The following is a 115,343-nucleotide window of genomic DNA, read 5'->3' as shown; positions in this document are numbered from 1 at the left end:
TGCCGACGGAGTCGTCATCCGCCACCCGGCCTCCGGTGGCCCGGCGGTACTCGCCGCGAGCGGCTGGATCGACGCTGGCATCATCAACGCCGGCGACGGCACCCACGAGCATCCCACCCAGGCCCTGCTCGACGCGTTCACCATTCGCCGCCGCAATCATGGCCCGGCCTCGCGCGGCAAGGGCCTCGACGGGGTGACTGTCACCATCGTCGGCGACGTGCTGCACTCCCGGGTCGCCCGATCCAACCTGTGGCTCCTCACCACCCTCGGCGCCGAGGTCACCTTCGTGGCCCCGCCCACCCTCCTGCCGAGCGACACCTCGCTCTGGCCGGCCCGGTTCAGCTTCGACCTCGACGACGCGATCGATGCCGGCCCCGACGTGGTCATGATGCTGCGCATCCAGACCGAACGGATGAGCGCGGCCTTCTTCCCAAGCAGCCGCGAGTACTCCCGGGTGTGGGGCCTCGACGACGCGCGATTCGGTCGGCTCGGTCCGGCTAGCATTGTTATGCACCCGGGCCCGATGAATCGTGGTTTGGAGATCTCTTCGGCGGCGGCCGACTCCGCTAATTCCACCGTGCTCGAACAGGTCACGAACGGTGTCTCCGTGCGGATGGCCGCACTCTACTTGCTCTTATCCGGTGACCGGAAGGAATCAAAGAATGTCGATTGACGGTTTGCAACAGCGCTGGCTGATTCGCGGGGCGACCCTGCCGGACGGCACGGGCACGGATATCCGTCTTGATGGTGCACGCATCGTCGAGCTGGGGTCCGGCCTCTCCCCGAGCGGCGCGAGCGTGATCGACGCCGACGGGCTCATCGCGCTGCCCGGTCTGGTCGACCTGCACGCCCACCTGCGCGAACCCGGCTACGAGCACAGCGAAACCGTGCTGAGCGGCAGCCGCGCTGCCGCCCGCGGCGGCTTCACGAGCGTGTTCGCCATGGCCAACACCCTGCCGGCACAGGACACCGCCGGGGTGGTCGAGCAGGTGCTCGCCCTCGGCGAAACCGCCGGCTACGTCGACGTGCAGCCGATCGGCGCCGTCACCGTGGGCCTGGCCGGCAAACAACTCGCCGAACTCGGCGCCATGGCCTCCAGTCGCGCCCGCGTGCGGGTGTTCTCCGACGACGGCTTCTGCGTCTCTGACCCGCTGCTCATGCGTCGCGCCCTCGAATACGTGAAGGCGTTCGACGGCGTCATCGCCCAGCACTCGCAGGAACCGCGCCTCACCGAAAAAGCCCAGATGAACGAGGGCGCCCTCTCCGGCGAACTCGGCCTGGTCGGCTGGCCGGCCGTCGCCGAAGAGTCGATCATCGCCCGCGACGTTCTGCTGGCCGAACACGTCGGGTCACGCCTGCACGTCTGCCACGTCTCCACGGCCGGCTCTGTCGACGTGATCCGCTGGGCCAAGGCCCGCGGCATCAACGTGAGCGCCGAGGTCACGCCGCACCACCTGCTGCTCACCGAAGATCTCGTGCGCGGCTACGACGCCCGGTTCAAGGTGAACCCTCCGCTGCGCAGCCGCGAAGACGTCGAAGCCCTGCGCGCCGGACTCGCCGACGGCACCATCGACATCGTCGCCACCGACCACGCCCCGCACCCCGCCGAAAGCAAGGACTGCGAGTGGGACGCCGCCGCCAACGGCATGATCGGGCTGGAATCAGCGCTGTCGGTCGTGCACGCCGCGGTCGTCGCGACCGGGCTGCTCGACTGGGTCGACATCGAACGTGTGCTCTCCCGTGCGCCCGCTCACATCGGGCGCGTCACTGGTCAGGGCAACCCGATCGCGGTCGGGTCGCCGGCCGAACTGACCCTGTACGACGCTGCGGCCACCCGAGTGTTCGGCCGCGCCGACCTCGCCGGCACGAGTACAAACTCCCCGTACCTGTCAATGACCCTGCCGGGCGAGGTGCGCGCAACGTTCCACCGAGGCTACGCCACGGTGCTCGATGGTGCAGTGCGCAGCAGCCTCGAGATAGCCGGTCACGCGAGCGGAGTACTCACTCATGGATAGGTCCATCCCCGCCATCATCACAGCGCTCGTCCTGCTCGGCGTCCTCGTGCTCATGTGGCGCAGCTGGCGAAAGCGCAGCCGGCGAGACGCCGGGCTCAGTGCCGGCTACCCGATGCCAGGCAGCGCCGCAGTCGAACTGGCCAGGGCCGAGGCCTACTACGTGGCGACCACGCCCCGCGACGCACCGCTCGAGCGCCTCGCCATCCGTGGCCTGGGCTTTCGCGCCCGCGCCGCCCTGACCGTGTCCAAGACCGGCGTGGTGCTGGATCTCGACGGCAACCAGCCGGTGTTCGTCTCGGCCGCAGCCATCGACGCGATCGGCGCCGCCCAGGTCGCCATCGACCGTGCCGTTGAAACCGACGGACTCGTTCGTCTGAGCTGGCGACTGAACTCGGCCGCCAGCACCGACGACCGCCGTGCCGTCGACAGCTTCTTTCGCATCATCGATCCGAATGATCGCGCTCGCCTCGTCGACTCGATCCGAACCATTACCGCCGCGCGCACAGATCCGGCCCATCAAGACGAAAGTGAGGCCTGACGTGCCCGACTCCACCGCACCAGACCAGGCAGATTCCACCGAATCAGCCGAACAGGCAACCCCCGAGCAGTCCGTCTCGGGCGTGGCCGGATCGGGCCAGCCCGCAGCATCCGTTGCGCTGAACGCCACCTTCTCCGTGACGGACAAGCCCGGCCCAGCCGTACTCGTGCTCGAAGACGGTCGCCGCTTCGTAGGCCGCAGCTACGGCAGTGAGGGGCAGACCCTCGGCGAGATCGTCTTCGCCACCGGCATGACCGGCTACCAGGAGACCCTGACCGACCCGTCCTACGCCGGGCAGATCGTGCTCATGACCGCCCCGCACATCGGCAACACCGGCATGAATGATGAGGACATGGAGTCCCGTCAGATCTGGGTGGCCGGCTTCATCGTGCGGGAACCCGCGCGTATCGCCTCCAACTTTCGCGCCACCCGCACCCTCGACGATGATCTCGAAGAGCAGGGCGTGGTCGGGATCAGCGGTATCGACACCCGGGCGATCACCCGTCACATCCGCTCTGCGGGTGCCATGAGGAGCGGTATCTTTTCCGGTGATCTGTTCGGCCTGTCCGAGAGCGAACAGCTCGAACGGGTGCGCTCGGGCGCGGCCATGCGCGGCCGCAACCTGTCGCTCGAGGTCTCGACCGTCGAACCCTTCTCCATCCCCGCCGTCGGAGAACGCATCGGCTCCGTCGCGGTGCTCGATCTCGGTGTGAAGACCAGCACGCTCACCTACCTGGCCGAGCGGGGCTTCGAAGTGCTCGTGCTGCCGCAGTCGGTGACCGCAGAGCACGTTTTGTCGCTGAAGCCCTCAGCCCTGTTCTTCTCGAACGGACCCGGCGACCCGGCCGCCTCCGACGCCCACGTCACCCTGCTGCAGGAGGTGCTGCGCGCGGGCGTCCCATACTTCGGCATCTGCTTCGGCAACCAGCTGCTCGGCCGGGCGCTCGGCTTTCGCACCTACAAGTTGCCGTTCGGCCACCGGGGAATCAACCAGCCGGTGCTCGACAAGACCACCGGGCGGGTCGAGATCACCTCGCAGAACCACGGTTTCGCCGTCGACATGCCCATCGAGGGCATCCACGACTCCCGCGCCGGCTTCGGACGGGTTGAAGTGAGCCACTACAGCCTCAACGACCAGGTCGTCGAAGGCATCCGCTGCCTCGACATCAACGCCTTCTCGGTGCAGTACCACCCGGAGGCCGCCGCCGGCCCGCACGACGCCAACCACCTTTTCGATCGATTCAGAGACGTTGTGCTGGCTTCGCAGAGCGCCAATGCAGGAGAAACCAAATAATGCCCAAGCGCGACGATATCAACAGCGTTCTTGTCATCGGCAGCGGCCCGATCGTCATCGGCCAGGCCTGCGAGTTCGACTACTCCGGCACCCAGGCCTGCCGCGTTCTGCGCGAGGAGGGCGTACGCGTCATCCTGGTCAACTCGAACCCGGCCACCATCATGACCGACCCCGATTTTGCCGATGCCACCTACATCGAACCGATCACCGCCGAGATTCTTGAGACGATCATCGCGAAGGAACGACCGGATGCGATTTTGCCCACCCTGGGTGGGCAGACCGCCCTCAACGCGGCCATCCAGCTGCACGAGCGCGGAATCCTTCAGAAGTACAACGTGGAGCTGATCGGCGCGAGCTTCGACGCCATCAACAAGGGCGAAGACCGCATGATCTTCAAGCAGCTCGTGCTCGACGCTGGCGCCGACGTGGCCCGCTCGTACATTGCCCGCACCGTCGAGGAAGCGATCGGCTACGCCGATGACCTCGGCTACCCGCTCGTTGTACGCCCCTCCTTCACCATGGGCGGCCTCGGAAGCGGCTTCGCTTACACCGAGGTGGAACTGCGCCGCATCGTCACTGACGGCCTGCACCACAGCCCGACCACCGAGGTGCTGCTCGAAGAATCCATCTTGGGCTGGAAAGAGTACGAACTCGAGATGATGCGCGACACGGCCGACAACACGGTCGTCGTTTGTTCCATCGAAAACGTCGACCCGGTCGGCGTGCACACCGGCGACTCGATCACCGTCGCCCCGGCGCTCACCCTGACCGACCGTGAATTCCAGCACCTGCGCGACATCTCGATCGACATCATCCGCGCCGTCGGCGTCGACACCGGCGGCTGCAACATCCAGTTCGCGATCAACCCGGTCGATGGCCGCGTCATCGTGATCGAGATGAACCCGCGGGTGTCGCGTTCCTCCGCCCTGGCCAGTAAGGCGACCGGCTTCCCGATCGCCAAGATCGCCGCCAAACTCGCCATCGGCTACCGCCTGGATGAGATCCCCAACGACATCACCGGAGTCACCCCGGCGAGCTTCGAACCCACGCTCGACTACGTCGTGGTGAAGGTTCCGCGGTTTGCGTTCGAGAAGTTCCCGGCCGCTGACCAGCGGCTGACCACGACCATGAAGTCGGTCGGCGAGGCGATGGCCATCGGTCGCAGCTTCGCCTCCGCCCTGCAGAAGGCACTGCGCTCGCTCGAAAAGCGCGGCTCGAGCTTTCACTGGGGCGCGGAGACCCGCTCTGTCGAGGAACTGCTCGCCGCCGCCGAGATTCCCACCGACGGCCGCATCGTCACCGTGCAGCAGGCCCTGCGCCGCGGCGCGACAATCGACGAGGTCTTTGCTGCGACCAAGATCGACCCGTGGTTCATCGACCAGATCGTGCTGATCAACGAGATCGCCGAGCAGGTCAAAGCCGCCGACCGACTCGACCGCGACGTCATGATCCTCGCCAAGGACCACGGCTTCTCCGACGCGCAGATCGGCGAACTGCGCGGCTTTGGCGAAGCGGATGTGCGCACGGTGCGGCACATTCTCGGTGTGCGCCCCGTGTTCAAAACCGTCGACACCTGCGCGGGGGAGTTCCCGGCCCTCACGCCGTACCACTACTCGAGCTATGACACCGAGACCGAGGTTGTCGCCAGCGACCGCCGCAAGGTCGTTATCCTCGGGTCCGGACCGAACCGCATCGGGCAGGGCGTCGAATTCGACTACTCCTGTGTACACGCCTCCTTCGCCCTGTCGGACGCCGGATATGAGACCATCATGATCAACTGCAACCCGGAGACGGTCTCCACCGACTACGACACCAGCGACCGACTGTACTTCGAACCGCTCACCCTTGAAGACGTGCTCGAGGTCATCTACGCTGAAAGCCAGAGCGGCGAACTCGTCGGCGTGGTCGTGCAGCTCGGCGGCCAGACCGCGCTGAGCCTGGCCCGCGGACTCGAAGCGGCCGGCATCCCCATTCTTGGCACCACGCCCGACGCCATCGACCTGGCTGAAGAGCGCGGCCTGTTCTCGAAGATCCTCGACGACGCCGGCCTGCTCGCCCCCCGCAACGGAACAGCGATCGACTTTGCCGGCGCCGTGGTGGTGGCCGAAGAAATCGGCTACCCGGTGCTCGTTCGCCCGAGCTACGTGCTCGGCGGACGCGGCATGGAGATCGTCTACGATTCCCCATCGCTGGCCGACTACTTTCAGCGCATGGCCGGACAGGGAATCATCGGGGCGGGGCATCCGCTTCTGGTCGACCGTTTTCTCGACGATGCCATCGAGATCGACGTCGACGCCATCTACGACGGCCACGAACTGTACATCGGCGGCGTCATGGAGCACATCGAAGAAGCCGGCATCCACTCCGGCGACTCGAGCTGCACCCTGCCGCCGGTCACCCTCGGGCGCGCCGAAATCGACCGTGTGCGCGAAGCGACCCTCGGCATCGCCCGCGGTATCGGCGTGAAAGGCCTGCTCAACGTGCAGTTCGCCATCGGCGCCGGAGTGCTCTACGTGCTGGAAGCCAACCCGCGCGCCTCGCGCACGGTGCCTTTCGTCGCGAAGGCACTGGGCATCACCCTCGCCAAGGCAGCCGCGCTCATCATGGTCGGCACGACCATCGCCGAGCTGAAGGCGGAGGGCAAGCTGCCGCTCATCGACGGCTCCCGCGTGCCGATCGAAGCGCCGGTCGCCGTGAAGGAAGCCGTACTGCCGTTCAACCGGTTCCGCACCCCCGAGGGCCTCGTGGTCGACTCCATCCTCGGCCCGGAGATGCGTTCCACCGGCGAGGTCATGGGCATCGACCGCGACTTCCCGCGGGCGTTCGCCAAAAGCCAGCTCGCCGCCTACGGCGGAATCCCGCTTTCCGGCACCGTGTTCGTGTCGGTCTCCGACCGCGACAAGCGAGCGATCATCCTGCCGATGCTGCGCCTGCAGCAGCTTGGCTACGAGATCACCGCAACCATCGGCACCGCCGAGGTGTTGCAGCGAAACGGCATCCGCGCCCGCGTCGTGACCAAGTTCAGTGAGAAAACCGACGAGGACGACGTCTCCATCGTCGAGCTCATTCGCCGCGAAGAGATCCAGATCGTCATCAACACCCCCGGCGGCAGCACGGCACGCGCCGACGGCTACGAGATTCGTGCCGCCGCAGTGGCCGGCGACCTGCCGCTGTTCACCACGATCGCCGAACTCAGCGCCGCAGTAGCCTCGATCGACTCGATTCGCGACGGGTTCGAGGTGACCTCGCTTCAGGAATACGCCACGGCCCGAACCGCTCTGCTGTGAACAGCGGCCGTGCTGTGAGCCCGGTTTCCTTTGGTGACCGGCTCGAGCGGATGTTTGCCACTTACGGCCAGCTCTGCGTGGGCATCGACCCGCATTCCTGGTTGCTTGGTGAGTGGAACCTGCCCGACACCGCGGCCGGCGTCGAATCGTTCGGTCGTGCCGTCGTCGCGGCTGCGGCCGGCCGGGTGGGTATCGTCAAACCGCAGGTCGCCTTCTTCGAACGCTTTGGTTCGGCGGGCTTCCTGGCGCTCGAACGCGTGCTGGCCGACGCCCGGTCGGCCGGCCTGCTCGTGATCGGCGACGCCAAACGCGGCGACCTCGGCACGAGCGTCGAAGCCTACGCGCAGGCCTGGTTCACGCCCGGTTCCCCGCTCGAAGTGGATGCCCTCACCCTCGCCGCGTACATGGGTGTCGGTTCGCTCGACTCACCACTCACCCTCGCCGCATCGAACGGCAAGGGTGTGTTTCTGCTGGCCGCGACCTCCAACCCCGAGGCCGCGGACGTTCAGCGGGCCATCGTGGCCGACGGTCCGTTCCAGGGATCGAGCGTCGCCCGGGCCATTCTCGACGACGTGGGAGCGCGGAACGCGCGGGCCGGCCCTAGTGCGGCATCCGCTGGTTTGGCGACCGGTCTCGGGTCGATCGGCGTCGTGCTCGGAGCCACTCTCGACCTGGCCGCCTTCGGCATCGACGTGCTGCGGGCGCCGACCGAATTTCGAACTCCCGTGCTCGCACCCGGTTTTGGTCACCAGGGAGGGAATATTATGGATCTGACCTTGATATATGGTGAATACGCCGGAGGAGTTATCGTGAGTGAATCGCGCAGTGTGCTCTCGGCCGGACCCCACCGGATCGAAGAAGCCATTGAGCGCCGAATAACCGAAGTAGGTGCCGTTCGTGGCTGAAAACCGTCCCACCCCGCCCGAAGTCGACCGGGTGGCTGCGTCGCGCGCCGCCGTCGCTGCCAGGCGAGCCCGCGCCAAGGTCAAAGCCGAGGTTGCTTCGGGCGAACGAACCGCCCTCGAGGTGCTCGCCACCGCGATCAAGGACCCGATCGGGGTCGAGGGGCGGCTGCGAGTGACCGAGCTGCTCGTGAGCATTCCGGCCATCGGTGTGACCAAGATGCAGCGCATCATCCATCGGCTCGAAATCTCGCCGTCTAAGCGGCTCGGCGGCCTGGGCCGGCACCAGCGCGACCGGCTGCGGGACTTTCTCTCCGAACGGCCCACGCTCCGGCACGGCGTAGCCGACTCCAAACTCATCGTTCTCGCCGGCCCCACCGCGGTCGGCAAGGGCACCGTCGCCGGCTATATCCGGGAGAACTACCCCGACGTGCTGCTCTCCGTCTCGGCCACGACGCGCGCACCGCGCCCGGGGGAGACCGAGGGGGTCAGCTACTACTTCGTCTCCGACGACGAATTCGACCGCATGGTCGCGGGCGGCGAACTGCTCGAGTGGGCCAAGGTGCACAACGCCTACCGCTACGGCACCCCCCGCGGCCCGGTTGATACGGCCATCGCAGCCGGCAACAGCGTGCTGCTCGAGATCGACCTGCAGGGGGCTCGCGCCGTGCGCCGTGCCATGCCCGAAGCCCGGCTGGTGTTCCTGCTGCCGCCGAGCTGGGACGAATTGGTGCGCCGCCTGATCGGCCGCGGCACCGAAGATGCCGCCGAACAGGCCCGTCGACTCGAGACCGCCAAGCTGGAATTGGCGGCCCAGGGCGAGTTCGATTACCGCGTGATCAACCACGATGTCGGCGACGCCGCCCGTGAGGTCGTAGACTTGATGGAGATCCGCGCTGCATCCAGCACGTCGTAGCGCCCGTTTCTGCTGAATTCTTGCGTGTCTCCGGGCACGTATACCGCTCATGTTTTCGTTTAACAACAGATTCGCACTGGCCTCAGGCCGTGCTCTATTAGGAGTGTGACACCAATGGCGAACAAGCCCACTGGCATCATTGACCCGCCCATCGACGACCTGCTCTCCAAGGTCGACTCGAAGTATGCCCTCGTGATTTTCGCGTCCAAGCGTGCGCGTCAGATCAACGACTACTACGCCGACCTGCACGAAGGCAGCCTGTTCGACAACGTCGGACCGCTCGTCGACTCGACCGTCGAAGACAAGCCGCTCTCGGTGGCCCTGCGCGAGATCAACGACGACAAGCTCGTTTCCCGCCCGATCGTCGAGGCCTAGAGCACTAACCACTAAGCGCGCAGGATGAAGACACCTCGCACGATTGTCGTCGGTATCACCGGCGGCATCGCAGCGTACAAGGCCGTCAACATTGTGCGCGCTTTTGTGTTGAACGGCGACTCGGTGCACGTGGTCGCCACCCCGGCGGCACTGCGCTTCGTCGGCAAGCCCACCCTCGAGGCCATCTCGCGTAACCCGGTGCACACGGACCTCTATGAGGGCGTCGCCGAGGTACGCCACGTGGCCATCGGCCAGAGCGCCGCCCTCATCGTCGTCGCACCGGCAACGGCCAACAGCATCGCCAAACTCGCCGCCGGCCTCGCCGACGACCTGCTCGGTAACACCATTCTGGCCAGCACCGCACCGCTCGTGATCGCACCGGCTATGCACACCGAGATGTGGAACAACCCCGCTACGGTCGCCAATGTGGCCGTGCTGCGCTCGCGCGGTATAACCATCGTTGGCCCCGGCGTCGGTCGGCTCACCGGCACCGACTCCGGCGCCGGCCGCATGGAAGAGCCGGACACCATCGTCGCGGTGGCGCTGGCCGTGCTCGACCGGGCGATGCCTGCTGGTGAGGCTGCGGCATCCGCTGTGGCGGATCTCGCCGGTCGCCGAGTACTGATCAGCGCCGGCGGCACGCGGGAACCGCTCGACCCGGTGCGGTTCCTCGGCAACCGCTCGAGCGGTAAGCAGGGCGTCGCGCTCGCCCAGGCGGCCCTGGCCCGCGGGGCCTTGGTCACCCTGGTCGCCGCCAACCTCGAGGTGGCCGTTCCGACCAGCATCACGACCGTTCTCGTGGGCAGTGCCCTTGAGATGCACGAGGCCATGACGCGCGCCGCCGGAACGGCCGACGTCATCATCATGGCCGCCGCGGTCGCCGATTATCGGCCCCGGTCCGTGCAGGTCGGCAAGATCAAAAAGGAAGACGTGGGGGACACCCTCACGCTGGAACTGGTCAAGAACCCCGACATTCTGGCCGAGCTCTCTACTGCCAGCCGGCCGGGTCAACTGATCATCGGCTTTGCCGCCGAAACCGAAACGGATGCCGACCGGCTGCTGGCCCTCGGTCGCGACAAAATCACCCGCAAGGGCTGCGACTACCTGGTCGTGAACCGGGTGGGGCAGGACGCCGGTTTCGGCACGGAACGTAACACCGTGACGGTGCTCGATCGCCACGGAGTTATAGTGAATGAGGTCTCCGGCAGCAAGATGTCGGTGGCCAATTGCATACTTGACCTGATCGGTTAGCCTCAGCTGCGACCGGCATTCAACTTCTACAGAGACGGGCCAGATGAGCGATCTTCGCCTCTTCACCTCGGAATCAGTCACCGAGGGTCACCCCGACAAGATCTGCGACCAGATCTCCGACAGTATCCTCGATGCCCTCCTCACGGACGACCCGCACAGCCGCGTCGCTGTTGAGACCCTCGTCACCACCGGCCTCGTGCACGTAGCCGGCGAGGTCAGCACTGAGGCGTACGTCGAGATTCCGTCGATCGTGCGCAAGTGCATCACCGACATCGGCTACGATTCCTCCGACGTCTGGTTTGACGGCCGATCCTGCGGCGTCGAAATCTCCATCGGCGGCCAGTCGCCCGACATCGCTCAGGGCGTCGACAACGCCTTCGAAACGCGTGAGCAGTCCAGCCTCGACGACTTCGACCGGCAGGGCGCGGGCGACCAGGGCATCATGTTCGGGTACGCCACCCGCGAGACGCCCGAACTCATGCCGATCCCGATCTGGATCGCGCACCGCCTGGCCGAGCGCCTCGCCTTCGTGCGCAAGAGCGGCGAACTCGACTATCTACGCCCCGACGGCAAGACCCAGGTCACCATCGGCTACGACGGCATCATTCCCCGCACCGTCGAAACCGTCGTGGTATCGACGCAGCACGCGCCGTCCGTGACCACGGAGCGGCTGCGCGCCGAGGTTGAAGAACTTGTTATTCGCCCGGTGCTCGAGCGCATCGACCTTGACTCCTCCGCGCTGGCAACGCTCATCAACCCCACCGGCCGCTTTGAAATCGGGGGCCCGCAGGGTGACGCCGGCCTCACCGGGCGCAAGATCATCATTGACACCTACGGCGGATCGAGCCGCCACGGCGGCGGTGCGTTCAGCGGCAAGGACCCGTCCAAGGTCGACCGTTCGGCCGCGTACGCCATGCGCTGGGTTGCCAAGAACGCTGTTGCGGCGGGCCTGGCCGAACGCCTCGAGGTGCAGGTCGCGTACGCGATCGGCAAGGCGTCCCCGGTCGGTCTGTACGTGGAGACTTTCGGCACCGGGGTGCTGCCCGACCGGGAGATCACGGCGGCGATCCGGGACGTGTTCGACCTGCGTCCGGCAGCGATCATCCACTCACTCGACCTGCTGCGGCCCATCTACGCGCAGACCGCCACCTACGGTCACTTCGGCCGGGAGCTGCCCGACTTCACCTGGGAGCGGCTCGACAAGGTCGACGACCTGCGAAGCGCCGCCGGCCTCTGAAACCGGCACAGTCATGACGCACACCGGCCTCGTCGCACGGGTGCTGATCGATTCCCCCCTGCCGCAACTGGACCACCTTTTCGACTACGGCATACCCGCCGAACTGGTCGGGCAGGTGGCCGCTGGCGTGCGCGTGAAGGTGCCGTTTCGTTCCGGCGGTCGCGTCGTCGACGCCTACGTGATCGAGGTGTTCGATCCGCGCGCCCCGCGAGGGGTTGTCGATTTTGAAGCGGATGGCGCCTACCGCGGCGCCCTCAGTGAGCTCGACTCGGTCGTGTCCACGGCCGTCGTGCTCACGCCTGACGTCTGGAAACTGGCCCGCCGCCTAGCGGATCGGGCGGCGGGGAACGCGAGCGACATCATCCGTCTCGCTGTTCCGCCCCGCCAGGTGCGAGTCGAAAAGGCCTGGTTGGCCGCGATGTCTGAGCCCGTCGAGACCGCCATTCCGGCACCGTCACCCGTCCTTATCGCCCTGGCCACCCCGGCTTTCGTCGGCTACCCGACCGGCCGCCTCGACACCGCCATCGTGGAGCACCACCGGGTCGCCGTCGCTGCGATCCCCGAACTCACCCAGCTCGAGGACGGCACTTCCATCGGACGCTGGGCGAAAACTCTCGCCGAACTCGCCGTCGCCACCCTTGGCACCGGGCAGAGCGCCATTCTGTGCGTTCCCGACTTTCGCGACCAGGACCAGGTGCAGGCCGCCCTCGCCCAGCTTGCCCCCGACCTTCCGCTGAGCCGGGTCGACGCCCGCCAGCCCAACCCCGACCGGTACCGTGCCTTCCTGGCCTGCCTCGAATCCGCGCCGCGAATCATCCTCGGCAACCGGTCTGCCGTGTATGCCCCGGCGCACGACCTCGGCCTGATCGCTCTCTGGGACGACGGCGACCCGCTCTACACCGAGCAGCTCAGCCCCTACGTCAACACCCGCGACGCCGCCCTCGTGCGCCAGCAGGACGCCGACTGCGCCCTCGTGCTGCTCGGCCACTCCCGCAGTGTCGAGACCCAGCGCCTGGTCGAGCTCGGCTACGTCAGCGAGGTGAGTCCCGCCGTCGACCGGCACCCGCGCATCATTCCGACCGATTTTCAGTCCGAGCCCGATCAGCAGGCTCGTGCGGCCCGCATCCCCTCGGCCGCCTGGCAGGCCGCCCGCGAAGCGCTCCAACACGGCCCCGTGCTGGTGCAGGTCGCCAGCCCCGGATACGCGCCCATGCTCGCGTGCCAGAGCTGCAAGAAGGCCGCCCGCTGCACGCACTGCCAGGGACCGCTCGGCCTCAAATCGGCTTCGTCCGTGCCGTCCTGCCGGTGGTGCGGCGCCCTGGCCGCCGGCTGGACCTGCCTGCACTGCGAGGGCACCAAACTGCGCGTCGTCACGCTCGGCACCGGCCGCACCGCCGAAGAACTCGGCCGCGCCTTCCCGGGGGCGCGAGTGATCGTCGCCGACGGCGAGCACACCGTGCAGACCATCGGCCCGCAGCCGGCCCTCATCATCGCCACCCGCGGCGCCGAACCGCTGCCGACCGGCGGCTACCGGGCCATCCTCATTCTCGACGGCGAACGCATGCTGGCCCGCGAATCCCTTCGCGTCGGTGAAGACTGCCTGCGCTGGTGGGCCAACGCCGCCGCCCTCGCTGCACCCGGCGCGCCCGTACTGCTCACCGGAGTCGGCGGCGCCCTGGCCCGGGCACTCAACTCCTGGCGGCCCGACACGTTCGCCGCGAGCGAGCTGGCCGACCGTCGTCAGCTGCGCTTTCCGCCGGCCGTGCGGGTTGCGTCCGTGACGGGAACCGCCGCTGACGTCGACGCTGCCCTGGCCGATCTGGCTGCGGTCGCCGGCCTCGACGTGCTCGGTCCGGTGGACACCGAGCCGCCCCTGGTGCGTGCGGTCGTGCGGTTCGGTTACGCCCGAGGCGATGAGGTCGCCCACGCGCTCAAGGCGGCGGTCGTGCGCAACGCGGCCAGGCGTCGCAAGCCGAAGTCCGGCTCGTTCCAACCGGCACCTACACTTAAAGTTCGATTCGACGACCCGGAGCTGCTCTAAATGAAACTCGTCTTTGCTGGCACGCCGGAGGTCGCCGTCCCCAGCCTCACTGCCCTGGCCGGGACCGATCATGAGATCGTCTCCGTGATCACCCGAGCGGATGCCCCCCTCGGCCGCAAACGCACCCTTACCCCGTCGCCGGTCGCGCAGGCTGCGACCGAACGAGGCTACCCGGTGCTGAAGACCAACCGGCTCGATGCGGAGGCGACCGATATCATCAGCGCCCTGCAGCCCGACCTCGGCGTCATCGTCGCCTACGGCGGAATCGTGCGCGAGCCGCTGCTCTCCGTTCCCCGCCTCGGCTGGATCAATCTGCACTTCTCAATCCTGCCGCGCTGGCGCGGTGCATCGCCGGTGCAGCGTGCCGTCCTGGCCGGCGATGAACTCACCGGTGCTGCCGTGTTCCAGCTCGTGCCCGAACTCGACGCCGGTGCCGTGTTCGGCAGCTTCTCCCGCCCCGTCGGAGCACATTCCACATCGGGAATACTTCTGGAGGAACTGAGCCATAGCGGAGCGGACCTGCTGCTGCGAGTCGTCGACGAGCTCGCCGCCGGCACCGCCGTTGCCGTCCCGCAGACCGGTGAGGTGACTCTCGCGCCCAAACTGGTGCGGGAGGACGCGCGTATCGATTTCGGCCGGCCGGCAGCGTCCGTCTACAGTCACATTCGTGGCGTGACACCCGAACCGGGCGCGTTCACCACCGTGAACGGCGCCGTTCTGAAACTCCTCGAGGTCGCGCCGAGCGCCCTCGAACCCCATCTGCCTGCCGGAACCATTCTGCAGCTCGATAAAGCAGTGCTCGTGGGCACGCAGACCGAACCGCTGGTTCTGCTGCGCGTGCAACCGGCCGGAAAGACAGCAATGACAGCAAACGACTGGTGGCGCGGAGTGGGAGCAGAATCGGTGACGGCTTCATGAGCGATGATCGCGCGCGTATGGATCGTGCCGGCACGACGCCGGCCCGCTCTCGCCAGGCCCCGGCCGACTACGTGCAGCCGGCCCGCCGCATCGCCTACGAGGTGATCGCCGCCGTTCGCGAGTCCGACGCCTACGCCAACCTGCTACTGCCGACCCGCATTCAGCGCGCCGCCCTGGGCACAGCGGATGCCGCCCTCGCGACCGAGCTCACCTACGGCACCCTGCGCATGCAGGGGTTCTACGATCGCGTCATTGCCCTTGCCGCGAACCGGCCGGTGAGCGCCATCGACCCCGCCATTCTCGATGTACTGCGTCTCGGCGCCCACCAGCTGCTCGCCACCCGCGTCGCGACCCACGCCGCGGTCAACGAATCCGTCTCGCTCGCCAAACAGGTCGGCTCTCGCTCCGCGACCGGCTTCACCAACGGGGTGCTGCGCACCATCGCCCGGTCGAGCGTCGAGGAATGGCGCGAGCGCGTGCTCGAAGGGGCGGTCAACGTCGACGACCGGCTCGCCGCCGAATACTCGCACCCGGCCTGGATCGTGCGCGCCTTCCGCCAGGCGCTCAAAGCTGAAGGCCACGAAGACGAGCTCGCCGACCTGCTCGCTGCCGACAACATGGCCGCCAAGGTCAACATGGTCGCACTGCCCGGCCTCGCCACCGACGCCGACCGTGAACGACTGGGCCTCGCCGACGAATTCTCCCCGGTCGGTTTCGTGCTGGATTCCGGAGACCCGTACCACTTGGTGACCGCCACGGAGGGTCGCGTTCGGGTGCAAGATGAAGGATCGCAGATCGCTGCCTTGGCGCTCAGCCGGGCCAAGCCGATCGTTGCGGGGGAGCGTTGGCTCGACCTGTGCGCCGGCCCCGGTGGTAAGGCCGCCCTGCTCGCCTCCGAGGCGCGCGCCGGGGGAGCCGAACTCGTGGCGAACGAGCTCGTTCCCGCGCGGGCAACGCTCGTGCGCACTGCCCTGCAGGCTCTGCCGGAGACCGTTCCGGTCTGGGAGATCGACGGCACCACCATCGGTCAGACTCATGCCGACACCTTCGATCGCATCCTGCTCGATGCCCCCTGCACCGGCCTCGGTGCACTGCGCCGCCGACCGGAGGCCCGCTGGCGCAAGCAGCCCCAAGACGTCGCCGACTTGGCCGGCCTGCAGTCCGGGCTCCTCGACGCGGCTCTGCTCGCGCTCAAGCCCGGCGGCATCCTGGCCTATGTCACCTGCTCGCCGCACACCGCCGAGACCCGGGCGATCGTTGCCCTCGCCGTGCGCAAGGCCGGCGGCAGCGTGACCGCGCTCGACACCGCGGCCGTCGTGCAGTCCTTCAGCGCCGCCAACCTCGACCTACCCGCCGATACCGGCAGCGTGCAGCTCTGGCCGCATCGCCACGGCACCGACGCGATGTTCATCACCCTGCTGCAGCGCGCCCCCTAGCCCCACGTCTTTTGGGCTCGTTGCGTCCAGCGGATGAGCACCCCCGAAACGGGTGCGCGCTAGGCCCGTTACCGTAGCGGCCACTCAGATCGTGCGCGGTCACGCCCGTGGGTGCGCCCCCAGCCGTCGGGCGCCGCGATTGCCGCACAGTCCTAGCCCGATCGCACACTCGATAAGCTGAGCGGATGGCTACCCGCATCAATCCGAGCATCCTCGCCGCCGACTTCGCCAATTTCGAGAGCGAGCTGGGTCGCATCCGCTCGGCCGATCTGGTGCACGTCGACATCATGGACAACCACTTCGTGCCGAACCTCACCTTCGGACTCGGTATGGTGCAACGGCTGCAGCAGGTCTCGCCGCTGCCGCTCGACATCCACCTGATGATCGACGACCCCGAGCGTTGGGCGCCCGGCTACGCCGAGGCCGGCGCCTACTCGGTCACCTTTCATGCCGAGGCCACGACAGAACCGGTCGCGCTGGCGAGAAAATTGCGCGAGATCGGCGCCCGCGCCGGTCTCGCGCTGAAGCCCGGCACCGATGTGACGCCCTACCTCGACCTTCTCCCCGAATTCGACCAGGTGCTCGTCATGACCGTCGAGCCCGGTTTCGGTGGCCAGAGGTTCATGCACGAAACCATGCCGAAGCTTGCCCAGCTGCGAACAACGGTGCAGAACAGCGGCCTCGACGTCTGGCTGCAGGTCGACGGCGGCATCACCGCGCAGACCATCGAGATCGCAGCCGCGGCCGGCGCCGACACCTTCGTGGCCGGTTCCAGCGTGTTCGGGGCCGAGAATCCGGCCGCCCAGATCGCCCTGCTGCGCCAGAGCGCGGCCAGCCACCGTCACGGTGCGGGTAACCTAGAGTCGTGAAAACATTTGATGACCTTTTCGTAGAACTGAGCGACAAGGCCGCCACCCGTCCAGAGGGCTCCGGTACCGTACGCGAACTCGACGCCGGCGTGCACGCCATTGGCAAGAAAATTGTTGAGGAAGCCGCCGAAGTCTGGATGGCGGCCGAGTTTCAGAGCGACGACGAAACCTCCGCTGAGATCTCCCAGTTGCTGTACCACCTGCAGGTCATGATGATCGCCAAAGGGCTCTCTCCGGCCGACATCTACCGACATCTGTGACCCGCGCCAGCGCACCAGCTGGCTCGAAATCAGTGAATAGTCGCGTGATCCAAAACCGAGAAAGTACCCCCATGCTGAGAATTGCCGTGCCCAACAAGGGCTCGTTGTCTGAAACCGCCGCGCAGATGCTCACCGAAGCCGGCTACACCGGCCGTCGCGACCCGCGCGACCTCGTTACCGCCGACCCCCGCAACGGGGTCGAGTTTTTCTACCTGCGCCCCCGTGACATCGCCACCTACGTGGGATCCGGCGCCCTCGACGTCGGTATCACCGGCCGCGACCTGCTGCTCGACTCGCACTCCAAAGCCGTGGAGATCGCCAGTCTCGACTTCGGCGATTCCACCTTTCGTTTCGCCGGTCCGGCTGGCCGCTTCACCGAGCTGAAGCACCTCCACGGTCTGCGTGTCGCCACGAGCTACCCCGGCCTGGTTGAACGCTTCCTCGCCACCCACTCAGTGACCGTCGACCTCGTGGAACTCGACGGCGCCGTCGAATCGGCCGTTCAGCTCGGCGTAGCGGATGCCGTCGCCGACGTCGTCTCCACCGGCACGACCCTCCGCAAGGCGGGCCTCGAAATCTTCGGACCGGTCATTCTCGAGTCCACCGCTGTCTTGATCAGCTCCACCAACGACAAGGCCGGCATCGATACCCTGTTGCGCCGCCTGCAGGGCGTACTCGTGGCCCGCCAGTATGTGCTGCTGGACTACGACATTCCGGTCGCCCTGCTCGACGCTGCGGCAGCGCTTGCTCCGGGCATCGAATCGCCGACGGTGTCCTCGCTGCACGACCCGGAGTGGGCCGCCGTGCGCGTCATGATCGCCCGCCTCGACATGAACAACGTGATGGATGCCCTCTACGCCCTCGGCGCCCGGGCCATTCTGGTCACCACCATTCACAACGCCCGCCTCTAAGAACCCCGCGAGAGGATAAACAGCATGACCCTGAGTGTGCGCGTCATTCCCTGCCTCGACGTGGCCAACGGTCGTGTCGTCAAGGGTGTTAACTTTCAGAACCTGCGCGATGCCGGCGACCCGGTCGAACTTGCGCGCCGGTACTACGAGCAGGGCGCTGACGAGCTCACCTTCCTCGATGTCACGGCCACGGTCGACAACCGCGCGACCACCTACGACGTGGTGCGAGCCACGGCCGAGCAGGTGTTTATTCCGCTCACCGTCGGCGGCGGTATTCGCAGCGTCGAAGACGTCTCGCGCCTGCAGGCGAGCGGTGCCGATAAGGTCGGCGTCAACAGCGCCGCGATCGCCCGACCGGCCCTGATCAATGAGATCGCCGACCGGTTCGGCGCCCAGGTACTCGTGTTGAGCCTCGATGTGAAGCGCTCCCATCGCACCGAGAGCGGCTTCATCGTCACCACCCACGGCGGTCGCACCGAGACCGACCTGGATGCCGTGGCCTGGGCTCGGCAGGCGATCGAGCTGGGCGCGGGGGAGCTCCTGGTCAACTCGATCGACGCCGACGGCACCAAGGCCGGCTTCGACACCGAACTGATCGCGCTCATGCGGGCCAACAGTCGGGTTCCGGTGATCGCCTCCGGTGGCGCCGGCCGGGTCGAAGACTTTCCCCCCGCTATCCGCGCCGGCGCGGACGCCGTGCTGGCGGCATCCGTTTTTCACAATGCACAACTGACCGTAGGCGACGTGAAGCGCGAGCTGTCCGACGCCGGAATGCTGGTGCGCTGATGAGCGCCGAACTCACTACCCAGCTTGACGCCGCCGTCTTCAACGAATCCGGCCTGCTGCCCGCCGTCATTCAGCAGTGGGACACCCACGAGGTGCTCATGCTCGGCTGGATGAACCGCGAGGCGCTGCGCCGCACCCTCACCGAAGGGCGCGTCACCTTCTGGTCGCGCAGCCGGCAGGAATTCTGGCGAAAGGGCGACACGTCGGGCCACGCCCAGTACGTACACTCGGCCGCCTTCGATTGCGACAATGACACCCTGCTCGTGCAGGTCGACCAGGTTGGGGCGGCCTGCCACACCGGCTCGCGCACCTGTTTCGACGGGCGCGACCTCGGTGCCAGCTCCATGGAAAGGCCCACGGAATGACAGCCACCACCCCGGCCGTAACGGGCGCCCGCACCGCCGGCTCCACAACCCGGGGCCAGTTCGATGCCCTCCGTGACGCGCATCGGGTCATTCCGGTCATTCGGGAGCTCTTCGCCGACGGTGAGACCCCGGTCGGCATATACCGCAAGCTGGCCAACGGTTTGCCGGGCAGTTTTCTGCTCGAGTCCGCCGAACAGGGCGGCATCTGGTCGCGCTTCTCCTTCGTGGGGGTGTCGTCGTTCGGCGTGCTCACCCAGGAGGGCGACAACACCCGGTGGATCGACTACGGTCTCTCCGCCGACCGGGCCTTGGGCTCCGCCGCAGAGCTGGGCCCGCTGGCAGCCCTGGCCTATCTGTTCGACCGCTGGCAGACGCCGCGGTTGCCCGAACACCCGCCGCTGACCGGTGGCCTCGTCGGTTTCATCGGGTGGGAGGCGATCCGTCAGATTGAACGCCTGCCGCATCAGCCGCCGGCCGACTACGACGTACCCGGTCAGTCCTTCAGCTTCGTCGCCGACCTCGTCGTACTCGACCACAAGTACGGCACCGTGCAGCTCATCGCCAACGTCCTGAACGACGGCACCGACACGCCAGACACACTGTGGGCGGATGCGACGGCTCGCCTGGATTCCCTGCAAAAGCGCCTCGCCGCGCCCGGGGAATCCTGGCTAGCCGAGGTCGACCTGCAGGCACCGAGCGCGCCGAGCAATCGCACCACGCGCGAAGACTTTCTCGCCGCCGTCAACATCGGCAAGCAGCACATCGTCGATGGCGATGTTTTTCAGGTCGTCATCTCCCAGCGCTTCGACCAGGTCTGCACCGCGCACCCAATCGACGTCTACCGGGTGCTGCGCAGCCTCAATCCGAGCCCGTACATGTACCTGCTGAGCCTGGAAACACCGAGCGGAGACCCGTACTGGATCGTCGGGTCCTCACCCGAAGCCCTCGTCAAGGTTCAAGACCAACGTGTCTTCACCCATCCGATCGCCGGCTCGAAGCCGCGCGGCACCACACCGGATGCCGACGCCGACTACGCGATCGAACTAGCCGGTGACCCCAAGGAACGTGCAGAGCACCTCATGCTCGTCGACCTGGCCCGCAACGACCTGCTCAAGGTCTGCACGGCCGGATCCGTTGAAGTGACCGAGTTCATGCGCATCGAACGCTTCAGTCACATCATGCACCTGGTCTCCTCGGTCGAGGGCAACCTGGTGCCCGGCAAAACCGCGATCGACGTCTTCCGCGCCACGTTCCCGGCTGGAACCTTGTCGGGCGCTCCGAAACCGCGGGCTCTGGAGATCATCGACGCCCTCGAACCGGCCCAGCGCGGCGTGTATGGGGGAGTGGTCGGCTACTTCGGCTTTGCTGGTGACGCCGACCTCGCCATCGCCATTCGCACCGCGACGATCAAGGACGGCATCGCCCGCGTGCAGGCGGGTGGCGGCGTCGTCACCGATTCCGACCCGGCCTCCGAGTACCAGGAATCCCAGAACAAGGCCGCCGCACCATTGCGTGCGGTCGCCGTGGCCAACGCGATGCGGAGGGTTTTCTAATGGTGCCCGATACCCCGACAGAAACAGCCAAACGGATGTCGCCCCGTCGGCTCAAACTCATTCTCATCCTCACCATTCTGGGTGCGAGCGCACTGGCATTGCTGGCCTGGACCCAGGTCTGGGTCCACGCGGAAGTGGGACTTCCCGACGCTGGCACCCAGGTGCTGCAGATCGACGGAGCCATCGCCGCGCCGGCGCTGACGGCACTCGCGCTCTGCGGTTTCGCCCTGGCCGGTGCCCTCACCATTGCCGGTCGGCTCATTCGCATCGTGCTCGGCGCCCTCGAGGTATTGCTCGGGGTGTCGGTGTTTCTCGCCGCGTTCCTCGCGGTCGACGACCCATCGCGAGCCAGTGCCGCTGCGGTCACCGCAGCGACGGGCATCGCCGGACATGAATCCATTCAGCTGAGCGTGCTCGGCACAGTTGTCACGCCGTGGCCATACGTCGCCATGGCGGCGGCGGTACTCATGGCCGCCACCGGGGTGATGGTGATCCTGACCAGCGCGCGCTGGCCTGGCCCGACCCGCAAGTACCAGGCCGTGCGTTTTGAATCGGTCGCCTCAGCCGACGGTTCCGTGCCGGCTGCGCCCTTCGTCGGCGACTCGCCGCCCGCACCGACCGCCGCGAGCGACTCGGTCGGCGACTGGGACGATCTCAGTCGCGGTGAAGACCCGACCGCTCGCTGAAGGCGGGCCGTCGCTCCGCTAGACTTGACCCGCTGGTCAACGCACGCAGTGTTAACGTATTTACGAGGAGAACCATGAGCATCGATCTGTCAGATCCCGGACACGGCCACTCCCCGGCGGCCTGGACCGCGGTCATCATCATGCTGGCCGCTTTCACCATCGGCACCACAGCCTTCTTCTTCGAGCTGGTCTGGCTCGTCTGGGCGTCCTTCGGACTGCTCATCGCCGGCGTCATCGTCGGCTACGTACTCAGCAAGGTCGGCTACGGCGTCAATGCCACGTCGCCCGGCCACTGACCGGCTGCAAAGAGACCTTGTGCTTCAAGAACTTCTCGCCGGCTCGGTATCCGATGCCGAACAACGCCTCCTGACTCGCCCGCTGGCGACCGTCGAGACGGCGGCGCGCGCCCACGCGCCCGCACTCGACGCGCTGGCGGCCTTGGCCCCGGCTGATCGCGTCAAGATTCTCGCGGAAATCAAGCGGGCCAGCCCCAGCCGCGGTTCCCTGGCGGCCATCACCGACCCGGCAGCACTTGCTGTCTCCTATGAGACCGGCGGGGCGAGCGCTATCAGCGTGCTAACCGAGGGTCGCCGCTTTCACGGCTCACTGACCGACCTCGAACAGGTGCGGGCTGCGGTGGGCATTCCTATCCTCCGCAAGGACTTCATCGGAACCCCGTATCAGGTGTTCGAAGCGCGCGCAGCCGGCGCCGACCTCGTGCTGCTGATCGTGGCCGCGCTCGATCAGGCCACCCTCGTCTCCCTCCACGATCTCATTCGTGAGCTCGGCATGACCGCCCTGGTCGAAACGCACAGCGGCGACGAAGTGAGCCGCGCACTCGACATCGGTGCGAGCCTGGTCGGGGTCAACGCCCGCAACCTGTCCACTTTTGAACTCGACCAGAACCTCTTCGAGACTCTGGCCGACAAAATTCCGTCCGGCGTCATCCGAGTCGCCGAATCCGCCGTCAAGACTGCCGCCGACGTCGCGCACTACCGTGCAGCCGGCGCCGACGTCGTCTTGGTCGGCGAAGCGCTCGTCACGAGCGACCCCATCCGAACCCTCTCCGAGTTTTTGGCGGTTTAAATGTCTTTGCGAAAAGAATCCTTGCGTGCGCAGTCCGGCCCGTATTTCGGCGGCTTCGGCGGCCGGTTCGTGCCCGAATCCCTCGTGGCGGCGCTCGATGAACTCACGGCGGAATACGAACTCGCCAAGAACGATCCCGCCTTCGCCGCGGCCCTGATGGAGTTGAACGTCAACTACGCCGGTCGCCCCTCGATCATCACCGAGGTTCCGCGCTTCGCCGAGTACGCCGGCGGCGCCCGCATCATCCTCAAACGCGAAGATCTCAATCACACCGGCTCGCACAAGATCAACAACGCCCTGGGCCAGGCCCTGCTCACCAAGCGCATCGGCAAGACCCGCGTCATCGCGGAAACCGGAGCCGGCCAGCACGGCGTGGCCACGGCCACCGTCGCCGCCCTCTTCGGGCTGGAGTGCGTCGTCTACATGGGCGAGGTCGACACCGAACGCCAGGCCCTCAACGTGGCCCGGATGCGCCTGCTCGGTGCCGAGGTCGTTCCGGTCAAGACCGGCTCGCGCACCCTGAAGGATGCCATCAACGACGCCATGCGCGACTGGGTCACCAACGTTGAGACCACCAACTATATTTTCGGAACCGTGGCCGGCCCGCATCCGTTCCCCGCCATGGTGCGTGACTTTCAGAAGATCATCGGTGAAGAAGCCCGTCAGCAGGTGCTCGACCTGACCGGCAGCCTGCCGGATGCTGTCACAGCCTGTGTCGGCGGCGGCTCCAACGCCATGGGCATCTTTCATGCCTTCCTCGACGACCCGGATGTCGCCCTGTTCGGCTATGAGGCGGCCGGCGACGGCATTGACACGCCGCGGCACGCTGCAACCATCACCAAGGGGCGTCCCGGAGTGCTGCACGGAGCCCGCAGCATGCTGCTGCAGGACGAAGACGGTCAGACCATCGATTCCCACTCTATCTCGGCCGGCCTCGACTATCCGGGGGTCGGACCGGAGCACGCCTGGCTCGCGAGCATCGGCCGGGCCACCTACCTGCCGATCAGCGACGACGAGGCGATGAGCGCCCTGCGCCTGCTCAGCCGCACCGAGGGCATCATCCCCGCGATCGAGTCGTCGCACGCCCTCGCCGGCACCCTCGAACTCGGCCGTGCGCTCGGCCCTGAAGCGACCATCCTGGTCAACCTCAGCGGTCGCGGCGACAAAGACATGGAAACAGCGGGCCGGTACTTCGACCTCCTCGACGAAGGCGCTGACCAGTCATGACCACCCCCGTTTTTCGACATGGAACGACGAGCGGCATGGTGAGCTCGGTCGAACAGACCATTGCCCGCCGCCGGACCGAGGGCGGGGGAGCCCTCATCGGCTACCTGCCGGTTGGTTTCCCCACCCTGAACGAGAGCATCGACGCGGCGGTGGCCCTCGTCGCCAACGGCGTCGACATCATCGAACTCGGCCTGCCCTACTCCGACCCCGTGATGGATGGCCCGGTCATTCAGGCGGCAACCCAGCAGGCACTGGCCAACGGGTTCAAACTCCGCCACGGTTTTGAAGCGATCAGGGCCATCACCGAGCAGGTCGACGCGCCCGTTCTGGTGATGACCTACTGGAACCCGGTCGTTCAGTACGGAGCTGAGCGTTTCGCCGATGACCTCCGGGCCGCCGGGGGCGCGGGTCTGATCACCCCCGACCTCATTCCCGATGAAGCCGCCGACTGGATGGCCGCGAGCGAGCGCACCGGACTCGACCGGGTGTTCCTGGCCGCGCCGTCCTCGTCCGATGCCCGCCTGGTGCAGGCGATCGAAGCCAGCCGCGGATTTGTCTATACCGTCTCAACGATGGGTACCACCGGTGCTCGCGCGGGCGTCGATGCCGCCGCTCGTATCCTGGTGGAACGCCTGCGCGCCGCCGGCTGCACGAGCGCCTGCGTCGGCCTCGGCATCTCCACCCCCGAGCAGGTCCGTGAGATTCTCGGCTACGCCGACGGCGCCATCGTCGGCTCTGCGCTCGTGAAAGCGCTCACCGACGGGGGAGTACCCGCCGTTGCCCGCCTGGCGCTCGAACTTGCCGCCGGCGCGAACGATATTCGCCCGCCGTCGCCGCCCCGGTAAATTGTCACTTCGGTAGATCCAGGCGCGTTCTACGCTAAATTGTTCGAGGCGATCGATTCGCCCCAGGTGGCGTGAGTCACGATGAAAGGTAGTACCCAGGTGTCTTTGAGTCTTCTGAGCACGAGCATCCCGAGCCCCGCGTGGAGCTTCTTTGACCTCGGTCCGTTCCGCATTCACGCCTACGCGCTGTGCATCCTTGCCGGAATCATCCTCGCGACGATCATCACGTCGCGCCGCCTCACCAAGCGCGGCGCCGAGCCGGGAGTCGTACTCGACATCATCCTCTGGGCCGTGCCGCTCGGCATCGTCGGTGCGCGTATCTACCACGTGCTCACCCACCCGGGCGACTACTTCTTCGAGGGAGCCGATCTGCTCCGCACCCTGTATATCTGGGAGGGCGGCAACGCGATCTTCGGCTCCCTGATCGGTGGTGCCGTCGGTGCCTGGATCGGCTGCCGCCTGGCCGGTATCCGCTTTTGGACCTTCGCCGACGCCGTCGCACCCGCGCTGCTCGTCGCCCAGGCGACCGGCCGGCTCGGCAACTGGTTCAACCACGAACTTTTCGGGCTGCCGACGAGCCTGCCGTGGGGCCTGGAAATTGACCCAAGCAACCCGGCATTCCCGGTGGGGCTGCCGGACGGCACGCTGTTCCACCCGACTTTTCTCTACGAAATCATCTGGAACCTGCTTGGTGTTGCCGTCATCCTCTATCTGGAACGCAAGTTTCGCCTGCGTTTCGGGCAAACCCTGGGCGCCTACCTCATCTGGTACGGACTGGGTCGCAGCTTTTTTGAATCGATTCGCATTGACCCGAGCGAGATTTACTTCGGAATCCGCACTAACGTCTGGGCGGCCATGGCGGCCATTGCCGTCGGTCTGATCATTATTCTGGTGCAGCGTCACCGTCACCCCGGCCTCGAGCCCAGCGCCTATGTGCCCGGTCGGGAATGGATTGGTCCGGACGCTGGGGTAGAATTTGAGGACAGCGATTCGGATGATCTTGATCAAAGCTCCGCGGATCAGAGCGATGATGCCGATGAACGCACCGAATCACCCGAGGCTCCAGCCACAAGCACGAGCGCTTCGCGTCTGTAGAGTTCGTTCGCTGACATCCAGCCAACACACACGTAGCGCCGCCCGAATGCGGGCCTGACCCGAACCGGGCAAGCGTTATATTCCGCACACATCTCCTTCGGGCCAGCGTCGTCCCTTACTGCCAGTCATTTCGTGAGGACGGTCTCAATGGCGCAGAAACCTCTCTACTCCCGCTTCAGCAGCATGCCCGAAGCATCCGGTTTGTACGATCCGGCGGCCGAACGCGACGCGTGCGGCCTGGCCATGGTGGCGACCCTGCGAGGAACCGCCGGGCACGACATCATCACGCAGGCCCTCGACGCCCTGCGTAACCTGGAACACCGCGGGGCCGTCGGCTCCGACGCCGGAACCGGTGACGGTGCCGGAATCATCACCCAGATACCGGATGCCTTCCTGCGCGCCGTCACGGATATAGCGCTTCCCCCGGTGGGGCAGTACGCCGTCGGCAACGTTTTTCTGCCAACCGATCCGACCGCTCGCACCGCCATCAAGCGCGCCATCAGCGTGATCGCGGACGAGGAAAGCCTCAGCATCCTCGGGTGGCGTGAGGTTCCGGTACACCCAGAAGACCTCGGCAGCCAGGCCCGCGCGAACATGCCCGCCATCCAACAGCTGTTCGTGCAGAGCACTCGCACCACCGAAGCCGGCGCTCCGTTCTCCGACATCGCGCTGGATCGGCAGACCTTTCGGCTGCGCAAGCGCGCCGAACGCGAGCTCGAGATCTACTTCGTGTCGCTGTCCTGCCGCACCCTGGTCTACAAAGGCATGGTCACGACCCTGCAGCTCGAACCGTTCTACCCCGATCTGTCCGACGAACGTTTCGTCTCAACGCTCGCCCTCGTGCACTCGCGTTACTCCACGAACACGTTCCCGTCCTGGCCGCTCGCCCAGCCGTTCCGCATGATCGCCCACAACGGTGAGATCAACACGGTGCAGGGAAACCGCAACTGGATGCGCGCGCGTCAGTCCCAGCTCGAGTCCGAGCTGCTCGGCGACCTCGCCCCCCTGCTGCCGATTGTCACCCCTGGAGCCAGCGACTCTGCCTCGTTCGATGAGGTCGTCGAACTGCTCAGCCTGTCCGGGCGGTCGCTGCCCCACGCCATCATGATGATGGTGCCGGAGGCCTGGGAAAACCAGACCGACCTCGACGACGAACGTCGCGACTTCTACGAGTACCACTCTATGCTCATGGAACCGTGGGACGGCCCCGCCGCGATCGTCTTCACCGACGGATCCCTCGTCGGAGCAACGCTCGACCGCAACGGCCTGCGCCCCGGCCGCTATCTCATTACCGACGACGGTCTCGTCGTGCTCGCGAGCGAGATCGGCGTGCTCGGCATCGACCCGGCCCGCGTCGTGCGTAAGGGCCGCCTGCGCCCCGGCCAGATGTTCCTGGTGGACACCAAGGCCGGCCGCATCATCGACGACCGTGAGATCAAGGCGGAGCTGTCGGCGAGCGAGCCGTGGGGCCAGTGGCTGCAAAAGGGCCGCATCAACCTCAAGGACCTTCCGGAACGGGAGCACATCGTGCACCCGCCGGCATCCGTTGTGCGTCGCCAGCGCACCTTCGGCTACACCGAAGAAGAAGTGCGCATCCTGCTCGCCCCGATGGCCCGCACCGGCGCCGAACCGCTCGGCGCTATGGGCAGCGACACACCCATCGCCGTGCTCAGCGACCGCCCGCGGCTCATGTTCGACTACTTCACCCAGCAGTTCGCGCAGGTCACCAACCCGCCGCTCGACTCCATCCGTGAAGAAGTCGTCACGAGCCTCAAGCTCGGCCTCGGCCCGGAACGCAACCTGCTGACCGCAGGCCCAGAGCATGCCCGCCAGGTCATTTTGGACTTCCCGGTCATTGACAACGACGAACTGGCCAAGATCCAGCACATCGACCCCGTCGTCGGCAGCCGCACCACCACGACCATTCGCGGCCTGTACCGCTTCGAAGAGGGTCCCGAGGCGCTATCCAAGCGCCTCGCCGCCATCTGCGCCCTGGTCGACGAAGCCATCGAGGCCGGCGCCCTGTTCATCGTGCTGAGCGATCGGGATTCCAACAAGGACCTTGCACCGATCCCGTCGCTGCTCATGATCGCTGCCGTGCACCACCACCTGATCCGCACCGAGAACCGCATGAAGGTCGGCATCGTGGTCGAGGCTGGCGACGTGCGCGAGGTGCACCATGTGGCCCTGCTCATGGGCTATGGCGCCTCCGCCGTCAACCCCTACCTCGCCATGGAAACCTGCGAAGACCTCGTGCGCAGCGGCATCATCACCAACGTCACGCCCGAGAAGGCGGTCCGCAACGTGATCAAGGCGCTCGGCAAGGGCGTGCTCAAGATCATGTCCAAGATGGGCATCTCCACCGTGTCCTCCTACGCCGGCGCCCAGACCTTCGAAGCCGTCGGCCTGGCCCAGTCCTTCGTCGACCAGTACTTCACCGGTACCACGAGCAAGCTCGGCGGCGTCGGCATCGACGTGATCGGTGTCGAAAACCTGTCGCGTCACGCCTCCGCGTACCCAATGGATGCTGCGGTGACCGCACACGAGCGCCTCGCGACCGGCGGCGAATACCAATGGCGCCGCGATGGTGCCCCGCACCTGTTCAACCCGGAGACCATCTTCCGGCTGCAGCACGCCACTCGCACCAAGCGCTACGACATCTTCCGCGAGTACACGAAAATGGTCGACGACCAGGCCGAATCGCTCATGACCTTGCGCGGCATGTTCACGCTCAGCCCGGGCCAGCGCACTCCGGTGCCGCTCGACGAGGTCGAATCGGTGTCGCAGATCGTCAAACGGTTCTCGACCGGCGCGATGAGCTATGGTTCCATTTCGCAGGAGGCGCACGAGACTCTCGCGATCGCCATGAACCGTCTGGGCGGCAAGTCCAATACCGGTGAGGGCGGCGAAGACCTCGACCGGCTGCTCGACCCGGCCCGGCGCAGCGCCGTCAAGCAGGTCGCCTCGGGCCGGTTCGGTGTGACGAGCATGTACCTGACCCACGCCGACGACATCCAGATCAAACTTGCCCAGGGTGCCAAGCCCGGCGAGGGCGGTCAGCTGCCTCCCACCAAGGTGTACCCGTGGATCGCCCGCACCCGGCACGCCACGGCCGGCGTCGGCCTCATCTCGCCGCCGCCGCACCACGACATCTACTCGATCGAAGACTTGAAGCAGCTCATCTTCGACCTGAAACGCGCCAACCCCAAGGCACGCATCCACACCAAACTGGTCAGCCAGTCCGGTATCGGTGCCGTCGCGGCCGGTGTTGCCAAAGCCCTCTCCGACGTGATCTTGATCAGCGGCCACGACGGCGGAACGGGTGCCAGCCCGGTCAACTCGCTCAAGCACGCCGGAACCCCGTGGGAACTCGGCCTCGCCGAAACCCAGCAGACGCTCATGCTCAACGGCATGCGTGACCGCGTGGTGGTGCAGGTGGATGGCCAGCTGAAGACCGGCCGTGACGTACTCATCGGTGCCCTGCTCGGTGCTGAGGAATTCGGCTTCGCCTCCGCTCCGCTTGTTGTGTCGGGCTGCATCATGATGCGCGTCTGCCACCTCGACACCTGCCCGGTCGGCGTTGCCACTCAGAACCCGGAACTGCGCAAACGTTTCGCCGGCCAGGCCGACCACGTCGTGAACTTCTTCGAGTTCATCGCCCAGGAGGTGCGTGAGTACCTCGCCGAGCTCGGCTTCCGCAGCCTCGATGAGGCCATCGGCCACCGCGAGGTGCTGAACGTGAACCGTGCACTCACTCACTGGAAGGCGCAGGGGCTTGACCTCTCTCCCATCCTGAGCGGCCCGGACTTCTCGGAGGCAGAACCGCGCAAGTGGGCGCGCGCTCAGGAGCACGAACTTGACAAGCACTTCGACAACGAACTGATTCGGCGCAGCCAGAGCGTGCTCGAACACGGCGGGACGATCAGGATCGACCTGCCGATTCGCAACACCGAACGCGCCGTTGGTACCATGCTCGGCAATCAGGTTACCCTGCGCCACGGCGAGAATGGTCTGCCGGCCGGCTCGATCGAGGTCACTCTAACCGGCTCAGCCGGACAGTCCTTCGGGGCATTCCTGCCGAGCGGAATCACCCTGCGCCTCGAGGGCGAATCCAACGACTACGTCGGCAAGGGCCTGTCGGGCGGGCAGATCATCGTGCGCCCCGACCGGGCCAGCCAGTTCCCGGCCGAAGACAACGTCATCGCCGGAAACGTCATCGGCTACGGCGCCACGCAGGGCAGCATGTTCATTCGCGGCATTGTCGGCGAACGATTCCTCGTGCGCAACTCCGGAGCGATCGCCGTCGTCGAGGGCGTGGGTGACCACGCGCTCGAATACATGACCGGCGGCCTCGCCCTCATCCTCGGCGAGACCGGACGCAACCTCGGCGCCGGCATGAGTGGCGGCACGGCTTACGTCTACGGGTTGACCGCCGAACGGGTCAACCGTGACGCGCTGACCTCGGGGGAGCTCAGGTTGCTCGCCCTCGAGAGCGTCGACCGCGAGATCGTGCGCGACCTGCTCGAACAACACCGGGACCAGACCGATTCAGCACTCGCCAAGCGCATGCTGTCGAAGTTGGAAGAAACCATGAACGCATTTGTCAAGGTACTGCCGCGCGACTACGCGGCCGTACTGGAGACCAGGCAGACGGCCGTCGACGAGGGACTCGATCCCGACGGACTCGTTGTCTGGAATCGAATTCTGGAGGTAACCAATGGCTGATCCGAAGGGATTCCTGAAGACCACCGACCGCGAGCTGCCTGCCCGCCGTCCGGTGGCAATCCGTTTGATGGACTGGAAAGAGGTCTACGAGCAGGGTGACGCCGCTGTACTCAAACGTCAGGCCGGCCGCTGCATGGACTGCGGAGTGCCGTTCTGTCACCAGGGCTGCCCGCTCGGCAACCTCATTCCGGAGTGGAACGACCTGGTCTGGCGCGATGAGGGCCGTGCGGCCATCGAGCGCCTGCACGCCACGAACAACTTTCCCGAGTTCACTGGTCGGCTCTGCCCGGCCCCGTGTGAGTCGTCGTGCGTGCTCGGCATCAACCAGCCTGCCGTCACCATCAAGCAGGTCGAGGTGTCGATCATCGACCAGGCCTTCGCCAAGGGCTGGGTGCAACCGCAGCCGCCCGGACGCCTGACCGGCAAGACCGTCGCCGTCGTCGGATCCGGTCCTGCCGGACTGGCCGCAGCCCAGCAGCTGACCCGCGCCGGCCACACCGTTGCCGTGTTCGAACGCGACGACCGCATCGGCGGCCTGCTCCGCTACGGCATCCCCGACTTCAAGATGGAGAAGAAGCACCTCGAACTGCGTCTGGCGCAGATGACGGCGGAGGGAACCCGGTTCCGCGCCAACGTCAACATCGGCGTGGACATCACCTGGGATGACCTGCGCGCCCGCTACGACGCCGTCGTGGTGGCGACCGGTGCCATGGTTCCCCGCGACCTGCCCATTCCGGGGCGCGACCTGCCCGGCGTGCACTTCGCCATGGAATACCTGGTGCAGCAGAACAAGATCGGCGCCGGCGGAGCCATCGAAGCGCAGATCACCGCCGAGGGTAAGCACGTCGTCGTGCTCGGTGGTGGTGACACCGGGGCCGACTGCATCGGGACCGCACACCGTCAGCTGGCAGCATCCGTCACCAACTTGGCGATCGGCAAGCAGCCGGGCACCACTCGGCCGGAAAACCAGCCGTGGCCGATGTCCCCGACCCTGTTCGAGGTCTCCAGCGCCCACGAAGAGGGTGGCACCCGCCAGTACCTCGCGTCGACGGTTGAATTTCTGGCCAACGAATTCGGTGAGGTACGTGCCATTCGCATCGCCGAGACCGAATACCTCGACGGACGCCGCGTTCCCAAGGCCGGCACCGAGATGGAGATTCCGGCCGATCTCGTGCTGCTCGCGATGGGCTTCACTGGCCCGGAGCCGGACGACCTCAGCCACCAGCTAAAGCTTCCGTTCGACGGTCGCGGCAACGTCGAACGCGACGGCAACTACCAGACCAGCCACGAGGGCGTCTTCGTCGCCGGCGATGCCGGTCGCGGCCAGTCACTCATCGTCTGGGCTATCGCCGAAGGACGCGCTGCGGCCGCTGCGGTCGACCAGTTCCTGGAAGGCCTGACCCAACTGCCATCTCCCGTTAAGCCCACGGACCGCTCCTTCGCCCTCTAAACCCTTACTCTTCCTGCACCACGTCGTAATGCGCTCACAAAGCGCGGAAATCGGAGATTCACCAGAATGAGACGCGCAAAAATTGTCGCCACCCTCGGGCCGGCGGCTGCCAGCTACGAGCAGATCAGAGCGCTCATCGACGCGGGCGTTGACGTCTGCCGCATGAACCTGAGCCACGGCAACTACCAGGTGCACGAGAGCGTCTACGCCAACGTGCGTAAGGCTGCCAACGACTCCGGGCGTGCCGTCGCCGTCATGGTCGACCTGCAGGGCCCCAAGATTCGCCTCGGCAAGTTCGAGGGCGGCCCGTACGAGCTCGCCGTCGGTGACATTTTCAAGATCACCACCGAAGACGTGCTCGGCACCAAAGAGCTCTCCGGCACCACCTTCAAGGGTCTGCCGCACGACGTGCACCCCGGCGACTTTCTGCTCATCGACGATGGCAAGGTGAAGGTGCAGGTCGTCGAAACGGATGGCGTCGTCGTCACCACCCGCGTGATCGTCGCCGGCCCGGTCTCCAACAACAAGGGCATCAACCTGCCCGGCGTAGCAGTGAACGTGCCGGCCCTGTCGGAGAAGGACGAAGCCGACCTGCGCTGGGGCCTCCGTCTCGGAGCCGACCTCATCGCCCTTTCTTTTGTGCGCAGCGCCGATGACATCACCCGCGTGCACGAGATCATGGCCGAAGAGGGCCGCCGCGTTCCGGTGATCGCCAAGATCGAGAAGCCGCAGGCCGTCGACAACCTCGAAGAGATCGTCGACGCCTTCGACGCGATCATGGTCGCCCGCGGCGACCTCGGCGTCGAGCTTCCGCTCGAGGCCGTGCCGATCGTGCAGAAGCAGGCCGTGGAGATCGCTCGCCGCATGGCCAAGCCGGTCATCGTCGCCACGCAGATGCTCGAATCCATGATCCTGAGCCCGGTGCCCACCCGCGCCGAGACCAGCGACGTCGCCAACGCCGTGCTCGACGGTGCTGATGCCGTCATGCTCAGCGGTGAGACCAGCGTCGGAGAATACCCCGTTGTCACGGTGCAGACCATGGCCCGCATCGTGGAATCCACCGAGGTGCACGGCCTCGAGCGCATCGGCAAGCTGACCAACCGTCCGCGCACCCAGGGCGGTGCGATCACCCTCGCCGCCATCGAGGTGGCCGAGTTCGTCGATGCCAAGTTCCTCTGCATCTTCACCGAGTCCGGCGACTCGGCCCGCCGCATGTCCCGCCTGCGGTCGAAGATCCCGATGCTGGCCTTCACGCCGGAGCCGGGCATCCGTCGGCGTCTGGCCCTCACCTGGGGCGTTCAGACGTACCTGGTGGAGCCGGTGACCCACACCGACGCGATGTTCGGTCAGGTCGATGATATTCTCATCGGTCAGGGTCTCGCCGAAATCGGTGACAAGGTCGTCGTCATCTCCGGTTCCCCTCCCGGAATCGTCGGCTCGACGAACGACATTCGCGTGCACCGCGTGGGCGACGCCCACAACGAGGTCGCACCGGCGTACGTCAAGAAGTAGCGGTTAACACGAGAAGCCCCGCCCGTACGTTTCGGGCGGGGCTTCTTGTGTCTAGACAAACTGGCCGGTGTCATCTGCCCGCGCATCGACCTAATTCTGCACGAACGTGCAGGGCACGCTTCAACACAGCAAAAAACCCCCGCTGATCGGGCATTTTGCTGTGAGAATTTGGTACCGGTGGTGGGACTCGAACCCACACGTCCTTGCGAACAAAGCATTTTGAGTGCTCCGCGTCTGCCATTCCGCCACACCGGCTTACAACTACTCGTTCAGAATACCGTAGGCTTTTGGTCGTGACCGACCAAGACAGCACCCCCACCCCTCCGCGCCGCGTTGTCGTCGCTGAGGATGAATCCCTCATCCGCCTCGACATCGTCGAGATTCTGCGCGACAACGGCTTTGAAGTCGTCGGCGAAGCCGGTGACGGAGAAACAGCGGTCGCCTTGGCACGGGAGCTTCGCCCCGACCTGGTCATCATGGACGTCAAGATGCCCCAGCTCGACGGCATCAGCGCTGCTGAACGCTTGTCCAAAGAGCACATCGCACCGGTCGTGCTGCTGACCGCGTTCAGCCAGAAGGAACTGGTCGAGCGTGCCACCGAAGCCGGCGCACTGGCCTACGTCGTCAAGCCGTTCACCCCGAACGACCTGCTTCCCGCGATCGAGATCGCCCTCTCGCGCTACAGCCAGATCATCACCCTCGAAGCCGAGGTCGCCGACCTGGTCGAACGGTTCGAGACCCGCAAGCTCGTCGACCGGGCCAAGGGCCTGCTCAACGAGAAGATGGGCCTGACCGAGCCCGAAGCCTTCCGTTGGATCCAGAAGGCCTCGATGGATCGTCGACTCACCATGCACGACGTGTCGCAGGCGATTATCGAGCAGCTCAGCGTCAAGAAGTAGAAACGTCTCAGAGAACGGCGCGGCAGAACCTGCCGGGCCGTTTTTTGTACCCGGGCATCTGATCGGCTGGCGTGTCGGAGGTGTCCGATACGCTCGAACAGACGGAGGACGGGCGCATGTTCCTATTGGACGGCAGCGTGGTGACGAGCGCGAGTGACCTGAGCGCGGCATCCGTCTGCGAGTTTGCGTTTCTGCGCCGCATCGACGCGAAGCTCGGCCGCATCGACGCTGTGGTCGACCCGGTCGACGCGATGTTGGACCGCACCTCGCGGCTGGGCGACGAGCATGAGCACCGGGTGCTCGAGCGGTACCGGCTGGGCCAGTCTGTGGTCGAAATTTGCCGTCCAGAGCGGATGGCTCGCCCCGCTCTGGAGATTGCCGCCGACCAAACGCGGCTGGCTTTCGGCACGACCGCCGAGGTCATCTTTCAGGCCACGTTCTTCGATCCACACTTCGGCTCACCTACCGCAGACATCGCCTTTCTCGGATTCGCTGACTTCATCGTGCGCCAGGATGACGGCACCTGGCTGCTACAAGACACCAAACTGGCCCGGCACGCCCGAGTGACCGCGCTGCTGCAGCTCGCCGCCTACGCCGACCAGCTCGACCGCATTGGCGTACCGACGGCCGACTCTGTCGAACTGTTGCTCGGTGACGGGTCCGTGAGCGGGCATCCGCTCGCTGATATTCGCCCGGTGTACCGTAAACGCAGGCAGCGCCTGCTGCAGATCATCACGGAACGACTCGCCGACACCCAGCCGGTAGCGTGGGGAGACCCGCGATACACGGTCTGCGGACGCTGCACCACCTGTGAGGCCGAGGTGCAGGCGCACCGCGATCCCTTGCTGGTCGCCGGGCTGCGCCTGTCGCAGCGGGCGCGGCTTGCGGCCGGCGGCATTGGCACAATCGACGATCTCGCGGCGTTTACCCAAGACATCGACGGCGTGTCGGACTCGACGCTCACCGCCCTGCGTACACAGGCGCGGCTACAGCTTCAGGCGGTCCCCGGTACAGCTCCGCCGGTCGATCTGTACAACCCAGGGGCGCTGTCAGTGCTGCCCGAACCGAACCCGGGCGACATCTTCTTCGACTTCGAGGGCGACCCGCTCTATTCAGAGGGAAACGCGACCGAAGGCGACGCCCCTGACGGCTCGACCACGCAGTGGGGCCTGGACTACCTGTTCGGCCTGGTGCAGACCGACGAATCCTTTCACGCTTTCTGGGCGCACACCTGGGCCGAGGAGAAGGTCGCGCTCACCGACTTTCTGGCCTACCTCGGGAGGCGTCGAGCCCAGTTTCCTGGCCTCCACGTGTACCACTACGCCGCCTACGAGCGCACCCACCTGCTCAGCCTCGCCGCCCGGCACAGCGTCGGCGAAGACCAGATCGACCGGCTGCTGCGCGAGAATGTGCTCGTCGATCTGTACCCGCTCGTGCGCAAAACCATGCGCGTCGGGTCGCGCTCGTACTCGATCAAAAAGCTCGAACCGCTCTACATGGGCGCGGAACTGCGCGGCGGCGAGGTCACCAACGCGGCGGACTCCATCACTGAATACGCCGCAGCCCGCGACCTGCACGCTCACGGCGACCAGGTCGAGGCGCAACGCATGCTCGCCTCCATCGCCGACTACAACCGCTACGACTGCGTCTCAACGCTGCGCTTGCGCGACTGGTTGCTCACGCTGGCGCGCGGAGCGGGCATCCGCTCGGCCGGTGGCACGGCCGAAGCGGATGCCGTCCCGCTGGAGCCGTCACCGGTGCGCGACGCCCTGCTCGCCCGCGCTGCGCCAACGACACCGCACACCCCGCGCAGCATCGACCAGACCGCGGCCGCCTTTGCCGCCGCCGCAATGGACTACCACCGGCGAGAGCAGAAGAGCTTCTGGTGGGCGCACTATTTTCGGCTCGAGTACCCGATCGATGAATGGCAGGACACCCGCGACGTCCTCGTCGTCGAAGGCGTCGACGTAGAGCGCGACTGGTTCCGAGAAGGTATGCAGCGCGTCGACCGTCGCCACCTCTGGTTGCGCGGTCGCCTGGCACCGGGCAGCAGCATTAAACCGGGCGACCAGGCTGGCCCGTACCTGCTCTACGAATACCCCGGACCGTTCGTCAACCCCGACAGTTCGGACGGCGCACGCGCCCACCGCACCGTCAAAGTGCTGGACGTCAGCGATGACGGCATCCTGATTGAAGAGACACTGCTCAAGGACACGGCTCGCTATAGCGACCGGCCGAGTGCCCTGGCACCGGCCGCACCGCCACGGCCCCTGCAGCAGAAACCCGCTATCGACGAGTGGGCCAAAGCTATCGTCGATGCCCAGCCCGGCTGGCCGCGCGACTCGATGGTCGATATTCTGCGTCGCACCCCGCCGCGCACCGAAAGCGGGCACCTGGCACTCGCCCGGGCCGGCGGCAGCACCATCGATGCCGTCATCGCGACCCTGCTCGACCTGGATCACTCCTACCTAGCGATCCAGGGGCCACCCGGCACCGGCAAGACCTACCTCGGCGCACACGTCATCACCGCACTTGTGCAGCGGCACGGCTGGAAGATCGGCGTTGTCGCCCAGTCCCACGCGGTGGTGGAGAACCTGCTCGACGCCGTCGTCAGTGCCGGGCTCGAGCCGGCTCTCGTCGGCAAAGTCGCCAAGACCGGCGCCGATGCGGCGGAACCCGCCTACACCGTGCTGCCGAAAGACGGGCAACTTCTGTTCGCACTGGATCACACCGCGACGGGATTCGTCGTCGGCGGCACCGCGTGGGACTTCAGCAATCCGGCCCGCGTGCCACGACACAGCCTTGATCTACTCGTCGTCGACGAGGCCGGCCAATTCTCGCTCGCCTCCACCATCGCGGCCAGTGTCGGCGCCCGCAGTCTGTTGCTGCTCGGCGACCCGCAGCAATTGCCGCAGGTCAGCCAAGGCCTGCATCCCGAGCCGATCGACCAGTCTGCCCTGGGCTGGGTCGCCGCCGGCCACGACGTGCTTCCCGCCGACCGGGGCTACTTTCTCGCCGAGAGCCGCCGCATGCACCCGGCGGTCACCGAGCCCGTCTCCCGACTGTCCTACGGCGGCCTGCTGCACGCCGATCCGACTACGTCGACCCGCTTTCTTGTAGGCATTCGGCCCGGTGTGCACGCCGTGCCGGTCGTGCACACCGGCAATTCCATTTCATCAGCCGAAGAAGTGGAGGCCGTCGTGGCACTCGTGCGCGGCGTACTCGGCCGGCTGTGGACAGACCCGACCATGGATCGGGTCGATGACCCCCTGACCGAAACCGACGTGATCGTCGTGACGCCGTACAACGCCCAGTTGGCTCTCGTACGTGAGGCACTGGCGGCTGCCGGCTACTCCACGGTGAGGGTGGGAACGGTCGACAAGTTCCAGGGTCAGGAGGCCGTCATTGCGATTGTCACTCTCGCGGCCAGTTCGGCCGATGACGTACCGCGCGGCCTGGGATTTCTCATTTTGAAGAACCGGCTGAACGTTGCCATTTCGCGCGCGAAATGGGCCGCCTACCTGGTCTATTCGCCGGCGCTCACCGACTACCTGCCCGTAACACCAACCGGCGTCGCCGAGCTCAGCGCGTTCATCAGTCTGGTCGAGCCCGACGCGGGCTAACCCTGCGGCGGAAGGTCCTTGATGATGTTCGTGATGCGAATCGTCGAGCAGCGCCGGCCGGCATCGTCGGTGACGACGATTTCGTGGGTGGTGAGGGTGCGGCCCAGATGAATCGGGGTGCACACCCCGGTGACGTACCCTGACGTCGCTGAACGGTTGTGTGAGGCGTTGATCTCAATTCCCACGGCGAGCTTTCCCGGTCCGGCGTGCAGATTTGCTGCCATCGACCCGAGGGACTCGCCGAGCACGACGTAGGCGCCGCCGTGCATAAGCATGGCCGGCTGCGTGTTTCCGGCCACCGGCATCCGCGCCACGGCCCGGTCTATGGTGAACTCGGTGAACTCCAGCCCCATCTTGTCGGCCAGATCTCCGCCGCCGCGCTGCTGAACCCAGGCGAGTGCATCGTCAGTTGTATTGAACATGATCACCTTTGGTCGGGGGAGCCCGCGCGGGAAGACGCTTGTAGGCTAGGGGAGTGTTGGACTCCGAAAAGCCTACCCTGATGATCATCGACGGCCATTCCCTGGCATTCCGGGCGTTCTTCGCCCTGCCGGTGGATAGCTTCCAGACCCACGCCGGTCAGCATACGAACGCCATCCACGGCTTTCTGTCGATGCTGCTCAGCCTGCTGCGCAACGAGAAGCCGACCCACCTCGCGGTCGCGTTCGACATCTCCCGCGCCTCCTTTCGTACCAGGGAATACCCCGAGTACAAGGGCACGCGCAATGCGACCCCGCCGGAATTCCTTGGGCAGATCCCGCTGTTGCAGGAAGCCCTCGCCGCGATGAACATCACCACCATCACCAAGGAAGACTTCGAGGCCGACGATATTCTCGCCACCCTCTCGGTCGAAGGCACCGCCGCCGGCTACAACGTGCTCGTCGTCTCCGGCGACCGGGATGCCATTCAGCTGGTCAACGAGACCGTCACCCTCCTCTATCCAGCCAGCCAAGGCGTGTCAGCCCTCACGCGCTACGACCCGGCTCGGGTGCGCGAACGCTATGGCATCGAACCCGAGCAATACCCCGATGTGGCCGCTCTCGTCGGCGAAACCAGCGACAATCTGATCGGCATCAGTAAGGTCGGCGAGAAAACCGCGGTGAAGTGGCTTGGCCTGTACGGCAGCCTCGACGGCATCCTGGAACACGCCGAGGAGATCAAGGGCGTCGTCGGCAACAACCTGCGTGAGCAGAAAGAGAACGCGATTCGCAACCGCCGACTCAACCGCCTGGTCACCGACCTGGACCTTCCGATGGCCGTTGCCGCGCTGGAACGCGGCGCCATGGACACCGACGCGGTGCGGGACATCTTCACCCGCCTCGAATTCAAGTCCCTCCTCGACCGGGTACTCAAGCTCGCCGGGGAAGACCCGGCCGTTGAAGCAACCGTTGCTGTCGTCGACGAGGTGCCCGCCGTTCAGGCCCCCATCGCGCAGGACCTCCTCGACGAAGAGCTGCAGTCGTGGCTCGACCGTGCCACCGTGGCCCACCCGGCGGGCCTCGGTCTCACCGTTGAGGTGCAGGACGGTAAGGCCATCGGCTTCGGCCTTGCCAGCCCGACCGAGACCGTCAACCTGCCGTGGCAGCCGGGCCGCAAGGATTATGCCCCTCTCGAAGCGTGGCTTGCCAGTGCGGCTCCGAAGGTCATGAACGACGCCAAACACCAGATGAAGGCGCTGCGCCGCAGCGGTCTGCCCTTCAACGGTCTGGCCTTCGACACCCTGGTCGGCGCCTGGCTCATTCGCCCAGGCGGCCCCGATAAGACCCTGGCCGACCTCGTGTCGCGCTACCTCGACGAAACGTTGCCCGTCGCCGACCCCAATCAGCTCGTTCCCGACGAGGCCCAACAGGCCGGTGCCCCTGCCCAGGCGTGGTTTACCCTCCGTGTCTTCGCCGCCGTCGAGAAGGCCCTCGACCCCGGTTCGCTGAAACTGCTGATCGATATCGAACTGCCCACCCTGCTCGCCCTCGCCGACATGGAGCTCGCCGGCGTCAGCGTCTCGCATGAGCAACTCGCCGAGCTGTCTGCAGAGTTGGGTGCCAGCACGGCGAGCCTCGCCGCCGCCGCCTACGCCGAGATCGGCCGGGAGGTCAACCTCGGGTCGCCCAAGCAGCTGCAGGACGTGCTGTTCGAGCAGCTGGAGATGCCCAAGACACGCGCGAACAAGACCGGGTATTCAACGGATGCCGGCGCCCTCGCGGATCTGCAGGCCAGCAACCCGCATCCGTTCCTCGATCTGCTGCTCAAGCACCGCGACGCCACCAAACTGCGCCAGATCGTGGAAACCCTCGACAAAGCCATCGACACGACCGGCCGCATCCACACGACCTACGTGCAGATCGGCACCACCACCGGCCGGATCTCGTCGAACGACCCGAACCTGCAGAACATTCCGGTGCGCACCGAAGAGGGTCGACGCATCCGTGCCGCCTTCCAGGCCGGCCAAGGCAGCGAGAGCCTGCTGACCGCCGACTACTCGCAAATCGAAATGCGCATCATGGCGCATCTCTCCGAAGATGCCGGGCTGATCGAAGCCTTCGACGCTGGCGAAGACCTGCACCGGTTCGTGGGTTCCCGAATCTTCGGCGTGGACCCCGCCGACGTGTCCGCCGAAATGCGCAGCAAGGTCAAGGCCATGAGCTACGGGCTTGCCTACGGGCTCAGCGCCTTCGGCCTGTCCAAGCAGCTTCGCATCGACACCAAAGAGGCCAAGCAGCTCATGACCGACTACTTCGAGCGGTTCGGCGCGGTGCGCGATTACCTTCGCAACGTGGTCGAGCAGGCCAAGGTCGACGGTTACACCGAGACCATCTTCGGGCGTCGCCGCCCGTTCCCCGACCTGGCCAGCCCCAAACGGGTGCTGCGCGACAACGCTGAACGAGCGGCGCTCAACGCTCCGATCCAGGGTTCCGCGGCCGACATCATGAAGATCGCCATGAACGGTATCGCCGCTGACCTGACGGATGCGTCAATGGACTCCCGGATGCTGTTGCAGGTTCACGACGAGTTGATCTTCGACGTCGCCCCGGGCGAATGGGATTCCCTGAGCCAGGTGGTCACCCACAACATGGAATCTGCCGCAGATCTGCTCGTTCCGCTGACGGTTCAGGTCGGCCGTGGACCCAACTGGGACGCCGCCGCCCACTAAATCACTGCGGTGTGACCGGCCAGTTTCCCCAATTGGGGGGTTCGCGCCGAGCAGTCGTGTTCTAGGCTCGACGCATGACACATGACACTCTGCGCACTCCCACGGCCATCGACCAGATCGCTGAAGAGTGGGTGGACACCCTCGTCGACCTTGAGCCAACGGTGGGTACCTACATCGGCCGTACCGAGGGTGATGGCCGCTACGGCGATTACTCCCCGGCGGGCCATGAACGCTTCGTCGCCGAGGCAAAGAAGACAATCGCCCAACTGGATGCCGCCCGCCCGGTTGACAGCATCGACGAGGTCACCAAGACCGACCTGCGGAGCGAGTTGTCGCTGGGCGTCGAGAGTTCAGACGCGCAGCTGCAACTGCGCGACCTTAACGTGATCGCCTCGCCGGCCCAGGAGATTCGCGACATCTTCGACCTCATGCCCACCAAGACCGTCGACGACTGGGCCAATATCTCAAGCAGGTTGGGCAACCTTCCGGCCGCCATCGACGGGTACATCGAGACGCTCCGGCTCGGCATCGAGCGTGGGGTGACCCCGGCACGCCGCCAGGTACGGGAGGTGCTCGCCCAAGCCCAGCGCCATGCCGCCAATGACGGTTTCTTCGCCGAATTCTCAGCGAACGCGTCGCTCGATAGCGGCACCCTGCCCGCTTCCCTCGCCAAAGACCTCGGCCTCGGCGCTCGCCGCTCGGCCACCGCCTACGACAAACTTGCAACCTTCTTCCGCGACGAACTCGACGGCAAGGCCACCGACGACGACGCGATCGGCCGCGAGCTGTACACCCTCGCCTCCCGCCGTTTTCTCGGCGCCACGATCGACCTCGACGAAACCTACGAGTGGGGCATCGAAGAACTCGCCCGCATGGTCGACGAGCAAGAGAAGGTCGCCGGTCAGATCAAACCCGGCGCGAGCGTACTCGAAGCCATCGCCTACCTCGACACCGACCCGAGCCGCAAACTGCACGGCACCCAGGCCCTGCAAGAGTGGATGCAGCGCACCAGCGACAAGGCCGTCGCGGACCTCGCCGAGACCCAGTTCGACATCCCCGACGAAATCAAGACCATCGAGTGCATGATCGCCCCCACCCAGGAAGGCGGCATCTACTACACCGGACCCACCGACGACTTCTCCCGGCCCGGACGAATGTGGTGGTCGGTGCCCGTCGGTGTGACGGAATTCGACACCTGGCGCGAGCTCACCACGGTGTACCACGAGGGTGTCCCCGGTCACCACCTGCAGATCGGCCAGGCCGTCTATAACCGGGCCAAGCTCAACACCTGGCGTCGGCAGCTCGCCGGCACCAGCGGCCACGCCGAGGGCTGGGCCCTCTACGCGGAACGCCTCATGGAACAGCTCGGTTACCTCGACGACCCGGCCGACCGTCTCGGCATGCTCGACGGCCAGCGGATGCGCGCCGCTCGCGTCGTGCTCGACATCGGTGTGCACCTGGGCAAGACCCGGCCCGACGGTTCCGGCCCGTGGACCGCGGACTACGCCTTCGAATTTCTCGGTCAGAACGTCAATATGAACGAGAGCTTCGTCAAATTCGAGGTCAACCGCTACCTCGGCTGGCCGGGCCAGGCGCCGTCCTACAAAGTCGGACAGCGCATCTGGGAGCAACTCCGCGATGCCGCGAAAGCGCGCCAAGGTGATGCCTTCTCGATCAAGGAATTCCACCGCACTGCCCTGGATTTGGGCGGCGTGGGTCTCGACACCCTGCGGTCGGCCTTGCTGAAGTAGGGCATCCGCTGGAGTAGTCAGGCGAGAAGTCTGGTCAAGTTGCCTGCGGGGGAGTCTGGTAGCTAGGATAGAGTGTCACATTTGTGGCGCCCTATCCGCTGCCATGCGCGGAGCGTTCCCCGGGTTTTTGTACCGCGGAACAACTAAAACACCTGAACGAATTTTTGCGTGTGGCCCGATTATGTCCATCCTGGAGCAACTACTACATGACAATCGCAACGACCGAACGGGCACCCAAGCAGGTCGCCATCAACGACATTGGATCTGCTGAGGACTTTCTTGCCGCGGTCGAAAAGACTCTGAAATTCTTCAACGACGGAGACCTCATCGAGGGCACCGTCGTGAAGATCGACCGCGACGAGGTTCTCCTCGACGTTGGGTACAAGACCGAGGGTGTCATTCCCTCCCGCGAACTTTCCATCAAGCACGACGTTGACCCCTCCGAGGTCGTCAAGGTCGGCGACCTGGTCGAGGCCCTCGTTCTTCAGAAGGAAGACAAAGAAGGCCGCCTCATCCTGTCCAAGAAGCGCGCTCAGTACGAGCGTGCATGGGGCGACGTTGAGAAGATCAAGGAGTCCGACGGTGTTGTCACCGGTTCGGTCATCGAGGTCGTCAAGGGTGGACTCATCGTCGACATCGGCCTGCGCGGCTTCCTTCCGGCATCGCTCATCGAACTTCGTCGCGTTCGCGACCTGACCCCGTACCTGGGCCAGGAAATCGAAGCGAAGATCCTCGAGCTCGACAAGAACCGCAACAACGTTGTGCTGTCGCGTCGCGCCCTGCTCGAGCAGACGCAAAGCGAAAGTCGCACCACGTTCCTCAACAACCTCCAGAAGGGACAGGTCCGCAAGGGCGTTGTCTCCTCAATCGTCAACTTCGGTGCGTTCGTCGACCTCGGCGGCGTTGATGGTCTGGTCCACGTTTCCGAGCTCAGCTGGAAGCACATTGAGCACGCCAGCGAGGTCGTCGAAGTTGGCCAGGAAGTCACCGTCGAGATCCTCGAAGTTGACCTCGACCGCGAGCGTGTCTCCCTGTCGCTCAAGGCAACGCAGGAAGACCCGTGGCAGGTATTCGCCCGCACCCACGCCATCGGCCAGGTTGCACCGGGTAAGGTCACCAAGCTCGTTCCGTTCGGCGCGTTCGTTCGCGTTGCCGAGGGCATCGAGGGACTCGTGCACATCAGCGAGCTGTCCGGCAAGCACGTTGAGCTCGCCGAGCAGGTTGTCTCGGTCGGCGACGAGGTCTTCGTCAAGGTCATCGACATCGACCTCGAGCGTCGCCGCATCTCGCTCAGCCTCAAGCAGGCCAACGATGGCGTCGACCCCGACGGCACCGAGTTCGACCCGGCGCTCTACGGAATGCTCACCGAGTACGACGATAAGGGCCAGTACAAGTACCCCGAAGGCTTCGACTCCGAGACCAACGAGTGGCGCGAAGGCTTTGACGAGCAGCGCGAAAAGTGGGAGCAGGACTACGCTGCAGCCCAGGCTCGCTGGGAAGCCCACAAGAAGCAGGTTTCGACCGCGAACGACGAAATCGCTGCCCCCAGCGACGTCGCACCGGCCGGCTCTGCCTTCTCGAGCGAGTCGGCTGGCGCCGGCACGCTCGCCGACGACGAAGCACTCGCGGCCCTCCGCGAGAAGCTCTCCGGCGGCAACTAGCAGCACAGCTTCACAGTTGCGCAGTAAACGGCGCAGGGCGGGCCGCATCCTTCGGGGTGCGGTCCGTTTTTTCGTACGACGTTCGCAAGCGGATGGCGGTCTCGCGACCGCGCGCAATATCCGATGGTAATTGGTCAGGATCACGACTCACGGAACTCTTCGTGCTATACCTGATAGTGAGGAAACGTCCTCTTTTTTGTCGGCATCACGACAGTAACAAAATTGTCGAACGGATGTGGATTTCCCTAGTTACAACCTGTTTCTGGTGGGAACGTGCACGACAGCTTCACAGTCCCATCGGAGAGCCCATGAACACCTTTCACCCTGCAGACAGCGCTGACAACAGGGGCGAAGACGATTTTCAAACCCCTGTGGCACCGTCGGGAAGTCAGAGCTTCACCGACGGTTCTGGTGCATCGTTGTCGGTTGAAGTGCTCAACGAAAGGTTACGTGACCAGCAGTTTTACACTCGATCGCTGATCGAATCAAACATTGATGCGCTCATGACCACCGATACCAAGGGCGTCATCACCGACGTCAATCACCAGATGGTGGCCCTGACCGGGCGCACCCGGGACGAACTCATCGGTGCTCCGTGCCGCAACTTCTTCACCAATCCGACGCGCGCCGACACCGCCATCGCCCGAGTGTTGAAGGAGGACCGGATCACTGATTACGAGCTGACGGTGCGATCCTTTGACGGCACGGAAACCGTCGTCTCGTACAACGCGGCCACTCTGCGGGATCGTGAGCGCAGAGTCCAGGGCGTTTTCGCGGCAGCCAGAGACGTGACCGAGAGCAAAAAGTTCGAGCGCGCCCTCCTCGAGAAGAATTTCGCCATGGAGCAGGCGAATGTTGCTCGGGCCGAGTATCTGACTCGCGCCAAGGTCGAGGTGCTGACACCGCTGCAGGCGATCGTTTCTTCGGCCAAGGCGCTGAGCAGTGGGGTTGACGGTACGTTGAACGAGGTGCAGCAACGCAGAGTCGACGGCATCTGCGCTGACACCGCCCACCTGCTGTCCTTGCTCAAAGAACTCATCAGCATGTCCACGGTTGAAACCGGCAACGTCGACTTCTACTATGAACTCGTCGCCGTGCACGGCCTGCTGGTCGCCAGCGCCGCGTTGGTCGATCAGAGCGGAGACCCCGCAGTTTCGGTCGCTGTCAACGGTACTGAGCAGGTGGGGGACTTTCCGCTCGACACCGACACCACCGGACAGATTCTGGCGGTCCTGCTGGGCAATGCCGTTATTGCCAGCAAGGGCGAGGACGTATCCGTGCAGGCGCGGATTGTGCCGCGCAGTTCCGTCGGCTTCCTCGACGGACATCGCCCACACTGGTCGTCACCTTTACCAGAGTCCGGTTTTGCGGAGTTTCTGGAAATTCGAGTGACGGACTCCGGGGTCGGAATCTCCGAGGCGGATCTGCCTGCCTTGTTCCTTCCCCTGCGACACGGGGAATTCGACGCCGCGTGGAAGTCAAGCGGCAACGGCGTAGGCCTGGCCATGGTGAAATTGCTGGCCGAGCTGCAAGAGGGCAGGGTCGGTGTGGAGGGATCTCTGAACGAAGGCGCAACCTTCGGCGTCTGGTTGCCGCGCCATGATCTGTCCGCAGCGACGGCCCAACCGTCACTGACCGCGGAAAGCAATACTGAGCGAGCAGAGATCCGCGCGGAGAACTCCGATGCATCATTCGAACCAGAACGGGCAGAGTCCGACGCCGGCCGCGAGCCCGAGAACGACAATGGCGACGCGCTGCTTCAACACGCCACGCAGGATCTGATCGCGGCGGCCAATGCTGACTCGAATGTCGACCGTCAGGGTTTCTCGCAGACAGTCGCGGGTTCGACTGTCCCGAGCGGAAGCCCGACGGCTTTGGTGGTTGAGGACGACGCCAAATCCGCCAAGCTCGTTCGGTTGCTCCTGGAAGCAGAAGGCTTCCAGGTGATTGCAGCGGCAAGCGGCGAGGAAGCGCTCGATCTCGCACAGGGAGTGCCGCTAAGCCTGATCACCCTCGACGTGCAGCTGCCGGGAATGGACGGCTGGAAGTTTCTACTGAAGCTCCACGATTCTCCGGAACTGGCCTCCATCCCCGTCGTGGTCATTGCCGGATTGGCCGACATGAGTATGGCATTAAGTCGCGGTGCCGCGGCTGTGCTCGAAAAGCCGCTGCAGCGGGTCGAATTGCAGAACTCGCTCACCCTGCTTGGGTTACGCCCTGACCGGGCACATACACGGTGCATCCTCATTGTCGATGAAGACCGCCAAACCGTCGACCAGGTCACTTCGTATTTGGAAGAGCCGGCCTACCGCGTCGAATCCTCGTCGTCGGGCGAGGCCGCCATCTCTGATGCGCTCAAGTTGACGCCCGACCTGATTCTGATCAATCTCATGATGGAGCACCTCGGCGGGTTCAAGATTGTGCGGGCGCTGCAGGACCATGCCAGTACTCAGTACATTCCGGTGCTGGTCCTGTCGGCGGGAAAGATCACCGACGATGAACAGGACACGATCGACAGCGACCCGGCCCAGCCCGTCGTGACAATGAACAAACCCGACTTCAATCGGGACGCGCTCCTGGCAGAGATCAAACGGGCTCTCGACTGAGTGGATGCTCCCTGTGCCGTCCGCGGGCGAAACAGATAGTCTGACGGGATGTATCTGATTGGGCTGACCGGCGGAATCGCCTCGGGCAAGAGCACCGTAGCACAGCGTCTCAGTGAGCTGGGCGCCGTCGGGATCGACGCCGACCGTCTCGCCCGCGAAGTTGTTGAACGCGGCACCCCGGCACTGGCGGCGATTGCTGAAGAGTTCGGCTCCGACCTGTTGCTGCCCGACGGCAGCCTGAACCGGCGGGCGCTTGGCGCCATCATCTTTACCGACCCGGTGCGGCGAGAACGGCTGAATGCCATCACGCATCCGGCGGTGCGACAGCTCACCCGCGACCGGGTGGCCGAAGCCGCTGCGGCTGACCCGCACGCCATCGTCGTCTACGACGTTCCGCTGCTGGCCGAAGCCAAGGCCGGCGGCCTGGTCACGTTTGACGTGATCGTCGTCGTGCACGCGGATGCTGCCACCAGAATCCAGCGCATGGTGGACCTGCGCGGCCTGACCCGCGAGGACGCGACCCATCGCATCTCGGCGCAGGCCAGTGACGCAGAACGTCTGGCCTTGGCCGACGTCGTGATCGACAACACGGGTGGCCTCGACGCGACACTGATTCAGGTTGACGCGCTCTGGGAGGGCGTGCTCACTGCCGAGGCCGACAAGAGTGCGGCGAGCGCCGGCATTCGCTCGCAGGGGTCGAGCGCGCAAAGCTGAGTGTCAGACCCCCTTTGTAGAATGGAAGCATGGAACCCACGCGCTCTGTGAATCCGTTTGAAGTGGTCAGTGAGTACACGCCGAGCGGCGACCAGCCGGCGGCGATCGCCGACCTGGCTGCCCGAATCAATGCCGGCGAAACCGACATCGTGCTGCTTGGTGCTACCGGTACCGGTAAGTCCGCCACGACGGCCTGGCTGATCGAGCAGGTGCAACGCCCGACGCTCGTTCTGGCCCACAACAAGACCCTCGCGGCGCAGCTGGTCAATGAGTTCCGCGACCTCATGCCCAACAACGCGGTCGAGTACTTCGTCTCGTATTACGACTACTATCAGCCCGAGGCCTACGTTCCGCAGACCGACACTTTTATCGAGAAGGACTCTTCGATCAACGAGGAAGTCGAACGATTGCGGCATTCCACCACCAACTCGTTGCTGAGCCGCCGGGACGTGATCGTGGTGTCGACGGTGTCGTGCATCTACGGTCTCGGTACGCCGCAGGGCTATCTCGATGCCATGATCGCCCTGCAGGTCGGTCAGAAGGTCAGCCGCGACTGGTTGGTGCGCAAATTTGTGGCCATGCAGTACAAGCGCAACGATGTCGATTTCTCGCGGGGCAATTTCCGGGTGCGCGGCGACACCATCGAGATCATCCCGATGTACGAAGAGCTCGCCATTCGCATCGAGATGTTCGGCGACGAGATCGAAGGCCTGTACAGCCTGCATCCGCTCACCGGCGATATCGTCAAGAAGCTCGACTCGGTCTCGGTGTTTCCTGGCTCGCACTACGTTGCGAGCGATGACGTTATGCGTCGGGCGATCGGTACCATCGAGATCGAACTGGCCGAACGCCTCGAAGTGCTCGAACGTGAAGGCAAGCTGCTCGAAGCCCAGCGACTGCGTATGCGCACCACCTTCGACCTCGAGATGATGGAGCAGATCGGATTCTGCTCCGGCATTGAGAACTACTCCCGCCACATCGATGCGCGCGAACCGGGGGAGGCCCCGCACTGCCTGCTGGACTATTTTCCCGACGACTTTCTCATGGTCATCGACGAGTCGCACGTGACCGTGCCGCAGATCGGTGCCATGTATGAGGGCGACTCCTCGCGCAAGCGCACCCTGGTCGACCACGGCTTTCGCCTGCCGAGCGCGCTCGATAACCGTCCGCTCAAGTTCGACGAGTTCAAGAATCGGGTCGGCCAGACGGTGTACCTGTCGGCGACGCCCGGCAAGTACGAGATGGGCATTGCGGATGGCATTGTCGAGCAGATCATCCGCCCGACCGGCCTGATCGACCCGCAGATCATCGTGAAGCCGAGCAAGGGCCAGATCGACGACCTGCTCGAAGAGATCAAGAAGCGCACCGAACGCAACGAGCGCGTGCTGGTCACAACGCTCACCAAGAAGATGGCCGAGAACCTTACCGACTTTCTCACTGAGGCCGGCGTGCGGGTACGTTACCTGCACTCCGATGTCGACACCCTGCGCCGGGTCGAGTTGCTCACCGAACTGCGCGCCGGCATTTACGACGTACTCGTCGGCATCAACCTGCTGCGTGAGGGCCTCGACCTGCCCGAGGTGTCGCTCGTCGCCATTCTCGATGCCGACAAGGAGGGTTTCCTGCGCTCGGCGACGTCCCTTATTCAGACGATCGGGCGTGCCGCCCGTAACGTGTCCGGCGAGGTGCACATGTACGCCGACCGGCTCACCGCCTCGATGGAGAAGGCGATCGACGAGACCGACCGTCGGCGAGAGAAGCAGGTTGCGTACAACACCCTGCACGGCATCGACCCGACCCCGCTGCGCAAACGCATTGGCGACATCACCGAAGCGCTCGCTCGCGAGGAGGCCGACACCGCCGAGCTCCTGGCCGGCCGCGATGCCCGGCGCAAGACGTCGACGCCCAACCGTCGGGTCGGCCTAGCCGCCAACGGTGCCAACGATCTGGAGTCGATCATCGCCGACCTTAACGGACAGATGCTCGAGGCCGCCGGAGAGCTCAAGTTCGAGCTCGCCGCCCGTCTGCGCGATGAGCTCTCTGAACTCAAGCGCGAACTCCGCCAGATGGAGAAGGCCGGCCACCTGCAGTAGCCGCCGGTCGCACACCCCTCGTGGCACGTGTTTGGGAAGCTGGCACTGGTTCAAACACGTGCCAACTTCTCAAGCGAGTGCCACGAGAGCGGATGCCGCCGGCCGGATCAGTCGAACATCGCCCGGTTGCTGAACCGGGCGCGGTTACTGCCGGCCGTGAGTGCACCGCCGACCGCCACGAGCGCCGGGAGCGCCACCACGATCAGGGCAAGTTGCAGCCACGGGGGAGTGAACGGCAGCAACGAGAGCCCCGCCGTGTCCCGGGTCAGCGACAGCGCGAGTGACGGCACCAAACCGAGCAGCACCCCAATGACGCTGCCGAGGCCCACGATCACCACGGCCTGCCAGAACCCGAAGGCCCGGCGCACCCGCGGTGATGTCCCAAGGGAGGTGAGCACGGCATTGTCTCGGTGCCCATCGGCGCGGGCGAGTCCGATGGTGATCGACGCCGTGACCAGGGCGATGATCGCCGTCAAGGCGAGCAGGGCCCAGGTCCAGGTCGCTCCATACGCCTCCGGGCCCGTCTCCGTTTGCAGGTTGAACCCCGGCGAAATGGCGGCGAGTGCACCTTGGGCATGGTCATATTCTGCCTGGGTCGGGCTCGCGCCGATGCTGCTGACGACCATTGACGGCCGGTAGTTCAGGTTTGACGCGTCGGCCGTGGACGTCAGCATGAAAACGGCGTAGGGCAGCGGATTCTCGGGCTCCTGCACGCTCCCGGCCAGTGACACGCTGCGAGCTGGCTCCAGAACGGAGTTGAGCTCCGTGACCCAGTCGATACGGATTTCTCCGTCAACGACGTACTGCTCATAGGTAGCGACACCTCCACCAGCGGTGAGCGTTGCTCGGGACTCCGCCGACACGGGTTCGCCGAGAATCGCGTCGAAGTCCGCCAGATCGCCCACCCAGATGTGGTCGTTGATACTCGAGTTCATCATCGTGTCGAGAAAGTATGGAGTAGGGCAGCGGATGTCGGTAGGCGTGTCCTCATGACTGGCGTCCATTCGAGTTGAATCACTCGGGCACACCGTGTCGGCGTCGATCCGTGGGTAGGCGAAGGTGGGCGCATCCGCGGTTGTCCCGTCGGTAGCCGCGTCGCCGAAGCCCATCGGCGGGTCCTCTGCACTTCTTAGCAGTCTGGCCTGAGCGCTCGGAAAACTGCTCTCAACGGCGGCAACGACGTCGGGCCCCGTGGTTTGCAACACTCGGTCGTAGGGCGGTTCATTCTGGGTAGTCATGAGACTCACCGATGCTGTGTCCAGCGGGGCGCTGTAGGTGTAGCCACTGGTCGAATTCACCTGCATCGTTGAAATGAGACTCATCGCAAAGGTCGCCACGAAGACGCAGCTCATGATGGCCGCGAGTGCCGGTACGCTCCGCCCGGGGTTTCGCGCCACATCGCGGGTCGCAAGCCGTGCGCCTGGTCCGAACCGGGATGCCACGCGGGCAGCCCACCGCAGAATCAGGGGAGCGATGAAGACCGCCCCGATCTGCATGATCACAGGGCCGGCGACAATGAGGGCGATCCCGAAGTTGGCCAGTGCTATCTGGTAAACGGGTGCGTAGGCGGCGAGCTCGACCACTCCGCCGGTGACGGCGATGACCGCACCGAGGGTCAGTAGAACGAGTCCAGCAACCGGGCGGCGGCGCGTGACCCGCGGCGGGCGCTGGGCACCACGCAGGGCGGCCAAAACGTCGATCCGGCCGGCAGCCCGGGCCGGAACCGCGGCAGCGCACCAGCCGGCGAGCACAGCGAAGACCGCGATGACGAGCAGCGACACCAGATCGAGGTGAAACCCCGGATACCGGGCCGCGCTGCCGTTCGCCGAAATCTGCATGAAGATCCAGGCGCCGGCGAGGCCGAGTACGGTTCCCAGTGCCGCTCCGAGGGCGCCGAGGATGACGCCGCCGAAGGACATGACGCGAAACAGCATCCGCTTGTCGCCGCCGACGCTCGCGAGGGTCGCGAGAGTGCGCTGCTGGGTGCGGGCGCCGACGGTAAAGGCGGCGCCCGCGAGCAGGGCCACCTCGAACAGGGCGAATCCGCCGAGCAGGGCGATGAACAAGTTCATGGAGGTGTTCGAGGTATCGCCATAGCTATAGATGTAGCTGCCCACCGGCGGGGGGTCGAGCAGAACGGTGCGCGACAGCACGGTGGCGCCGCGCGGGTTGAGCTCGCCGATCTGGCTCCAGGTGAGCGGGGTGTCGGGCAAGTACCACTCAGTTAGCAGGTCGTCATCGTCGGGCATTACGCCGTCGAAGACTGCGGGCATGCCGTAGAACGATACCGCAGCGTCGTCGAGACTCGCGGTGTGAATCGTGCCAACAATGGTGAATGATTCGGCGATAGGCGCCGTGATCACGGCCTTCGACCCGATCTTTGCTCCGAGCCGTTCGAGGGCGGCAGCGGTCACCATGATCTCGTCGTCAGCGGTCGGTCGTGTTCCCGCCGTCACATCCCATTTTCCGACGAAGGACGGGTCCCACGGCTGTCCCTGCACGGCCGGAAACGACCCGAGCCCGTCTTTCGTCTCCACCACGACGGCGGTCGATCGAATGGAGAGCAAACGGGTGTCGGCGGTAAACAGCGAAGCAACCGTGACGGGCTGCGGCTCGATGGACTGCGCGGCATCGGCACGCGCCGCCTCGTCGCGGTAGCCCCAGTGCCCGTCGTTCAGCGGGTCTTGGGTGAATTTCGCGTCCGGCGCTGCGACGATTCTGACCCGCGCCTCGGTCGACCCGAGCTCGAGCTTGACACGTTCGGCGGGGGTCGCGACATTGCTCGCGGTTACCGTGGTGATTCCGACCATCCCGAGCACCGGAATCGCGACGAGCAGAGCGATCAACGCGCTGCGACCGCGTGATTGCCCGGCCATGCGGCGAGCAATCCGAAACGCAATGAGCGTTCCGCCCGAGCGTTTGCCCGCAAGCGACCCCCCGTCACCACTCATGCCTGTAGTCCGGTCAACAGGCTCGATACAGCGGATGCCCGCGACTCGTCCACGATGCGCCCGTCGCGTAGAAAGACGATCCGGTCCGCCCACGCCGCGTGGCGGGCATCGTGGGTGACCAGAATGCCGCCGGCACCGGCGTCGACTCGGGAGCGCAGCATCCGCAAGACGAGTTCACCGGTCGTGCTGTCGAGGGCGCCGGTGGGCTCATCGGCGAGAATCAACGACCGACCGCCGACGACCGCGCGGGCAATGGCGACGCGCTGCTGCTGGCCACCGGACAGGTCAGAGGGAAAATGCCCGGCCCGGTCACCGAGCTCGACGATAGTGAGGGCGTCGAGGGCCGGGCGGTGCGCCTTCTTCGAAGTCCAGCCGTCGAGTTCGAGCGGCAGGCTCACGTTTTCGAGCGCGGTCAACGAGGGAATCAGGTTGAAGTCCTGAAAGACGAAGCCGAGGCTGCGGCGACGCAGCGTCGCGAGCTCGCGGGCCGAGAGCTGGCTGAGCCAGTGCCCTTCCACGACGACCTCGCCCGACGTCGGCGGGGTGAGTCCGCCGGCCACGGTGAGCAGCGTCGACTTTCCCGAACCGGATGCCCCCATCACCGCCACAAGCTCGCCGCGGCTCACCGACAGGTCGACGCCAGCCAGGGCCGTGATCGCGGTCTCGCCCCGGCCGTACTGCATCGAGACACCGTCGAGCTGCAGCAGAATGTCGCTGTCAGCGGCGTGGCCGGTCATGCGTTGGCCTGCACCGTCTTGGCCGGTCGTCCGCGCTTGGGAACGTCTGTGTTGAGCGGCAGGGGATCGGCGAGACCGGCGGCTCGCGCCCGGGTGAGCCGGCTTTCGGAGTGATCGAGCCAGCGCGCCTCGGCCTCGGCCGCGAAGATGAGAGAATCGATCACGAGCAGCCAGGCCAGCTGCTCCGACGATTCCGGGTCAGCGGTAGCGTTCTTGGTGCGCGTCAGTTCCTGCAGGGTGCGCATTGTCGCGGTGCGCTGCACCTGAATCACCTGGGCAATATCCACGCCGGGCAGCGTGACCGCAATCGCAAGCTTGATCGCGAGCTCGTCGCGGGTCGCCATGGTGCGCACCACGGGGGAGCCGAGCCACTCGGCGACCTCCGCGCGGCCGGCGTACGTTATCTCAACGTAGTTCTGACCATCGGCGTCAATGTCGGCCTTCTGCACCAGGCCGTCCCGCTCGAGCCGGTCGAGGGTGTTGTAGATCTGGCCGACGTTCAGCGGCCAGGTCGACCCGGTCCGACGGTCGAACTCGGCCCGCAACTGGTAGCCGTAGCACGGCCCCTGGTTCAGGATGGCGAGAAGACTCTGGCGAACGGACATACGACCTCCGATAATTCGACGCTGCTAATAATTACCGAGTATATACATACCCGGCAATCCGACGTAAGAAATCGTTGCGGGTGTCGCCGAAGTCACGACTCTGTGCAACGGCCTCGCGGCGGCACAACACATGCCATGAGCGCAATCCGCAGGTGAAAGGCGTCGCCGGTACAAGACTGTCAGCGGCGTTGCATAGACTCGATGGGTGTCGATTACCAAGGTAGAAACAGGTCCGAAACTCAGTGTGCGCGGAGCCCGCGTGCACAATCTCCACAACGTGGATCTGGAGATTCCACGCGACTCGCTCGTGGTCTTCACCGGACTGTCGGGGTCGGGAAAGTCGTCGCTCGCCTTCGACACCATCTTCGCCGAGGGCCAGCGCCGCTACGTCGAGTCACTCTCGGCCTACGCCCGGCAGTTCCTCGGCCAGGTCGACCGGCCCGACGTCGACTTCATCGAGGGCCTGAGCCCGGCCGTGTCGATCGACCAGAAATCCACCAACCGTAACCCGCGGTCCACGGTCGGTACCATCACCGAAATCTATGATTACATGCGCCTGCTCTGGGCCCGCATTGGCGTGCCCCACTGCGCCACCTGCGGCGAGATCATCCAGTCTCAGACCGTGCAGCAGATCGCCGACCAGCTCATGGAACTGAAGGCTGGCATTCGCTACCAGGTGGTCAGCCCGGTCGTCTCGCAGAAGAAGGGCGAGTTCGTCGACCTGTTCCAGGAACTGGCTGGCGGCGGCTACTCCCGCGCGATTGTCGATGGCACTCAGATTCAGCTGAGCGAACCGCCGATTCTCAAGAAGCAACAGAAGCACGATATCGCGGTCATCGTCGACCGGCTCGTCGCCGGCCCTGAGCTGCTTTCCCGCCTCACCGACTCGCTTGAAACAGCCCTCAAACTCACCGACGGGCTCGTGCAGATCAATTTTCTCGACGAAGAGGGCGACAAGGCCTGGCAGAACTACTCCGAGAAGCTGTCCTGCCCGAATAACCACCCGGTTCAGCTCACCGAAATTGAACCGCGCACCTTCTCCTTCAACGCGCCGTTCGGCGCCTGCCCGGAGTGTTCAGGGCTCGGAACCCGCATGTCCGTCGATGAAGACCTGTTGCTCGGTGACCCCGATCTGAGCATCGCCGAGGGTGTCGTGCTGCCCTGGACCACCCAGGGCAAGGGCCTGTTCCAGTACTACGAGAAGCTGCTCGACGGCCTCGCCCGCGACCTCGACTTCTCGCTGGACACGCCCTGGGGTGAGCTCACCACCGAGGTACAGAACGCCGTCATGCGCGGCGACAACTTTGAGGTGCGGGTCAAGTGGAAAAACCGCTACGGCCGGGAGATGAGCTACACCTCCGGGTTCGAGGGTGTTGTGCCCTACATTGAACGCCAGTACCTGCAGGCCGACAGCGACACCCAGCGTCAGCGCTGGTCCGAATACCTGCGTGAGGTCGACTGCCACGTCTGCAACGGCACCAGGCTCAAGCCCGAGGTGCTCGCCGTGCTCGTTCACGAAGCGAGCATCGCGGATGTCTGTGCACTCAGTTTGACCGACGCTCGCGCGTTCATGGACAAGCTCACCCTCACCGACCGGGAGGCCGCCATCGCCGCCCAGGTGCTGCGCGAGATTCGGGCACGCCTCGACTTTCTGATTCGGGTGGGCCTGAACTACCTCAACCTGTCCCGGGCCGCGGCGACCCTCTCGGGCGGTGAGGCGCAGCGCATCCGCTTGGCGACGCAGATCGGCTCAGGGCTCACCGGCGTGCTCTACGTGCTCGATGAACCCAGCATCGGCCTGCACCAGCGCGACAACCGGCGCCTGATCGAGACCCTCGTGACCCTGCGCGACCTCGGCAACACGCTCATCGTGGTCGAGCACGACGAAGACACCATTAAGACCGCCGACTGGATCGTTGACATCGGCCCTGGCGCCGGCGTTAATGGCGGGCACGTCGTGCACTCCGGCTCCTACGAAGGCCTGCTCGCCAACACCAAGTCCCTTACCGGCGACTACCTGGCCGGGCGCAAGTCCATCGCCATCCCGAAAACCCGACGCCCGATCGACCCGGAGCGCCTGATCGGCGTCACCGGCGCCGAGGCCAACAATCTGCAGAAAGTGTCGGTGACCTTCCCGCTCGGCACCTTCACCGCGGTCACCGGGGTGAGTGGCTCCGGCAAATCTTCGCTCGTCAATGACATCCTCTACCGGGTGCTCGCCAACCGGCTCAACGGCGCCCGCAAGCTGCCGGGCAAGCACACCAGGGTCACAGGCCTCGAGCAGCTCGACAAGGTCATCCACGTCGACCAGGCGCCCATCGGCCGCACGCCACGCTCCAACCCAGCCACCTACACCGGTGTGTTCGACAAGATCCGCACCCTGTTCTCGGAAACCATCGAATCGAAGACCCGCGGTTACCTCCCCGGCCGGTTCAGCTTCAACGTCAAGGGCGGGCGCTGCGAAGCCTGCTCGGGGGACGGCACCATCAAGATCGAGATGAACTTTCTGCCCGACGTTTACGTCGCGTGCGAGGTGTGCGGGGGAGACCGTTACAACCGCGACACCCTCACCGTGCACTACAAGGGCAAGAACATCGCAGAGGTACTCGATATGCCGATCAGCGAGGCGGCCGACTTCTTCGAACCGATCTCGTCGATCCATCGCTTCCTCAAGACCCTGGTGGAGGTCGGACTCGGCTACGTACGCCTCGGTCAGAGCGCCACCACCCTGTCCGGCGGCGAAGCTCAGCGGGTGAAGCTCGCGACCGAGCTGCAGCGGCGTTCCAACGGCCGCAGCGTCTACGTGCTCGATGAGCCCACCACCGGGCTGCACTTCGAAGACGTGCGCAAACTGCTGCTCGTGCTCAACAGCCTCGTCGACAAGGGCAACACCGTCATTGTCATCGAACACAACCTCGACGTCATCAAGTCTGCCGACTGGGTCATCGACCTCGGCCCGGAGGGCGGTTCCGGCGGCGGTAAGGTACTCGCCACCGGTACGCCGGAGCACCTCGCCACGGTCAAGACGAGCTTCACCGGTTCCTTCCTGAAGGAGGTCCTGGCTGCCGGCTAGGCGGCCTCACGGCCATGTCTGATGCCCTGAGCTATCGCCCGAAAACGGGCGAGATTCCCACGACCCCCGGGGTCTACCGTTTTCGCGACGCGACCGGGCGTATCCTTTATGTCGGTAAGGCCAAGAACCTGCGGGCTCGGCTGAGCAACTATTTCGCCCCCCTCCACAGCCTGCACGAACGCACCCGCCGCATGGTCACCACGGCCACCGGCGTCGAGTGGACTGTCGTCGGCACCGAGGTCGAGGCCCTGCAGCTCGAATGGATGTGGATCAACGAGTTCGATCCGCCGTTTAACGTGCAGTTCAAGGACGACAAGTCCTACCCGTACCTCGCGGTCACCCTCGCCGACGAGGCGCCACGGGCCTTGGTCACCCGCACCGAGGGCATCAAAGGTGCCCGCTATTTCGGGCCGTACCCCAAGGTCTGGGCCGTTCACGAGACCATCGAGCTCATGCTCAAGGCCTTCCCCATCCGTACCTGCAACAACGCCAATTACAAGCGGGCCATGCAGAGCGGCAAGCCGTGCTTCGCCGGCCAGATCGGGCGGTGCTTTGGCCCCTGCTCCGGACTGGTATCGATCGAGGACCACCGCACGATCGTCAACGAGTTCGTCAGCTTCATGGGCAGCCACGACAAGAAGCTCATCAACGAACTCACTCAGCAGATGAAGGACGCCGCCTTGGCGCAGCAGTATGAGATCGCTGCGAAACGACGCGACCAGGTGCGAGCGCTCAACGCCGTGCTCGAGAAGAGCGCCGTCGTGCTGCGCGACAACGTCGACATCGACCTGTTCGCGGTCGAGCAGGACGAACTCGCAGCCGCCGTGCAGCTGTTCATCGTGCGCGGCGGGCGCATCCGTGGTGTGCGCGGCTGGATGGTCGACAAAGAACTCGACGTCACCAGGAGCGAACTCATCGATTCCATGATGCAGACCGCCTACAACCACGACGCCCTGCCGCCGCGCGAAATCGTACTCCCCGAACTGCCCGACGATGCCGAAGCCCTCGAAACCTGGCTGGCCGACCTCGCCGGTCGCAAGGTGCGCCTCGTGGCAGCGCAGCGCGGGGAGAAGGCTGCCCTGCTGGTCACAGCCGGCAACAACGCCAAGCAGGCGCTCATGCTCTACAAAACCCGTCGCAGCTCGGACTTCGTGGCACGCTCCAAAGCGCTCGAAGACATCCAGGACGCTCTCGAAATGCCAGCCGCCCCGCTGCGAATGGAATGCTACGACGTATCGCACCTCAGCGGCACCAACATCGTCGCGTCCATGGTCGTCTTCGAGGACGGGCTTCCCCGCAAAGACGAATACCGCCGCTTCAACATTCCCGAATCAACCGACGACACCGACTCGATCTACCAGATCCTCACCAGAAGACTGGCCTACCTGAAGCCCGAAACATTGGCAGCGGATGCCGTGGTCGTTGACGCCACTACGACCGACATCATTCAGGTCGAACAGAAGCGTGCCAAATTCAAATACCAGCCAAACCTGCTCATTGTCGACGGAGGCCAGCCGCAGGTTGCCGCCGCCAAACGGGCCCTCGCCGAATCGGGCGTCACCGGAATTCAACTGTGCGGAATCGCCAAACGGCTTGAAGAAATCTGGCTCCCCGATTCCGACTACCCGGTAATCCTGCCGCGCAACAGCGACGCGCTGTTTCTGATCCAGCGCATTCGTGATGAAGCCCACCGGTTCGCAATCACCCACCAGCGCATTCGGCGCAAGAAAGACATCAACTCGATTCTCGGCGAAATCGCGGGGCTCGGGCCGGCCCGGGTGAAAGTTCTGTTGCAACATTTCGGCTCGGTGGCGCGCCTCAAGGTCGCTTCGGCGGCCGAAATAGCGGATGTCCGCGGCATCGGCCCCGTGCTGGCCGAGTCCATCCACGCGCACCTGCGCTCCTAAACACCTGAACGCCTGAACGCAACCGAAAACGTCCGGCGCTGGGTAGGCTTGACTATCCACCAACTTCTCATTAAGGCGATTTCCACGAATGACTACGGACCCCGACAAGCAGGAAGTGCTGATCGTCACGGGAATGTCCGGGGCGGGACGCTCCACCGTAGCCAACGCGTTGGAAGACCTGGACTGGTACGTCGTCGACAATCTTCCGCCGCAAATGCTGCGGCCCCTGGTTGATCTGGTCGAACGGGCTGGTACGAATCTGCCCAAAATCGCCGCAGTCGTCGACATCCGCGGCCGCGATTTGTTCGGCGATTTCCTCGAAACCGTGCAACAACTCCGCAGCAACACCCAGGTCCAGGTCATCTTTCTGGAAGCCAGGGACGACGCGCTGGTGCGCCGGTTTGAATCCGTGCGCCGCCCGCATCCGCTGCAGGGCGATGGCACCCTGCTCGACGGCATTGCTGCCGAGCGCTCCCGGCTGCTCGCCGTTCGGGAGTCGAGTGACCTCGTCATTGACACCTCCGATCTCAACGTGCACCAGCTCGCGACGACGATCACCGAACGGTTTGCGGCCGAGGGGCGAGCGGGTGTGCAGCTGACCATTTTGAGCTTCGGTTTCAAGTACGGGCTGCCGACCGACGTCGATCTGGTGGCGGATGCCCGATTCCTGCCGAACCCCTTCTGGATCCCCGAGTTGCGCGCGCACACCGGCATTGACCCGGAGGTGAGAGACTTTGTACTTGCCCAAATTGGTGCCCTCGATTTCATCGACCACTACGCCGCCGCCATGGCGCCGGTGCTGGCGGGATACCAGCGGGAAAATAAACGTCACGCCACTATCGGCATCGGCTGCACAGGGGGCAAGCACCGCTCCGTTGCCATGGCTAGAGAACTGGCTTCTCGACTCGAACAACTTCCCGGAGTCGCGGTCAATATCAAGCACCGCGACCTCGGACGCGAATAAGCGAGCCCGGGCGCAGCATCCGGCTCCCCGGGCTTTTATCACTCAGACGTAACGCAACTGATCAACAGAATGGAAAAGCGATTGGCACTCACCGCCGACGTTAAAGAAGAACTTTCGCGCGTGGAGGTCTCCAAGACCACCGTGCGCGCGGCCGAATTGGCCACGATTCTCCGATTCTCCGGCGGATTGCACATGATCAGCAGCCGCATCGCGATCGAGTCCGAACTCGATACCGCCATTCTGGCTCGCCGGGTTCGCAAAGATCTTGCCGAGTTGTACGGGGTGCGCAGCGCCCTGCAGGTCATTGCCGCCACCGGCATCCGTCAGTCCAGCCACTACCTCGTGCAGGTGATCGAGGGCGGGGAGACGCTCGCACGCCAGACCGGCCTGCTGGATGCCCGTCGCCGACCGATTCGCGGTCTGCCGAACCGGCTGACCACGGGCTCGCGAGAAGAGATCGCAGCCGTCTGGCGCGGAGCCTTTCTCGCCCACGGCACCTTGACCGACCCGGGGCGCTCTGCGGCCCTCGAGGTGATCTGCCCTGGCAACGAGGCGGCCATGGCACTGGTTGGAGCGGCCGGCCGGCTGGGTGTCGCGGCCAAGGCACGCGAAGTGCGCGGAGTGCACCGCGTCGTGATCCGCGACGGTGACGCCATTGGCGCCATGCTCGTGCACATGGGCGCCACCAACACGGTACTCAACTGGGAAACCCTGCGTCAGCGTCGCGAAGTGCGCGCCACCGCCAACCGCCTGGTCAACTTCGACGACGCCAACCTGCGTCGTTCCGCCGAGGCGGCCGTCGCCGCCTGCGCTCGGGTGCAGCGTGCCATGGACATTCTCGGCGAAGATATTCCCAAGCACCTGCGCTACGCCGGAGACCTGCGCCTCAACTTTCGCGACTCCAGCCTCGACGAGCTCGGCCATCACGCCGACCCGCCCATGACCAAAGATGCCGTCGCCGGTCGAATTCGTCGCCTGCTGGCCATGGCCGACAAGAAAGCGGTCGAGCTCGGCGTCGAAGGAACCGACGTTGACTACCCGGTTCACCCCGATGACGTTTCGCCCCGGTAAATCGTGCGATCCCGACGCGCGAGGTGACGAATTCTGTGCCGCGCAGGCCTCGCGGGTAGACTGAATCGTCGCTTACAACGCTGCCGCACCCGGTGCGGTGGCACAACTCACAAGGAGATAAGTAATGGCCGAATACACCCTGCCCACCCTTGACTATGACTATGCGGCTCTCGAGCCCAGCATCAGCGGCACCATCATGGAACTTCACCACGGCAAGCACCACCAGGCGTATGTCACCGGCGCAAACACCGCGCTGACCCAGCTCGCCGAGGCCCGCGACAGCGGCAGCCTCGCCAACGTGAACAAGCTGGAGAAGGACCTCGCCTTCAACCTCGGCGGCCACGTCAACCACTCCATCTTCTGGACCAACCTCTCCCCGAACGGCGGAGACAAGCCGGTTGGCGAGCTCGCCGCAGCTATCGATGACAACTTCGGTTCCTTCGACAAGTTCCAGGCGCACTTCACCGCTGCCGCCCTGGGCGTGCAGGGTTCCGGCTGGGCAGTTCTGGCCTGGGACTCCATCGGCCAGCGCCTCATCATCCAGCAGTTCTTCGACCAGCAGTCCAACTTCGCTGCTGGTACCGTTCCGGTACTCATGCTCGATGTCTGGGAGCACGCCTACTACCTCGACTACCGCAATGTGCGGGCGGACTACGTCAAGGCATTCTGGAACATCGCCAACTGGGCGAACGTTCAGGAGCGTTTCACCGTGGCACGCGAGAAGACCAACGGCCTGCTGCTACTCTCATAGCCTGCCGGTGCCCCACCCCCGCATTTCGGTGCGCGGGCGGGGCACTGCTGTTTTCCTCCAGTACTATTTTTCATCGCGCCACTCGGCGCCCTTTTCTAACAGGAGTTATTTGTGTCCGTAAAGATCGGCATCAACGGATTCGGCCGTATTGGCCGTAATTACTTCCGCGCAGCCCTCGCCAAGGGCAGCGACATCGAAATCGTCGCCGTCAACGACCTCAGCGACCCCGCGTCGCTCGCTCACCTGCTTAAGTACGACTCCGTCGCCGGCCGCTTGAACGCGACTGTCGAGGTCGACGGTGACAACATCGTCGTCAACGGCAAGCCCATCAAGGTTCTCGCCGAGCGCGACCCGGCCAACCTGCCTTGGGCCGCCCTGGGCGTAGAGATCGTCATCGAGTCCACCGGACGCTTCACCAAGGCCGTCGATGCCCAGAAGCACATCGAGGCCGGCGCCAAGAAGGTCATCGTGTCCGCCCCGGCGACCGGTGCCGACGTTGCAACGCTCGTGCTCGGTGTGAACGAAAACACCTACGATGCCGCGATCCACAACATCATCTCGAACGCGTCCTGCACGACGAACTGCCTCGCGCCGCTCGTCAAGGTCTTCCTCGACAACTTTGGCATCGAGCGTGGCCTCATGACCACGATCCACGCCTATACCGCGGACCAGAACCTGCAGGATGGCCCGCACAGCGACCTCCGCCGTGCCCGTGCAGCTGCGCTGAACATCATCCCGACCTCGACCGGTGCCGCCAAGGCCCTCGGCCTGGTCATCCCGGAGAGTATCGGCAAGCTTGACGGTTACGCGCTGCGCGTTCCAGTTCCGACCGGCTCGATCACCGACCTCACGCTCACCGCATCACGCCCGGTCACGGTCGAAGAAGTGAACGCTGCCTACAAGGCTGCAGCAGAGGGCCCCCTCAAGGGCATCCTCAGCTACACCGAGGACCCGATCGTGTCGAGCGACATCGTCGGCGACCCACACTCCTCGATCTTCGACGCCGGCCTCACCAAGGTGATCGGCGACCAGGTCAAGGTCGCTTCCTGGTACGACAACGAGTGGGGTTACTCCAACCGCCTCGTCGACCTCACCGAGTTCGTCGCCGAGCGACTCTAACGGCCGCGCGGTGACGTTACGCACGATTGACTCGCTAGGTTCGCTTACCGGCAAGCGGGTTATTGTCCGCTTCGACCTGAATGTCCCGCTAAAAAGCGGGCAGATCACCGACGACGGACGAGTGCGGGCGTCACTGCCCACCCTCAACGCCCTCGTCGCTCAGGGCGCCCGCGTGGTGATTGTCTCTCACCTCGGGCGCCCCGACGGGGCCGTTGATCCTCAGTACAGCCTCGGGCCGGTGGCCTCCCGGCTGAGCGAACTGGTCAACCTCCCGGTTGCCTTCGCCACCGACACCGTTGGCGCCTCAGCCACCGCGGCTGTCGCAGCACTGGAAAACGGCGAAATCGTCGTGCTGGAAAACCTGCGCTTCAACGCCGGTGAAACCAGCAAAGTGGATGCCGACCGCGTCGCGTTCGCCCAGCAGCTCGCGCTGCTCGGTGACGCCCTTGTTTCGGATGGCTTCGGCGTAGTCCACCGCAAGCAGGCCAGCGTCTTCGATCTGGCCTCGCTGCTGCCGAGCGCGGCTGGCCTCCTCATTGCGGCCGAGCTCGACGTGCTTGATCGTCTCACCGAGAAGCCGGAAGCGCCGTACACCGTCATCCTCGGCGGTTCCAAGGTCAGCGACAAGCTCGGCGTCATCGGACACCTGCTTCCGCGCGTGAATTCTCTGCTGGTCGGCGGCGGCATGCTTTTCACCTTCCTCGCCGCCCAGGGCCACAAGGTTGGCGCAAGCCTGCTGGAAAGCGATCAGATCGAGACGGTGCGCGGATATCTGGCCGAGGCCGATCGCCTCGGCGTCAAGATCGTGCTCCCCACGGACGTCGTCGTGGCCTCGAAGTTCGGTGCAGATGCCGAACACGTGATCACCCCGGCCGACGGCATCGAGAACACCCCGTTCGGTGCTTCCGGTCTCGGCCTGGATATCGGGCCAGACACGGCGGCGGCTTTTGCTGAAATCATTCGTGCGTCCCACACCGTGTTCTGGAACGGCCCAATGGGCGTATTTGAACTCGCACCGTTCGCGGAGGGCACCCGCACGGTAGCCGCCGCTCTCACCGAGGTCACCGGCCTCAGCGTGGTTGGTGGCGGCGACTCGGCTGCTGCCGTGCGTATCCTCGGTTTCAACGACGACCAATTCGGTCATATTTCTACCGGCGGTGGCGCGAGCCTCGAGTTCCTCGAGGGCAAGCGTCTACCAGGACTGGAGGTCCTCGGATGGCAGTGAACATTAACCCTCGGCGTACTCCGCTGATTGCGGGCAACTGGAAGATGAATCTGGACCACCTTCAGGCCATCGCTTTCGTGCAGAAACTCGCCTGGAACCTAAAAGACGCCAACCACGACTTTGCCGCGGTCGAGGTGGCAGTTTTTCCCCCGTTCACCGATCTGCGCAGCGTGCAGACTCTGGTATCGGCCGACAAACTTCCGCTGGCCTTTGGCGCGCAGGACGTGTCCGCCCAGGATTCCGGTGCGTATACCGGCGAGATCTCGGGTGCTTTCCTGGCCCAGCTGGAATGCCAGTACGTCATCATCGGGCATTCCGAACGCCGTACCCTGCACAATGAGACCGATGAGCAGGTCGCCGCAAAGGTGACCGCCGCACTCAAGCACAACCTTGTGCCGCTGATCTGCGTTGGCGAGAGTGCCGAAGACCTCGCGACGCACGGTCCGAGCGCCGTTCCGGTCGCCCAGCTGCGGGCCGCCCTCGCGGGTGTCACCAACGCGGCGGACATCGTCGTCGCGTATGAGCCGGTGTGGGCCATCGGGTCTGGGCAGGCCGCCACGCCGGAGCAGGCCGAACAGGTCGCCGCGGCGCTGCGTGGCGTTCTCACCGAGACTCGCGGCCAGGACGTAGCCGACAAGACCCGCATCCTCTATGGCGGTTCGGTCAAGAGCGGTAACATTGCCGCGTTCATGCGGGAACCCAACGTGGACGGTGCCCTGGTTGGCGGTGCCAGTTTGGATATTCCGGAGTTCTCCAGCATCATTCGGTATCACAAGCACGTCGGCGTCTAAACCGACGCGTTCCTGACATCGCCGGAGCGAGGTGGTTGCCGCTGGCAACCGCCTCGCTCCGGCGTGAAGGTATAATTACGTTGTCTAGGCGCCAGAGTTGCGCCCACCGTGTTTTGAAAGGTTTCGTGTGGAGATTCTCCAGGTCGTCATGCAGGTGCTCGTCGGTATAACGAGCCTCCTGCTCACCATGCTCATTTTGCTGCACAAGGGGCGGGGCGGTGGGTTGTCGGACATGTTCGGTGGCGGCGTAACCTCCAACCTCGGCGCATCGGGAGTTGCCGAGCGCAACCTCAACCGCATCACTGTCATTCTGGGACTGCTGTGGATCTCCTGCATTGTCGTTCTTGGATTGATCACCAAGTTTGATACAGGGGCTTAACTTTTCGCCCTGTGCGGAGTTACCCTGAAACGAAGCCAACCAGAATTCTGGGCACAGTTATTCACCAGCACATCTCAGCACCAGCAGCAGCAATAAGAGCTCGACTGCAGCACACAACTGCACGGATATACGGAGGAACAAGATGGCATCAGGCGGAAGCGCAATTCGTGGCTCGCGTGTCGGCGCAGGCCCCATGGGCGAGCAGGACCGCGGTTTTCACGCGGATCGCATCAAGGTTTCCTACTGGGACGCACTCGGCAATGAGACCGTACGGTACTTTGCCGCGAGCCTTCCCGACGAGGAAATCCCGGTCACCATCGATTGCCCATCGTCCGGGCTTCCCGCCGGCCGCGATAAGGAGAATCCTCCGTCCGTGGTGAAGCTTGAGCCCTACAAGACGCACTTGGCCTATGTCAAGGAACGTCGAACCGAGGAGGAAGCAGAGTCGCTCCTCGAAGAGGCCCTCAACCAGCTGCGCGTTCGTCGTGGCAAGTTGTCACCCACGAACTGACGTGTAACACAGCAAGGACCGGCCCTCGAGAGATCGAGGGCCGGTCCTTTTTCGTCGGGTCGCCTAGTACGTGGGCGCGATGAGGTTTTCAGGAACCTGGGCGGCAGCGTCACTGTCGACGAAGAACATCGTTCGGTACCGACCCTTGATGCCGGCAGCGGGGACCTCGTCACGGCTCGCGCCCGCCAGCGCCAGCCCGAGCGCTGAGGCTTTGTCTGAGCCGGCCAGAACAAGCCAAACCCGGTCAGAGGAGTTGAGTACCGGTCTCGTGAGCGACAAGCGGTCAGCGGGCGGCTTGGGGGAGTCGTGCACGGTGATGACACTCGCCTCACGCTCCCGAATACCTGAGCGGTGGGGGAACAGCGACGCAATGTGGCCATCCGGGCCAACCCCGAGAAACGTCACGTCGAAACGCGGATACTGGGCACCCTCCGGTGCGTGGGAGAGTAATTCTGCCGTGTACCGGGCCGCCGCTGCTTCCAGGGCGTCGTTACCGGCACCGACATCGATCGGGTCGTCCGAAGCACCGAACGCGTGGATGTTTTCCTTCGGAACGTCGATATGGTCAAGGAGAGCATCCCGGGCCTGCAATTCGTTACGCTCGGGATCGGCGCGGGGCACCCAGCGTTCATCTCCCCACCAAAAATTAACCCGGGACCAGTCAATGGTGTCGCGTGCGGCCGACTCATTGATGGCGGCCAACACGGCAATACCAACGGAACCACCGGTCAGAACAACATTGGCCTCGTCCTGCTCCTGCAGAACATCGACCATGTTCGTCAGGAAACGTGCAGCGACCGACCCGGCCAGCGCCTGCTTGTTCTGGTGCACCAGCACGCGTCGATCATTTGTCACGGTCACACTCCGGTTCCTTGGGACACCACGTCATCGAGTTGCGGCAGTCCGCGCGTGATGACCTCACCATACAGGTCGTCGGGATCCAGCCGGCGCAGTTCGTCGGCCAGACAGTCGCGCAGGCTGCGACGCTTGAGCGTAAGATCCTGCACCGGTTGCCCCGGCTGGCTGAGCGTGGCGATGTCGGGCACTTCACGCTCGAGCGAGATCGTTCCCGATGCGCGGGTGAGATGAACCCCGTGCACACCATGGGCGAGAGGTCCGGTGGTCAGTTCGCAGTCCACGGGCACCTGGAGCTGCATCTGCAGCCAGGCAGCCAACAGCGTGGTCGACGGCGAAGCGGCAGCACCGGCGACCCGAATCCCGACGATCGGTTCAAAGGGGGGCTGGTCCAGCACGGCCGCCAGCTGGGCGCGCCAAAGGGTCAGACGGGTCCAGGCGAAGTCGGTGTCGCCGGGGCGGTAGCTTCCGCACAGGTGATGCAGGGCTGCCTGCGGATCCGGCTGCGCCGACGCATCCGTTATTCTGCGGTAGGCGATGCGTCCGAGCGGTGAGTCGCCGGGAACGGCCGGAGCGGTACCCGGCCACCAGGCGACGACGGGAGCATCGGAGAGCAGCAGGCCGGTGACCAGGCTCTCCGGGTCGTTGGCAGCATCGCCGTACACACGCAGAACGATGACCTCGCTCGCACCGGCATCACCGCCCACGCGAATTTCTGCGTCCACGCGTGCGTCGGGTGTGGCCGCGGTGGAGCCGGGCTCCTGGGTCGACACGACGATGACGCGCATCGGATGCTCGCGGGAGGCATCGTTGGCGGCCTCGATGGCCTCCTCCTCGTGCCCGAGAGTCGAGGCAATGATCAGGGTGAGCACACGGCCGAGGGCGACAGCGCCACCCTCTTCCCGAATACGCACGAGCGCCTTCGAGATCTTCGCGGTCGTGGTGTTGGGCAGATCGACGATCATGGACGCCTCCAGGTGCGACCATCGCGGGCCAGTAGATCATCAGCGGATGTGGGGCCCCACGTTCCAGGGCGGTATTGCTCCGGCTGCCCCTGCGTGGCCCAGTACTCCTCGATCGGGTCGAGAATCTTCCAGGACAGTTCGACTTCTTCGTGACGGGGGAACAGCGGCGGGTCACCGAGCAGCACGTCGAGGATGAGCCGCTCATATGCCTCAGGGCTGGCCTCGGTGAATGCGTGGCCGTAACCGAAGTCCATGGTCACATCCCGTACTTGCATAACCACGCCGGGCACTTTCGATCCGAACCGGATCGTAACACCCTCGTCGGGCTGCACCCGAATCACCAGGGCATTGTGGCCCAGTTCGGCCGTCTGGCCGGGGGCAAAGAGGTACTGCGGGGCGCGTTTGAACACCACGGCGATTTCGGTGACGCGACGGCCGAGACGCTTGCCGGCGCGCAGGTAGAACGGCACGCCCGCCCAGCGGCGCGTGTCGATGGTCAGGCGGATCGCGGCGTAGGTCTCGGTGACCGATTCCGGGTTCATGCCGTCTTCTTCGAGAAAACCGGCAACCTTTTCACCGCCCTGCCAACCGCCGGCGTACTGGCCGCGCGCGGTTCCCAGACCGAGGTCGGCGGGCAGCCGAACCGAAGCGAGCACCTTTTCCTTCTCGGCGCGCAGGTCGGCGGCGTCGAACGAGATCGGTTCTTCCATTGCCGTCAGGGCTAGAAGCTGCAGAAGGTGGTTCTGAATAACGTCGCGCGCGGCACCGATGCCGTCGTAGTAGCCGGCGCGGCCGCCAACACCGATGTCCTCGGCCATGGTGATCTGCACGTGCTCGACGTGGTTGGCGTTCCACAGCGGTTCGAACATTTCGTTGGCGAAGCGCAGCGCCAGAATATTCTGCACCGTCTCTTTGCCGAGGTAGTGGTCGATCCGAAAGACGGAGTCGGGCGGAAAGACCGACTCGACGACGTCGTTAAGCTGCCGCGCTGTCTTCAGGTCGCTGCCGAACGGCTTCTCGATGACCACGCGACGCCATTGACCGTTTTTTTGCTCGGCCAAGCCGGATCGGCGCAGCTGCTCGGTGACCTGGGGGAAGGCCTTCGGCGGAATCGCCAGGTAGAACGCATGGTTGCCCATCGTTCCGCGTTCCCGGTCAAGCTCGTCGATCGTCTGGGTGAGGCGGGTGAACGCCTCATCGTCGTCAAAGGTGCCCGACACGAAGCGGATGCCCTCAGCCAGCTGCGCCCAAACGTCCTCGTTGAACTCGGTGCGGGCGTGTTCCTTGACGGCGTCATGCACAACCTGCATGAAGTCCTCGTTGTCCCAGTCTCGGCGAGCGAAGCCGACGAGGGCGAAACCGGGGGGCAGCAGCCCTCGGTTAGCGAGGTCGTAAACCGCGGGCATGAGTTTCTTGCGCGCCAGGTCACCGGTGACGCCGAAGATCACGAGGCTGGACGGCCCGGCGATTCGATTCAGACGATAATCGGACGGCGACCTGAGCGGATTAAACTCCGGGGTAATTTCCACCGGGGACATGCAGCTCCTTTGACGGGACAGTGCAGAAAATTGAGGACACGAAAAACGCAGGTGGTGCAGAAGCGGGTGGGGTTCCTCGCGGCCGGTGGCCGAGAGGAACCCCGGTTGGTTAGCCTAGGGCGTCGAACAGCGTGCTGATGTTCTGCTTGGGCTGGGTCAGGGTCAACGCCAGCACCGGACGCCCGTGCTCGGCGAGCACGCTCGCGTCGCCACTGGCCTGCGCCTGGATGAGTTCGCCGAAGGTGAACGGGCGCTCGGGAATGTCGAGATCCTCGGCCGGCGTGGCCAGAATTTGCAGGTAGACGGCCGTTGCCGGTCCGCCCTTGTGGAACTGCCCGGTGGAGTGCAGAAAGCGCGGTCCCCAACCGAAGGTGACCGGACGCTTCGACAGGGTGGCGAGCTTGGTGCGAATCTCGGCCAGTTCCGGCAGCGCGAGACGGTCGACGTAAGCCTGGACGGCGACGTAGCCGTCGGGGCCGAGCTCTTCGAGCAGGGCGTCTATCGCCGAGGCGAGGTCGCTTGCCGCTCCGATGACGTGCGGCGTGCCGCGCACTTCGATGCCGTCCGCGATGAACGCGGCCGGCTCCGGTGCGGGGCGAGCGTCGAGCAGACCACGCGTGGCGATCTTCGCCGACTCCACGTCGGGCTGGTCGAACGGGTTGATCCCCAGCAGACGGCCGGCAACGACCGTGGCGTATTCCCAGACCAGAAATTGCGCGCCGAGGGTTCCGCTGACGCGAATCTCGTCGCCCGTTTCGCTAAACAGCTCGGTGCCGGCGTCAGCCACAACCCGCACGAGCTGCAGGTCGGGCAGCGCTTCGGTCAGTTCCGGAGCACCCAGCTCCAGCACCACCGGCAGGATGCCGGTGCCGAGCTTGCCGGTGGATTCCGCGATCAGCTGTTCGACCCAGTCAGCGAAGCCCACAATGTGCGTGCCGTCCGAGACGATCGCGAGCTTGTCGCGGCGCGGAATGGTGGCGGCGATCGCCGCCCCGAGCACGAGTCCCGGGTTCTCCGGCGAGTCAACGGCCAGAGCCAGCGCGACGGACTCGGCCTCGTCGAGAAGCGCACCGACGTCAACACCGGCCAGGCCCGATGGCACCAGGCCGAAGGCGGTCAGCGCGGAGTAACGTCCGCCGACGGTGGGGTCGGCGTTGAAGACGCGGTAGCCGGCTTCACGAGCGGATGCCTCGAGCGGCGACCCCGGATCGGTCACCACGATGATGCGTTCAGCCGGGTCGATGCCGATGGCGCGGAACGCACGCTCGAACACGCGGCGCTGGCTGTCGGTCTCGACGGTCGAACCACTCTTGGACGAGACGACCAGGGCCGTTTCGGCCAGGTTGTCGTTCAGCGCGGACAACACCTGACCGGGGTCAGTCGCGTCGAGCACGGTGAGGTTCACGCCGGCCGTGCGGGTGATGACCTCGGGCGCGAGCGACGAGCCCCCCATGCCGGCGAGGGCAATCTGGGTGACGCCGCGAGCCTGCAGAGTTGCCCGCAGCTCCACGATCTCGGCCACGAGGGGGCGGGACACCGCGACGGACTCCGTCCAGCCGAGACGCAACGCGGCCTCAGCTTCGGCTTCCGGTCCCCAGAGGGCGGGGTCGAGTGCGGTGATGCCGGAGGCAACCAGGTCTGTGACCAGGGTGGGCACGGTGACGCGAACGGCGTCAGCTGCAGCGCCACTCACCGAGATGCGAAAGCTCATTAGACTGCCGAGCTGGTCGGGACCGCGGCGGTGAGGGCGGTCTGCACGGTGTCCAGCAGTTCGTTCCAGGACACCTCGAACTTGGACAGGCCTTCTTCTTCGAGCAGACGGGTGACGTCGTCGTAGGAGACGCCCTGGGCCGCCAGCGCGTCGAGGACGGCGTTCGCGGCGGCGTAGGAGCCGGTGACCGAGTCGGCCGGGATGACGCCGTGGTCGGCGGCGGCCTGCATGGTCTTCTCCGGCATGGTGTTGACAACCTCTGGGGCGACCAGCTCGGTCACGTAGAGGGTGTCGGGCAGGCTGGCATCCTTGACGCCGGTCGACGCCCAGAGCGGGCGCTGCTTGGTGGCGCCGGCCTTGATCAGGCCCAGCGCACGCTCGCTGCTGAATGCCTGCTCGTAGACCTGGTAGGCGAGCTGGGCGTTGGCGACGCCGGCCTTGCTCTTCAGGGCGAGGGCTTCGGGGGTGCCGATCGCCTCCAGGCGGGCGTTGATCTCGGAGTCGACGCGCGACACGAAGAACGACGCAACCGAGTGAATCGTGGAGAGGTCGATGCCGGCCGCCTTGGCCTGCTCGAGTCCGGCCAGATAGGCGTTGATGACCTGGCGGTGACGCTCCAGGCTGAAGATCAGGGTGACGTTGACGCTGATGCCGAGAGCGATGGTCGCCGTGATGGCTTCCAGTCCTTCAACCGTCGCGGGGATCTTGATCATCGCGTTGGGGCGGTTGACCTTCTTCCAAAGCTGCTGGGCTTCAGCAACCGTGCCGGTAGCGTCCCGGGCGAGGCTCGGCTCGACCTCGATCGAGACGCGGCCATCCTGGCCGTTGGTCGAGTCGTAGACCGGGCGGAAGATGTCGCACGCGGCGGCAACGTCGTCCGTGGTGATGGCGAAGACCGCGTCGGTCACGTTCGTCCCGGCAGCGGCCAGGGTCGCAACCTGCTCGGTGTACGCCTCACCCTTGGCGAGGGCGCCGGCAAAGATAGTCGGGTTCGTGGTGACACCGACGACGTTGCTGTTCTTGATCAGGTCCTGCAGCCCGCCGGAGTTGATGCGCTCACGGGAGAGGTCGTCGAGCCAGATGCTGACGCCGGCGGCGGACAACTGGGCGAGGGGGGAGGGGTTAGTCATTGTCAAATTCTCCTAATACTGCTGCTTTTAGGCAGCGATGCTGTAGCGGTTTAGTGGAGACGTAAGGGGCAACATCAGGCCGCGCTGATTGATTCCTTGGCGGCGGCGACGACGGCTTCGGTAGTGATGCCGAATTCGCGGAACAGCGTCTGGTAGTCAGCGGATGCCCCAAAGTGCTCGATCGAGATGCTGCGACCGGCGTCGCCGACATAGCCACGCCAGGTCAGCGCGAGGCCGGCTTCGACCGACACGCGGGCGGTGATCGCGGCGGGCAGTACCGATTCGCGGTATTCGCTGCTCTGCTCTTCGAACCATTCCAGGCACGGGGCGCTGACGACGCGGGCGTTGATGCCCTCGGCGGCGAGCTGGGCCCGGGCGTCCACCGCGAGCTGCACCTCGGACCCGGTACCGATCAGGATCACGTCGGGGCTGCCGCCGGCCGCTTCGGCCAGCACGTACGCGCCCCGGGCGACGTTCTTCGCGGAGGCGAAGATTTCAGCGGATGCATCGCCCTCACCACGCTCGTAGACGGGAATGTTCTGGCGGGTCAGGGCGATGCCGGCCGGGCCGCCCCGGCGTTCCAGGATGGTCTTCCAAGCCCAGGCGGTCTCGTTGGCGTCGCCGGGGCGCACCACGTCGAGTCCCGGAATAGCACGCAGGGTCGCGAGCTGTTCGATCGGCTGGTGGGTGGGGCCGTCCTCGCCGAGCGCGACGGAGTCGTGGGTCCAGACGAAGATCGACGGCGCCTTCATGAGAGCGGCCAGACGAACGGCCGGGCGCATGTAGTCGCTGAAGATGAGGAACGTGCCGCCGAACGGGCGGGTGTTTCCGTGCAGCACGATGCCGTTGAGAATCGCGGCCATGGCGTGCTCGCGAATGCCGAAGTGCAGCACCCGACCGTAGGAGTTTCCGGTCCATTCACCGGTGGAGTGCTCGCTCGGAATGAACGAGGCTGCGCCGCCGATGGTGGTGTTGTTCGATTCGGCGAGGTCGGCCGAGCCGCCCCACAGCTCGGGGATGACGCCGCCGAGGGCGGTGAGCACCTTGCCCGACGCCGCGCGGGTGGAGACCGCGGTGCCACCGGGGAAGACCGGGAGGGCGTCGTCGACGCCATCGGGCAGGTCGCCGGAGAGTACTCGGTCGAGCAGAACCTTGCGCTCCGGGTTGGCGGCGGCCCAGGCGTCGAACTTCACGGTCCACTCCGCGTGTGCAGCAATACCGCGCTCCAGGGCCAGGCGAGTGTGGGCGATGACCTCGGGGGCCACGTCGAAGGTCTTTTCCGGGTCGAAGCCGAGAACGGCCTTGACGCCGGCGAGTTCTTCGGCGCCGAGGGCTGAACCGTGGATCTTGCCGGTGTTCTGCTTCTTCGGGCTCGGCCAGCCGATGATGGTCTTGAGGATAATCAGGCTGGGCTTGCCCGTTTCGTTCTGGGCGGCTTCAATGGCCGCATTCAACTCGGCAACGTCTTCGACGTAGGAGCCGGTCTTCTTCCAGTCCACCGTCTGCACGTGCCAGTCGTAGGCGGCGTAACGAGCGGCGACATCCTCGGTGAAAGCGATGTTCGTGTCGTCCTCGATCGAGATCTGGTTGCTGTCGTAGATGGCAATCAGGTTGCCGAGCTGCTGGTGGCCGGCGAGAGAGGATGCCTCGCTCGTGATTCCTTCCTGCATGTCGCCATCACCGGCGATGACGTAGACGAAGTGGTCGAACGGGCTGGCGCCGGTGGCGGCATCCGGGTCGAACAGACCGCGTTCGAATCGCGACGCGTAGGCGAAACCGACAGCGGATGCCAGCCCCTGGCCGAGCGGGCCGGTCGTGATCTCGACACCGTCGGTGTGGCCGTATTCCGGGTGGCCGGGGGTTTTTGAACCCCAGGTGCGCAGGGCTTTGAGGTCCTCCAACTCGAGGCCGTAGCCGCCGAGGTATAACTGCACGTACTGCGTCAGCGAGCTGTGGCCGACCGAGAGAATGAACCGGTCACGACCGATCCACTCGTTGTCGGCCGGGTCGCGGCGCATGATCTTCTGAAACAAAAGGTAGGCAGCGGGAGCGAGACTCATCGCGGTGCCCGGATGCCCATTCCCAACCTTCTCCACGGCGTCGGCCGCCAGAATGCGTGCGGTGTTAACCGCCTGATCGTCAACGGAATCCCATTGGAAAGCTGCCACGTCACGTAACCCTTCATTGAAGCGAAGGCGGGTTGAGCTCAACCCATCCTTTGATAGTTGTGCAAGTGTCGGCAGTCGTGTCACCGGCCGGTCGCGCCATCTGAAGCGGACTGCAGGCGAAACATCACCCCCAGCGAGTTGGCCTACTGGTGCAGCCATCTCCCACCCGGGGGCTCGCCGAACTACTGATTCACTGTGGGGAGCACTACAAGTATACGGACGAATGTCAGGGGACGCTCGAAATGACGTGACATGACGACACATTCCGGATTGGTCCTCGGTGGAGCGTTGCTCAGGGCGTGTCCTAGAATAAGAGGACTTGCCTAGCGTTAGAGGATTAATGGACGTCGCCCTGAAGACCCCGGTCCGGAGCGGACCGCGCACACTGAATCGCACCCTCAAGGCCTACATCTCTCTCACCAAACCGCGAGTGGTCGAGTTGCTTCTGGTGGTGACGGCGCCCACGATGCTGCTCGCCGAGCGCGGTATCCCCAGTCTCTGGCTGATTCTCGCGACGCTCGTCGGTGGGTCGCTCAGCGCTGGGTCCGCTGGTGCCTTCAACTGTTACCTCGATCGCGATATCGACCGTCTCATGAAGCGCACCAAGAATCGCCCCCTGGTTACTGGAGAACTCAGCGACCGCGAGGCGTTGATCTTTGCGTGGGCGTTGGGCGCGGCATCCATTTTGTGGCTGGGTCTGCTGACCAACTGGCTGGCCGCTGCGCTGTCGTTCGGCGCGATTCTGCTCTATGTCGTGTTCTACACGATCATTCTCAAGCGTCGTACCCCGCAGAACATCGTCTGGGGCGGTGTGGCCGGTTGTATGCCCGTGCTCATCGGCTGGGCGGCGGTGACCGGCGAACTGTCCTGGCCCCCGGTCATTCTGTTCATGATCATCTTCCTGTGGACACCGCCGCACTACTGGCCACTATCTATGAAATACCGAGCCGACTACCAGGCCGCTGGCGTTCCGATGCTCTCCGTCGTGCGTGGTCGGGCTCAGGTGGGCCTGCAGGTCATCCTGTACGCGTGGGCCACGGTCGCCTGCTCGCTTCTGCTGATTCCGATCGGCGACATGGGCCTGCTCTACAGCTTTACGGCCCTGGTCACGGGTGGCTGGTTCATCTACGAGACGCATCGCCTGTACAGCCTCGCGATTCGGCACGAGCATGTGTCACCGATGCGTGTCTTCCACGGATCCATAGCCTACCTGACGCTGCTGTTCGTGGCCGTCGGAGTGGATCCGCTGCTTCCGTTCTAGGTGGCGCTAGACCCTGCGGGTGAGTCGGGTATCGATCTTGCCGACGTCGGCCGAATGGATCACAACCGTGACCACCCGTCCGGTCAGGGCCATCGCCGTTGCCGTGAAGTCGAAGGTCGTCACGGTGATAGCTGCCAGCGCCGTGTCGTCGATGACCAGGTTCGACCGGTGTGCCAGCGCGAGTTCAATCTCCGACTGCTGATGCGTGTGCCGTTCGGCCCACAACTGCGACCCGAAGTCGTACGGGTTCTTGGCGTAGTTCATCACAATGTACTGCAGGTGCTGGTTGAGTGCGTCTCGGATGGGGTCGCCGCCGCGATTGGTGGAGCCCGGCACATCGGTGAAGACGAAGCCGCGCAGTTCGGCGATGCCAACCGGACCGGCCGGGGAATCCTCGAACCAGAAATTGCCGGAGGGGTCAGCGAGCCAGTAGTGTGCCTGCGCTTCGAGGGTGCGGCCGTGGTTGCCGTACCAGCTCCAGCCGCGTTCCTGCAGGCGCGGCTGACGCACAAAACCGAATACCGGAGGGCCGTACAGGGCAAGGTGCGCCGCGTCGTCTGGCGGCTTCGATTTGGCTCCCGGTGCGACATGCATGTCTGGAGAGTACACCGGCGGCCCTCGTCCGGGGAGTGCCGCGCGGCAATTGCTAATTGGAGGTCTAGGCCCTACGAGTTGCCACCTTCGGCCCCATCAGCCGCGCGAGACGACACGCTCGGCCCCATCAAAGCAGTTGAAGGGGCCGAAGCTGTCTTCTCACCCCTGCAGAGTCATATTCATGGGGCTGAAGTTGTCGTTTCGGGGTCATGATCTGTTAGCTACGAACCTGCTCGTGTGCCGTTTCCGGAACCTCGGCCGTGACTGCTCTGGGAGCCTTGAGGTTCAGCACAACCAGGGTCATGGCGGCCGCGAGCACGCAGGCCAGAACCATGTGCAGGCCGACCAACAGCGGCGGTAGTCCCAGGTTGGCCTGCAGGAGCCCGACCACAATCTGCACGAGCTCGATCATCAGGAGCGTGACGACGAATGAGCGCACCGGCAGCTTGCCGCGAACGGACGCCAGGAGCAGCACGACCGTCAAAACCAGCGTCGCGTAGCCCGGCCAGGCGTGCAGGTGTTCAAGCAACTCGGCGTTGAAGCCGGTACGTCCGGCGTCCGCATCGCCGGAATGCGGTCCGGAGGCTGTGGTCAGTACCCCCATCAGCACGGTGAGTGCGACGACGAAACTCGTAGCGTGGGCGAGCCTGGCAAAACCAGCGGGAACAACACGGGCACGCGGCCCCGGAGCAAGGTAGACCCGGTGCACGAGAACGGTGGCAATACACACCATGATCAGCGACACCGTGAAGTGGAAACCGACGATGAACGGGTTCAGCCCGGTCAGCACGGTGACCCCGCCGACGAGTGCCTGGGCGAGAACGCCGGCGGCGAGAATCACTGCGAGAGCGAACAGATCCTTGCGCTGGGTGCGCAAGCGCCAGAGCAGAATAACGGCCGCGATGGCGATAATGCCGATCAGACCGGTCATCAAGCGGTTAGCGAACTCGATGACCCCGTGTATCCCCATTTCCTCTGTCGGCACGATCGAGCCGGCTACGCAGGTCGGCCAGGTGGGGCAGCCGAGCCCGGAGCCGGTGAGACGAACGGCCCCGCCGGTTCCCACAATCAAAATCTCCGTCACGAGCGACAGCCAGGCGACCACCCGAATCCGTCCGTCGATAACACTGGGTAGCCGTAGGTACTTCGGATTCACCGGTTCTGCTCTCTCTGTCAAACTTATGAACGCGCACCCTCTGATCGTGCCCTGTACAAATGTGAATCGACCGCAAGAACTCGTATGTTGCTGATCAACCTGTAGAATTGGGAACTCCATGGAGATCCATCTTTAGTTCCATGAATATTCTAGGTACGCAACGTAGCTGTCCACACAACCCGTTCCTCGTGGTCTCCACTGAATTCAGCTCCATCGAGTTGATCAGTACGGCGGCCGTGCGGGAATGACCGGACTAATATCCGGGTTGTGATGGGTAGAGAAGAGGTAATAATGTCGGATGTCCTGCTAGACCGTCCCGACCTTGAGGGGATTGGCACCTACGAATTCGGGTGGGCCGATTCAGACAAGGCCGGAGCATCCGCTCGCCGTGGTATTTCCCCCGAGGTTGTCACTGACATCTCGAACCTGAAATCCGAGCCGGACTGGATGCTGCAGCGACGGCTCAAGGCTCTGCAGCTGTTCGAACGCAAGCCCATGCCCACTTGGGGCGCCGATCTTTCCGAGATCGATTTCGACAACATCAAGTACTTCGTGCGCTCAACGGAGAAGCAGGCCCAGACCTGGGAAGACCTGCCCGACGACATCAAGAACACCTACGAGAAGCTCGGAATTCCAGAAGCTGAGCGTCAGCGCCTCGTCTCCGGCGTTGCAGCCCAGTACGAGTCTGAAGTGGTCTACCACCAGATCAACGAGGAGCTCGAAGCCCAGGGCGTCATCTTCATGGACACCGACACGGCGCTCAAGGAGCACCCGGAGTTCTTCGAAGAGTACTTCGGCACCATCATCCCCTCCGGCGACAACAAGTTCGCCGCGCTCAACACGGCCGTCTGGTCGGGGGGATCGTTCGTCTACGTGCCGCCCGGCGTGCACGTCGAGATTCCGCTGCAGGCCTACTTCCGCATCAACACGGAGAACATGGGCCAGTTCGAGCGCACGCTCATCATTGCCGACGAGGGCAGTTACGTGCACTACATCGAGGGCTGCACCGCCCCGATCTACAAGTCTGACTCGCTGCACTCCGCCGTGGTCGAGATCGTCGTGAAGAAGAACGCTCGCGTTCGCTACACGACCATCCAGAACTGGTCGAACAACGTCTACAACCTCGTCACCAAGCGGGCCACGGCCGGCGAAGGCGCCACGATGGAATGGATCGACGGCAACATCGGTTCCAAGGTCACCATGAAGTACCCGTCCATCTACCTGATGGGCGAGCACGCCAAGGGCGAGACGCTCTCGGTGGCCTTCGCCGGCCCCGGCCAGCACCAGGATGCCGGCGCGAAGATGATCCACATGGCTCCGTACACGCAGTCGTCGATCGTCTCCAAGTCCATCGCCCGTGGCGGCGGGCGCAGCGGGTACCGCGGTGAGGTTCGAGTGGATGCCTCCGCGCACCACTCCGCCAACACCGTGCGCTGCGACGCTCTCTTGGTCGACACCCAGTCGCGTTCCGACACCTACCCGTCCATCGACATCCGTGTAGATGACGTGCAGCTCGGCCACGAGGCCACCGTCTCCCGCGTCAGCGAAGAGCAGCTGTTCTACCTGATGAGCCGTGGTATGCCCGAAGACGAGGCCATGGCCATGATCGTTCGCGGATTTATCGAACCGATCGCCCGGGAGCTCCCGATGGAGTACGCCCTCGAACTCAACAAGCTCATTGAAATGGGCATGGAAGGATCCGTCGGCTAAATGTCCGCCGCTTCAGCGCTTTCGAAGAGCGCTTCAAAAACTGTGCCCGAACCATCCACACCCGCTACAAGCGCGTCGACTCTGACGCCCGGCCAGCACGGAATCAAAGAACACTCCGACGGACGTTTCGGCTACGTGCCGGTGCAAACCCGTTCTGACCGTTTCAAAAGCGTCAACGTCGCCGACTTCCAGGCCGTCACCGGCCGCGAAGCCGTCTGGAAGCACTCGCCCGTCGCCAAATTCACCGACCTCACCGCCGGCGATCTCGACGGCTCGCGTTACCTCATCGAGTCAACTCCGTCGGCCGATATCTCGGTTGCGTGGGTGCCCAGAACGGATGCCCGCATCGGGACTGCCGGTCTGCCGGAAGAACGCGCCGCAGCCAACGCCTGGGGCGTCTTCGACGACGCCCTCGCCATCACGGTCAGCGGCGAGGAAGCCAAGGAGATCACGGTCACCCGATCGGCCCTCGGTAACACTGCCCGCGGCGCCCACACGATCATCGAGGCCAAGCCGTTCAGCCAGGCCACGGTCATCCTGGCGAACACGGGTGACGCCCGGCTCAGCGAAAACGTTGAGATCATCCTCGGCGAGTCCGCGAACCTCACGGTCGTTTCCCTGCAGGAATGGGACGACTCGGCGGTGCACCTGGCTAACCATTTCGCATCCATCGGTCGTGACGCGCGGCTCAAGCACGTCGTCGTCTCGCTCGGCGGCAGTATCGTGCGGGTCAACCCGTCGGTACGTCTCGCCGGACCCGGCTCGGACACGTTGCTCCTCGGCCTGTACTTCGCGGATGCCGGCCAGCACCTGGAACAGCAGGTGTACGTCTTCCACGACGCACCGAAGAGCCGCAGCCGGGTCAACTACAAGGGCGCGTTGCAGGGCCAGGACGCCCGCACAGTCTGGATCGGCGATGTGCTGATCGGCAACAAAGCTGCCGGCACCGACAGCTACGAGCAGAACCGCAACCTCGTACTCAGCGAGGGCACCCGCGCCGATTCCATCCCCAACCTGGAGATTGAAACCGGCGACATCGTCGGAGCCGGTCACGCCAGTGCCACCGGACGTTTCGACGACGAGCAGTTGTTCTACCTTCAGTCTCGCGGTATCACCGAGAAAGAAGCGCGGCGCCTGGTCGTGCGCGGATTCCTCACCGAGGTCGTGCAGCAGATTGGTTCCCCCGAACTTGAAGCTCGGTTGCAGCTCGCAATCGAAGCCGAACTTATTGGAACGGACGACAAGTAAGCATGGCCGCAACGAAGATCTGCGCTCTCGATGAGCTCGAAGTAAACCAGGCTGTCAAGGTCGAAATCGACGGGGTGGCTATCGCCCTCGTGCGTGACGCCGCCGGCGACGTGTTCGCCATCGGTGATACCTGCACGCACGGTGACATCTCCCTGTCCGAGGGATTCGTGGAAGGCCAGACGCTCGAATGCTGGGCCCACGGCTCGATGTTCTCCCTGACCACGGGCAAGCCGCTGTCCCTGCCGGCGTATGATCCGGTCCCGGTTTACAACGTTGAACTCATCGACGGGTTCGTCTTCGTCGATCCGTCCGTCACCGTCGCGGTATAGGCCTGCTCAGGCAGTACCGCCCCCACCAACTTAAAGAATTTAGAAAGGGATTAGACATTCATGTCTGTTCTTGAAATCAAAGACCTGCACGTCACCGTCGAGACCGACCAGGGCACCAAGCAGATTCTGCGCGGCGTCAACCTCACCATCAACGAGGGCGAAATCCACGCCATCATGGGCCCGAACGGCTCCGGCAAGTCCACCCTCGCCTACACGATCGCCGGCCACCCCAAGTATCACGTCGAGAGCGGCTCCATCCTGCTCGACGGCGCCGAAGTACTCAAAATGACAGTGGATGCCCGCGCCCGTGCCGGTCTCTTCCTCGCCATGCAGTACCCGGTCGAGATTCCCGGAGTGACCGTCACGAACTTCCTGCGTACGGCCAAGACGGCCATTGAGGGTGAAGCCCCACCGATCCGCACCTGGATCAAGGATGTTCGCCAGTCGATGACCAACCTGCGCATGGACAAGACCTTCGCCGAGCGCAACGTCAACGAGGGCTTCTCCGGTGGCGAGAAGAAGCGCAACGAGATTCTGCAGCTCGAACTCCTCAAGCCCAAGTTCGCCGTGCTCGACGAGACCGACTCCGGACTCGACGTCGACGCACTCAAGATCGTCTCCGAGGGCGTCAACCGCGCCAAGGCCAACACCGGCCTCGGACTTCTGCTCATCACGCACTACACGCGCATCCTGCGCTACATCCACCCCGACTTCGTGCACGTGTTCGTCAACGGACGCATCGCCGAACAGGGCGGCTCCGAGCTCGCCGACCGCCTCGAGGACGAGGGCTACGATCGCTTTCTTGTCCCGTCGAACGTAGGCTAGTCCTATGGCCTCAACACTCAGTCCGGCTCGCTTCGACGAAATCGAAGAGGCCCTCAAAGACGTCATGGACCCGGAACTCGGCATCAACGTCGTCGACCTCGGGCTCATTTACGACCTCGGCTGGGACGACGAGAACAACGCGCTCATCATCCACATGACCCTCACCTCGGCCGGCTGCCCGCTGACCGATGTGCTCGAGGAGCAGACGGCTGAGGCCCTCGATGGTGTCGTCGACCAGTTCCGCATCAACTGGGTCTGGATGCCGCCGTGGGGTCCGGAGAAGATCACCGACGACGGTCGCGACATGATGCGAGCCCTCGGCTTCGCCATGTAGCACGTGTTCGTCCTGAAGGCCCCGCCAGCACACGCTGGCGGGGCCTTTGGTTTTGGTTTAGAGCCGGGGGTCGACCGGTTCTGATTCCATAGCAAGCACGCCAAAGACGGCCTGGTGCACCCGCCAGAGCGGCTCATCGGCGACAAAACGTTCGACCGCTTCGACGCCGAGTGCGTACTCGCGGAGCGCCATTGAGCGTTTGTGCCCGACATCCCGGTCGCGCAGGCGCGCCAGGTTGGTTGGATCGAGGTAATCAGGTCCGTAGATGATCCGCAGGTATTCGTCCCCGCGCACCTTGATGCCCGGCTGCGCGAGCGATCGCGTTCCGCGAACGAGGCCGGCGACCGGCTTCACCACCATGCCTTCACCACCGGCATTGGTCAGATCTTCCCACCAGGTCGTGGCCGCGGCCTCCGATTCAGCCGAGGTCAGGTCGACGTCGATGTGCCGGGTGCGACGGATGAACTCCTCGTCTGCGGCGGCGAGACGGTCGGCGATGGCGAGGTGCCAGGAGTGATCCTGCCCCAGTTGGCTTGCTCCTTCTGAGGCGAGCAGCTGGAACGGGGCAAGCTGCACGCCGTCCACCCCAGACACCGGCTGGCTGTAACGCCGGTAGGAGTCTCGGTAGGCCTCGGCGTTAGACGCGCGGTGCTGCGTGCGGGCGAGCAGGTCGGTCACGTCGACACCCCGGTCGACGGCGGCCTGGAGAACCCGCGACGCGGCCGGCAGGGCGCTCGTTGCCGCGGCTGCGACGCTCGCGTACTGCTCTCGGATCATTGGCCCCGCTTTGAGCGACCAAGGAAGCAGCTCGGCATCGAAGAGCAACCAGGATGTCTTGAATTCCGACCACAGCCCGGCCGTCTCGGCGGCTCGGTCGAGACGCGAGAGAAAGTCGTCGGTCGTCGACTCGTCGAAGAACGGCCGGCCCGTGCGGGTGTGGACTGCTCCGCGCCACCCCTCGGGCGCGCCAAAACGGGTGGCGACTCGGGTCAGCAGCACGACCGCGCGGGAGCCCATGTGCTTCTCCTCGCAGATCAGACGATCGAGGCCCTCACGGCGGTAGGCCGCGAACGCCTCGGCCGGGTGCTCCAGGATGCCGTCGCGATCCGACACGTGCGGCGGGCTCATGGTCGGGGGCAGGTAGACGAGGCGCCGGGGGTCGGTGGCGAACCGGCTCATGACCTCGAGCGCCCCGGCAGCATTATCCTCACGGATTCCGACCTTGCCGAAAACCCGAGTCTCGACGATCTGCTTGCCGAGCACGTCATCTATTCTGAGGAGCCCAGGATCACGTGTCACGGCTCCTGCGGCCACTCCGCCGCTGGATTCGCGAGCGCCCATGGGCGCGACCGGCTCATACCAGACGCTTTCGGCCGGTACGTCCACTATTTCCTTCTCGGGATAGCGGAGGGCGCTGAGCTTTCCACCGAACACGCAGCCAGTGTCGAGGCACATAGTGCCGTTGACCCACTCCGCTTCGAGGGTGGGGACGTGGCCGTAAAGCACGGTGGCTTTTCCGCGGTAATCCTCGGCCCAGGGCAGCCGTACCGGCAAGCCATAGTCGTCGGTCTCGCCCGTCGTGTCGCCAAACAACGAGAATGCTCGCACGCGGCTCGAGGCTCGTCCGTGGTATTTCTCGATCAGACCGGCGTGCGCGACGACTAGACGGCCCTCGTCCAAGACGAGGTGCGACACCAGATCGCGGCAGAAGTGCAAAACCTCATGGCGAAACTCCTCGGTCTCGCTCGACAGCTGTGCCAGTGTCTCGGCGAGGCCGTGGCTCGTCTGCACCTTCTTTCCGTCTAGCGCGCGCACGAGCTTCGCCTCGTGGTTGCCCGGCACGGCCAGGGCGTGGCCGGCCGCGACCATGCCCATGGCGAGTCGCAGTACTCCGGGGGTATCGGGGCCGCGGTCGATGAGGTCGCCCAGGAAGATCGCGCGGCGCCCTTGAGGGTGCACGGCGTCAATGGGGCGATCCTCGTCATCGCGCATGAGCTCGTAGCCGAGCTTGCCCAATAGCGCCTCGAGCTCACTGCGGCAGCCGTGCACGTCGCCAATGGCGTCGAACGGGCCGCTTTCGTCGGAACGGTCGTTGAGAAGGGGTTCCCGAACGAACTCCGCGGCCGCGATTTCGTCCAGCCCGGATAGCATGTGGACCCGCCGGAAGCCCTCCTTGCCGAGCTGTTTAAGGGAACGTCGAAGCTGATCGTGCTGACGCTTGATGACGGATGCCCCGAACGTGCGGTCGGCGCGCGCGGCGTTGCGCTCGACGCAGACGCTCTGCGGCACGTCGAGCACGACGGCGACCGGTAGGACGTCGTGTGCTCGCGCGAGCGCTACGAGTGAGCGGCGAGCATCCGCTTGCACGTTGGTGGCGTCGATAACGGTCAGGAGCCCAGCGTCGAGGCGTTTTCCCGCGACGAACCGGAGCGCCTCGAACGCTGCGGACGTCGCAACCTGGTCGTTTTCGTCGTTGGAGACGAGCCCGCGGAAGAAGTCGCTCGACAGTGTCTCGAACTGTCCGAAGTGGGTGGCGGCGAAGGTCGACTTTCCGGAGCCGGAGGCACCGACGAGCACCACGAGCGACAGGTTGGGAAGAGGTAGGCGTGTCATAGGTTGGTGGCCTTGCGGAACAGGGCGAGCTGGGTCGGGGAGCCGAGTTCGACGTCGACGTCGCCGACCGTGCGGTACTCGACCGAGTAGCCGCGGCGAGCCGCGACTTCAGCCGCCCAGGCAGCGAATTCGGCCCTGGACCACTCGAATCGGTGATCGCGGTGCCGGAACGAGCCGGCGGGCAAGGACTCATACCGGGCATTGAAGTCGGCGTTCGGCGTTGTCACGATAACCGCGCCGGGAGCGGCTGCTCCGAACACGGCCGACTCGAGCGCCGGGAGCCGCTCCAGGTCGAGGTGCTCGATCACCTCCATCAGCACGATCGCGTCGAGGCCGGCGATGCGGTCGTCCTGGTACGTCACCGACGACTGCGCGAGGTGCACCCTCTCGTGCTGTCTATCACTGGCCTCACGCAAGTTGAGCGTTCGCGCAGCCTTGACCAGAACGCTCGCCGAGACATCGCAGCCGATGATCGTCGTGAACGCAGCTTCCGCGCTCAGGCGCTTCAGCAGCGTGCCTTCGCCGCATCCGACATCGGCTACCGTGTGCGCTCCGACGTCGTGCAGGGCCGTGAGCACGGCCTCGGCGCGCTGCTGGGCCAGCGGTGCCGAGCCGGACTGCTCGCTCGGCTCTGCCAGCTCGGGCGCAGGCAAGTCGTCTAGGTCGTTCAACCGGGTGTCCGCGGAAAGCCGTGCTGTGGCCTCGTTGACCATCGACGGCTGATGCGCCAGGTAGCGGCGCGTGATGAGTTCGCGCTCGGGGTGGTGAGGCAGCCAGCCAACGCCTGCGCGCAGGAGCTTGCCGATTTCGTCGTCCGACACCCAATAGTGCTTGGCGTCGTCGAGCACGGGCAGCAGCACATAAAGGTGCCGGAGCGCGTCGCTGAGCCGGACCTCACCGCGCAGCACGAGGTCAACGTAGACGGAATCGCCCCACTCCGGGAACGCCGGGTCCAGCGGGATCGGCGTCTCAGTGACGGACCAGCCGAGCGGTTCGAACAGTCGCGTGACGAGGCCGGCGGTGTCGCGGCCCCTGGCCGGCACGGCCGCCACGGTGATCTCGAGGGGTAGCGCGGATGCTGCGAGCTCGGGAAACGACTCGCTCGTCCCGTTCATGGCCGTGCGGAAGACCTGGCCCAGCGCGACGGCGACCATGGAGGAGGACGCATATGGACGGTCGTTCACGTAACGGGCGAGTGTGGCCGCGTCGCTTCCCCGGAAGCGCTTGTCGCGCACCAGACCGATGGGGTCGACTTCGAGGATCAGCGCTACCGTGCAACGTTCATCGGACACCTCAGGGTAGAAAACGTGCGCTGTTCCGACACTCAGCGGAAATGCCTGCGCTCGATCCGGGTGCTTGCGAAGCAGGTGGCTCAGATTGGATGCGGCGGGCGCGGTCGAGGTGACGGTGACGAGCACGGGGTCCTTCCTTCAGGCAACGGTAGCCGCCAGTCTATTGATGCCTGTTGCGGCTGCGTCTCATGCACCCGTGGCTTGGCGCTGATCACAGCGAGGTCGTCGAGGACCGCGGGCTGGCCCTCGGTCTCAGCATTTCGGCACACGTGCTCGCCGCCATCGGTGCTGGACTGGGCGCGTTCGCGGCCTTCGGTCACAAGATCACGCGCCCCTGAGCATGGCCACCCGGGCCGCTGAATTGTTTGTCGATGGTGTGGTCGAGGTCGCTGTGCCCGGCGGAGCGGTTGCAGCCGGGGAACCGGCAGGTTCCATCGCGCAGTCGCAGGTACTTCTTCAAGCTGGCCGGCACGCGGAAGGGGTCTTGGCTGACGTCGAGCACGATTCCGGTGTGCGGGTGGGTGAGGATGCGCAGGAAACTCGTCGCCGTGCCGGCCAGGCGGCGGGCGGTCTCCGGGTCGATCGGCCCGTACCCTTCAAGCTCGGCGGGTTCTTCGCTTTTGCCCATGAGGGTGAGCACCGGCACGGTGATGTTGACGTTGGCGGTGAGTCCGGCGCCGAGGCCGCTGCCGGTGACGCCCTGCTGGAGCAGGTCGACGGCGACGTCGGCGCGCAGCTGGCTGAGGGCGGCGTCGGTGACGCGGGTGTAGATGCCCTGCAGGTCGTCACCCGCACCGCGCAGCCAGAGGGTGGCCATGCCGTCCTTGTCGGGGAAGAACAGCACCTTGCGGTCGGAGAGGCACTTGGCACGGCGCACGGTGATGCTGTCGGGGTGGAACCGTTCCCGCACTTTGCGGGCCTTGCCCTCGAACTGCGTGGGAGTGAGGCGTTTGGCGTGCGGCAGCAGCACCGCCTCCAGCGCGTCGCGGGCGGGCCGCGGCACGGAACCGAGCTGGTCGAGCAGCCGGCGGGCGTGGCGGAGGGAGATGTCCCCAGTGCGGAGCGCGGTAAGAGTATCGGGCCGCTCCACCATACGACGAATTCCCAACACAGTATCCCTACTGGCAGCTGGATCTAGTGACTAGAACGGTATGCTAGTTGTATGAATACAGGGGAAAACGGAGCGATACGGCGGCGCGCGGCCCATGCGGCCAGTACGCGGGCGGAGATCGTCATGGCGGCCGGGCGCCTCATGCTCGAGCGCGGCTATGTCGGTACGTCTGTGGCGGCGATTGCGGGGGAGGCTGGCGTGGTCGTGCAGACGATCTACAACTCGGTGGGGTCCAAGGCCGAACTGCTGGCCGCGGTTCTCGACCGGGTCGCCGCTGAGCCGGGGGCGCCGGCGCTGCTGTCGGGAGCGACCCGGGAACGCATGGCCGAAGCGCGTACCGCGACCGAGGTCATCCGTATTCTGGCGCGGTCGAGCGCACTCGTGAATGAGCGCACCTCGGGCATTCTGCGCATCGTCAGCGAAGCTGCCGTGGTCGATCCGGATGTGGGGGAATTCGAGCAGAAGCGCGATGCTGCACGGCTGCACGGCTTCGGCGAGGTGGCGGCAGCACTGCGCGAGAAGCGCGGCCTGCGAGGAGGGCTGAGCGATCACGAAGCCGCGGCGACGATGTGGGCGCTGGCCCATCCGCACACTTATCGCTCGCTCGTTCTGTCGCTCGGCTGGTCGACCGAGGCCTACCTGAACTGGCTGGAAAAATCGCTCCTGGCTGCCCTGCTGTAGGCGCCCGTGTGCCGAGCACAGCCTGAAGGCAAATATACTAGTGAGTTGGACCGCTTCGGCCAACTCACACTTCACACCCGTACAAACACTTCGAATGGACTATTGCTGTGCTCAACGTGCAAGATCTCGAAATCCGCGTTGGAGCCCGCGTGCTCATGGAGGGCGTCAACTTCCGCGTCGCGAGCGGCGACAAGATCGGCCTCGTCGGCCGTAACGGCGCCGGAAAGACGACCCTGACGAAGACGCTCGCGGGGGAGACGAACCCGACCAAGGGTTCGATCAGTCACTCGGGGGAGATCGGCTACCTGCCCCAGGACCCGCGCGCCGGCGACCCGTCCATGCTCGCCCGCACCCGAATTCTGGATGCCCGTGGCCTCGGTACCATCGCCCTCGGCATGCACGAGTCCAGCATGGCCATGGCCGACCCCGATCCCAAGATCGCCGCAGCCGCCATGAAGAAGTATGGTCGGCTGACCGACGAGTTCAACGGACTGGGCGGCTACTCCGCTGAGGCCGAAGCCGCCTCGATCGCCAGCAACTTGAAACTGCCGGACCACATTCTCGACCAGGCCCTCAGCACTCTCTCTGGTGGTCAGCGTCGTCGTATTGAGCTCGCCCGCATTCTGTTCTCGGCCGCCGAGATGATGATCCTCGACGAACCGACCAACCACCTCGACGCCGACTCGGTGGCCTGGCTGCGCGAATTCGTCAAGAACTACAAGGGCGGCTGCATCATCATCAGCCACGACATCGAGCTCGTCGGCGAAACGGTCAACCGAGTGTTCTACCTCGATGCCAACCGCATGATGATTGACATCTACAACATGAACTGGAAGAACTACCTGCTCCAGCGCTCAGCGGATGCCGACCGTCGCAAGAAGGAACGCTCCAACGCGGAGAAGAAGGCCTCGACCCTGCAACTTCAGGCCGCTAAGTTCGGCGCAAAGGCCAGCAAGGCCGCCGCCGCCCACCAGATGGTGGCGCGCGCCGAGAAGCTCCTTTCCGGGCTGGACGCCGTGCGTGCCGTCGAACGCGTCGCCAAGCTGCGCTTTCCAGAGCCGGCACCCTGTGGTCGTACACCGCTCATGGCCAAGGACCTGTCGAAAAGCTATGGTTCGCTCGAGATCTTCACGGCCGTCGACCTCGCGATCGACCGTGGCTCCAAGGTGGTCATCCTCGGCCTCAACGGTGCAGGCAAGACCACGCTGCTGCGCATGCTCGCCGGTGTCGACGAGTCCGATACTGGCTCGATCGAACCCGGCCACGGCCTGCGCATCGGCTACTACGCGCAGGAACACGAGACCATCGACGTCAAGCGCAGCGTGCTGGAGAACATGGTCTCGTCCTCGCCCAGCATCACCGAGATGGAAGCCCGCCGGGTACTCGGTTCGTTCCTGTTCACCGGTGACGACTCCAACAAGCCCGCCGGTGTGCTGTCCGGTGGCGAGAAGACCCGACTGGCCCTGGCCATGATCGTGGTCTCCGGCGCCAACGTGCTGCTGCTCGACGAGCCCACTAACAACCTCGACCCGGCCAGCCGCGAAGAGATCCTCGACGCCCTCGCGCACTATGCCGGCGCCGTCGTTCTGGTCAGCCACGATGAGGGTGCCGTACAGGCTCTCAACCCCGAGCGCGTGCTGATCATGCCCGAGGGCACGGAGGACCACTGGAACAAGGACTACCTCGACCTGATCGAGCTGTCCTAACCACCCACACTGATTCGGCATGGGTGGTGCCGGTTCGCCTGAAGAAAAGGACCCGTGCGTGTTCCCGCTCGAAAAACCATTGTGCATCGCGCTGGTCTGCCTGCACACCTCGCCGGGTACCGATCCGGGCGCGGGCGACGCCGGCGGAATGAACGTGGTGGTGCGTCACCAGGCCGAGGCTCTCGGAGCGCTCGGTCACACGGTGACTATCCTCACCCGACGGTCGTCCGCCGCGCAGCCCCACCGGCAGCGGCTTGCGCCGCGCGTGACCCTGCAGTTTCTCGATGCTGGCCCGGCCGTTTCGGTGAGCAAGGGCGAGCACGAAGCGTTCATCGGTGATTTCTCGGCCGAACTGGCCGCCCTCGAACCGTACGACATCATCCACTCGCATCACTGGTTCTCCGGCATGGCCGCGCTGCCGGTCGCGCGAACCTGGGGCATTCCGCACGTGCAAAGCTTTCACAGCATCGCCGCCGAGGACGGTAGCCCGCTGTCGGCCGGCGAACGAGCCGAATCGCCGGGACGGATGCTCGGCGAGGCCTGGCTCGCTCGCGAATCGGATTCCCTGGTCGCGATCAGTGCGGCCGAGGCCGCTACGATTTCCGTGCGGCTCGGGGGCCGGGCTAACCGAACCAGCACTGTGCTCCCGGGAGTGGACAGCCGGCTGTTTTCACCAGCGCGTCTTCGCCAGCCACCGGCCAGTGCGACCACCGATGGCTACGTCGTCGTCGCGGCACGGCTACAGCCGCTGAAAGGCCTTGATCTGGCCATTCACGCCATCGCAGCGCTTCCACAGGACCGCCGACCCGAGCTGGTAATTGCCGGCGATGCCTCGGTCGACTATGCCGGTTACGTTGAGGAGCTCCACCAGCTCGCTGAAGGGGCCGGCCTGTCCGACATTCGATTTGTCGGTGCACAGTCCCACGCGAACCTGGCAGAACTGTTTCGCGGTGCCCGCCTGGTGCTCGTACCGTCGCACTCGGAGACCTACGGTCTGGTGGCACTGGAAGCGGCCGCGAGCGGCGTACCGGTCGTTGCTTCGGCGGCCGGGGGATTGCGCGAGGCGGTCGTCGACGGAATCACCGGACTCGTTCTGGACTCCCGCGATCCGCAGGTTTGGGCCGATGCGATGGCGCAGATCCTAACCGACCCGACGCGGGCGGGCGAACTGGCCCAGGCCGCTCGCGAGCATGCGCTTCGGCTGGACTGGACTCGCTCGGCAGCGTCTCTGGTCCGGGTCTACCGTGCACTCCTCGATGAGCCGATCGAGGCCCGGCAGCACGACCGTGCAGTCGCCTGAAGTGCTCTAGGTCAGCTGCCGGTCGAGCAGCTCATCCTCGATCTCGGCGTCATTGCGCGGTTTCGCCGCCCGTTTGCGGGCACGCTCATCGGCGCGTTCGCGTTCGTCGGGATCTTCGGCGTTCACACTGCGATATTCCTCGCGCAGCGCCCAACCGAGGCCGATGAAGGCGAGGAGGCCGAAAACGAACCACTGGAACGCATACGAGAGGTGCGGGCCTTCGTCGCGGATCGGCTTCACGACGGCGGCCGGGCGCTTCTCGGTAGCGGCCGGGCTCTCGGTGTCCATCAGGCCATAAGCGCCGGTATAGGTGGGCTGGTCGAGCCGCGCGGCAATGGTGGTGAGATTGATCGTCGCGACCTGGTCGCCGTTGGCGGTACGGCCTGGGAGGTCGGGTTCGCTGGCCTTGAGCCGGGCGACAACGGTCACCGTTCCGCTCGGCGGAGCCGGCACCGTGTCGGGTGCGTCCTGTTCCTGCCCGGTGGGCAGCCAGCCGCGGTCGACGATGAAGATGGTGCCGTCGGTGAGCAGCAGTGGGGTCAGCACCTCAAAGCCCGGATTGACGTTGAGCGGGCGGTTGCGCGCGAGCATCTCGTCGGCGGTGAGGTAAATGCCTTTCAGTTCCACCGGCATCCACTTTTGGGATTCGTCAAAGGCGGTCAGTTCGGGCAGCGCCTCGGTGACTGGGACCGGGTTTGAGTCGAAGTTGGAGTCGATCTTGAACAGTTCGGTGAGGGCCTCGTCGCGCCGGGCAAGCTGCCACGCGCCGAGGCCGGAACACACCGCCGCAAAGAGTATGGTGAGCGCGAGATACCCGGCCCAGCGGCGGCTGAAGGCGAACTTCCAGCCCGTCATCGCGCATCTCCGGCGGGCTCTGGTGAGGTGTCAAACGGGCTCACAGTGAGGGGAAAATCGCGCGCGGCCAGAAATTCCCGCAGGTAGTCGACGTGCTCATCGCAGGCCAGCCAGGTTTTGACCCGATCGCTCGAGTGGATGCGCGGGTTGCGCCAGTCCAGCCGCCACGTTCCCGTATTGCGACAGTCGGCCCGCGAGCAGGTTGAGGATTGCAGGGGCGCGCCCAGCCCGATCATGGGGCCGGGTGAAGCAGCCGCGCGAGCACTCACTTGACCTCGTCGTCGGAGGAACGGGTGTCGGTGCCGGTATAGATCTCGACGCCACCAGGCCGCAATACTTCGGCTCCGCGGGGCGCAATCTTCACGTTCGCGACCACGACGGCGAAGTACGGAAGAAGAATGGCACCGAGTGCGCAGATCACCAGCCACCAGCCCTGCACAAAAAGCATCAGCACAATGCAAATGACACGCACGCCCATTGCAATGGAATATTTGATCATCCGGTTGCGTCGTTCGACCTCCGGGGAGGCGGGGAGCGAGGTGATCGACTGCTGCTTCATAGGTCCATCGGGTTCGTCGTCGGTTTCTTCACTGGGGGAAAATCCACCTCAATAAGCCTACGTCTGTACGGCCGGATTGTCGCACGCCTTAAACTTGAATCTGCCGGGTATTTCGTAGTGTTGCACCCTGCAACCCCCACATCACAGCAATCAACAGACTTGGAACTTCATGACAACGGCTCGAACAGTGCTCGTCACCGGCGGCAACCGCGGCATCGGATTTGCCATCGCGGAAGAATTCCTCGCCCAGGGACACCGCGTGGCCGTCACTTCGCGGTCCGGGCACGGACCGGCCGGCAGCCTCACCGTACGTGCCGACGTAACGGATGCCGCGTCGATCGATGCCGCGTTCACCCAGATCGAAGCGACCTACGGCCCGGTCGAGGTCGTCGTGGCCAACGCCGGGATCACCCGCGACACCCTGCTCATGCGCATGTCGGAGGATGACTTCACCTCGGTCATCGACACCAACCTCAGCGGCGCATTCCGCGTCGTCAAGCGTGCCAGCAAGGGGATGCTGAAGGCTCGCTTCGGACGCATCGTTCTCATCTCGAGCGTTGTCGGTCTCTATGGCTCTGCCGGGCAGGTGAACTACTCGGCGTCGAAGAGCGGCCTGGTTGGCCTGGCCCGCTCGGTCACCCGAGAGCTCGGTGCCCGTGGGATCACGGCCAACGTCGTCGCTCCCGGTTTCATCGAGACCGACATGACCGCCGCCCTGCCCGAAGCACAGCAGGCCGACTACAAGCGCAATATTCCGGCCGGCCGTTTTGCCACTCCGTTAGAAGTCGCTCGCGTCGTCACCTGGCTGGCCGGCGATGACGCCGCGTACATTTCGGGTGCCGTCATTCCTGTGGATGGCGGCCTGGGCATGGGCCACTAGGCCCAGCCCGTGCACGGCGGGGGTCGCGTCAGCCGCGCAGACCGAGCAGCGGCAGTACCTGGCTGAGATTGCAGTTCTCGATTACGAGGTCGGCCTCACGCTTCACCCGCGGCTTGGCATTGAACGCGACGGCGAGTCCGGCCGCGTCCATCATTCGCAGGTCGTTCGCGCCGTCGCCGACGGCGATCGTCTGCGACAGAATGATGCGGCGCTGGGCGGCCCATTCACGCAGGGCGACGGCTTTCGCCTCGGCGTCGATGATCGGGCCGAGCACCCGTCCGGTCAGGTAGCCGCCTTCCACTTCGAGTCGGTTGGCCCGCCAGTGGTCCAGGCCCAGGTCGGCCGCGAGCGGGTCGAGCAGCTCATGAAAACCGCCGGAGACCACCCCCACGACGCCCCCGGCGGCGTGAATGCCGGCGATCAGTTCGTGCACTCCCTCGGTCGGGCGGATGCGCCGCCCCACCTCGGCGAAAACGGTGTCCGGAAGCCCCGCCAGGGTCAAAACCCGTTCGCGTAGGCTGTCGGCGAAGTCGAGTTCGCCGCGCATCGCGCGCTCGGTGACGTCGGCGACGAGTTCACGTGAGCCGGCGGCATCCGCCAGCAGTTCGATCACTTCGTCCTGGATCAGGGTGGAGTCGGCGTCGAGCACGACCAGAAAAGTTGATGCGGAGCTAAGGATCACGGAGTAACGAGCACGCCCTTACCGACGACGGTGATGCCGGATTCGGTCACGCTGAAGCCGCGTGCCAGGTCACGATCGCGATCGACACCGACCGTGGCACCGGGCTCGACGATGACTTCCTTGTCGAGGATTGCCCGGCGCACGATCGCTCCCGGGCGGATCTGCACGCGGTCGAACACGATGGAGTCGACGACTTCGCAGGCCGAACCGATCGAGGTCCACGGGCCGAGAACGCTGCGCTCGATGTGTGCGCCCGAGATGACGCAGCCGAGGGAGACGATCGAGTCGATCATGGTGCCGAGGGCGCCCCGTCCGTCGCGGACGAATTTCGCCGGCGGAGAGTTCAGCTGCATGCTGAAGATCGGCCACTGCTGGTTATACAGGTTGAATACCGGAAGGGCCGAGATGAGGTCCTGGTGGGCTTCGAAGAACGAATCAATGGTTCCGACATCGCGCCAATAGTACCGGTCGCGATCGGTGGAACCGGGGACCTCATTGCGCTGCAGATCGTACACGCCGGCATCCCCGCGAGAAACGAAATCGGGAATGATATCGCCGCCCATGTCGTGACTCGAGTCGGTACGCTCACCATCGCGCAGCACCGCCTCGATCAAGGCATCGGTGTTGAAGACATAGTTGCCCATCGAAGCGAACACTTCGTGCGGGGCGTCGGCGAGCCCGACGGCGTCCTTGGGCTTCTCGCGAAAGTCCAGGATGCGATCGGGAGTGGCGGCATCCACTTCGATGACGCCGAACTGGTCGGCCAGGCCGATCGGCTGGCGAATGGCGGCGACCGTGGCTGCCAATCCCGACGCGATGTGGGCGTCGATCATCTGACTGAAGTCCATGCGGTAGACGTGATCGGCACCGACGACGACGACGATGTCGGGTTTTTCATCATGAATGAGGTTCAGGCTCTGCAAAATGGCATCGGCCGATCCGCTGAACCAGCGTTTGCCAAGGCGCTGCTGCGCCGGCACGGAGGCTATGTACGAGTTGAACAACCCGCCGGAGACGTGCCAGGTCTGGGAGACGTGGCGGTCGAGGCTGTGTGACTTGTACTGGGTCAACACTACGATCTGGGTGACGCCGGAATTGATCAGATTGGACAGGGCAAAGTCCACCAGGCGGTAATGCCCGCCAAAGGGGACGGCGGGCTTGGCCCGGTCCTCGGTCAGCGGCATTAGCCGTTTTCCCTCGCCACCGGCGAGAACGATTCCAAAGATCTTCTTGGCCTTCATGTGTACAGAGTAGGGCCAACCGGGCAGGTCGACTAGCACCGCGGGGTGTGGGTCGGGCCCGGCTGCGCTACCTTTGCTCCATGCGAGTGGATCTGATGACCAAGGAATACCCCCCGGAGATCTACGGGGGAGCGGGCGTGCACGTCACAGAGCTCGTGCGAGCGCTCCGTGAAGACATTGCCGTGTCGGTGCGGTGCTTTGGCGCGCCGCGCTCGGATATCGACACCTTTGCCTATGCGGTACCCGCGCAGCTGGTAGACGCCAACGCCACCCTGAGTACCCTCGGCGTCGACCTGCAAATGGCCCAGGACGCCGCTGGAGCCGATCTGGTGCACTCTCACACCTGGTACGCCAATGCGGCCGGACACCTCGCGAAGATGCTGCACGGTATTCCGCACGTCGTCACCGCCCACAGTCTTGAACCGCTGCGCCCGTGGAAAGCGGAGCAACTCGGCGGCGGCTACCGAGTGTCGAGCTGGATCGAAAAAACAGCCTTTGAAGCAGCGGATGCCGTCATCGCCGTCAGCGACGGCATGCGTCGCGACATCCTACGTAGCTATCCGGCACTCGATGCGAGACGGGTGCACACCGTCTACAACGGCATCGACCTCGAGCGTTGGAAACCGACCCCGAACGAAGATTTTGTGCGGAGCCTGGGGATTGACCCTAACCGGCCATCCGTTGTCTTCGTCGGTCGCATCACCCGGCAGAAAGGGCTGCCCTACCTCTTGCGCGCCGCCGCCCTGCTGCCGCCCGAGGTGCAGCTCGTGCTGTGCGCCGGTGCGCCCGACACCCCGGGGATCCTGGCTGAAGTGTCGGCTGGTGTCGAGGCCCTGCAACGCGAGCGGTCCGGTGTGGTCTGGATCAACCGGCTCCTCGCCCAGCCCGAGCTTGCTGCGGTACTCACCCACGGCACGGTCTTCGTTTGCCCGTCCATCTACGAACCCCTCGGAATCGTCAACCTCGAAGCCATGGCCTGCTCACTCGCAGTCGTCGGTACCGCAACCGGCGGTATCCCCGAGGTCGTCGCCGACGGCCAGACCGGGCGGCTGGTACCGATCGAGCAGCTCACCGACGGCACCGGCACCCCGCTGCACCCCGATCAGTTCGTCGCCGACCTCGCCCGAACACTCACCGAAGTTGTGAGCGACCCGGCCCGCGCCGCCGAAATGGGACGCGCCGGTCGTCTGCGCGCCGAGCGGGAATTTGGCTGGAGCCAGATCGCCACCCGCACTCGGGAGATCTACGCCTCGCTGCTCTGACGGGCCGTAGGGGGGTCGGGCTCGCCATTGGGGCGGGCCCGACGTCTTTCTGCACTGGCCCCGCCCGATAACATGGCTGTATGGTCAACGTTCTGCATTTCACCGACGTCTCGGTCGTCCGGGGTGGCACCATCATCCTCGACTCAGTGAATTGGAGCGTCGATGACGACCAACGGTGGGTCATTCTCGGCCCGAACGGAGCCGGCAAGACCACGTTGCTGCAGATCGCCGCGGCTTTCATGCACCCGTCGACCGGTCAGGCCGAAGTGCTCGATGAGACGCTCGGTGGAACGGATGTCTTCGAGCTGCGGCCCCGCATCGGGTTCGCCTCGACCGCCATGGCGCGCAAGGTCCCGGTCCAAGAAAAGGTCCTCGACGTTGTCATGACGGCGGCCTATTCGGTCACCGGCCGGTGGAACGAGGAATACGAAACCATCGACGAGCGACGTGCCCAGCGCGTGCTGCAGGAGTGGAATCTCGACCACCTCGCTGACCGCAAGTTCGGCACGCTGAGTGACGGCGAGCAGAAGCGGGTGCAGATTGCCCGCTCGGTCATGACCGACCCCGAAATTCTTTTGCTGGACGAGCCCGCTGCGAGCCTCGATCTCGGCGCCCGGGAATCGCTTCTTCAGCTGCTCAGCGGTTTTGCCCAGGAACCCAACTCCCCGGCCATCATCATGGTCACCCACCACGTCGAAGAGATTCCGCTCGGATTTACCCACGTGCTGTTGCTGTCGGGCGGCAAGGTCGTCTCAGCCGGGCCTATTGCCGAAGCGCTGACCGCCGAAGCCCTGACCGAGACTTTCGGCCTCGCGGTCGAACTGTCCGAGACCGACGGCCGCTACTCTGCGCGTGCGGTCTGAGCTCAGACTCCCGGCAAAGGCGGTCGATCACGCGCTCTTTCTGCTAAAGTAAGTGGCTGGCCATCTGGCCAACCAGCTTGTCGTCGTCCCAGACGGCGGGGCCCAACAATCGAACAGCACTGTGACCAGTTACAAGTCTGTTCACCAGAAGTGCAAAAGGAAATCTTCATGAAGTCTGACATCCACCCCGAGTACGCTTCGGTCGTGTTCCGCGACCTCGCCTCCGGCGCGACCTTCCTGACCCGTTCGACGGTCTCCAGCAAGAAGACCATCGAGTGGGAAGACGGAACCACGTACCCGGTCATCGACGTGGAAATCTCCTCCGAGTCTCACCCGTTCTACACGGGCAAGCAGCGCATCATGGACTCCGCCGGCCGCGTGGAGAAGTTCAACTCGCGCTACAAGGGCTTCGGCAAATAGCACCAGGTACTGCAAGCACCAGGTACTGCAAGAAAAGCGACCAGCCCAGGCTGGTCGCTTTTTTGTGTCTGTTCCGATCTGCGTCAGCGCTGGGGCCAGGCGGTGTCCGCTAGAAATTCGGGGTCGCGACCGCGCCGCATGTACTCCTGAAAACTTTCGGCCTGCTGGCGGTACCAAGTGACCTGCAGCGCGTGCATCTCGTCGAGAGTGGCGGGCAGAGCACCCTCGTGGGCCCGGTGAATGGCCTGGGCGACACGACCGGCGGCGATCGCATCGGCTCCGGCATCATGGGCATCGTCCAGTGAGACACCATAGAACGCGCTGGTGACCTCGAGGGTGCGCTTGCCCTTGCGATACTTATCGACGGCCTTGTCGATGACCAGGGGATCGACGACGGGACTGGGGGAGTCCAGCGGGACGATGCCGTAGCGCAGGGCTTCACGATCGAGCAGGGTGAGGTCGTAGGGGGCGTTGTAGGCCACGATGGGCAGGCCGTCGCTCAGATGCCCGCGCAGGGCTGTGACGATCTCGGCTACAGCCTCCGCGGCGACCCGACCGTGCTCTACGGCCTGCTCTGTCGTGATGCCGTGAACGCTGGTCGCTCCGGCCGGAATGTCAATGCCCGGATCGACCAGCCAATCGATGCGTTCCACGGCGGTACCGCTCGCGTCGAGAACGGCGACGGTGGCCGACACGATGCGGCAGGTTTCCACGTCGATTCCGGTGGTTTCAAGGTCGAATACGGCGAGGTGATCGCTCCAGGTGCTCATACTTCCACCCTAGGGGCGACCACCGACACTCTTCCGCGCCACCCAACGGTGCGGGCCGTGCTGTGAGGAACGGCGGGGTCCCGCGCGCGAAATCAGAGTTGAATACGCCGATTGATGACGTTCTCAGCGCTCTCACGCATTGTCTGGTTGCGGGCCCGAGCATCCGCTCGGAGACGCTTGAAGGCTTCGTCCATGTCAACCGTGCTGATCTGCGCGATGACGCCCTTGGCCTGCTCAATCAAAATGCGACTGTTTAGCGCCCCCATCAATTGCTCGTTGACGACGGCGTCCTCGCGCACCGTGCGTTCCTGCAGGATGCTGATGGTCGCGACATCGGCCATGGCCTGCCCGATCGCGGCGTCCTCGGGGGTGACGTCGCCGGTGACCTCGCGGAACAGGTTGAGGGCGCCGATGGTCCGGTTTCGTACCCGCATCGGAATGGCATGCACCGAATGAAACCCCTGCGACAGCGCGGCAGCCACGAAATCCGGGTACGTCTTGCTGAAGGCGGCGATGTCACCGAGGGTGACGACCTTGCCGGTGAGATAGCAGTCCACACAGGGACCGGCGCCAGCTTGCTGTTGGAGAACCTCGACGAGATAGCTTTCCTCGCTCGTGGAGGCAACGACTTGGAGTTCCCCGCTCGGATCGGCGAGCAGGAGCCCGGCCGCGGTCGCGTCGAGCAGTTCTACGCACTCCTCGACCAGTGTGTGCAGTACTTCGAGAACGTCATATTCGCCCACGAGGGTGTCCGTCAACTTCACGAAGGCGGCGCTCACCAGTGAGGCGCGATTCATAGTGACCATGAAGAAATCCTATGACCTTTTGTGGTATGTCGTCAGTTTTTACCTAGTCAGATTCCTGGCTGAATTGCAACCGCCTTGCGACCACGTCTCCCGCGACGGAGCGCACCGTTGTTCCGTGGGCGAAGGCGTGCGCGCGAAGCAGCAACAGGGCATCCGTCGGTGTGACGTTCATCTGCACCAGCACCATGCCGGTGGCCTGATGAATTTCCCGTCGCGACAGGGGCGACCCCGTGGAGGCCTGGGATGCCGTTGACGTCACGGAAGTTTCGCCTGCTTCGGCCGACTGCACCCGCAGCAAGTGGTCGAGCAGGTTCCAGGCGGTCTCGGTGGCCAGGACCAGCGCCTTGGCGCGGTCCGCGCGATCCAGTACTCCTGCTGTCGTGCTGTACAGCTCGACGATACCGACGTTGAGCGCTCCGAGAGTGAGCGGGAAAACGTACAGGGCCTCGACCGTCGTCTCCATCAGCGCGGTGTGAAAAACCGGCCACAGCGGATGCTCCGCCTCACGTACTCGAGGCTCCAAAACGGGCAGCCGGGTGCGAGCCGCCTCCCAACGGGGACCTTCCCCGAGATCGAACTGCAGCTCGTCGAGGCGAGCAGCGAGGCGATCGGTGGCACACACGATCGATTCGGGCACCGCACCGCCGAAAACAGAGACAGCAGCACCATTCACGGGTAAAAGGTCAAGAAAATTCGCGCACAGGGCTGTGTCCTCGACTCCGCCTTCTGAACTAGACCATTCAGCCACGACCGGCCTCCAGAGCGTTTGCGACAGATTGCTTATCCCAAGCCTACGTCGCGCGCGCGAGCGCGACAATGACAGTTCACGCGAAGTTCGTCACGGTGCCGAATGACCCACGCCCTCAGCCGCAGTGCAACCAATAGAAGCTCTGGGCGCCGAGGGTGAGTGTGAGCGAACCTTCCTCGTTGAAGCTGGGAAACACCGCACCGCCGAACAGGTCGTACAGCCGGGTCCCGGCCATGTCGACATCCTCGATGGTAAAGGCGACCGGGTTGTGCGAGAAGCTGAACACGCACATCACCGTTTCCGGCTGGTCGCCGAACATGGAGCCCGAGCCGGCGTAGCTGCGGGTGAACACGAGGACCGATTCGTGGGTGGTCTTGAGAACACGAATCTTGCCGAGTCCAAAGGTGGGATGGGCCTTGCGCACGTGGATGACATTGCGAATCCAGTGCAGCAGCGAACCGGACTGGGCCAGCTGGGATTCCACGTTGGTCTGCGTGAAGTTGTAGACGAGAGACTGCACGATTGGCAGGAACAGTTTGCCCGGGTCGGCATCGGAAAAGCCGGCGTTGCGGTCGGGGGTCCACTGCATCGGTGTACGGGAACTGTCCCGGTCGGGAAGCCAGATGTTGTCGCCCATGCCGATCTCGTCGCCGTAGTACAGAAACGGGCTGCCGGGTAGGGCGAACAACAGGGCATGGGCGAGCTCCAGTTCGGCGCGCGAGTTGTCGAGCAACGGTGCCAGCCGCCTGCGAATGCCGATATTGGCGCGCATCCGTGGGTCGTAGGCGTACCAGCCGTACATGGCCTGCCGGTATTCCTCGCTGACCATTTCAAGGGTGAGCTCGTCGTGGTTGCGGAGAAACACGCCCCAGCCGGCGCCGTCGGGAATGTCGGTGGTCTCGGAGAGCACCCGCACGAGTTCGTTGGCCTGCTGCGAGCGCAGGGAATAGAAGATGCGCGGCATCACCGGAAAGTCGAACGCCATATGGCATTCCGGTTCGTCCTCGGTGCCGAAGAAAGCGGCGACTTCGCGCGGCCACTGATTGGCCTCGGCGATCATGACCCGGCCGGGATATTCACGATCGACCATGGCGCGGAGCCGCTTGACGAATTCGTGCGTCGGCGGTTCGCCCTCGCCGTTGCCCTCCTCGGATTCAAACAGGTACGGGATCGCGTCCAGCCGAAAGCCGTCGACACCGAGATCGAGCCAGAAGCGAATGACATCGAAGATGGCATCCTGCACGGCCGGGAGTTCGAAGTTGAGGTCGGGCTGGTGCGAGAAGAACCGGTGGAAGAAGAACTGGCGCCGCACCGGATCGAAGGCCCAGTTCGATTCTTCAGTGTCGGTGAAGATGATGCGAATATTCGGGTACCGCTCGTCGGTGTCGCTCCAGACGTAGAAGTCCCCGTACGGCCCGTCGGGATCCTCGCGGGACTGCTGAAACCACTCGTGCTGGTCGGAGGTGTGATTGAGCGGAAAATCGATCACGATGCGCATATTGCGTTCGTGCGCTTTGGTGACGAGGTCCTTGAACTCCTCGAGGGTGCCGAATTCCGGAAGAATGGTTCGGTAATCGGAAACGTCGTAGCCGCCGTCTTTCAGCGGGGAATTGAAGAACGGCGGAATCCACAGGGCGTCGATTCCCAGCCATTGCAGGTAATCAAGCTTCGACACCAGGCCGGACAGATCGCCGGAGCCGTCGGCATTGCTGTCGACAAACGAACGCACCATCACCTCGTAGAAGACGGCGCGGCGATACCACCGCGGATCGAGGGCCAAACCGGGCAACTGAATGGGTGCGGTAAAGCTCACGGCTTTCCTTCCGTCCCGGCAAAGGGCTCTCTCGATGCAAGTGGTGGCTAGAGTCTAGATCGACCATCCCGGTGCACGTCCAGCCTTGCGTAAGTCACGCGCCTAAACTAGGGCCGATGATCGTTTCTTCTCCCTACGACAAGCTTCTGCAGAGCCTCCCGGTACTCGCGCGCACCGCATCCGTTCCCGGCACCGACGGGCAGAGCAGTGACACGCGGTACTGGGACTACGGCGACCCCACCGCGCCCACAACGCTCGTGCTGGTGCATGGCTTTCGTGGCGACCACCACGGTCTGCAGCTGGTCGTGGCCGAGTTGCTCAGCGGCGACCCACACTCGCCGGCGCTGCGCATCCTGGCACCCGACCTGCCGGGTTTCGGCGACTCGGCCCCGCTCCACGACGGGGTTCATTCCCTCGCGGCGTACGCCCGCTGGCTCGAGGAATTCCTCGGCGTGCTCGCCCCGACCGGGCGGCTAGTGGTACTGGGCCATTCTTTCGGTTCGATTGTGGTCGCGGCGGCAGCCGCAGCGGGGCTGACCGCCGACGAGATCATCCTGGTCAATCCGATCGCCGCGCCGGCCCTGTCGGGGCCGCGCGGAGTGCTGACCCGGCTTGCTGTGTTCTACTACTGGGCAGCGGCGAAATTGCCGGAGCGCTGGGGCTACGCGCTCTTGCAGAACCGTGCCATCGTGCGCATCATGAGTGTCAGCATGGCCAAGACGCACGATCCGGCTCTGCGTCGCTGGATCCACAATCAGCACGACCGCTATTTCAGTGCCTTTGCCAACCGCCGGGTCGTCATGAATGCGTTCACGGCCTCGGTCAGTCACGACGTGAGCGAGTTCGCTGCCCGCATCCTTCAGCCGACGCTGCTGATCGCGGCCGACAAGGACGACATCACGCCACTCGCGGCGCAATATCGACTGCAGACGCTCTTTCCCAATGCCAGGTTGCGGGTTATCAACAACGTCGGGCACCTCATCCACTACGAACAGCCACAACCGGCCGCACTGTTCATCCGGAAATTCATGGCTGAGGAGCTGGCGCTATGAGAATTGTCGTCGACTGCCGTTACGTTCGCTTCGACCACCACGACGGCATCAGCCGCTACACGGCGGGGCTTGTGACCGAACTGGGCCGCCTGCATCCGCTCATGATGCTCATCAGCGACCATCGTCAACTCGACATGTTGCCTGCGCTGCCGTGGCAGCTGGTGCGCGCCCCGACCAGCCTGCTCGAACCACTCGTCGCGCTGTCGGTCAACCGGCTGAAGCCCGACGTCGTGTTCAGCCCGATGCAGACTATGGGTTCCTGGGGCCGCAAGTACCGGTTATTCCTGACCGTGCACGACCTTATCTACTATCGCAATCGCACGCCCCCGCGTGACCTGTCGCCGTTTATCAGGCTGCTCTGGCGGGTCTACCACCTCTCCTGGTGGCCACAACGGATGCTGCTGAACGGCGCCGACGGCATCGTGACGGTGTCCGAGACCACCCGTTCACTGATCAATGAGCACCATCTCACCCGGCGTCCGGTCACCGTGGTGCCGAACGCCGCCGACACCGTTCCGGGCATCCCGAGTCATCGGAGCATCGCGGAAACCACCCGCCTGATCTATATGGGCTCCTTCATGCCGTACAAGAACCTCGACACTCTCGTGCTGGCCCTGGCCGACCTGCCCGAGTACGAACTGCACCTGCTCAGCCGGGTGTCGGCGACCGAGCGAAACCGGCTGACCCGCCTGGCTCCGCAAGCCCGGCTGCTCTTTCACGACGGGGTGACCGATGAGGATTACCACGCCCTGGTGCGCTCGGCTACCGCCCTCGTCACCGCGTCGCTCGATGAGGGCTTCGGTATTCCCCTGGTCGAGGCGATGAGTTTGGGTATCCCCGTCGTGGTCAGTGACATTCCGATCTTTCGCGAGATCGGCGGCGACGCGGCGCTGTACTTCGACCCGCGCAGTGCCGATGCCATTACTGCGGCCGTTCGGAATCTCGCGGAGCCGGGGGAGTGGGCAACGCGCTCCGCGCTGTCGATCGAACAGGCGGCCCGCTTTACCTGGGCGGCGTCGGCCCGTACCCTGCTCGACGTGCTCGAGGGAACCGTTCCGACTACTCCGTAGCTGCATTTCACGCCGCGCGGGAGCTGCGCAGTTGCGCGGGAGGCGCAACCCGCGCGCAGCGGCGCAGGTCGAGCGTCTCGCGTAGCGCTGGAGTTGTGGCCAGACCTGTTCTCCCGCGCACTGGCGCAAGTCCAGCGTGACACGTGGCATCCGTGCGGTTAGGAACAGGTCAGAGCACCGGGGAGGCTGCGGACTCACCGCGGTCGCCGGGAGACCGGGTGGTCGCGTCGAAGTGGGTCAGCAGCAGCTGGTCGTTCTGCCACCGAAAATCGTGCACGGACCCGTTCGCGATGAATTCGCCGTGCCGGGGTCGCTCACCCTCGGTGACATGGCGCAACAGCGTGCCGATGATGCCGCCGTGGCTGAGCACGAGCACACGCTGCCCGGCTCGCCCGGCCGCCAGGGTTGCGAGGGCGGCGAGCACCCGATCAACGACATCGCGCCGAGTCTCTAATCCCGGAACAACGACACCATCGGGAAAGCGATGCTGACGCTCGGCGAAGGTGAGCCCTTCGATGGCCCCGTGGTGGCGTTCGGTGAGGGCGGGAACGATGAGTGGTTCGCTCAGTCCGAGCTCGGCCGCGATGATGTGGGCGGACTCAGAAGCGCGAAGGAGCGGGCTGCTCACGATGGCGTCCCAGCGCCGCGACTGCAACCGCTCGGCAGCAGCAGCGGCCTCGGCTCGCCCGGTCGCGTTGAGGGGGATATCCGTGCTGCCCTGGATGCGGTGATGCAGGTTCCAGTCCGTCTGGCCATGCCGCACGATCGAGAACGTGGTCGTCGCGGATTCACCCGACGGATCGGGACTTCGCTGGGCAGACACGCGCGGTCAGCCCAGCAGACGTTCGGCGAGTGCGGCGAGGGTTTCCGAGGTACCGGCCTCGAGCTTGTGCAGGGCACGCCCGTCACCCTTGGTCACGCCACGGTTGATGACGATGATCGGCAGCTTGCGCCGGCGTGCCTGTTCGACCAAGCGGATGCCGGAATTCACCGCCAGCGAGGACCCGGCCACGATGAGGGCGTCAGCGCTCTGGATCAAAGCGGATGCCTCCAGAAACGTTTCCGTCGGAACGAGTTCGCCGAAGAACACGACGTTCGGCTTGAGCATTCCCCCGCAAACCGTGCACGCCGGAACCACGAAGTCGTCGATATTCCCCACATCGGCATCGCCGTCGGGAGCGATCCGAATGCTCTCCGGGTCGCGGAGTACGGGGTTGTCCTTTTCCAGCCGCGCCGCGATGCTGTCACGGCCGAAGGCCTGACCGCAGGCCAGACAGATCACCCGGTCGAGGGAACCGTGCAACTCGACCACATGGCGTGAACCGGCGCGGGTGTGCAGGCCGTCGACATTCTGGGTGATCACTCCGGCAATGGCGCCGGCGCTCTCAAGCTGAACGAGCGAGCGGTGTCCCAGGTTCGGTTCGGCCTGGTGAAACACCCTCCAGCCCAGGTGGCTGCCGGCCCAGTAGCGTTTGCGGGACCGTTCATCGGCGACGAAGGTCTGAAAGTTCATCGGGGTTCGCGTCGGTGCGCCCGCGCCGCGATAGTCCGGAATTCCGGAATCGGTACTGAGGCCGGCGCCGGTGAGAACGGCGGCGCGTTTGCCGCGCAGCAGAGCGGCGACAGCATCCACTGCCCGTTCCGAATCGAGCGCGAGAGCGGAGGCCAGCGCTGCGGCGGTGTCGGGGGCGTCGGCGGGCTCAAGCGCGTCGACCAACACCGTGCCGTCCGCTGCTGTGCCGTGCGCAGCCGTGTCGCTGGGCTGGGCCGAATCGGCGGTCATCGGCGCTCCTTTCGTACCAGGGCGAGCAGAAACAGCTGCCCGTCCCTTGAGTCTAAACTCGTCTGTTTTCCGGTTTGACTACCCACCTGTCAGGCTTGAGCTCAACCACTCATCTCGGAAGGCACTTCTTCGTGCAGATCACCCGCATCACCGACCTGTCCAGCCCGGGTCTCGCCGACTATTCGCGTTTGACCGATGTCGCCCTCCGGCGTGTTCTCGAACCGGCCGGCGGCCTGTATATCGCTGAGTCACCCAAGGTGATCGCCCGGGCGTTGAACGCCGGACACCGACCACGGTCGTTGCTGATTCAGGAACAGTGGATGCCCGACGCCGAGCGGCTTCTGGCCGACTGGCCTGACGTGCCCGTCTACGTGGGTGAGGCCAGCGTGCTCGAGCAGCTCACCGGCTACAACCTGCACCGCGGAGCCCTCGCCGCCATGCACCGGCCGGCACTGCAACCGGTCGAAGCACTGATCAAGACGGCACGCCGAATCGTGATTCTCGAGGACATCGTCGACCACACCAACGTCGGTGCCATCTTTCGTTCGGTGGCCGGGCTCGGCGCCGACGCCGTGCTGATCACGCCGCGCTGTGCCGATCCACTGTATCGACGCAGCGTGCGCGTGAGCATGGGCACTGTGCTGCAGGTCCCGTGGACCCGACTGCCGGAGTGGAGCGTGGCCACCCCGCTGCTGCACGCCGCCGGCTTCCGCCTGGCAGCACTGGCGCTAGCGGACAACGCGGTCTCGCTCGACGTGTTCGCCGAGACGACACCCGAACGGCTCGCCATCATCCTCGGCGCCGAGGGCGACGGGCTCAGCCAGCACGCGCTGGCCGCCGCCGACACGGTCGTGACAATTCCCATGCTGCACGGCGTCGACTCGCTCAACGTCGCCTCGGCAAGCGCGGTCGCACTCTACGCCCTGCGCGTTCGTGCGTGAACACCGGGGGCGACCGGACCGGTTTCACCCAGCGAAGAAGTTAGGCTGAACGGATGTCTCCCTCCCGGCGTGTCCTCCTCCGGCGCCGCAGGCTCGCCGTCTTCAGCATTCTCCTCGTAGTCGTGGGCGGTATCGGCTACGTCGGTGCCACCAACCTGGCCCCCGTACCGGCGAGCGCAGCCGATCTCGTTCAACCGGCAGCGCTCACCCAGCCGGTAGCTGCCCCGACCTGGCCGGCTTTTGGCGAGAGCGCCATCGGTGCGGTCGGCTTCCCGGGCGTTCTGGCCTCGAGCGGCGCTCAGGACACGGTACCGATCGCGAGCATCACCAAAATGGTCACCGCCCTCGTCATCCTGGACGCGAAACCGCTCGAAGCCGGCGAGGCCGGGCCGGACATCACGTTCACCGATGCCGACGTGGACATCTACTACGACGTGATCGCCGAGAACGGCTCGGTCGCTCCGGTCGTCTCCGGAATGGTGCTCACCCAGCGCGAGTCCTTCGAAGCGATGCTGCTGCCATCGGCCAACAATTACGCGGCCTCCCTCGCGGTATGGGCCTTCGGATCGATCGACGGCTACCTGGCGGCAGCGAAGACCTGGCTCGCCGCCAACGCCCTGACCCAGACCAGTGTGACCGACACCAGCGGCCTGTCCACGTCGAGCGTGAGCAGCCCGGCCGACCTCGTCGAGATCGGCAAACTCGTCGTCGGCCACCCCGCCCTCGCCGAAATCGTGGCCCTCCCCTCGGCGGTCTTGCCGGTCATCGGAACCATCACCAACACCAACAAGCTGCTGGGGCGCGATGGCGTCGACGGTATCAAGACCGGGACAACGGATGTCGCCGGCGCCTGCCTGTTATTCTCAACCGACTTCACCGTCGGCACCAGCACGGTCACCCTGGTCGGGGTGGTGCTCGGCGGTGACACGCACTCCGAACTCAACTCGGCGATCGCCGCGCTGATCGAGAGCGTGCAACCCGGTTTTCACGACGTCATCCTCGCCGAGGAAGGCGCCGTGTTCGGCAGTTATACGACCCAGTGGGGTGACGAGAGCGACATCGTGGCCGAGCGGGCAGCATCCGTGCTGGTCTGGTCGGACTCGCCGATCACCGGAGGGGTGACGGCAGAGGATGTGCAGCTCGGCCGGGCCGGGGACGAGGTCGGTACGGTGTCGTTCACGATCGGTGGGGCAACGCCGACGACCGTATCGGTGCCGCTCGAACTCCACCAGACTCTGGCCGATCCCGGTCCGGCCTGGCGCATGGGGCACCCCGGCAAACTCGCCGCCGGCTGACCCGGGCGCTCAGACCGGGGGGAGCGTGAACGGGCCGGCGTCGGGCCGCTTGGGCAGCACGTGGTCGCCGGAGGACTGGTGGCGCACCCGGCGCAGCACCCACGGAACGAGGTATTCCCTGGCCCAGGCGAGGTCTTCCGTGCGAGCCTGACGCCAGGTGGTGCCCGGCATCGGCTCGGGTTCGCTCGGTGCAAGAGAATTCTTCACGTTGAGGGTCTGCAATACCATACGAGCGACCGTGTGGTGCCCGAGCGCGTTCAGGTGCAACCGGTCGGGTGCCCACATGCGTGGGTCCTGAATCTCGGTGAGCTGCCACATGTCGGCCACGATGCAGTCGTACTTCGTGGCGACCGCGCGAATGTTTTCGTTATAGATGGCGACCTTGCCGCGGATACTGCGAAACACGGGGGAGAAGCCCACATCGGCGCCGGTGAACAGCACGACAGTCGCGCCGTCGCTGGTCAACCGGGAAATAGCGTCGTCACAGCGCGCCGCGATGGCGTCCGGGTCGGTTCCCGGGCGAATCACGTCGTTGCCGCCGGCCGAGATGGTGATCAGATCGGGGCGCAGCGCCAGAGCCGGCTCGATCTGCTCATCCGCAATCTGCCGAATCAGTTTGCCGCGCACGGCGAGGTTGGCGTAAGCGAAGTCCTCCGTGCCGTCGCTGAGAATCTCGGCGACCCGGTCGGCCCAGCCTCGGTGCCCGCCGGGGCTCTGCTGTTCCGGATCGCCGATGCCCTCGGTAAATGAATCGCCGAGCGCGACGTAGCGCGACCATGGATGCTGTTGCTTCGTCATCAGACCATTGTGTCTGAACATTGTCGCGCTCGTCGAACCTGAGTGCGGACGCGAACGTCGGTGGGCTTTGGTAGATTTGTCGGAAGTGAATACTCCATCGGTTTTCGGTCCCGCACAGGGAACGAGTGCAGCCGAACACCTGTCGCCGTCCTTCCCCGAACGCGCGGCCTGGGGCACCGCAGGCAAGCTGCGCGCCTGGCAGGCCGAAGCACTGGAAGCCTATTTCGTGCACGAACCGCGCGATTTTCTGGCCGCAGCCACGCCGGGTGCCGGCAAGACCACGTTTGCCCTGCGACTCGCTGCCGAACTTCGATCCCGGCGCACCATCGATCGCATCACCGTCGTGGCGCCGACTGAGCATCTCAAGAACCAGTGGGCGGATGCCGCGGCGCGCGCGGGCATCCGTCTGGATCCCATGTTCAAGAACGCTGACCGCAGCTACGGCAGCCACTACCACGGCGTCGTCGTGACCTACGCGCAGGTTGCCGCCCGGGCCGCCCTGCACAAGCAGCTCACCGAATCCAGCCGCACCCTCGTCATTCTCGACGAAATCCACCACGGGGGAGACGCCCTCAGCTGGGGCGACGCCATCCGCGAGGCGTTCGGGCCGGCCACCCGGCGACTCTCCCTCACCGGTACCCCGTTCCGCTCTGACACGTCACCGATCCCGTTCGTCAGCTACCTGCCCGATAAACACGGCATCCGCATGTCGCAGAGCGACTACGCCTACGGCTACGGCCGCGCCCTGGCCGACGGCGTCGTTCGTCCGGTGATGTTCATGGTCTACGCCGGGCACATGAAGTGGCGTACCAGGGCCGGCGACGAGATGGAAGCGAAGCTCGGCGAGGGCAACACCAAGGACATCACCAGCCAGGCCTGGCGCACCGCGCTCGAGCCGAGCGGCCAGTGGATTCCGTCCGTGCTGCGCGCGGCCAACTCTCGCTTGACCGAAGTGCGGCACGGCATACCGGATGCCGGTGGTCTCGTTATCGCCACCGACCAGACCACCGCACGTGCCTACGCCGTCATCCTCGAGGACATCTGTGGCGAGCCGGTCACCATCGTGCTCTCCGACGAGAAGGAGGCCAGCGACCGCATCGACGAGTTCTCCAAGAACACCCGCCGCTGGATGGTCGCTGTGCGCATGGTGTCGGAGGGCGTCGACGTTCCGCGCCTCGCCGTCGGCGTCTATGCGACGAGCGCGGCCACGCCGCTGTACTTCGCCCAGGCGATCGGCCGGTTCGTGCGGGCGCGGCGACGCGGTGAGACGGCATCCATTTTTCTGCCGAACGTTCCCGGGCTGCTCAGCCTTGCGAACGCGCTCGAACTGGAACGCGACCATGCCCTCGACCGCAGCAATCGGGAGGACGGCGACGATGGAATGTACAACCCCGAAGACGCCATGGTCGCCGCGGCCAACAAGGAGGAGAAAGCGTCTGATGACCTCGGCTTGGACGATTTCACCTGGCAGGCCCTCGATTCCCAGGCCACCTTCGACATGGTCATGTTCGACGGTGACGAATTCGGTGAGCTGGCCGAGCCGGGCACCGACGAGGAGTTCGACTTCATCGGCATTCCGGGTCTGCTCGAGCCCGAGCAGGTCTCCGAGCTGCTGCGGCAGCGCCAATCCCGACAGTCCAAACGGTCAACCGACAAACGCAAAGACCCGGTGACCGGTGAAATCGCCCCGCTCGAGCCGCCGCCCCTGTACCGCACACTCAAGGAACAGCGCACGCTGTTGTCAAGCCTGGTCGGCATGTGGTCGAAGCTCGCCAATGAACCGCACGGCATGATCCACGCCGAGATGCGGCGCATCTGTGGCGGGCCCGCCGTCGCCCAGGCCAGCGTCACCCAGCTGCAGATGCGCATCGACCTGCTGCGCCGCCGCCTCGGCCGCAGCTAGTCACGCGGCTGCTGCGCCGATCTAGCCGGCCGCACCGTAGGTGTTGCTCGCGCCCACCGGCACCCGGGCCACCAGCAGGGCGGTCAGAATGTCGTCCATGAGGTCATCGACGTGCTCCAGCCCAATGGAGATGCGCACGATCCCGCCGGGGGGCCGGGCGTCGGGCGCGACCGGTCGGTGGGTGAGCGACGCCGGATGCTGCACCAGGGAATCGACGCCGCCGAGCGACACGGCGTGGGTGATCAGGCCGAGCGCCTCGGTGAAACGCAGGGCCGCCGCGTAGCCGCCGAGATCCAGGGCGAGGAGCGATCCGGCGCCCGAGCACTGCCGCCCGATCAGTCCCTGCGGGTCCTGGCCGGGGAGCCCGGGGTAGAGCACCCGCACCAGGGCCGGGTGTCCGGCCAGCCGAGTCGCCACTTCCGCCGCCGTCGCCTGCTGGGCGTGTACCCGCACCGGGAGGGTGCGCAAACCGCGATGCAGGAGGTAGGCATTGAACGGGGTCAGCAGGCCGCCGGTGAGCGCCCGCACCTGCCGCAGGCGCACCATCCACTCCTCGGACCCGGAGACCGTCCCGCCCATCGCGTCGCCGTGTCCGCCGAGAAATTTGGTCGCGCTGTGCAGCACCAGGGTTGCTCCCGACTCGATCGGACGCTGCAGTACGGGCGTCGCGAAGGTGTTGTCGACCAGTACCGGCACGTCTCCGGCCGCGTCGACGACCGCCCGAATATCGGTCAGTTCGAGGGTCGGGTTGGCCGGTGTCTCCAGAATGACCAGGCCGGTATCCGAGCGGATGGCGGCGGTCACTCCGGCCAGATCTGTCCAGGTGACGGTCGTTCTGAGCAGCCCGCTGGCCAGGACATGATCGGTCCCGCCATACAGTGGTCGCAGGGCCACGATGTGCGGTTTTCCGGCAGTGACCGTGGCGATCAGGGTCGCGGTGAGAGCGGCCATTCCGGTGGCGAAGGCCACCGTGCCCTCCGCCCGCTCCAACGCTGCGAGGGCGCTTTCGAAACGGGCGACGCCGGGCTGCCAGAGCCGCTGGTACACGGCTGAGTCCCCGGGTTCCGGGGTTCCGCCGGTCGCGAGATTCTCGTACGACTCACCGCCGGATTCCACACCGCGCAGCGGATTAGTGGTGGACAGGTCGATACCGGGAACGTGAACGCCCGCCTCGGTGAGGCCGTCCATTCCGGCATGCACGGCGAGGGTTTCAATATGTGACATCGGTGGCAGCATGCCCTCACAGAAACAGATTCTGTGCGGTCGCGCAAGTCAGCCTGCAGACCCTTGCAATTCCAAGACAGGAATCGCATAAACTCCTTAGTAATAAGGGAGTCTGTTGATGGAATCGAAGAAGCCAGAACTCGATCGGGTTGACCGCGCGCTGTTGCGCGCCCTGTCGGTCAATGCCAGGGCTTCCGGGGCAGCCCTGGCCAGTGAAATCGGCGTTGCCGAGTCCACCGTGTCGCTGCGCCTGCGTCGTCTGCAGCAGCTCGGCCACATTCGTGGCTACCGGGCCAATATTGACCTGGCTGCCCTCGGTGCCAGCTTGCAGGCTCTCATCTCGGTGCGGCTGGCCAAGCACGCTCGCGTGCAGATCGACGACTTTCGGAACGCGGCCCCGCACTGGCCCGGCGTGATCGGGTTGTTCCACACCGCGGGTGCCGACGACTACCTGCTGCACGTGGCCGCAGCGGATGCGTCCCACCTGCGGGACTTCGTGCTCGAGCACCTCGCGGAACATCCGGCGGTCGCCCACACCGAGACCAACCTCATCTTTGAGTATGTCGACGGCGACGGCTGGCAGGACCTGGTGAAGTAACGGGCGGCAGGTCGCAGCAGCTGCCCGGCCCCGTATCCGGTTAAAACAAGAACGCCCCCCGCCGAAGCGGAAGGCGTTCTTCGCAAGCTCTATTTAGAGGGCGCGGATGTTCTCGGCCTGAGGACCCTTGGGGCCCTGGGTTACCTCGAACTCGACCTTCTGGTTCTCATCGAGGGACTTGTAGCCATTCGACGCGATCGCGGAGTAGTGCGCGAAAACATCGGCGCTTCCGTCGTCGGGTGCGATAAAGCCGAAGCCCTTTTCAGCGTTGAACCATTTCACGGTACCTGTTGCCATTTGTAAAACTCCTCCAGGAGTGTTAGACCGGCCCCGACTGTCGGGACCGTTCGTCGCGGTATTCGTCGTCCGCTTCCGAAAGGAATGTGGCGCACTAACTGCGATCCAGATGAATCACGATCAATGCGTTTAAGACGTGCAAGCACTACAACTTCGAGTCCAACACTAGCCCACATGTCTGGATGGTTTCGGAATTCCCTGCCTTTTTAACACGAAAGCGTTACGTTTACCGGAAAAAACGGGTGAACTCCGGGTCTACCACTGGTAGTCAGCGCTCCGGGAGCATTCCGAAAAACTAATCCCGGCGTGTCATTCGGCTGTCACAAAGTCGATCAGGTGTTCCACTCGGCCGAGAAGTTGCGGTTCCAGGTCGGCAAACGTGCGCACCTGGCCGAGAATGCGCTGCCAGGCCCTGGCTATGTCAGCCTGCTCCTCGTGCGGCCAACCGAGCGCGTCGCAGATACCGTGCTTCCACTCAATGCTGCGCGGAATATCGGGCCACACCGTGAGGCCCACCCGGGCCGGTTTCACCGATTGCCAGACGTCGACGAACGGATGCCCCACCACCAGCACGCTCGCCGCATACGGGCCGCGCGCCACGGCTTCCGCGATGCGGCTCTCCTTCGAGCCCGGCACGAGGTGGTCCACCAGCACGCCCACCCGACGCCCGGACCCCGGACGAAATTCTCGAAGGATCTCGTCGAGGTTATCGACACCCTCAATGTACTCAACGACCACTCCCTCGATCCGCAGGTCGGCACCCCAGACCTTTTCGACCAGTTCGGCATCGTGCCGGCCCTCGACGAAAATGCGGCTGGCGCGAGCGACCCGGGCCGGGGCATCCGGCACAGCGGTCGAGCCCGAGGCGGTGCGCACTCGGCCTAGGGCCGCGGCCATCGTCGGAGCAATTAGGGTGACGGGGCGACCGTCAATCAGAAAGCCGAAACCGAGCGGAAACAGTCTCAGCTTGCCGTGCCGATCCTCCAGGGTGACGATCTTCTTCTCCACGCGGATGACGGCACCGCAGAACCCGGTGGCGACCTCCTCCACCACCAGGTCACGGATGGCTTCCTGGGTCGGAATGATAATGCGGCCGGCGTCGCGCCAGCCGGGGGAGAGCACGTCTGCACTGTATCGATCGTCCATGGCATCGACGCTAGTCGACGACGCTCTCCGCTCCGGCATGACGCGGTATTCTGAAGGCATGTGTGGTCGATTCATCATTACCGATACGGCGCCGGATCTGGCTGCCATGTTCGATGTCGAGCATGAGGGGGAAAATCTTCCTGAGCCGTCGTGGAATATCCGGCCGACCGAGCAGATCCCGATCGTGCTCGAGTCCAAACGCACCGACCCGGCCGTGCGCCGGCTGGAATCGGCACGCTGGTCGCTGATCCCATCTTTTGCGACCGAACCCACGTCGAAATTTCCCACCTTCAACGCTCGGGCAGAAACCGCCGCCGAGAAACCGACGTTCAAGACCAGCGTCAAGTCGCGGCGTGCCCTGGTTCCGGCGACCGGCTACTTCGAGTGGCACACCGAGGGCACCGTGAAAACGCCCTATTTCATTCACTCCGACGATGGCCTGCCGCTCGCATTCGCCGGCCTGTATTCCTGGTGGAAGAATCCGGCTGCCGCTGACACCGATCCGGCGCGGTGGGTGCTGTCCGCGACTATTTTGACAACGGATGCGCGGGGCCCGCTCGCGCAGATCCATGACCGCGCCCCCGTCGCCCTACCGGAGGAGTGGTGGGACCAGTGGCTGGATCCCGCCACCGAGGGCGATCAGACCCTGGTCGATGCCGCCGTGGCGGCCTCCCGCGAGGTGGTGGAATCACTCAACTTCTACCAGGTTGCGCCGATATCGGGTAACGGCCCCGAATTGATCGAGCCGGTCGACAACGATTCGGTGTAATTGCGCTCTGCCCGAACCGGTACGCTCGAATCAGTACGAATACTCAGTACGTTCACATCAGTGGCTGCACAATTGCGCGGGCGCTGCCCTGAAAGGAACACCCATGAACATTGTCGCCTTCGTCGTCGCGTTTGCGATCTTCGTCTTCGGTTTTTGGCTGTTCGGCCTGGCCTTCTCGGTCACCTCGCTGATGGTGCCGATTTTTATCGGCGGAATCCTGTGTGTGGCCCTCGCCATGGCGATCCCGTTCCACCTATTACGCAACTAAACCACGCTTGCTGCCGGCTCAGTGCAGTAAGCCAGCCACCAGGTTGATGAGCGTGGCTAGAATCACTGATCCGAACGGAAACGACAGTAGCGCGTGCCGCAGCGTCGTCATCCGCAGCGCGTGGCTCTGAATGCTCGTGTCTGACACCTGATAGGTCATGCCGATGGTGAATGCCAGGTAGGCGAAGTCGCTGTACCTTGGCGGTTCGGTCTGATTGAAGTCAATGCCGCCGGGGGAGTCGCTGTAATACAGCGAGGCGTAGCGCAGCGTAAAGAGGGTGTGTACGAGAACCCAGGACAGCGCGACGCTGGCAATGGCGACACCGGCCAGAAGCCCGCGCTGCGTCCCCGAGGTCGCCGAAGTCCCCAGCAGCAACACGACTATGGCGCCGAGGCTCGCGAGCCCGGCCAGCAGGATGAGAAATTCCGACGCTCCCCTCGAGGGGTCTTCGCGGGTCGCGTGGCGGGCCGTCGACGCGGCATCCTGTCGCCCGATGACGATCCAGACCCAACCGATGTAGGTCACGCAGGCGGCCGCCCAGCCGAGGATCACCGCGAGGGCCCAATCGCCGGGTACGCCAGCGACGAGGCCAACGACGACTCCGACGATGAGCA

The 115,343-nt window shown here is 64.9% G+C and carries 99 protein-coding genes and 1 tRNA gene (2 of these 100 only partly in view); 68 read left to right on the top strand and 32 right to left on the bottom strand.

Going from position 1 to position 115,343, the window contains the following annotated elements:
* From CXY78_RS17120 to pyk, 28 genes are all read left to right on the top strand, one after another.
* Window positions 1-673: the 3' portion of an aspartate carbamoyltransferase catalytic subunit gene (locus CXY78_RS17120; protein ID WP_092340062.1), read on the top strand. 290 nt of this gene lie to the left of the window's left edge; 673 of the gene's 963 nt are visible here — the last part of the coding sequence; the start codon falls outside the window, past its left edge; the stop codon is at window positions 671-673.
* Entirely contained in the window at window positions 663-2,015 is a 1,353-nt protein-coding gene (locus CXY78_RS17115; protein ID WP_092340063.1) for a dihydroorotase, read from the top strand. Before CXY78_RS17120 ends, CXY78_RS17115 begins: the two co-directional genes overlap by 11 nt.
* Entirely contained in the window at window positions 2,008-2,553 is a 546-nt protein-coding gene (locus CXY78_RS17110) for a hypothetical protein (protein ID WP_104090387.1), read from the top strand. Before CXY78_RS17115 ends, CXY78_RS17110 begins: the two co-directional genes overlap by 8 nt.
* 136 nt (window positions 2,554-2,689) lie before the next feature.
* Window positions 2,690-3,847, top strand: a complete 1,158-nt coding sequence (gene carA, locus CXY78_RS17105) for a glutamine-hydrolyzing carbamoyl-phosphate synthase small subunit (RefSeq protein WP_104090532.1) — start codon at window positions 2,690-2,692, stop codon at window positions 3,845-3,847.
* A complete protein-coding gene (gene carB / locus CXY78_RS17100; protein WP_092340066.1) occupies window positions 3,847-7,134 on the top strand; it encodes a carbamoyl-phosphate synthase large subunit in 3,288 nt (1,095 codons plus the stop codon). Before carA ends, carB begins: the two co-directional genes overlap by 1 nt.
* Before the next feature lie 14 nt (window positions 7,135-7,148).
* Window positions 7,149-8,039, top strand: coding sequence for an orotidine-5'-phosphate decarboxylase (pyrF, locus tag CXY78_RS17095; protein ID WP_255410001.1), 891 nt, complete (start codon window positions 7,149-7,151; stop codon window positions 8,037-8,039).
* Window positions 8,032-8,952, top strand: a complete 921-nt coding sequence (gmk, locus tag CXY78_RS17090; protein WP_104090529.1) for a guanylate kinase — start codon at window positions 8,032-8,034, stop codon at window positions 8,950-8,952. Before pyrF ends, gmk begins: the two co-directional genes overlap by 8 nt.
* Window positions 8,953-9,066: 114 nt before the next feature.
* A complete protein-coding gene (gene rpoZ / locus CXY78_RS17085; protein ID WP_092107764.1) occupies window positions 9,067-9,327 on the top strand; it encodes a DNA-directed RNA polymerase subunit omega in 261 nt (86 codons plus the stop codon).
* Between the two features lie 24 nt (window positions 9,328-9,351).
* Window positions 9,352-10,578 (top strand): bifunctional phosphopantothenoylcysteine decarboxylase/phosphopantothenate--cysteine ligase CoaBC, encoded by a 1,227-nt coding sequence (coaBC, locus tag CXY78_RS17080; protein WP_092340067.1) that lies wholly within the window; start codon window positions 9,352-9,354, stop codon window positions 10,576-10,578.
* A gap of 43 nt (window positions 10,579-10,621) precedes the next feature.
* Complete coding sequence (metK, locus tag CXY78_RS17075) at window positions 10,622-11,815, top strand: methionine adenosyltransferase (protein WP_092340068.1); 1,194 nt, start codon at window positions 10,622-10,624, stop codon at window positions 11,813-11,815.
* A 13-nt stretch (window positions 11,816-11,828) separates the two neighbouring features.
* The gene (locus CXY78_RS17070; protein WP_104090385.1) at window positions 11,829-13,856 is read left to right on the top strand and encodes a hypothetical protein; all 2,028 of its coding nucleotides are present in this window, start codon (window positions 11,829-11,831) and stop codon (window positions 13,854-13,856) included.
* Window positions 13,857-14,774 (top strand): methionyl-tRNA formyltransferase, encoded by a 918-nt coding sequence (gene fmt / locus CXY78_RS17065; protein WP_104090384.1) that lies wholly within the window; start codon window positions 13,857-13,859, stop codon window positions 14,772-14,774. It abuts the gene before it with no gap.
* Window positions 14,771-16,210 carry a transcription antitermination factor NusB gene (locus CXY78_RS17060; RefSeq protein WP_104090382.1) on the top strand — a complete coding sequence of 480 codons (1,440 nt, stop codon included), beginning with the start codon at window positions 14,771-14,773 and terminating at the stop codon, window positions 16,208-16,210. Before fmt ends, CXY78_RS17060 begins: the two co-directional genes overlap by 4 nt.
* A 185-nt stretch (window positions 16,211-16,395) precedes the next feature.
* Entirely contained in the window at window positions 16,396-17,079 is a 684-nt protein-coding gene (gene rpe / locus CXY78_RS17055; protein ID WP_092340072.1) for a ribulose-phosphate 3-epimerase, read from the top strand.
* A complete protein-coding gene (locus CXY78_RS17050) occupies window positions 17,076-17,339 on the top strand; it encodes a phosphoribosyl-ATP diphosphatase (protein ID WP_092340073.1) in 264 nt (87 codons plus the stop codon). Before rpe ends, CXY78_RS17050 begins: the two co-directional genes overlap by 4 nt.
* 71 nt (window positions 17,340-17,410) lie before the next feature.
* The gene (gene hisG / locus CXY78_RS17045) at window positions 17,411-18,250 is read left to right on the top strand and encodes an ATP phosphoribosyltransferase (RefSeq protein ID WP_092340074.1); all 840 of its coding nucleotides are present in this window, start codon (window positions 17,411-17,413) and stop codon (window positions 18,248-18,250) included.
* A gap of 24 nt (window positions 18,251-18,274) precedes the next feature.
* Entirely contained in the window at window positions 18,275-19,036 is a 762-nt protein-coding gene (gene hisF / locus CXY78_RS17040) for an imidazole glycerol phosphate synthase subunit HisF (protein ID WP_104090381.1), read from the top strand.
* A complete protein-coding gene (gene hisI, locus CXY78_RS17035) occupies window positions 19,036-19,401 on the top strand; it encodes a phosphoribosyl-AMP cyclohydrolase (protein WP_104090379.1) in 366 nt (121 codons plus the stop codon). Before hisF ends, hisI begins: the two co-directional genes overlap by 1 nt.
* On the top strand, window positions 19,398-20,954 hold the full coding sequence (locus tag CXY78_RS17030) for an anthranilate synthase component I (RefSeq protein ID WP_092340077.1): 1,557 nt from the start codon (window positions 19,398-19,400) through the stop codon (window positions 20,952-20,954). The genes hisI and CXY78_RS17030 overlap by 4 nt, the downstream gene beginning before the upstream one ends.
* Complete coding sequence (locus tag CXY78_RS17025; protein WP_092340078.1) at window positions 20,954-21,640, top strand: Trp biosynthesis-associated membrane protein; 687 nt, start codon at window positions 20,954-20,956, stop codon at window positions 21,638-21,640. Before CXY78_RS17030 ends, CXY78_RS17025 begins: the two co-directional genes overlap by 1 nt.
* Window positions 21,641-21,714: 74 nt before the next feature.
* Window positions 21,715-21,936 (top strand): DUF6704 family protein, encoded by a 222-nt coding sequence (locus CXY78_RS17020; RefSeq protein WP_092340079.1) that lies wholly within the window; start codon window positions 21,715-21,717, stop codon window positions 21,934-21,936.
* Window positions 21,937-21,955: 19 nt separating this feature from the next.
* The gene (gene trpC, locus CXY78_RS17015) at window positions 21,956-22,726 is read left to right on the top strand and encodes an indole-3-glycerol phosphate synthase TrpC (RefSeq protein WP_092340080.1); all 771 of its coding nucleotides are present in this window, start codon (window positions 21,956-21,958) and stop codon (window positions 22,724-22,726) included.
* On the top strand, window positions 22,727-23,953 hold the full coding sequence (gene trpB, locus CXY78_RS17010; RefSeq protein WP_104090378.1) for a tryptophan synthase subunit beta: 1,227 nt from the start codon (window positions 22,727-22,729) through the stop codon (window positions 23,951-23,953).
* Window positions 23,954-23,988: 35 nt separating this feature from the next.
* Window positions 23,989-24,798, top strand: coding sequence for a tryptophan synthase subunit alpha (trpA, locus tag CXY78_RS17005; RefSeq protein ID WP_167552423.1), 810 nt, complete (start codon window positions 23,989-23,991; stop codon window positions 24,796-24,798).
* Between the two features lie 105 nt (window positions 24,799-24,903).
* Window positions 24,904-25,893 carry a prolipoprotein diacylglyceryl transferase gene (gene lgt, locus CXY78_RS17000; protein WP_233197321.1) on the top strand — a complete coding sequence of 330 codons (990 nt, stop codon included), beginning with the start codon at window positions 24,904-24,906 and terminating at the stop codon, window positions 25,891-25,893.
* 147 nt (window positions 25,894-26,040) lie between these two features.
* Complete coding sequence (gltB, locus tag CXY78_RS16995) at window positions 26,041-30,618, top strand: glutamate synthase large subunit (RefSeq protein ID WP_092340084.1); 4,578 nt, start codon at window positions 26,041-26,043, stop codon at window positions 30,616-30,618.
* Entirely contained in the window at window positions 30,611-32,068 is a 1,458-nt protein-coding gene (locus CXY78_RS16990) for a glutamate synthase subunit beta (RefSeq protein ID WP_092340085.1), read from the top strand. Before gltB ends, CXY78_RS16990 begins: the two co-directional genes overlap by 8 nt.
* Window positions 32,069-32,134: 66 nt before the next feature.
* The gene (gene pyk, locus CXY78_RS16985) at window positions 32,135-33,580 is read left to right on the top strand and encodes a pyruvate kinase (RefSeq protein ID WP_092340086.1); all 1,446 of its coding nucleotides are present in this window, start codon (window positions 32,135-32,137) and stop codon (window positions 33,578-33,580) included.
* Window positions 33,581-33,749: 169 nt separating this feature from the next.
* Here the strand turns inward: pyk and CXY78_RS16980 are convergent.
* Window positions 33,750-33,835 (bottom strand) — tRNA-Leu (locus CXY78_RS16980).
* 38 nt (window positions 33,836-33,873) lie between these two features.
* On the opposite strand from CXY78_RS16980, the gene CXY78_RS16975 reads away from it, so the two are divergent.
* Both CXY78_RS16975 and CXY78_RS16970 read left to right on the top strand, forming a co-directional pair.
* Window positions 33,874-34,479, top strand: coding sequence for an ANTAR domain-containing response regulator (locus tag CXY78_RS16975; protein WP_092340209.1), 606 nt, complete (start codon window positions 33,874-33,876; stop codon window positions 34,477-34,479).
* Window positions 34,480-34,595: 116 nt separating this feature from the next.
* The gene (locus tag CXY78_RS16970) at window positions 34,596-38,102 is read left to right on the top strand and encodes a bifunctional RecB family nuclease/DEAD/DEAH box helicase (RefSeq protein WP_104090527.1); all 3,507 of its coding nucleotides are present in this window, start codon (window positions 34,596-34,598) and stop codon (window positions 38,100-38,102) included.
* On the opposite strand, the gene CXY78_RS16965 is transcribed toward CXY78_RS16970, so the two are convergent.
* Window positions 38,099-38,524: a hotdog fold thioesterase gene (locus CXY78_RS16965; protein WP_092340210.1), complete on the bottom strand. Its 426-nt coding sequence runs from the start codon at window positions 38,522-38,524 to the stop codon at window positions 38,099-38,101. The two genes, CXY78_RS16970 and CXY78_RS16965, sit on opposite strands and share 4 nt — an antisense overlap.
* A 53-nt stretch (window positions 38,525-38,577) precedes the next feature.
* Here CXY78_RS16965 and polA point away from each other — a divergent pair, with 53 nt between their 5' ends.
* From polA to uvrB, 6 genes are all read left to right on the top strand, one after another.
* A complete protein-coding gene (polA, locus tag CXY78_RS16960) occupies window positions 38,578-41,250 on the top strand; it encodes a DNA polymerase I (protein WP_104090376.1) in 2,673 nt (890 codons plus the stop codon).
* A gap of 74 nt (window positions 41,251-41,324) precedes the next feature.
* Window positions 41,325-43,001 carry a DUF885 domain-containing protein gene (locus CXY78_RS16955; RefSeq protein WP_104090375.1) on the top strand — a complete coding sequence of 559 codons (1,677 nt, stop codon included), beginning with the start codon at window positions 41,325-41,327 and terminating at the stop codon, window positions 42,999-43,001.
* Between the two features lie 206 nt (window positions 43,002-43,207).
* A complete protein-coding gene (rpsA, locus tag CXY78_RS16950; RefSeq protein ID WP_092107815.1) occupies window positions 43,208-44,662 on the top strand; it encodes a 30S ribosomal protein S1 in 1,455 nt (484 codons plus the stop codon).
* Window positions 44,663-44,970: 308 nt separating this feature from the next.
* A complete protein-coding gene (locus CXY78_RS16945; RefSeq protein ID WP_158253340.1) occupies window positions 44,971-47,268 on the top strand; it encodes a response regulator in 2,298 nt (765 codons plus the stop codon).
* A 48-nt stretch (window positions 47,269-47,316) separates the two neighbouring features.
* Window positions 47,317-47,982, top strand: a complete 666-nt coding sequence (gene coaE / locus CXY78_RS16940; RefSeq protein WP_092340091.1) for a dephospho-CoA kinase — start codon at window positions 47,317-47,319, stop codon at window positions 47,980-47,982.
* 29 nt (window positions 47,983-48,011) lie between these two features.
* Window positions 48,012-50,075, top strand: a complete 2,064-nt coding sequence (gene uvrB, locus CXY78_RS16935; RefSeq protein WP_104090372.1) for an excinuclease ABC subunit UvrB — start codon at window positions 48,012-48,014, stop codon at window positions 50,073-50,075.
* 107 nt (window positions 50,076-50,182) lie between these two features.
* Here uvrB and CXY78_RS16930 read toward each other — a convergent pair whose 3' ends face one another.
* From CXY78_RS16930 to CXY78_RS16920, 3 genes are read right to left on the bottom strand one after another with little or no spacing between them, the layout of a single operon-like run.
* The gene (locus CXY78_RS16930) at window positions 50,183-53,026 is read right to left on the bottom strand and encodes an FtsX-like permease family protein (protein ID WP_104090370.1); all 2,844 of its coding nucleotides are present in this window, start codon (window positions 53,024-53,026) and stop codon (window positions 50,183-50,185) included.
* Window positions 53,023-53,763, bottom strand: coding sequence for an ABC transporter ATP-binding protein (locus CXY78_RS16925; RefSeq protein ID WP_104090369.1), 741 nt, complete (start codon window positions 53,761-53,763; stop codon window positions 53,023-53,025). The genes CXY78_RS16930 and CXY78_RS16925 overlap by 4 nt, the downstream gene beginning before the upstream one ends.
* Window positions 53,760-54,368 (bottom strand): PadR family transcriptional regulator, encoded by a 609-nt coding sequence (locus CXY78_RS16920; protein ID WP_104090367.1) that lies wholly within the window; start codon window positions 54,366-54,368, stop codon window positions 53,760-53,762. The genes CXY78_RS16925 and CXY78_RS16920 overlap by 4 nt, the downstream gene beginning before the upstream one ends.
* Before the next feature lie 205 nt (window positions 54,369-54,573).
* Between CXY78_RS16920 and uvrA the strand changes: the two genes are divergently transcribed.
* The 10 genes from uvrA (at window position 54,574) to CXY78_RS16870 (ending at window position 66,159) form a co-directional block, all read left to right on the top strand.
* Window positions 54,574-57,441, top strand: a complete 2,868-nt coding sequence (gene uvrA / locus CXY78_RS16915; protein ID WP_104090366.1) for an excinuclease ABC subunit UvrA — start codon at window positions 54,574-54,576, stop codon at window positions 57,439-57,441.
* Window positions 57,442-57,455: 14 nt separating this feature from the next.
* Window positions 57,456-59,348, top strand: coding sequence for an excinuclease ABC subunit UvrC (gene uvrC, locus CXY78_RS16910; protein WP_104090364.1), 1,893 nt, complete (start codon window positions 57,456-57,458; stop codon window positions 59,346-59,348).
* A gap of 88 nt (window positions 59,349-59,436) precedes the next feature.
* The gene (rapZ, locus tag CXY78_RS16905) at window positions 59,437-60,312 is read left to right on the top strand and encodes an RNase adapter RapZ (RefSeq protein WP_092340098.1); all 876 of its coding nucleotides are present in this window, start codon (window positions 59,437-59,439) and stop codon (window positions 60,310-60,312) included.
* A gap of 81 nt (window positions 60,313-60,393) precedes the next feature.
* The gene (gene whiA, locus CXY78_RS16900) at window positions 60,394-61,383 is read left to right on the top strand and encodes a DNA-binding protein WhiA (protein WP_104090362.1); all 990 of its coding nucleotides are present in this window, start codon (window positions 60,394-60,396) and stop codon (window positions 61,381-61,383) included.
* Between the two features lie 124 nt (window positions 61,384-61,507).
* Window positions 61,508-62,134: a superoxide dismutase gene (locus CXY78_RS16895; RefSeq protein WP_104090360.1), complete on the top strand. Its 627-nt coding sequence runs from the start codon at window positions 61,508-61,510 to the stop codon at window positions 62,132-62,134.
* A 111-nt stretch (window positions 62,135-62,245) separates the two neighbouring features.
* Window positions 62,246-63,253: a type I glyceraldehyde-3-phosphate dehydrogenase gene (gap, locus tag CXY78_RS16890; protein ID WP_092340100.1), complete on the top strand. Its 1,008-nt coding sequence runs from the start codon at window positions 62,246-62,248 to the stop codon at window positions 63,251-63,253.
* 10 nt (window positions 63,254-63,263) lie between these two features.
* Window positions 63,264-64,478 (top strand): phosphoglycerate kinase, encoded by a 1,215-nt coding sequence (gene pgk, locus CXY78_RS16885; protein WP_104090358.1) that lies wholly within the window; start codon window positions 63,264-63,266, stop codon window positions 64,476-64,478.
* A complete protein-coding gene (gene tpiA / locus CXY78_RS16880) occupies window positions 64,469-65,269 on the top strand; it encodes a triose-phosphate isomerase (protein ID WP_199182631.1) in 801 nt (266 codons plus the stop codon). The genes pgk and tpiA overlap by 10 nt, the downstream gene beginning before the upstream one ends.
* Before the next feature lie 127 nt (window positions 65,270-65,396).
* Entirely contained in the window at window positions 65,397-65,648 is a 252-nt protein-coding gene (secG, locus tag CXY78_RS16875; protein WP_092340102.1) for a preprotein translocase subunit SecG, read from the top strand.
* A gap of 142 nt (window positions 65,649-65,790) precedes the next feature.
* Window positions 65,791-66,159, top strand: a complete 369-nt coding sequence (locus tag CXY78_RS16870; protein ID WP_092107849.1) for an RNA polymerase-binding protein RbpA — start codon at window positions 65,791-65,793, stop codon at window positions 66,157-66,159.
* Window positions 66,160-66,222: 63 nt separating this feature from the next.
* Here the strand turns inward: CXY78_RS16870 and pgl are convergent, their stop codons facing one another.
* The 6 genes from pgl to tkt all read right to left on the bottom strand — a co-directional run bounded on the left by pgl (window position 66,223) and on the right by tkt (window position 74,526).
* Window positions 66,223-67,014, bottom strand: coding sequence for a 6-phosphogluconolactonase (gene pgl / locus CXY78_RS16865; protein WP_104090524.1), 792 nt, complete (start codon window positions 67,012-67,014; stop codon window positions 66,223-66,225).
* 2 nt (window positions 67,015-67,016) lie between these two features.
* Complete coding sequence (locus tag CXY78_RS16860; RefSeq protein ID WP_104090356.1) at window positions 67,017-67,979, bottom strand: glucose-6-phosphate dehydrogenase assembly protein OpcA; 963 nt, start codon at window positions 67,977-67,979, stop codon at window positions 67,017-67,019.
* Entirely contained in the window at window positions 67,976-69,517 is a 1,542-nt protein-coding gene (gene zwf, locus CXY78_RS16855) for a glucose-6-phosphate dehydrogenase (protein WP_104090355.1), read from the bottom strand. Before zwf ends, CXY78_RS16860 begins: the two co-directional genes overlap by 4 nt.
* Before the next feature lie 109 nt (window positions 69,518-69,626).
* Window positions 69,627-71,228: a glucose-6-phosphate isomerase gene (locus CXY78_RS16850; RefSeq protein WP_104090353.1), complete on the bottom strand. Its 1,602-nt coding sequence runs from the start codon at window positions 71,226-71,228 to the stop codon at window positions 69,627-69,629.
* Entirely contained in the window at window positions 71,228-72,358 is a 1,131-nt protein-coding gene (tal, locus tag CXY78_RS16845) for a transaldolase (protein ID WP_104090351.1), read from the bottom strand. The genes CXY78_RS16850 and tal overlap by 1 nt, the downstream gene beginning before the upstream one ends.
* A 74-nt stretch (window positions 72,359-72,432) precedes the next feature.
* Window positions 72,433-74,526 (bottom strand): transketolase, encoded by a 2,094-nt coding sequence (gene tkt / locus CXY78_RS16840; RefSeq protein ID WP_104090350.1) that lies wholly within the window; start codon window positions 74,524-74,526, stop codon window positions 72,433-72,435.
* A 340-nt stretch (window positions 74,527-74,866) separates the two neighbouring features.
* On the opposite strand from tkt, the gene CXY78_RS16835 reads away from it, so the two are divergent.
* Window positions 74,867-75,787, top strand: coding sequence for a heme o synthase (locus CXY78_RS16835; protein WP_104090348.1), 921 nt, complete (start codon window positions 74,867-74,869; stop codon window positions 75,785-75,787).
* Between the two features lie 6 nt (window positions 75,788-75,793).
* Here CXY78_RS16835 and CXY78_RS16830 read toward each other — a convergent pair whose 3' ends face one another.
* Together CXY78_RS16830 and CXY78_RS16825 are read right to left on the bottom strand one after the other, a co-directional pair.
* A complete protein-coding gene (locus CXY78_RS16830; RefSeq protein WP_104090346.1) occupies window positions 75,794-76,381 on the bottom strand; it encodes a hypothetical protein in 588 nt (195 codons plus the stop codon).
* Window positions 76,382-76,598: 217 nt separating this feature from the next.
* Window positions 76,599-77,537 (bottom strand): heme A synthase, encoded by a 939-nt coding sequence (locus tag CXY78_RS16825; protein ID WP_233206225.1) that lies wholly within the window; start codon window positions 77,535-77,537, stop codon window positions 76,599-76,601.
* Window positions 77,538-77,828: 291 nt separating this feature from the next.
* On the opposite strand from CXY78_RS16825, the gene sufB reads away from it, so the two are divergent.
* The 5 genes from sufB to CXY78_RS16800 are packed head-to-tail and all read left to right on the top strand — an operon-like array spanning window position 77,829 to window position 81,983.
* Window positions 77,829-79,247, top strand: a complete 1,419-nt coding sequence (gene sufB, locus CXY78_RS16820) for a Fe-S cluster assembly protein SufB (protein WP_092340111.1) — start codon at window positions 77,829-77,831, stop codon at window positions 79,245-79,247.
* Window positions 79,248-80,495, top strand: a complete 1,248-nt coding sequence (gene sufD, locus CXY78_RS16815) for a Fe-S cluster assembly protein SufD (RefSeq protein ID WP_104090343.1) — start codon at window positions 79,248-79,250, stop codon at window positions 80,493-80,495.
* 2 nt (window positions 80,496-80,497) lie between these two features.
* Entirely contained in the window at window positions 80,498-80,824 is a 327-nt protein-coding gene (locus CXY78_RS16810; RefSeq protein WP_092340113.1) for a non-heme iron oxygenase ferredoxin subunit, read from the top strand.
* Window positions 80,825-80,884: 60 nt separating this feature from the next.
* Window positions 80,885-81,649 (top strand): Fe-S cluster assembly ATPase SufC, encoded by a 765-nt coding sequence (sufC, locus tag CXY78_RS16805; protein WP_104090342.1) that lies wholly within the window; start codon window positions 80,885-80,887, stop codon window positions 81,647-81,649.
* A gap of 4 nt (window positions 81,650-81,653) precedes the next feature.
* Window positions 81,654-81,983 (top strand): metal-sulfur cluster assembly factor, encoded by a 330-nt coding sequence (locus CXY78_RS16800; protein WP_092107875.1) that lies wholly within the window; start codon window positions 81,654-81,656, stop codon window positions 81,981-81,983.
* A 57-nt stretch (window positions 81,984-82,040) separates the two neighbouring features.
* Here CXY78_RS16800 and CXY78_RS16795 read toward each other — a convergent pair whose 3' ends face one another.
* Together CXY78_RS16795 and CXY78_RS16790 are read right to left on the bottom strand one after the other, a co-directional pair.
* On the bottom strand, window positions 82,041-84,596 hold the full coding sequence (locus CXY78_RS16795; RefSeq protein ID WP_104090340.1) for a polynucleotide kinase-phosphatase: 2,556 nt from the start codon (window positions 84,594-84,596) through the stop codon (window positions 82,041-82,043).
* A complete protein-coding gene (locus CXY78_RS16790) occupies window positions 84,593-86,014 on the bottom strand; it encodes a 3' terminal RNA ribose 2'-O-methyltransferase Hen1 (RefSeq protein WP_092340116.1) in 1,422 nt (473 codons plus the stop codon). The genes CXY78_RS16795 and CXY78_RS16790 overlap by 4 nt, the downstream gene beginning before the upstream one ends.
* 62 nt (window positions 86,015-86,076) lie before the next feature.
* Between CXY78_RS16790 and CXY78_RS21100 the strand changes: the two genes are divergently transcribed.
* Window positions 86,077-86,226 carry a hypothetical protein gene (locus CXY78_RS21100; protein ID WP_158253339.1) on the top strand — a complete coding sequence of 50 codons (150 nt, stop codon included), beginning with the start codon at window positions 86,077-86,079 and terminating at the stop codon, window positions 86,224-86,226.
* Here CXY78_RS21100 and CXY78_RS16785 read toward each other — a convergent pair.
* The gene (locus tag CXY78_RS16785; protein WP_140425730.1) at window positions 86,205-86,996 is read right to left on the bottom strand and encodes a DUF222 domain-containing protein; all 792 of its coding nucleotides are present in this window, start codon (window positions 86,994-86,996) and stop codon (window positions 86,205-86,207) included. The two genes, CXY78_RS21100 and CXY78_RS16785, sit on opposite strands and share 22 nt — an antisense overlap.
* Before the next feature lie 54 nt (window positions 86,997-87,050).
* Between CXY78_RS16785 and CXY78_RS16780 the strand changes: the two genes are divergently transcribed.
* The 3 genes from CXY78_RS16780 to CXY78_RS16770 all read left to right on the top strand — a co-directional run bounded on the left by CXY78_RS16780 (window position 87,051) and on the right by CXY78_RS16770 (window position 90,686).
* Window positions 87,051-87,680, top strand: a complete 630-nt coding sequence (locus CXY78_RS16780) for a TetR/AcrR family transcriptional regulator (protein WP_092340118.1) — start codon at window positions 87,051-87,053, stop codon at window positions 87,678-87,680.
* 107 nt (window positions 87,681-87,787) lie between these two features.
* Window positions 87,788-89,386 (top strand): ABC-F family ATP-binding cassette domain-containing protein, encoded by a 1,599-nt coding sequence (locus tag CXY78_RS16775; RefSeq protein ID WP_104090337.1) that lies wholly within the window; start codon window positions 87,788-87,790, stop codon window positions 89,384-89,386.
* Between the two features lie 58 nt (window positions 89,387-89,444).
* A complete protein-coding gene (locus CXY78_RS16770; protein WP_233206224.1) occupies window positions 89,445-90,686 on the top strand; it encodes a glycosyltransferase in 1,242 nt (413 codons plus the stop codon).
* Between the two features lie 6 nt (window positions 90,687-90,692).
* Here CXY78_RS16770 and CXY78_RS16765 read toward each other — a convergent pair whose 3' ends face one another.
* Genes CXY78_RS16765 through CXY78_RS16755 form a run of 3 tightly spaced genes read right to left on the bottom strand, consistent with a single transcriptional unit; the run spans window position 90,693 to window position 92,100 of the window.
* Entirely contained in the window at window positions 90,693-91,541 is an 849-nt protein-coding gene (locus CXY78_RS16765) for an SURF1 family protein (RefSeq protein ID WP_104090333.1), read from the bottom strand.
* Complete coding sequence (locus CXY78_RS16760) at window positions 91,538-91,777, bottom strand: hypothetical protein (RefSeq protein ID WP_104090331.1); 240 nt, start codon at window positions 91,775-91,777, stop codon at window positions 91,538-91,540. The genes CXY78_RS16765 and CXY78_RS16760 overlap by 4 nt, the downstream gene beginning before the upstream one ends.
* Window positions 91,778-91,806: 29 nt before the next feature.
* Complete coding sequence (locus tag CXY78_RS16755) at window positions 91,807-92,100, bottom strand: DUF3099 domain-containing protein (RefSeq protein WP_092340123.1); 294 nt, start codon at window positions 92,098-92,100, stop codon at window positions 91,807-91,809.
* Window positions 92,101-92,269: 169 nt separating this feature from the next.
* On the opposite strand from CXY78_RS16755, the gene fabG reads away from it, so the two are divergent.
* Entirely contained in the window at window positions 92,270-92,980 is a 711-nt protein-coding gene (gene fabG / locus CXY78_RS16750; protein ID WP_092340124.1) for a 3-oxoacyl-ACP reductase FabG, read from the top strand.
* Window positions 92,981-93,008: 28 nt separating this feature from the next.
* Here the strand turns inward: fabG and serB are convergent, their stop codons facing one another.
* Window positions 93,009-93,662, bottom strand: coding sequence for a phosphoserine phosphatase SerB (serB, locus tag CXY78_RS16745; RefSeq protein WP_233206223.1), 654 nt, complete (start codon window positions 93,660-93,662; stop codon window positions 93,009-93,011).
* Window positions 93,659-94,903, bottom strand: coding sequence for a glucose-1-phosphate adenylyltransferase (locus CXY78_RS16740; RefSeq protein WP_104090329.1), 1,245 nt, complete (start codon window positions 94,901-94,903; stop codon window positions 93,659-93,661). The genes serB and CXY78_RS16740 overlap by 4 nt, the downstream gene beginning before the upstream one ends.
* An 80-nt stretch (window positions 94,904-94,983) precedes the next feature.
* Here CXY78_RS16740 and glgA point away from each other — a divergent pair, with 80 nt between their 5' ends.
* The 3 genes from glgA (at window position 94,984) to CXY78_RS16725 (ending at window position 97,448) form a co-directional block, all read left to right on the top strand.
* Window positions 94,984-96,165, top strand: a complete 1,182-nt coding sequence (gene glgA / locus CXY78_RS16735) for a glycogen synthase (protein ID WP_104090327.1) — start codon at window positions 94,984-94,986, stop codon at window positions 96,163-96,165.
* Between the two features lie 80 nt (window positions 96,166-96,245).
* The gene (locus CXY78_RS16730; RefSeq protein WP_092340127.1) at window positions 96,246-97,028 is read left to right on the top strand and encodes an ABC transporter ATP-binding protein; all 783 of its coding nucleotides are present in this window, start codon (window positions 96,246-96,248) and stop codon (window positions 97,026-97,028) included.
* A gap of 168 nt (window positions 97,029-97,196) precedes the next feature.
* On the top strand, window positions 97,197-97,448 hold the full coding sequence (locus CXY78_RS16725) for a type B 50S ribosomal protein L31 (protein ID WP_104090325.1): 252 nt from the start codon (window positions 97,197-97,199) through the stop codon (window positions 97,446-97,448).
* Window positions 97,449-97,531: 83 nt separating this feature from the next.
* On the opposite strand, the gene CXY78_RS16720 is transcribed toward CXY78_RS16725, so the two are convergent.
* From CXY78_RS16720 to treS, 4 genes are all read right to left on the bottom strand, one after another.
* Window positions 97,532-98,218: an exonuclease domain-containing protein gene (locus CXY78_RS16720; RefSeq protein WP_092340128.1), complete on the bottom strand. Its 687-nt coding sequence runs from the start codon at window positions 98,216-98,218 to the stop codon at window positions 97,532-97,534.
* Window positions 98,219-98,310: 92 nt separating this feature from the next.
* Window positions 98,311-99,024: a GAF and ANTAR domain-containing protein gene (locus CXY78_RS16715; protein WP_092340129.1), complete on the bottom strand. Its 714-nt coding sequence runs from the start codon at window positions 99,022-99,024 to the stop codon at window positions 98,311-98,313.
* A gap of 43 nt (window positions 99,025-99,067) precedes the next feature.
* Window positions 99,068-99,772, bottom strand: a complete 705-nt coding sequence (locus CXY78_RS16710) for a GAF and ANTAR domain-containing protein (RefSeq protein ID WP_104090323.1) — start codon at window positions 99,770-99,772, stop codon at window positions 99,068-99,070.
* A 115-nt stretch (window positions 99,773-99,887) separates the two neighbouring features.
* Window positions 99,888-101,585, bottom strand: coding sequence for a maltose alpha-D-glucosyltransferase (treS, locus tag CXY78_RS16705; RefSeq protein ID WP_104090322.1), 1,698 nt, complete (start codon window positions 101,583-101,585; stop codon window positions 99,888-99,890).
* A 116-nt stretch (window positions 101,586-101,701) separates the two neighbouring features.
* On the opposite strand from treS, the gene CXY78_RS16700 reads away from it, so the two are divergent.
* Window positions 101,702-102,637, top strand: coding sequence for an alpha/beta fold hydrolase (locus CXY78_RS16700; RefSeq protein WP_104090320.1), 936 nt, complete (start codon window positions 101,702-101,704; stop codon window positions 102,635-102,637).
* The gene (locus tag CXY78_RS16695) at window positions 102,634-103,707 is read left to right on the top strand and encodes a glycosyltransferase family 1 protein (RefSeq protein ID WP_092340133.1); all 1,074 of its coding nucleotides are present in this window, start codon (window positions 102,634-102,636) and stop codon (window positions 103,705-103,707) included. Before CXY78_RS16700 ends, CXY78_RS16695 begins: the two co-directional genes overlap by 4 nt.
* A gap of 169 nt (window positions 103,708-103,876) precedes the next feature.
* Here the strand turns inward: CXY78_RS16695 and CXY78_RS16690 are convergent, their stop codons facing one another.
* Together CXY78_RS16690 and CXY78_RS16685 are read right to left on the bottom strand one after the other, a co-directional pair.
* Complete coding sequence (locus CXY78_RS16690) at window positions 103,877-104,530, bottom strand: histidine phosphatase family protein (RefSeq protein ID WP_104090319.1); 654 nt, start codon at window positions 104,528-104,530, stop codon at window positions 103,877-103,879.
* Between the two features lie 6 nt (window positions 104,531-104,536).
* On the bottom strand, window positions 104,537-105,490 hold the full coding sequence (locus CXY78_RS16685; RefSeq protein WP_104090317.1) for a Sir2 family NAD-dependent protein deacetylase: 954 nt from the start codon (window positions 105,488-105,490) through the stop codon (window positions 104,537-104,539).
* 131 nt (window positions 105,491-105,621) lie between these two features.
* Between CXY78_RS16685 and CXY78_RS16680 the strand changes: the two genes are divergently transcribed.
* A complete protein-coding gene (locus CXY78_RS16680) occupies window positions 105,622-106,431 on the top strand; it encodes an RNA methyltransferase (protein ID WP_104090316.1) in 810 nt (269 codons plus the stop codon).
* A 53-nt stretch (window positions 106,432-106,484) separates the two neighbouring features.
* Window positions 106,485-107,726: a D-alanyl-D-alanine carboxypeptidase family protein gene (locus tag CXY78_RS16675; RefSeq protein WP_104090314.1), complete on the top strand. Its 1,242-nt coding sequence runs from the start codon at window positions 106,485-106,487 to the stop codon at window positions 107,724-107,726.
* Window positions 107,727-107,735: 9 nt separating this feature from the next.
* Here the strand turns inward: CXY78_RS16675 and CXY78_RS16670 are convergent, their stop codons facing one another.
* Window positions 107,736-108,524, bottom strand: a complete 789-nt coding sequence (locus CXY78_RS16670) for an SGNH/GDSL hydrolase family protein (RefSeq protein ID WP_092340138.1) — start codon at window positions 108,522-108,524, stop codon at window positions 107,736-107,738.
* A gap of 85 nt (window positions 108,525-108,609) precedes the next feature.
* On the opposite strand from CXY78_RS16670, the gene CXY78_RS16665 reads away from it, so the two are divergent.
* Window positions 108,610-110,427 (top strand): DEAD/DEAH box helicase, encoded by a 1,818-nt coding sequence (locus CXY78_RS16665; protein WP_092340139.1) that lies wholly within the window; start codon window positions 108,610-108,612, stop codon window positions 110,425-110,427.
* Between the two features lie 21 nt (window positions 110,428-110,448).
* Here the strand turns inward: CXY78_RS16665 and CXY78_RS16660 are convergent, their stop codons facing one another.
* The gene (locus CXY78_RS16660) at window positions 110,449-111,651 is read right to left on the bottom strand and encodes a PLP-dependent aspartate aminotransferase family protein (protein WP_199182630.1); all 1,203 of its coding nucleotides are present in this window, start codon (window positions 111,649-111,651) and stop codon (window positions 110,449-110,451) included.
* Window positions 111,652-111,769: 118 nt separating this feature from the next.
* Here CXY78_RS16660 and CXY78_RS16655 point away from each other — a divergent pair, with 118 nt between their 5' ends.
* Entirely contained in the window at window positions 111,770-112,249 is a 480-nt protein-coding gene (locus CXY78_RS16655) for an Lrp/AsnC family transcriptional regulator (RefSeq protein ID WP_092107921.1), read from the top strand.
* A gap of 93 nt (window positions 112,250-112,342) precedes the next feature.
* Here the strand turns inward: CXY78_RS16655 and CXY78_RS16650 are convergent, their stop codons facing one another.
* Window positions 112,343-112,546, bottom strand: a complete 204-nt coding sequence (locus tag CXY78_RS16650) for a cold-shock protein (RefSeq protein WP_035840308.1) — start codon at window positions 112,544-112,546, stop codon at window positions 112,343-112,345.
* 309 nt (window positions 112,547-112,855) lie between these two features.
* Complete coding sequence (locus CXY78_RS16645) at window positions 112,856-113,692, bottom strand: DUF3097 domain-containing protein (RefSeq protein WP_104090311.1); 837 nt, start codon at window positions 113,690-113,692, stop codon at window positions 112,856-112,858.
* On the opposite strand from CXY78_RS16645, the gene CXY78_RS16640 reads away from it, so the two are divergent.
* Both CXY78_RS16640 and CXY78_RS21280 read left to right on the top strand, forming a co-directional pair.
* Window positions 113,691-114,461 (top strand): SOS response-associated peptidase, encoded by a 771-nt coding sequence (locus CXY78_RS16640; protein WP_233197533.1) that lies wholly within the window; start codon window positions 113,691-113,693, stop codon window positions 114,459-114,461. The two genes, CXY78_RS16645 and CXY78_RS16640, sit on opposite strands and share 2 nt — an antisense overlap.
* 103 nt (window positions 114,462-114,564) lie before the next feature.
* The gene (locus CXY78_RS21280) at window positions 114,565-114,729 is read left to right on the top strand and encodes a hypothetical protein (protein WP_167552421.1); all 165 of its coding nucleotides are present in this window, start codon (window positions 114,565-114,567) and stop codon (window positions 114,727-114,729) included.
* Window positions 114,730-114,747: 18 nt separating this feature from the next.
* Here CXY78_RS21280 and CXY78_RS16635 read toward each other — a convergent pair whose 3' ends face one another.
* Window positions 114,748-115,343, bottom strand: partial view of a DUF1345 domain-containing protein gene (locus CXY78_RS16635; protein WP_233206222.1) — the 3' portion only. The gene runs 52 nt beyond the window's last position; 596 of the gene's 648 nt are visible here — the last part of the coding sequence; the start codon falls outside the window, past its right edge; it ends in the stop codon at window positions 114,748-114,750.

This window comes from Cryobacterium sp. N19 (genome assembly GCF_002929595.1).
GTDB classification, from domain to species: domain Bacteria; phylum Actinomycetota; class Actinomycetes; order Actinomycetales; family Microbacteriaceae; genus Cryobacterium; species Cryobacterium flavum.
This window is presented reverse-complemented; position numbering and strand designations above follow the sequence as displayed.

Bases quoted from the DNA above. Each gene is read 5' to 3' on its own strand.
- CXY78_RS17115 (WP_092340063.1), top strand. From the start codon at position 663: ATGTCGATTGACGGTTTGCAACAGCGCTGGCTGATTCGCGGGGCGACC.
- CXY78_RS17110 (WP_104090387.1), top strand. From the start codon at position 2,008: ATGGATAGGTCCATCCCCGCCATCATCACAGCGCTCGTCCTGCTCGGC.
- carB (WP_092340066.1), top strand. From the start codon at position 3,847: ATGCCCAAGCGCGACGATATCAACAGCGTTCTTGTCATCGGCAGCGGC.
- rpoZ (WP_092107764.1), top strand. From the start codon at position 9,067: ATGGCGAACAAGCCCACTGGCATCATTGACCCGCCCATCGACGACCTG.
- coaBC (WP_092340067.1), top strand. From the start codon at position 9,352: ATGAAGACACCTCGCACGATTGTCGTCGGTATCACCGGCGGCATCGCA.
- metK (WP_092340068.1), top strand. From the start codon at position 10,622: ATGAGCGATCTTCGCCTCTTCACCTCGGAATCAGTCACCGAGGGTCAC.
- CXY78_RS17070 (WP_104090385.1), top strand. From the start codon at position 11,829: ATGACGCACACCGGCCTCGTCGCACGGGTGCTGATCGATTCCCCCCTG.
- fmt (WP_104090384.1), top strand. From the start codon at position 13,857: ATGAAACTCGTCTTTGCTGGCACGCCGGAGGTCGCCGTCCCCAGCCTC.
- CXY78_RS17060 (WP_104090382.1), top strand. From the start codon at position 14,771: ATGAGCGATGATCGCGCGCGTATGGATCGTGCCGGCACGACGCCGGCC.
- rpe (WP_092340072.1), top strand. From the start codon at position 16,396: ATGGCTACCCGCATCAATCCGAGCATCCTCGCCGCCGACTTCGCCAAT.
- hisG (WP_092340074.1), top strand. From the start codon at position 17,411: ATGCTGAGAATTGCCGTGCCCAACAAGGGCTCGTTGTCTGAAACCGCC.
- hisF (WP_104090381.1), top strand. From the start codon at position 18,275: ATGACCCTGAGTGTGCGCGTCATTCCCTGCCTCGACGTGGCCAACGGT.
- hisI (WP_104090379.1), top strand. From the start codon at position 19,036: ATGAGCGCCGAACTCACTACCCAGCTTGACGCCGCCGTCTTCAACGAA.
- CXY78_RS17030 (WP_092340077.1), top strand. From the start codon at position 19,398: ATGACAGCCACCACCCCGGCCGTAACGGGCGCCCGCACCGCCGGCTCC.
- CXY78_RS17025 (WP_092340078.1), top strand. From the start codon at position 20,954: ATGGTGCCCGATACCCCGACAGAAACAGCCAAACGGATGTCGCCCCGT.
- CXY78_RS17020 (WP_092340079.1), top strand. From the start codon at position 21,715: ATGAGCATCGATCTGTCAGATCCCGGACACGGCCACTCCCCGGCGGCC.
- trpB (WP_104090378.1), top strand. From the start codon at position 22,727: ATGTCTTTGCGAAAAGAATCCTTGCGTGCGCAGTCCGGCCCGTATTTC.
- trpA (WP_167552423.1), top strand. From the start codon at position 23,989: ATGGTGAGCTCGGTCGAACAGACCATTGCCCGCCGCCGGACCGAGGGC.
- gltB (WP_092340084.1), top strand. From the start codon at position 26,041: ATGGCGCAGAAACCTCTCTACTCCCGCTTCAGCAGCATGCCCGAAGCA.
- CXY78_RS16990 (WP_092340085.1), top strand. From the start codon at position 30,611: ATGGCTGATCCGAAGGGATTCCTGAAGACCACCGACCGCGAGCTGCCT.
- pyk (WP_092340086.1), top strand. From the start codon at position 32,135: ATGAGACGCGCAAAAATTGTCGCCACCCTCGGGCCGGCGGCTGCCAGC.
- CXY78_RS16970 (WP_104090527.1), top strand. From the start codon at position 34,596: ATGTTCCTATTGGACGGCAGCGTGGTGACGAGCGCGAGTGACCTGAGC.
- CXY78_RS16965 (WP_092340210.1), bottom strand. From the start codon at position 38,524: ATGTTCAATACAACTGACGATGCACTCGCCTGGGTTCAGCAGCGCGGC.
- CXY78_RS16955 (WP_104090375.1), top strand. From the start codon at position 41,325: ATGACACATGACACTCTGCGCACTCCCACGGCCATCGACCAGATCGCT.
- rpsA (WP_092107815.1), top strand. From the start codon at position 43,208: ATGACAATCGCAACGACCGAACGGGCACCCAAGCAGGTCGCCATCAAC.
- CXY78_RS16945 (WP_158253340.1), top strand. From the start codon at position 44,971: ATGAACACCTTTCACCCTGCAGACAGCGCTGACAACAGGGGCGAAGAC.
- coaE (WP_092340091.1), top strand. From the start codon at position 47,317: ATGTATCTGATTGGGCTGACCGGCGGAATCGCCTCGGGCAAGAGCACC.
- uvrB (WP_104090372.1), top strand. From the start codon at position 48,012: ATGGAACCCACGCGCTCTGTGAATCCGTTTGAAGTGGTCAGTGAGTAC.
- CXY78_RS16930 (WP_104090370.1), bottom strand. From the start codon at position 53,026: ATGAGTGGTGACGGGGGGTCGCTTGCGGGCAAACGCTCGGGCGGAACG.
- CXY78_RS16925 (WP_104090369.1), bottom strand. From the start codon at position 53,763: ATGACCGGCCACGCCGCTGACAGCGACATTCTGCTGCAGCTCGACGGT.
- CXY78_RS16920 (WP_104090367.1), bottom strand. From the start codon at position 54,368: ATGTCCGTTCGCCAGAGTCTTCTCGCCATCCTGAACCAGGGGCCGTGC.
- uvrC (WP_104090364.1), top strand. From the start codon at position 57,456: ATGTCTGATGCCCTGAGCTATCGCCCGAAAACGGGCGAGATTCCCACG.
- rapZ (WP_092340098.1), top strand. From the start codon at position 59,437: ATGACTACGGACCCCGACAAGCAGGAAGTGCTGATCGTCACGGGAATG.
- CXY78_RS16895 (WP_104090360.1), top strand. From the start codon at position 61,508: ATGGCCGAATACACCCTGCCCACCCTTGACTATGACTATGCGGCTCTC.
- tpiA (WP_199182631.1), top strand. From the start codon at position 64,469: ATGGCAGTGAACATTAACCCTCGGCGTACTCCGCTGATTGCGGGCAAC.
- CXY78_RS16870 (WP_092107849.1), top strand. From the start codon at position 65,791: ATGGCATCAGGCGGAAGCGCAATTCGTGGCTCGCGTGTCGGCGCAGGC.
- CXY78_RS16860 (WP_104090356.1), bottom strand. From the start codon at position 67,979: ATGATCGTCGATCTGCCCAACACCACGACCGCGAAGATCTCGAAGGCG.
- zwf (WP_104090355.1), bottom strand. From the start codon at position 69,517: ATGTCCCCGGTGGAAATTACCCCGGAGTTTAATCCGCTCAGGTCGCCG.
- CXY78_RS16850 (WP_104090353.1), bottom strand. From the start codon at position 71,228: ATGAGCTTTCGCATCTCGGTGAGTGGCGCTGCAGCTGACGCCGTTCGC.
- tal (WP_104090351.1), bottom strand. From the start codon at position 72,358: ATGACTAACCCCTCCCCCCTCGCCCAGTTGTCCGCCGCCGGCGTCAGC.
- CXY78_RS16835 (WP_104090348.1), top strand. From the start codon at position 74,867: ATGGACGTCGCCCTGAAGACCCCGGTCCGGAGCGGACCGCGCACACTG.
- CXY78_RS16830 (WP_104090346.1), bottom strand. From the start codon at position 76,381: ATGCATGTCGCACCGGGAGCCAAATCGAAGCCGCCAGACGACGCGGCG.
- sufB (WP_092340111.1), top strand. From the start codon at position 77,829: ATGTCGGATGTCCTGCTAGACCGTCCCGACCTTGAGGGGATTGGCACC.
- sufD (WP_104090343.1), top strand. From the start codon at position 79,248: ATGTCCGCCGCTTCAGCGCTTTCGAAGAGCGCTTCAAAAACTGTGCCC.
- CXY78_RS16810 (WP_092340113.1), top strand. From the start codon at position 80,498: ATGGCCGCAACGAAGATCTGCGCTCTCGATGAGCTCGAAGTAAACCAG.
- sufC (WP_104090342.1), top strand. From the start codon at position 80,885: ATGTCTGTTCTTGAAATCAAAGACCTGCACGTCACCGTCGAGACCGAC.
- CXY78_RS16800 (WP_092107875.1), top strand. From the start codon at position 81,654: ATGGCCTCAACACTCAGTCCGGCTCGCTTCGACGAAATCGAAGAGGCC.
- CXY78_RS16795 (WP_104090340.1), bottom strand. From the start codon at position 84,596: ATGACACGCCTACCTCTTCCCAACCTGTCGCTCGTGGTGCTCGTCGGT.
- CXY78_RS21100 (WP_158253339.1), top strand. From the start codon at position 86,077: ATGCACCCGTGGCTTGGCGCTGATCACAGCGAGGTCGTCGAGGACCGC.
- CXY78_RS16780 (WP_092340118.1), top strand. From the start codon at position 87,051: ATGAATACAGGGGAAAACGGAGCGATACGGCGGCGCGCGGCCCATGCG.
- CXY78_RS16765 (WP_104090333.1), bottom strand. From the start codon at position 91,541: ATGACGGGCTGGAAGTTCGCCTTCAGCCGCCGCTGGGCCGGGTATCTC.
- CXY78_RS16760 (WP_104090331.1), bottom strand. From the start codon at position 91,777: ATGATCGGGCTGGGCGCGCCCCTGCAATCCTCAACCTGCTCGCGGGCC.
- CXY78_RS16755 (WP_092340123.1), bottom strand. From the start codon at position 92,100: ATGAAGCAGCAGTCGATCACCTCGCTCCCCGCCTCCCCGGAGGTCGAA.
- fabG (WP_092340124.1), top strand. From the start codon at position 92,270: ATGACAACGGCTCGAACAGTGCTCGTCACCGGCGGCAACCGCGGCATC.
- CXY78_RS16740 (WP_104090329.1), bottom strand. From the start codon at position 94,903: ATGAAGGCCAAGAAGATCTTTGGAATCGTTCTCGCCGGTGGCGAGGGA.
- glgA (WP_104090327.1), top strand. From the start codon at position 94,984: ATGCGAGTGGATCTGATGACCAAGGAATACCCCCCGGAGATCTACGGG.
- CXY78_RS16730 (WP_092340127.1), top strand. From the start codon at position 96,246: ATGGTCAACGTTCTGCATTTCACCGACGTCTCGGTCGTCCGGGGTGGC.
- CXY78_RS16725 (WP_104090325.1), top strand. From the start codon at position 97,197: ATGAAGTCTGACATCCACCCCGAGTACGCTTCGGTCGTGTTCCGCGAC.
- CXY78_RS16720 (WP_092340128.1), bottom strand. From the start codon at position 98,218: ATGAGCACCTGGAGCGATCACCTCGCCGTATTCGACCTTGAAACCACC.
- CXY78_RS16715 (WP_092340129.1), bottom strand. From the start codon at position 99,024: ATGGTCACTATGAATCGCGCCTCACTGGTGAGCGCCGCCTTCGTGAAG.
- CXY78_RS16700 (WP_104090320.1), top strand. From the start codon at position 101,702: ATGATCGTTTCTTCTCCCTACGACAAGCTTCTGCAGAGCCTCCCGGTA.
- CXY78_RS16695 (WP_092340133.1), top strand. From the start codon at position 102,634: ATGAGAATTGTCGTCGACTGCCGTTACGTTCGCTTCGACCACCACGAC.
- CXY78_RS16685 (WP_104090317.1), bottom strand. From the start codon at position 105,490: ATGACCGCCGATTCGGCCCAGCCCAGCGACACGGCTGCGCACGGCACA.
- CXY78_RS16675 (WP_104090314.1), top strand. From the start codon at position 106,485: ATGTCTCCCTCCCGGCGTGTCCTCCTCCGGCGCCGCAGGCTCGCCGTC.
- CXY78_RS16670 (WP_092340138.1), bottom strand. From the start codon at position 108,524: ATGACGAAGCAACAGCATCCATGGTCGCGCTACGTCGCGCTCGGCGAT.
- CXY78_RS16660 (WP_199182630.1), bottom strand. From the start codon at position 111,651: ATGTCACATATTGAAACCCTCGCCGTGCATGCCGGAATGGACGGCCTC.
- CXY78_RS16655 (WP_092107921.1), top strand. From the start codon at position 111,770: ATGGAATCGAAGAAGCCAGAACTCGATCGGGTTGACCGCGCGCTGTTG.
- CXY78_RS16650 (WP_035840308.1), bottom strand. From the start codon at position 112,546: ATGGCAACAGGTACCGTGAAATGGTTCAACGCTGAAAAGGGCTTCGGC.
- CXY78_RS16640 (WP_233197533.1), top strand. From the start codon at position 113,691: ATGGCATCGACGCTAGTCGACGACGCTCTCCGCTCCGGCATGACGCGG.
- CXY78_RS16645 (WP_104090311.1), bottom strand. From the start codon at position 113,692: ATGGACGATCGATACAGTGCAGACGTGCTCTCCCCCGGCTGGCGCGAC.
- CXY78_RS21280 (WP_167552421.1), top strand. From the start codon at position 114,565: ATGAACATTGTCGCCTTCGTCGTCGCGTTTGCGATCTTCGTCTTCGGT.